The following is a 115,343-nucleotide window of genomic DNA, read 5'->3' as shown; positions in this document are numbered from 1 at the left end:
CGAAGCGGTTCCAAATATGGAGGCAACCAGGTCATATCTGAATAAGCCAACAGAAAGCCAGTTTAAAGCTCCAATGATAACCAGTACTAGTGCAACCCTATCCAAAGGTGTTCTCATTGTCATAACTTCCTTTCTTGATAGTTTTGGCAAATTTCTATATTAGAAATTGTGCTTGAATATATTATAATTAATGTACATATTTTTTATTCACTGCGGCTATTACATGCATAAAATAACCGCACTTCCTTTTTTACGGGAAATGCGGTGTATTTAAATAACCGTCTGTTTTCACAGGCAGTTAGTCCTGATATATGATGCGTACAAAGAAATTTCTTTTTTAGAGAACAATGTTTTTTGTAACCATAATCAGGTTTTATGATAATAAGATTTACTGATCAGGTAACATTAACAGTAATGTATTTGAATTAACTTGATGTTTTTAATTTAAAGTATCCAAATGAGATAACGTATAATTAAGCTATTCCAAGGAGCGACAATTAATTAAAATCATAATAAATAACTATTTTGTAAAGTCACTCCTTAGTATAATATGAAAAAGAAAAATTATGTGTGATAGTAAAAATATTTATTTATAACAAATACTAGTACAATATTCTGCATATTGTACTAGATTAACGGAGGCAGGGTTTGAATCTGATAGAGACACCAAATTTACCGGCTGGGACAGTGACCGCCGTCATTATTGACGGAAGGATACCCCGCGAAATAAAAGCTGCGCTTGAAAGGCTCAAAATAGCCATAATACCCACAGAGGCCCATCCGGATGTATATGCTGCCGTTGCGTTCCATCCCGACATCATGCTGCACCACATAGGCGGAGATGTTTTGGTATACGCACCGGGCACACCGGAACAATTTCTGGATACACTTCGGGAAAGAGGCTTCAGGTTGTTTCAGGGCAATACCGTGTTGGGAGACAAATACCCTATGACTGTAGCCTACAATGTTGCAAGAGTCGGGAATTATGCAATTCACAACACCAAATATACAGATCCTGTTATACGGGAGCTGCTTGCCTCGAAAGGAGTGGAGTTTATTCACACAAATCAGGGTTATTCCAAATGTCTGACCTGTGTGGTTGATTCAAACAGTATAATAACCTCGGATCACGATATCCATAGAAGAGTCTGTGCCGCAGGTTTGGATTCATTGCTGATAGAGCCTGATGAGTCCATAAAGCTGGAGCCTTTTAGTATGGGTTTTTTCGGGGGAACCACAGGTATGATAGGGAAAAATAAACTTGCAATAGCCGGAGATTTACATTTCCATAAAAATTACCATAAAATAATGGACTTTTTGAGTTTAAAACGCGTAGACGTGGTTATGCTTAATGATGGAAAGCTTATGGACATAGGAACAATAATTCCTGTGGAACAGAATCGGCAGTACAATCTTTGAGTTCTGAAAATAAAGAAAATACGCCGCTCGCTCTGTTATAAATTAATCTTGAAGGTGTAGTACCTTAAAAAATTACAGTGCATATAATGTAGCAAGACTTAAGGGAGCGGATGAAGCTGCTGGGAAATTATAAAAATAATTTTTGATAGCATAAACTGTAAAAACGCTCACTGCATACAACATTTTGCCGGAACACATACTACACACGAAGGGAAGTGAAGTTGATGCAGTATCCATATCTCTCAATAGGGATAACAGATAGCGCAGAAAACATAATACAACAAATAGATAAAGAGCTTCAGCAACTCAGGGAAAAGAATATAGACTACTCTATTAAAGAGGTTGATTTTGAGGGTACAACTTCAGTTGTGTGTAATTTAGAAGGAGAGCCGGTGTTCTCAAAAAAATCCAACCAGTATGAATTACTGAAATATCATGTGTCAAATGCTCTTGCCGACCATGTTATACAGCAGTATGAAGAAAAACTTTTAAATAGAATTATTAATAGTAACTATGGATATTTTAATTCAGCCGAAAAGAAAGAAATATTACGCATCTCGCTTAAAATAATCAGAAACGATGACAAGGTTTTTTTCAACACCCTGTTTCAAATAAGACGCAGAAATCTTATTATAAAAAAACTAATGGAGTATTTTGAAAGCTCAAGCAGCATCATTCTGGACGGCTTTGTCAATTTCAGGCTGAAGGATTATATAAAGGAACTTGAAGATATTATTGACAATGCAGTAGATGACTTCCTTGTTGAAAGAGAGTACAAGGAATTTATAAGGCTTTTAAGGTATTTTGTTGAGATACAGGAATCGAAATTCAATTTCATCCATGTGGTAATGCAATATGATGAAAACTATGTTTTACTGGATGAGAAGAAACGTGAAATTACCAATGAGTGTATCCAGGAGTTCATAGCCGAGCTCCCCGAGTCTGAAATAAATCACGATGACCTGCTGGTCAGCTCATTGATAACGCTGGCTCCCAAAAGCATAATTATTCATAATTGGGAGAGGTTTAAAAATCAAAAACTTTTGGATACTATTAAAAATGTTTTTTCGGGAAAAGTTGTACTTTGCAGCGGTTGCAGCGTTTGTGAATACAGTTTTGCAAAATCCGACAGAAAAGACTAAGGGTCGACAGACCAATAAAAAATAGTAAAATATTACTATAATATTTTTCACAATAGATATTGACAAAAAGTTGGTATATAAATACAATATATCGTGTAGTAACTATATAAAGTGTAGTTGAAATGAATAAACACTTTATATTGGTTAACAGCCAATATAAATAATTTATACCTTACAAAAGATAAAACGATAAAATTACAACAGAAAAAGTTTAAAATTACAAAAGATTAAAATGTCCGGGAAAAAGAAAAGAGAGTCAAATGGCTCTCTTTTTCCCTTTGTATACAAATGTATACAAAATATTTAAGCAGGTTTGGAATCAATGATTTACATACAATACCGTTATAATTTATAATTTGTTTAAAACATGTAAATAATTCAGATTAAAGACTCTATGTTTATTGTTTACGCCATATTAGGAGGAAGACCTTGAAAGTAATTGGATTTATTGGACCAAGCGGTACGGGAAAAAGCCACAGAGCATCCTGGGTTGCAAGAGAACATGGGACAGATTTTATAATAGACGATGGACTGCTGATAAAAGGGAATACCATAGTAGCAGGGGTTTCTGCAAAACGGGAAAGTACAAAGATAGCCTCTGTCAAAAGAGCTTTATTTACAGATCCGAAGCACGCCGAGGATGTTGTTAAGGCGCTGAAAAATAATGACACCCAGGTGCTGCTCATAATTGGGACCTCCGACGGGATGGTGGAAAAAATAGCCGCACGTCTTGGGTTAGGTCCTGTTGCCGAAAAGGTATATATAACCGACGTGGCCAGTGAATATGAAATAAAGCAGGCGTTATCCACCAGAAGAGAGCAGGGAAAACACGTAATTCCCGTCCCTACCTTTGAGATAAAAAAGGATTTTTCAGGATATTTTCTTGACCCGCTCCAGATTTTCAGGAGAAAGGGTAAGGGCAGCTACCAGCTGGTGGGCGAAAAATCCGTGGTCAGGCCTACCTTCAGCTATATGGGAAATTATACTATTTCAGACTATACTATCTACCAGATAGTTGAATATGTCACATCGAATATTGAAGGTGTATCCAAAATATCCAGGTTCCGTGCTGAAAACAGGCCGGACGGAATATATATCGAAATGGATCTTGTACTTATATACGGTTATATGATAAAAAAACTGCTCAGAGAAGTTCAGGAGCAGGTCAGCGAACAGATCAAGCACCTTACCGCCTTGAACATCAGAAGGATGAATGTGGTGGCAAAGAGCCTTGTGATGGACAGCAGGAAGAGCTGAGGAGGAAGGTATTCTTGTTGCCTAAGGATTTGGAGTTAATACGGCCTTGCGTAATTTGGAGGATTTAGGTGAAGTTATATCATTACTTTGAAAAAGAAAAAGGACCTTTTTGTAATCTTTCTGATTTAAGTTTGGAGGATGCGGAAAATGCTCTTAACGAAATAAGGAAGAGAAACCAAATATACGCAGCAAAACGGGATGAGACATACATAAAAAGACGGTTCAAATATGAAGATTTGACACGTAAAATGTTTTTGGAAAAAGGGGGGAAAGCCATGCGAAGCAGACCCCACTACATGACAGTTGAGGAATGTGCCTGGTTAAAGTCCTGGTATAAAGACGGCTGTTCAGTCATCATTGATATCAAGGATTTGGACACAGATACAATATCCTTTACATATGGCGATATGTTTCCTACGTTTGGTCCCAGAGGAGATGATAGTGCCGAATATAGAAAACAAGTATATACGTATGAGGAAATACTACAGATTATTCAAAAATACGGGCTTCCGCAAAAATGGAATCCCAATGGAGAAAAAGGACCTATCAGGTATATAGAAGCACAGCTTTGGAGTAATACAACAGTAAGTAATATTGTAAAGTACTGTGAAAAACAATAATGAATCAGCTTGTATAAATATATAAAGTAATTAATGCATAAAAAACTGCATACCAGGCTATGCAGTTTTTTTACGTGAAATATAAAATTTTTATCTTTAAATCACAGCTACACCCCTGAATATGCCGAGAAGCCTCCGTCCACAGGAATAACCACACCATTTACAAAGCTTGAGGCTTCCTCGTTCACCAGAAATAACAGCACGCCCACCAGCTCTTGAGCTTCTCCGAACCTGCCCATAGGCGTACTGTTCAAAATCTTGTGGGACCGTTCGGTGTAACTCCCATCGGGATTTTTAAGCAGAGCCTCATTCTGTTTTGTCAGGAAGAAGCCGGGTGCTATGGCGTTGACTCTTATTCCGACCTTGGACATATGTACTGCAAGCCATTGGGTGAAGTTTGATACCGCTGCTTTTGCTCCCGAATATGCAGGAATTTTTGTAAGCGGAGTATAGGCATTCATGGAGGAAATATTGATTATTGTACAGCCCTTTCTCCCGACCATGTCTATTGAAAATTCCTGGGAAGGCAGCAGAGTGCCCAGAAAGTTCAGATCCATCACATGTTTTATGCCCTGTTCATCCAGATCAAAAAAAGTTGTAATGCCGTCCTTTTTATCGGTAAGATCCTCCGGGTAAAGGTATTCCTTTGTAGTAGTACCTTTGGGATGATTTCCTCCGGCACCGTTGATAAGGATATCGCAAGGGCCTAATTTTTGCAGTACAATTTTATGAGCATTTTTAAGGCTTTCCCTGTCAAGAACATCTGCGGCAACTCCTATGGCAGAGCCGCCGGAGCTGACAATTTCCGAAGCCTTTTTTTCAATAAGAGCAAGGTCCCTTCCCAGTATTGCAACCCTGGCTCCGCAGGCAGCAAGCGCGTTGACCCAGTATGCACCCAAAACACCGGTTCCGCCGGTGACAACTGCCACTTTATTGCTTAAATCGATTTTAAATGGTAAATCCATATGAACCTCCATGTCTGCAGTAAAATGTAAAAAATAGCGTTAAATTCATAGTTATTTGCTATCCGTTTTCACTAAAGTTTCCCATATGCCGGTGAGGTACATGGCTCCCAAAGCTCTGTCATACAACCCATAGCCCGGCCGGCCGGTTTCACCCCATATCATCCTGCCGTGGTCAGGACGTACATAGCCTTGAAATTTATTCTTATAAAGCACTTTTACAATTTCAACTACGTCCAGTGAGCCGCAGGGCGAGTAGTGGGCACTTTCCTCAAAGCTTCCGTCGTCAAGCAGCTTGACATTTCTGATGTGCATGAAATGAATACGGCCCATGGCAGAATATTTATCAACCATCCTAACGATGTCGTTAAAACTGCCGCTCCCCAGTGAACCGGTGCAGAAGGTCAATCCGTTGTATTCACTGTCAACCAGTTTGAGGAATCTGTCCAGGTTCTTTTCATTTGTTATGATCCTTGGAAGACCGAATATGGGCCACGGCGGATCATCCGGATGAATGGCCATTCTAACATCACACTTTTCTGCAACAGGAATAATTTCTTTAAGAAAATATTCCAGATGTGACCACAATTTTTCATCATCCACTTTGGAATATGCTTCAAAAATATTTGCCAATTGATCTTTGGTGTAGCTTGCATCCCAGCCGGGAAGCGATAATTCGCCCTTTAGAGGGTCCATTTTTTGCAGCTGGTCTTTATAATAGACAAGAGCAGTTGAGCCGTCAGGCAGAGTCTTGTCCAATTGCGTGCGTGTCCAGTCAAATACAGGCATAAAATTATAACAGATGCATTTCACCCCGGCTTTTGAAAGTCTCCGGATATTTTCCTTGTAGTTTTCAATGTACCTGTCTCTTGAAGGAAGCCCAAGCTTGATATCTTCATGAACAGGAACGCTTTCAATAACATCAAACCTGAGTCCTGCCTTTTCAACTTCATCTTTTAACTGTGCTATGCTTTCATGACTCCAGATTTCTCCCACCGGAACGTCATAAACAGCTGTAACTATGCTGTACATATTTGGGATTTGCCTGATATAGCTTATTTTGACCGGATCGTCCTTGCCATACCATCTGAATGATAATTTCATGTGACCTCCATCCCCGTGCTTTCAGCACGGAATAATTTAATTAAAGCACTTGTCTTATATTGTAAACATTAACCTTTTATTAGCCATATTCTTTTTATAAATATACATAAAATCAATATAAGAAATTATACCTGTATTGCTGATTTATGACAACTGCTGGAAAGGCCAGTTTAATTCTAAATACTAGCAATATTTTTATAACACAAATATGTTTTGGTTGCTGTTTATATTGCAAAAATTGCTGTGATAAAAATTATATGGGATGTTATAACAATATATGTAAAAAAAGAAGAATTATCGGTAAAAATATAACATTGAGGCCGCAGTTGTGCGGGGATATCATTAAACCAAGAGAATTTATAAAAATTATGAAATGATAGGCAAAAGGTGTACTTGATGAAATGCTTGAGGCCAATAAGGAATTTTTACCACAGTTTCAGGAGGAGAAGCTATGAAGAAATACATACTGGGAATTGACGGAGGGGGGACAAAGACCCACTGTTCTGTTTTCAATCTGGACGGGGACCCGGTTGATTTTATAAGCTGGGGAAAAACCAACCATGAATGCCTGAAAGGCGGCTATGATGAACTTAAGCAAGAATTGGACAAGCTTATTACATATGTATTTGATAAAAACGGCATAATTGCAGACGAGCTTGGAAAATGCGTATTCGGTTTGGCAGGAGTCGATACAAAAAAACAGCATGAACTCATTTCAAATATAATAGCTGACCTGGGAATAAAAAACTTTATTCTGTGCAATGATACCTATCTTGGAGTTAAAGCCGGATGTGAGAATGGATTTGGGATTTGTGCAATAAACGGGACGGCTTTTAACATAGGTGGAATTGATTCCAGGGGAAATATGCTCCAGATTGGCGGATTGGGAGCTATGAGCGGGGGAGATTTCGGAGGCGGGGAATATCTGGCAGGTAAAGCCATGTCCGCAACGTACAATTCAATTTTTAAAGGAGACCCTGATACATATCTGACTGACCTTTTTTTTGAAATTTTAAATATAAAATCAAAATTTGATTTTGTAGAAGCTCTGCAATACAAAATCGATGAAGGTGAATATAGATATGATTTTTTTAATAAATTGATTTTTGAAGCCGCCAATAAAAATGATGCGGTAGCGCTGGAAATATTGGATAACATGGGCCGGGAGTATGCCAGATGTATAAATGGACTTATAACCAATCTTGATTTTGGCAGGGAGGAAACTATAAATGTCATTCTGGCCGGTTCAATATTTGTAAAAGGTGAAAATTCAAGGGCGATTGATAAAATTAAGCAGGAAGTCATTGAAAAGAATAAAGAAAGGCGGATAGCTTTTAACATCTTAAAATCACCGCCTGTGGCGGGTGCGGTTTTATGGGCTTTAGAGGAAAATGGCTGTAAAAGGCATAACAGGGAAAAAGTTTTGAATGCATATGCCAACTAAACATAATTTGTAGAATTGACAAGGGGATCTTGTAAGTCAAATTCACATATATTAAAAGTTTAGGAGAGTGTAAAAAATGAAAAGAAGAAGCAGAGTTATTTCATTCCTGGTTGCAATTATCATGCTGACAGCAGTGATAATGCCGGCAGACACAGCCTGGGCAAATGCCAGCGGAATATTTATCAGGGTTAACCAGGCAGGGTACAAGCCGTCAGCAGGAAAGGTTGCTATGGTGCTGTCCAGCACCAATCTAAGCGGCGTCAGGTACGACGTATTTAATTCAGGCAATGTATCAGTGTTAAATGGAACAATTTCGTCACCAAATAAGGGAAGCTGGGGCGACGCAGGCGGAGCAAAATGCGCATATACATATGATCTTGACTTCAGCGCTCTGAATACACCGGGCAGCGGATATTATATTAAAATCAACTCATATAAATCGCCGTCCTTTCCAGTGGGTGATTCAGTCTACAGTACCCTGGCCGATCTTTCAATGCAATTTTTTAAAGTACAGCGCTGTGGAAATACCAATCCGAAGGATCATGGCCCCTGCCATATATCAGGTTCAAATTCGTCAATAGACGGAAAACCTGACGGAACATCCAAAACTATTGATGTTACCGGAGGATGGCACGACGCGTCCGATTATATTAAATTCATGAGCACCATAGGACATGTGACCGATGTAATCTTAACAACATATATACACCGTCCTGAGGCATTTCCTTCCCCCGGAAGCTCCGGCGGGGTATTAACCGAAGCAAGAGTCGGACTTGACTTCATAAGAAAGATGTGGGACAACACAAACCAGATATTATATATGGAAGTAGCCGATGGCCTTGACCATGATGTTGAAAATGATGATCTTGATTCCCGCAGCAAATGCTGGCCTGAAAATGATAATACCATATATGGTGCGGCGCGTCCGGTGCATCCGTGTCCGGCGGGGACCGGTGCCAACCTGGCAGGGAAAGCGGCAGCTGCGCTGGCACTTGGAGCAAAAATATGGGGAGACCCCAGCGGACCCTGCTATGATGCAGCATTGGCCGGTAATTATCTTGCGGCAGCACAGCAGATATACACCTGGGGAAAGACAAGGACAGGAATTGCAGGAGATGCGGATGAGTTCTATGTGGATACCGATTACAGGGATGATATGGCCTGGGCGGCGGCAGAACTCTACCGTGCCACAGGGACAGCTTCTTACCTGACAGATGCGAGGTCATATTGTGACAGCGCAGGGGAGTGGTATAACAAAAGCGACACCAGCCTCAATTGGTCAAGATCCTATGCATGGGCAAACTATGAAGTGGCATCACTTGATCCGGCATACAAGAGTACTGCTGCAGCCCGTATGAACAACCATTTGAATGTAAAGAAATCCTACGCGGATGCGCAATTCTGGAATAACAGCAGCCAGCCGAAGTGGGGCACTTATGAGGCAATGAGCAATAATGCGGTTGAAGCATTGATGTATCAGGAGCTTTCAGGCAGTTCCGCATACTTAAATTTAGCACAGCAGCAGATGGATTTTATGCTGGGCAAAAATCCGTGGGGCGTCAGTATGTTAAATGGAGCAGGTACCACCTGGTTCAAGAACCCCCGCCACCGTGTCACAACTCTGAACCGTGTCAGTAATCCGGCGTATGAGCTCCTTGGCGCATGGAGCGAAGGTTTTGAAACAAGTGCCCAATATGCTGTGGATCAGTTGGATCCATTGCTTTCAGGACAGGAAGATCCAAACATAGTGCAATTCAATGATAATCGTATGATCTGGCATGATAACCGCAGAGATTATGCAACAAATGAGGTTACTATTACCGGAAATGCGGCAGGTATGGCAATGGCAGCATTTATGGGAGGCAGCTACACACCGGCTGCACCGGCAGTGCCTGCAGGCTTGACTGCTACAGCGGCAGGTCCGTCACAAATAAATGTAAGCTGGAATTCAGCAGCCGGTGCTACAGGCTATGACCTTGAAGTTGACGGCACGACAATAAGCAATGTAACATCACCCTACTCGCATACAGGTTTAACACTGGGGTCAACGCACAGCTACAAGGTAAGGGCTAAAAACAGTGCCGGTTCGAGCGCATGGAGCACGGCTGTGAGCGCTACGACTTCAGCTGTCCCTGTGGACTATCCGGCAAGCGCTGATGCATATGTAAGGGACGGGACTTACTCAGCAACCAATTATGGCACAGCCACTACGATTGATGTCAAAGGTGATCCGGACGCCGGATACAACAGGAAGGGTTTCATAAAATTTGACCTTACCGGACGTGCGGGAACATCGGTTGCATCGGCTGCCTTGAAGATATACTGCAATGCCGCATCTGCGGCTACACCTGTAAAAATATACGGACTTTCGGGCACCGATTCCTGGATCGAATCGGGCAGCGGAAGTATAACCTGGGACAATCAGCCCGGCAGCACAGATGCGGTATCAATTGGCACGGTTGACGTATCGGCTGCAGGCTGGTATACCATAGACGTTACAAGCTATGTGAACAGCCAGATGAGCGGAGATAAAAAAGTGACCTTCAAATTGCAGGTAGAGAATAATAATGGAGCAAGCTTAAGCTTCAATAGCAGGGAAAATGCTTCAAATAAGCCTGCTCTTACTGTAAATTAATAAACATTGTAAAATCCCTGAGGGGCGGACAGATTTTCTGTCCGCCCCTTACTGTTATGTGTAATATGCAAAAGTTTATACAGCTTCGCACAAAGCCGGGAGATTTTTTGCACCGAAAAGAGGTTTTTCATACTTTAAAGCTGAAAGTAACCAGGAAACAAATCGAAAAAATTTTGTTCATCCGCACATTTTTAGGGGATAATACGTTAAACAATTTGAGAGGAGGCTGCAGGGTGTCGATTGATATTGAAGAACAGTACGACAAGATATATAGATATTGTTACTATAAAACTGGCAATGCCACACTGGCGGAAGACCTGACCCAGGAAGCCTTTCTCAAATACTTTGCGCAGAATTCGTACATGGAATACGGCAAGAAACTTGCCTACCTTTACACCGTGGCAAGAAACCTATGTATTGATTACTTCCGCAGAAAACAACCCGAAAATCTGACCGATGAGTTGCAGGATACTGATTTTATTGAACGGCTGGAAATGAAGAGCACAGTACGGCAGGCACTGCAAACGCTGCCGGAACAGGAGCAGGAACTGCTGCTGTTCCGGTATGCAAATGAGCTTTCAGTCGGAGAAATTGCCGCGATTACAGGGCTTTCCCGCTTTGCTGTTTACCGCAGAATAAAATCTGCATTGGCATCTCTGAAAAAATTGCTTGGAGAGGAGAATTCTCTATGAATAAAAAAATGAAAAAAGCTTTGAGAGAATCCTTTGAAGCGCCGCCGCCCATGGATAAGAAGAGATTCTTGAAAACACTGCAGCGTCCCGGCAGCACTTACCTGAAATTTCTGCTTAACCAGTTTTTTTATATACGGAAAAGGGTATGGGCTTTTTCAGTTGTAATTATTTTTGTTGGCTGGGCAGTTACCTTCCGGTCACCTGTGTTCATAGACTGGAAGGCGGAAGCAGGGAAAATATTGGCAGTTTCTGCCGTCCTTCCATTTCTGGCGCTGATGATGACGGCAGAAATTTACCGCTCGGTATTTTACCGCATGTCGGAACTTGAAATGAGCTTCCGGTTTAACCTGCCTCAGATAATCATGGCGCGGATAGCAATATTGGGCGGAGGAAATTTTGTAATCCTGACAGCACTTTTAATTTTTATCAGCAGGGTATCTCCGTTCAACCTGCTCCAGGTAATAATCTACCTGATGGTACCGTACCTCATAACCTGCGGTTTTTGTCTGCTGATACTGAACCGGGTGAGACCGGGGGAAGGTATGTACTTCTGTGCTGCTGCTGCCTGCTTTACCTGTGTGGTCAATATTATTACCGGCAGCACGGTGCGGCTCCTTTACTCCAGCTCCACCCTGGGTTACTGGCTGCTTCTGTTTGCGCTCGGCGGCGTGCTGACAGCGATTCAGCTGCGCAAATTAATAAAACAAACGGAGGAAAGAACATGGAACTTACTCTTGACAGAGTGACAAAACAATATGGCAATAAAATTGCCTGCGACCGCATCTCTCTGACTCTCCGCCGGGGTGTGTACGGTCTCCTGGGCGCAAACGGCGCTGGCAAAACCACCCTGATGCGAATGATGTGCGGCGTGCTGGCCCCCACCTTCGGAACTCTAAATTATGACGGGATTGATGTGAGCCGGGGGAATTACCGTGATGTGTTGGGATATCTGCCCCAGGACTTCGGCTATTACCCTGAGTTTACAGCGCTTGATTTCATGCTTTACATTGCAGTGCTTAAGGGACTGTCCAAAGTACGGGCCAGAGAAAAATCATTGGAGCTGCTTGAACTTGTATCCCTTGAAAATGAAGCAAAAAAGAAAATAAAAACCTTTTCGGGAGGTATGAAACAGAGGCTCGGCATTGCCCAGTCATTGCTCAACGATCCGAAAGTACTGATTCTGGACGAGCCCACTGCCGGACTTGATCCAAAAGAAAGGGTGCGTTTCCGCAATATGATCTCCCGGCTTGGAGGAGACCGCATTGTACTTCTTTCTACCCACATAGTTTCCGATGTTGAGCACATTGCCGATACCATTCTCATCATGAAAAGCGGCCAGCTTGTACATAAGGGGACGCTGGAAGAAATCATCGGCACAATTCAGGGCAAGGTTTGGGAGTGCAGCATACCGCCTTCTGTGGCAGACCGGCTTTGTAAAAGGTATCCTGTTATTAATCTCCGGAATGAAGGCAAAAATGTCTTTTTACGTCTGATAAGTGAAGAGAGCCCCTGTGATTGTGCCGTGACAGCACAGGCTTCACTGGAGGATCTCTATTTGTATTATTTCAGTGAGGTGAGCGAAGGATGAAAATTTTTTGGAGATTGGTGGGTTTTGAGTATAAAAAGATACTATATAAAAAAAGTGTGATTATAGTTCTGGCGCTGGCCGTAATTACCACTGCCGTCAGTGTCTGGGGGACGCTGCTGGGAAATTATTATATTGAGGGAGAGGTGTTTGAGTCCAATTATGATGCCATGGTTAAGGACCGCTCTTATGCCAGAGCCCTTTCAGGCCGGGAAATCGACTCAAAATTGATTATGGAGACAGTGGAGGCTTATTCAAAGATCCCCAAAAAAGATCGATATTACGATACCCCGGAATACCAGGCTTTTGCAAGAAAATACAGTGAAATATACGGGATTGTCCGGCCTATATATAACAGTGAGTCCAGACGGTTCAATATGGAAGATTTCCAGCTGCTGACCGGAGAACAGGCAGCCGGGTTTTATGCTGAACGTCATAGCAGGCAGGTTCAGGCCCTGGAAGAAACAGGAATGAGCGGCAAGGCAAAGGAGAAATTGATTGCTCTGGATGAGCAGATAAAAACTCCGTTTACCTATTCCTATACAGACGGATATACCCGGTTTTTCACACTCATGTATACAGTTGGCCTGATGGCAGCGTTTGTCATGGCAATTTGCATTGCTCCGATTTTTTCAGGTGAATACTCCTCGGGAGCCGATCAGCTCATCCTTGCTTCAAAGCATGGAAAGAATATGCTCATAACAGCCAAGCTGTTTACGGGTTTTACCTTAGCCTCGGCCATATGCCTTGTCCTGACTGCTATAAATTATATTCTTACAATTCTGACTTTTGGCTCTGACGGTTTGAACTCCCAATTGCAGCTTTACTATCCCATGTCGCCGTACCCGCTGACCATGGGACAGACAGCCTTGTTATTTTCTGTCTGCGTCTTTTTTGCCTGCCTGATGACTGCGGCAATTACCATGCTTTTATCGGCAAAATTCAAATCAGCTTACGGTGTAATCATAATCACAACCTTAATTCTTATTGTACCGATGTTTATAAACGTATCCTATGACCGGATATGGCTGTACAATCTTTTACATCTCCTGCCGTCCGGAATGATGGAATTTGGTTCTGTGACAAGCCCTGTTCAGTATGAATTATCCGGTGTGATCGTGAAGCCCTATGTGTTCCTGCCGCTGTTTGCCGCTGTGGCCGGCATTCTGGTTACGCCGTTCGCATACCGTTCTTTTAAAACCCACCAGATTGTTTAACGTTATTCTTTTAACTGCCTTGTTCCTAAGGACCTCTTAGGGATGAGGCAGTTTTTTTCTCCAGTAAAAAAGTAAACATGTAAAGAAGTAAGTAAAATACGTAAATATATGAGATTGCTGCTTGGGCTGAACGATTATAGGATAATACTGAATAAAATTTTTAAGAGTCTGTTTAATATACGCTTGTGTCTGATATCTTAAACAGGCTCTAAAGGTGGAGGAGAGGAATATATGAAAAAAGCGGGTAAATTAATTTCATTGCTGACAGTTATAACGATGTTCCTAACAATTGTCATACCGCCGCAAAACTCTTTTGCAGCTGCCGGTGATACTTTTATCAGAGTTAACCAGGTCGGTTACAAGAGCAAAGCGGCTAAAACGGCCATGGTATTGACCGGCAGTGATTTAAAAGGCAAGGAATTTACTGTTCATGATTCCAAAGGCAATAAAGTATACACCGGAAAAGTTGGGATCGATAAGGGCAACTGGGGAGATTTGGGGAAGAACTATGCCCACACCTATGAGCTGGACTTCAGCAGCTATACCAAACCGGGCACCGGATACAAATTAAAGGTCAAAGGATTTACCTCACCGGAATTTACTATCAATGACGCTGTTTATGATAACCTGGATAATTTATCCCTGGAGTTTTTCAGCCTTCAGCGCTGCGGGGATACTGAGCCCAAGGGCCACGAAGCATGCCACCTGGACGATGGAATAGTTGTTTCGGGAGTGACAAAAGGGAAGCTTATAGATGTTTCAGGCGGTTGGCACGATGCTGCCGATTATATAAAGTTTATGAGTACAATCGGTTATTGCAGTAATATTATGCTTTCAACCTACTTGAATGACCCTGAGCAATTCAAGGATCCTGCCAGGGGTATTCTTGCCGAAACCAAAGTTGGACTTGATTTTATGGTGAAGATGTGGGACAACGAAAACCAGGTGTTATATTTATCTGTAGCCGATGCAGATGAGCACGGCGGTGAGGATAATATATCCAGGTGGGAGACCTACCCTGAAAAAGATAATTTCTATAAGGGACCACGTCCCGTATATCCGTGCGAACCGGGCAAGGGTGCCAATATTGCTGGTAAAGCAGCTGCAGCGCTGGCCATGGGAGCCAAAATATGGGGTGACCCGAAAGGACCTTGCTACAATCAGGAATTAGCTGATACATATCTTACTGCGGCAAAGCAGATTTATAATTATGGAAAAAACAATCCTGCGACCATGTCCGACAGGGACGGCGGATATGAGGAACTGCCTGAAGAATGGGCCTGGATGGATGACATGGCGCTGGCAGGAGCAGAGCTGTACCGCACTACCGGCATGAAGTCCTATCTGACCGAAGCAAAAAATTATGCCGATACGTTGGGAGATAACAGTGACGGCGACTACTCAAACATAAATCTCAGCTGGTCAAGATGCTGTCATTATGTGAACTACGAGCTGGCAAAACTGGATGCTTCGTATGCGCCCATTGCCGCAGTCCGCATGTACAAACACCTTAATACGGCACAGGGCTATTCAGACAGCAATGTGTGGGGAACCGGCCTGAATGAGCTGCGCTGGGGCAGCGGTGCAATGATGAGCCAGTTGATAGTTGAGGCCTCCATGTTTAAAAGTTTGACAGGTGACAATAGCTTCATTCCACTGGCTCAAAAGCAGGCCGACTATTTGCTGGGCTCCAATCCATGGGGTGTTTCTTTCCTCAATGGCGCCGGAACTACATTTGTACGCCATCCGCGCCATCGCATAACCTATCAGCAGCAAGTCTTAAAAAATAACCCGAAATGGGATCCAACCGGGTTATGGAGCGAAGGGCCGGTATCTGAAGCAGTTTATACTCCTAATCAGAATGATCCGCTGGATACCGATATGAAAAACAACAATAACTATACTGAATTCCAGGACAAGAGAGCAGTTTGGCATGATAACAGAATGGATTATGTGACCAATGAGGCCTGCATTAATGCAAATGCCGCCGGTGTGGCAGCAATGGCGTGGTTAGCGGCAACCGACCCCGGTATTTACAGGCCCAAAGCTCCGGGTACGCAGCCGTCAACCCCTGTTCCGTCGGAAGATGAATACCAGGTCAGTGAAGATTCATATGTGAGAGATGGCGAATATGAAGCCGTGAATTACGGAACGGAATCCACTCTTGCTGTTAAAGGAGATCCTGATCCCGGTTACTCCAGAAGAGCATTGATTAAAGCAGATCTTTCAAAATTTACAAAGGCTACGGCAGCATCAGCAGTACTGAAAATATATAACAGTTCTGCCAATTCATCCACATCGGTCAAAGTTTATGGTCTCTCTGAAGATAAATGGACCGAAAAGGCTGTGACCTGGGCAAATCAACCCGGTACAAAGGGGGCGGTTTTAATAGGCACACTGGACCTGGCTGCCGAAGGATGGTATACAATCGACATTACCAGCTATGTGAACAGTCAGCTTGCAGGAGACAAGACGGTATCCTTCGTATTACAGAATGAAAGTGCGGATGGAATAAGTACCGCTATATGCAGCAAGGACGGTATAGCTAATAAACCTGTACTTATTGTCAAATGATTTGTAAATTAATCTCATAGTGCAGTTATATTGCTGCATGGAAAGAAATATCCGGCTTTATGAATAAGGGCTCCATTAAGGCTACTGATATACCTGCAGTAGCCTTTTGACCAGCCTTAAAAATAAACTGACTCGTTTTGTTGGTTAAATTTATGACTTTTTAATAGCTGTTATTTTAAAAAGAATAGCTTTAAAAAAACGAAATGCAATAGTGTGCGAGGCCAATCAATTGATGGAGGCCGGACGGGAACACTATGCTTTTACTGGCTTGTTTAAAGCTGTCCATCTGTGAGACAACAGCTGTTAAAACATACATACCCTCTATTGACAATGTACAATACGTTTTTGAGTGGTTAATTTGCCCCACAACGAGTCAATCATCAGAAAGGATTATAAAAATGCTTAAGGAAATATCATTAAACTCATACTGGGAATTTAAATTGGACAGAAAAAATGAAGGACTTGGCAATGAATGGTATACGGCTATTCCGGATAATGCAGACAATATTTGGGTGCCCTCCTGCTGGAATGAATCCGATGAAGAGCTGTTCGACTATGAGGGCGTGGCCTGGTATTTCAGGAAGTTTATATTTAAGGAAATACAGGACGTAAAAAGATATGTTTTATTTTTTTATGGTGTCAATTACAAATGCGATATCTGGCTTAACGGCAAGCTTGCAGGGTCTCATACCGGAGGTTTTACACCTTTTGAAATTGACGTTACTGAAAGCCTTGTTATCAACGGCGAAAATTTAATTGCTGTCCGTGTTGACAGTGAAATAAACAATATGACTTCTCCTCCCATAGGTGTGGATTGGTTCAATTATGGCGGTATATACAGGGGCGTATCCATTATAGGGACAGGTGAAAGCTGGCTGGAGGATGTAACCGTTGTTACCAAAATGAACGGGGAAGTGACACTTACCGTAGATGTTGGCAATTTTACCGATGCCGGGGACTATTCAGTAAATCTGACGGTTGATGATAAGGACAGAATGGAAGCAGTATATAACATGACAGAAAAAATCACTTGCGGCAAAAAAGCAATCTGCCTGGTGGTAGAAAACCCAAAACTGTGGTCTCCTGACAGCCCATTCCTCTATGATTTTAAAATATGTCTCAAGAAAAATGATAAACCCATGGATTATTGGACTCACCGGATTGGAATCAGAGAGTTCTCCATAAGTAACAGAAAGGTTTTGCTGAACGGAGAGGTCATATACCTGAGAGGGTACTCCAAACATGAAGAATACCCCGTTACCGGAAGGACGTTTTCAGATGACATCGTGAGGAAGGACTATGATCTGTGTAAAAAAGGCAGTGCAAACTTTTTAAGACTCTGCCATTACCCGCACCACTTGAAGGAGTATGAAATAGCCAGTGAGACAGGCTTTCTTGTCATAGCCGAAGTGCCAAATGTCAACTTCAAAAAAGAACAGTTCCAGAATCCTGAGCTCCTGGAGCTTGCAAATAAACAGATGCAGGATACCATCAAATATTATAAAAATGAAACCTGCATTATGTTCTGGAGCCTGTTTATTGAATGTAAAACCTACGAGGACGCAGCGGTGGATTTTGTTCCGAAGTATATAAAGCTTGCAAAAGCTATGGACCCCACGAGGTTTGTGGTGCATGCATCGGATATACCCACTGAAGACAGAACCTACGAATATTTTGATGTGGTAGGGATAAATTACTGGCTTGGCTGGTATAACGGACATACCGTTGAAGAGGGAAGCCTTCTGCTGGACAGGATTGCCGCAAGATATCCCGAAAAACCGGTCCTTATGACCTCCGGAGGCTGGGAGGGCATGTATGGACAACATTCCCGGAAAGCCAGGATCAAATGGTCTGAAGAATCACAGGCCGATTACCTGGAATCGCTTATAGACCTCTATGTTTCAAAAGACTATATCATAGGTCAAATTGTGTGGACCTTTAATGATTTCAGAGTTTCTTCATGGCTGATTGACGGAGAGGCAAAATGGCCCTCCAGACCCATGGGAGTAAATCATAAGGGTGTGCTGGATTTTTACAGAAGACCCAAACTTTCATATTACAGATTGCAGGAAGCCTTTAAAAAGTGGGATGGAAAACCGGTGTAATAGTAAAAACGACTTTATTGACACCGAAGGTAAAGAAAGAAGAATTATACGTAAAAATATAAGATTGAGGCTATATGGACCTCAGTATATCATTTAGATTGTAGAAGATGTTACTAGCATAGTTAAACAAATATAAGGGGTCGATATAATGGATTCTATTCTTAGAAAAATTAATTCACTGCGCAACAGTGAAAGTTTTGCCGGGTATATGTTTATACTCCCATGCTTGTTTTTTCTGCTGTTTATGGCAATTCTGCCAGTATTCCTGACTGCCATAATCAGTTTTACCAATTGGGGTTCGGTTGCTACCGATATTTCAAAGCTGTCATTTGTAGGATTTAAAAATTACATTGATTTATTTAAGGATGCAACCTTTTATACAGCTTTAAAAAATAATATTCTATTACTTTTTTATACAATACCTGTTCAGCTGGTAGTCAGCTTTATATTAGCAGTTTTAATAAATAAGTACTGCTATTTTAAAAACTTCTTTAAGGCCATCTACTTTTTGCCCTATATCTCAAGTACTGTTGCTGTTGCAACTATCTGGATGGTTGTTATGCAACCATCCTACGGCCCGCTTACAGAAATGCTTAAAGCCATGGGAATTGAAAATACGCCGAAATGGCTTTCTGATTTGCATTGGGCACTGCCAAGCTTATCGGGTATGGTTGTGTGGCAGAATCTTGGATATGATATTGTAATTATACTGGCCGCACTTCAAACTGTTCCGGCTGAAATGTATGAGTCGGCTGATATAGATGGTGCAAACTGGTTCGTAAAGATCCGGAAAATAACACTTCCCATGATAACACCCACGATATTTTTTCTGATCATATATGAGATAATGGAAACTTTCAGAATATTTGACCAGATCAGTGTTTTGACAGATGGCGGCCCCGGTGATGCCACACAGGTTCTCGTCTATTATCTGTACAAGCAGGCCTTCAGAAACAGCCATATAAACTATGGAGCAACTATTACCGTTGTGCTGTTTATTATAGTTTTTGCAATAACTCTGGTTCAATGGATATTCAGAAAAAAATGGGTGCACGAATAGAAAAGTACCATTCACGCCTTATCCGGCTCACGGTATGCGCGTGGAATAATTCCATCAATTTTTTGTGAGCCAGAAAGGCTAATGGTACTTTTTATTATGAATGGTATAGCAGCTAACAACAATGTTAAAACTTTGAACATAAATAAAAAATTGAAGGGCAGCAATTTAAGGGATGCAATAGGAAAGACAGTGATTACATTAATTTTATTTGCATTCAGCCTTGTAATGGTTCTGCCGTTTATATGGATGATTTCCACCTCTATGAAATATGAGGTCGATGTATTTACTTACCCGATTCAATGGATTCCGGCAAAGTTCAGAATTATTGAAAACTACAGGGAAGTTTGGTTTGGAGATGCTCCGTTTACTTTATATTATTTTAATTCCATTAAGGTAACGGTAATAACAACCGTCCTTTCACTGTTAATTTCCAGTATGGCTGCATTTGCATTCTCAAAGCTGAAATTTCCGGGCAGGGATAAAATATTCCTTTTAATAATCGCCACAATGATAATACCTGACCAGGTTACGCTTATCCCAAGATTTCTGTACTTTAAGTGGCTTCACCTGTTTGATACACATATATGTCTGATAATCAGCATGCTGTTCAGCCAGTCAAATATATTTTTTATTACACAGTTTATGAAGTCATTGCCCGCAGAGCTCAGCGACTCTGCTAAAATTGACGGGGCCGGAACGTTCAGGACCTTCTGGAACATTATTTTGCCTCTGACAAAACCGGCTATTGCAACCATGGCAATTATTAAGTTTATATGGTCATGGAATGATTATCAAAACGTTTTGATTTTTATTACCAATGCAAAACTGTTTACCATACAGATCGGAGTGCGGATGTTTACCGACAAATACGGATCATTCTATTCACTGATAATGGCTGCCTCGGTATCGGCAATAATACCGCTGTTTATCGTATTTGCACTTGGACAGAAGTATATCATCGAGGGCCTGACTGCAGGAAGTGTTAAGGGTTAGTGCTTTAAGGGTTAATACTTTAGGAAATATTGGCGTTTCAACGAGGTAAAGGTGTCCTCAAGGACACCCTGGATATGCTCACTGCCCGAAAACCAGATGGTACCAGCCACCTGTAAAGGTGGTGGATATCTATTATTGCCTCGTTATAATATAGGTAACGCCTTTATAAATATAAAAAAGGAGAGATTATATGAAAAGAATGGCAAAACTTTTATCGACAGCTTTAGCTGCAACCTTTCTGATTTCGGCAACACTAACAGGGTGCGGCGGGACAAAGCCGGCCTCCGAAAGCAGCAATGCCGGAGATTCCTCCACGTCAGCATCAACAGGAGCACCTGCCAAGGAGATAACTCTTAAGTTCTATACTGCCACAGATGAGGCCACAAATAATCAGCGCAAATGGCCCGAGTTTATTACAGAGTTCGAAAAGAAAAATCCCGGTATCAAGGTTGAAATGGCTCCGCTGGTAGCAAATGTAAACAATGATGAGTACAAGAAAAAGGCCGATCTTATGATTGCAGCCGGTGAACAGATTGATTTGCTCAGAACCTCTGCTTTGTATGAATTAACAGAGTGGGCCGATAACGGCGTAGTTGAACCTCTGGATGAATATGCCGGGAATGCAGGTGTTAATTTACTTGACGAATATAAAGGCCTTGCTCCTTATAATGATAAAATTTATGCCATACCTGAAGAGATAACTCCGTGGCTGGTATTTATAAATAAGGATATGCTTGATGCAGCCGGACTTCCTCTGCCTCCGAAAGACTGGACATGGGAGGACTATAGAGAATACGCCAAAAAGCTCACTAAAGGTGAAGGTGCGAATAAGATATATGGTTCTTTTATGAACGAATGGTCCAACTTCTTTACTGTTGGCACCCAAAGCGAGATAATGGACAATCCTTTCTTTACGGCCGACAATAAGCTGAATTTTGATAATCCCACATTCAGAGACGGTTTGCAATTCAGATATGACCTGGAGAATGTGGACAAATCCCAGGTGCCTTATGTAGATTTGACATCACAGAAATTAAAATACAGAACCATGTTCTTCAGCGGAAAAGTTGCCATGGTATGCATGGGCTCCTGGATGGTCACCGATATTCAGTTGACCGACAAATATCCTCACACCTTCAAGACAACCTTTGCTACATACCCCAGATGGACTACAAACAGCAAACCTAACACATCACAGCTTGACGGAGCCGGAATCGGCTGGTCAATAAATTCAAAGTCGGCAAATAAACAAGCAGCTTTTAAATTCCTGACTGCTTTGACCTCCGAGGGTCTGGAAATTGGTCATAAAACATGGTCTGCCTGGAAGAAAACAAATGCAGATGAAATGATAAAAGGTCTTGTAGGTCCTGATGAGAGCTTATATGATCTAGAAGCTTTTAAGAATGTTGTATTTGATCCTGAAAGGGTTGATAATATTGTGACAAGATCCGGCCCCGGTGAAAGTGAAATCATAGACGTATTTACTGAGGAAGCAGAGAAATATTTCGTAGGCGGACAGTCCTTGGACACCACTCTTAAAAATACAAAAAATAAGGCAAATGCAATTATGGAAAAGGCCGCCAAGTAAGAGAACTTTAAGTATAGGATCCGGCAAGGGAATATTGTACAATTTATAGAGCCAATCACGGCTGAAAGCTTTGTTTCGGGCTCTCAGCCGTGATCGCTTGCCGAATTCCATACAGTTTTCAACGGCATGAAGTTATGGATATTTAAATTGGGCCATGCTAAAATATGAATAGGTGATTTTGTGAGGAAAATTGTCGAAAAATTTCGGAATTTAAGCATAAAAAGAAAATTAACTATATCCTACTCTGTTATTGTGGTATTCCCATTAATAATTTCCTTATTGCTGTCCAATAATGTGATGACAAACTTCATGCTGGATAAAATCGCCGATTTAAACGAAAATTCTATAAACGATTCCTCGAAGGTATTAAACAGAACCCTTGATGATATAGCTTTTACATTATTGAACATAGCCAATAACAGCCATGTAAGGGAAATTCTCATTGACGACAATATCAGCAGCACTCAATCCGGTAAAATCCAGAGGTATGAAAAACAAAAGAAATTTGACGATATATTTGAGAGTATCCCAATTTCTCTGATGACCTATAATGCCAGCATAACCATATTGGGAGAAAAACAATTTGATTACGGCAACTGGGAAGATTATTCAAGCTATACTAGTTCTATGAAACAAAGCAGCTGGTATAAGGAAATGGTCCGGTCCAGGGACATGAGGATCAGGTGGATAGGCACCAGGCCTGGTATTGGCACCAGCGGAGGCTATTTCCTGGAAGCTGCAATGCCTGTCAAGGGAAACAGCAGTCTGGCCAGGGTTGGCGTAGTGCATATACAAATAAATGAGAAGGATGTTTATAAGGCATTAAGCTCAAACAACGGGACCAATGAAATTTATCTGATACAAAAAAACGGTGATATTCTGTCCTGCAAAAACAAGGAGGAAATTTCAAAAAACCTTAATTACAGGCTGGAGGTTCCGAAAATCAACGAAAATATTAAAAACTGGTATATTGATGTTGACAGGAACGGAGAAAAATTGGTTGTAAACAGTGTGCACATTGAAAAAGGCAACTGGACACTGGTATCAATGATACCCTATGAAAAATTGGTAGCACCTTTAAATAGCATCAGGAATATCCTATTATTTATCAATTTGATTTTCATGGTAGCTTTTTTGATGGTTGCACTGTTTATTTCCAATATAATAAGCAAGCCCATCATAAAATTGGGAATGAGCATGAAGAAGGTTGAAAAAGGGAATTTCAGTCATAAGGTTGAAGTTGTAAGTGAGGATGAAATTGGAAGATTAAGCCGGAATTTTAACAACATGCTGGATAAGGTCAGTGAGCTGCTGATACTCACAAAAGAGCAGGAACGGCTGAAAAGGGATGCTGAATTTGAAGCACTGCAGGCGCAGATAAATCCTCACTTTCTTTTTAATACCCTGAGCTCCATAAGATGGGCGGCAGCTGCCAATGGTGACAGGAAAGTTGAAGATATGGTGCATTCTCTATCGGTATTGCTCAGGGCCAGTATTACAAACGGGCAGGAAATGGTTGCCCTCGAAACTGAGATTGGGATCCTGAAAAATTATCTTGATTTAATCTGCATGAAACAGGGTTCCAGTTACATTTTTGAATGCAATATAGATGACAGTCTGATGAAATACCGTATACCTCACCTTTTGCTGCAACCCATAGTTGAAAATTCAATACTGCATGGATTCGAAGGACTGAATGAGCAGGGAGTTATCCGTATATCCGCATCAGTAGAAGAGGATTCGCTTATGATAGAGCTGACGGACAACGGCAGAGGGCTGCAGGGCAACACTCTTGAGAACATTCTGAACAGGGAGTCTTCAGAGCTGGACAACAAAAGGTATTATAAAAGTGTTGGGCTGAAAAACATACATGACAGGATCAAGCTTATTTATGGTCAAAACTACGGAATAGATATTTGCGAAGGAGAAAGAAACGGTACAAAGGTAACTTTATATCTGCCATTCCAGAAAGGGTGAGTATACATTGCTGACAGTAATGCTGGTGGATGACGAAATTAATGTTATAGAGGGGTTGAAGGTCTCAATAGACTGGGAAAAGCATGGGTTTGGGATAATTTGTACCGCCGCCAACGGGGAAGATGGCTACTATATGGCAATGGAGCACAAGCCCGATCTCATAATAACGGATATTACAATGCCCAGACTGGACGGGTTTGGCATGGCTGAGAAAATCCGTGAAAAACTGCCTGAGTCGAATATTATATTTCTGACCTGCCATGAGGACTTTAATTTTGCAAGGAAAGCTGTCAACCTGAGTGCTGATGAATACCTTATAAAAGATACCATGACAAGGGAGGAGATCTATTCGGCATTGGCCAAGATCAAGACCGGTATTGAGGAAAGAAAGCTGAAAAAGAAGAAGGCCAATGAGCTGTCGGTGGAATTAAACCGTAACCGCTGTCAGCTCAGTGAAATACTCATCAATGAGTTGCTTAAAAAGGGAAAAGTAGATACAAACAGCTTTGAGAGACGTTTAAGTATATACAACTATAATTTATCAAAGCAAAAGTATATTCCTGCATTACTTACCCTGGACAGATATATTGGTCTGATTAACGGTGATCTGTTCAATAACGATACCGAACTTATACGATTTGCGGTTTTAAATATTGTTGAGGAGATTCTTAAAAAATATGATATCGGAGAAGTTTTCCCCAGCGGTGAAAATGAATATATAATTATTTTCAATTACACTCCAAACCTTAAAATCAGCATAGATGAGAAAATAACTGCAGTGTCCAAAGAAATCCAGAGCTGTATAAGTGAGGTTATTAAAGCAACCTGCACAATTTACATGGGGATTCAGGTTGGTTCAATGCAGGAAATCAAACGTGCTTACGAAGAAATGCTGATATTAAAAAATTATAGATTTTACATGCAGGACGGATTAATTTTATATAACTCAAAAAGAGAATTTAATTTTTCAAATATTGATTTTAATTACATGAATGACCTTGTTAAAGAGTTCGATCATTATTTGGGGGATCTGAATATTGAACTGCTTGCACACCTGGAATATGTTTTTTTTGAAAAGGTCAAAAGGGAAAATGTTTTTGCCGCAGATGTAAAAATTGTGATTGAAAGGCTGGTCAACAGCCTGGGAAAGTCTGTGGAAAAGAGCGGCTTCATGTACCGGCAGGTCATCCAGGATTCCTGGGTGAAACAACTTTTTAATATTGATAATGTCTATGAATTAAATGAGACGTTTCACAGACATTTGTCAGATACGGTGGATGTCTTAAAAAAGAATGCCTCTTACACCTGTACTCCCGAAATGAGAAAGATTCTAAAATATATCTCGGAGCATTTACAGGAGGACATTAGTCTTGAAACCATAGCGGCATACGTAAATATGAACAGCAGCTATTTCAGCAGATATTTTAAAAGTAAAACCGGCGGCAACTTTATTGATTTCCTGACCGGTGTCAGAATCCAAAAGGCAAAGGAACTTTTGCTGGAAACCGAATTGACCATAGAAGAAATAGCCATGAAGGTCGGACATGTAAATAAAGCTTATTTCACAAAAGTTTTTAAAAAGGTAACCGGGTCCAATCCCGGTGAATTCAGAAAGAAAAGATGCTCATGAATACTTTTCAGGCCGTAGCATTAATGGTTCCAAATAGTTTCAGAACGGAGGTAATTTGTTCAATGCTTAAAGACAAACTGAAAGTCAATATATACGCAAATAGACTGGAAATGGGCAAAGCGGCTGCAACCGCGGTGGCCGAAAGAATAATCAAACTTCTGGCGGACAAGAACGAGATAAACATGGTATTTGCTGCGGCTCCATCACAGAATGAGTTCCTTGAGGCTCTGGTCAATAATAGGCAAATCATGTGGGACAGGATCAACGCCTTCCACCTGGATGAATATATCGGTTTGAGTCCTGAAGCCCCGCAAGGCTTTGGAAATTTTTTAAGAAGAAAATTGTTTGACTGTGTTAATTTCAAGTCTGTAAATTATTTAAACGGAAGTGGAAACGGTGAGATTTCTGAGTGTGAGAGATATTCAAAGCTTTTAAAACAATTCCCGCCGGATATAGCCTGTATTGGTATCGGGGAGAACGGGCATCTTGCTTTTAATGATCCGCCGGTTGCGGATTTCAATGATAAAGCCCTGGTGAAGATTGTGGAATTGGATGAGGTTTGCAGGAAGCAGCAGGTCAATGACGGATGCTTCACGGCTCTTGACATGGTGCCTGTGCATGCGCTCACACTTACTATTCCGGCAATAATGTCGGCTGGATATATTTATTGTATGGTACCCGGAAAGACCAAGGCCGAAGCTGTGGAGAGGACATTGAATGGTCCTGTATCGGAGACCTGTCCTGCATCCATACTTAGAACCTATGAAGCGGCAGAGCTTTTTCTGGATGCGGACAGTGCTGCAAAAATATGACGATTGGGAACAGCGGTAAACTATGATATTAAGGAAGATATGGGAAGAAAAAGACGCAAGTGACATAAGGGAAAAATTGCTGATCAACCCTGAAGAGGCCGAGACAATCGCCTTGGGCTATGTCTCGATAAATCCCGGTGAAAGCACCAAAACCGGATTTCATGAGGATGAGGAAGAGATATATGTTATCCTGAAGGGCAGAGCAATTCTGACCATAGGAGATGAGGAAAGTAAGGTTGTCGGAGGGGATGTGGCTTATGTCCCCAGAAATAACGTTCACAGAATAAAATGCATATCCGAAGAAAAGCTGGAATACTTATATTTTGCAAACTGGCCGAAATGACAGGGATAGCGTAGAGAAGTTTTTCATTGCTGTTTATGCTGCTGCATAGCAGCAGAATGAGGTGTTTTATGGATAGAGTAAAAATTTTTAACGGTAGGATCATAACCCCCTGCAGGATGCTTGAGAGAGGCACTATTGTTATTGAAAACGGATGCATATCGTGTGTCAGCGCAGAAGATGTGACGGCAGGGGATGCGTTTGAAATAAATGCAAACGGTAATTATGTAGCTCCAGGCTTTATTGATATCCATACTCATGGGGGCGGAGGATACGATTTCATGGATGCCACTGTGGAAGCTTATCTTGGGGCTGCCGAAGTACATGCGCAATACGGAACCACATCTATTGTACCTACCACTCTTACCTGCACCAATGAAGAGCTCCGCCGATCCTTTGAAGCATTCAGGAAAGCAAAGGCCATAAACCGCAAAGGTGCCGATTTGATAGGAATACATCTGGAGGGTCCGTATTTTTCACCCGAACAGAAAGGGGCGCAGGACCCCAGATATATCAGAAAACCTTTGAAAGAAGAGTATGAGAGGATTTTTGAATGGAGTGACGACATTGTTCGCTGGAGTGCCGCACCTGAAATTGAAGGGGCGATGGAGTTTTGCAGATATGCCAGCAAAAAAGGGGCCTTAATGTCCATAGGGCATTCTGATGCCATAGGTGAAGAGGTGGCAGAGGCCTTTGAAAATGGCTTTACACATGTAACCCATTTGTATTCGGCCATGTCAGGCGTAAAGAGGATCAATGGGCTGCGGGTTTCAGGAGTTATTGAGAGTGCTTTCCTCATAGATGAAATGACGGTGGAGGTAATAGCCGACGGCATACATATTCCGCCTGACCTGTTAAAGCTGGTATATAAAATAAAGGGACCTTCCCGGACAGTGCTGGTTACCGATTCCATGCGTGCGGCAGGTATGGGTGAAGGACCAAGCATACTTGGAAGCTTAAGGGATGGTATGGAGGTTATTGTTGAGGACGGGGTTGCCAAGCTGCCCGGCCGGAAAGCTTTTGCAGGCAGCGTTGCCACAGCCGACAGGCTTGTCAGGACAATGGTAAAATCGGCAGGAGTACCGCTGGTCGATGCAATCAGTATGATTACCGCCACGCCGGCCAAAGTTATAGGGATAGATGATAAAAAAGGCAGCCTGGCAGCAGGAAAGGTTGCTGATATTGTCATATTTGACCAGGATATAAATATACTGACAACAATTGTAAAAGGTAAAACAGTATATGAAAGAGAACAGCCACCGGTCAAATTGGCGTAATGTAATAATATTAAAATATAAGGGGTGGATTCATGAATATAATACCCAGACCCAAAAAAGTCAGTGAAGGCAGAACTTTGCCCGAAGGAATTCATTCGGAAAAGAAGATATATACAAATATAAGCGGCTTTGTGCTGGAGTATGCAGCAGCCCAATTAAACCTGGAGGCTATACCAAAAGATACGGCAGTATTCCCTTTTATACGGATCTCAGATGAATTTGCTATTGAAACCGGGCAGCTGCCGGAAATATTGCCCGAAAAAGAAGGGGGATATATATTAAAGGTTGATGAACAGGGTGTTGTTATTGCAGCTAAAAGCAGCAAAGGGTTGTTTTACGGAATACAGACCTATCTGCAGCTGGAGCAGCAGGACTGCAATAAGGAGCTGGAAATAACAGACTGGCCCGATAATGATATCAGAGGTTTTCATTTGGAAACAAGGTTTGGTATCCCCAAATTTGAAAGGATACTGGAAATAATAGATGAACTGTGCAGGTACAAATTCAACACAATCTTGATGGAACTTGAAGACAAGTTCCCCTATAAAGAGGTTGAGGGCATAACTTCGGAAAATGCACTGAACAGCCATCAATTAAAGAAAATAATCAGGTATGCAAATGACAGATTTATTGAAATAATACCCCTGCAGCAGACCCTGGGGCATGTGGAATACATACTTAAAAATGACGGCTATTATGCATTGAGAGAAGTAAGAGACAACAGGGCTAATCCGGAATTCCCCTTTTCCTTGAATGTCATTGGAAGTCTTTCCTTCAACGATATTGACGAGTTTTGCCCATCAAATGAAGAAGCATACCGGTTAATTGAAAAAATGTGCAGGGAAATGGCAGAGAAATATCCTTCAAGCAAGTATATTCATGTCGGGTGTGACGAAGCATGGAATTTGCTCCATTGTGAAACCTGCAGGAAAAAGTATGGGAAGGAAGGCTTCAACAAAATTTTCCTGGAACATACAAACCGCATGGCCGGGTTTATAACTTCGCTGAATAAGGTTCCTGTAATCTGGGATGATATGCTTCGGGGGTTTTCAAAGGAAGACTTTGAACTGCTGGACAAAAATATAGTAATAATGTGCTGGCTGTATTACGACGGAGATTATGAAAAAGGTGCGGCACTGATTAAAAAATATCGGGAATCCGGCTTCAAAGTAATAGGAGCTTCATCTGCAAAATGCTGTGAAGGTATGAGTTCCGATTACCTGGATATGCCCAATATGAAAGACCGCCTTATAAACATAAAGGATTGGAGCAGATTGTCGGCAGAACTTGATTTGATGGGAGTAATAACCACTGTCTGGTCGAATTATACGGGTACGATTGCGCCACCTCATCCTTTCTTTGATACCATGTGGTATCCTCTTGTATATTCGGCAGAAAGGTATTGGAATGCTGAGGCGGATAGCTCTGATTTTGAAAAGAGATTTCTGGAAAATTATTTTGGGGTGGAAGGGATGGAAGACTGCTTCGGAAGTGAGAATGAAGCAGTGTATGAAAAGACCGCCAGCATTGCTGAAAACTGTAAAAGAAATAATTATGTTGCCAGGGTATATAAATTCATGTCGCTGCTGTCGGTATACAGGCAAAAATCCATGGCCGTATACAGGGAGCTGTACAAGCTATTCGATGGCTCATCAAAAAGAGAAAAAGATATTGCAGTCAGGAAGGTCAAGGAGCTGGAAACAATGCGGGAATACCTGAAGCCGGAAATTTCAAAACTGATTGGCAGATACTACAATGAAGCCGATACAAAAGAATTTGTTAATTCAAGGTTTTATATGGATGATTTTATTAATAAAAGTTTACCTTTTTTTACTGATGATTCATATTGAGGAGCTTTGTTCAGATTACTCTGAAATAAAACATACTTGTAAATATAAAAAATAGATAGTATACTAACAGTTAGGACGCAAATAGTTAGAATTCTAATTATATGCGTCCTAACTATTCATATATTACATTTGAGCCCGCAAAATAACGGGCTTCCTGGTATTTCTGATAGAATATCATAAAAATATTGTTAACTAATTTAAAATTTTAACTTGGAAGAGGAATAAGAATGGACAATACAAAGAGACTGGGAGAAGAAAACATACTAAAACTTTTAATGCAATTTTCCATACCCTCAATTGTTGGAATGCTGGTAAGCGCACTCTACAACGTGGTGGACAGGATCTTCATCGGAAACAGTTCGGGGCCCCTCGGACTGGCGGGGATCACCATAGGCTTTCCCATCATGATAATCCAGATGGCCTTTGGCGGACTTATAGGACTGGGTGCTACTGCCATGGTTTCCATTAGGCTTGGACAAAAGAAAAAAGATGAAGCTGAATTGATCATGGGAAATGCGGTTATACTCCTGGGGATAATCTCCATTATTGTAACGGCGTTGGGTCTTATTTTCATGGATCCCATTCTGAGGGTATTCGGAGCAAGTGATGAGGTGCTTCCGTACGCGAGAGACTATATGAGCATAATCCTGGCCGGCAGTGTATTCGGCTCTACAAGCTTCGGTATGAATAATTTTATGCGTGCCGAAGGGAAGCCTGCCATTTCAATGCTTACCATGATAATAGGCGTATTCCTTAATGTGCTTTTGGCTCCGCTGTTTATTTTTGTATTCGGTTGGGGAATGAAGGGAGCGGCACTGGCTACAATAGTGTCTCAGGCTGTTTCGGCCACCTGGATTATGTCTCATTTCATCCTGGGTAAAAGCACTTTAAAGATTAAAAAGGAAAATTTGCGTCTGAAGTTTGATATAGTAAAAGGTATCTTTTCTATCGGGATTGCACCTTTTTCAATGCAGGTTGCACAATGTGCCTTATCAGCTATTTTAAACTTAAGGCTCGGAACTTATGGCGGAGACATCGCCATATCTGGAATGGGTGTAGTGAACAGCCTTATGACCCTGGTGGTCATGCCGGTATTGGGACTTAATCAGGGCGCACAGCCTATTATCGGATATAACTATGGAGCAGAAAACTATGACAGAGTAAAAAAAGTACTGAAAATTGCTGTTATCGGGGGAACCATAATCACAACTTCAGGATTTATCATCACGCGCTTGCTGCCGACCCAGCTCGTTGGTCTTTTCAGCAGTGACAGGGAGCTGATTTCCTTCGGCAGCCATGCCATAGTGATGTTTATGCTGTTTTTCCCTATTGTGGGTTTCCAGGTTATCGGTTCGGGTTATTTCCAGGCGGTCGGAAAACCTGTAAAGTCCATGGTGCTCAGCCTTTCAAGGCAGGTGCTTGTGCTGATTCCGGCTCTGCTGATACTGCCGTATTTCTTTGAAATGAATGGAATACTTGCAGCCGGACCTTTATCGGATTTGATATCATTTATCATTACCGGAATCTGGCTGTCGTTTGAACTCAAATATTTAAACCGGAAGCAACTGCAAAAAAAAGAGCAGGAAACGGTAATATACAATAAGGTTTCCATGGAAGAAAGTTGATCAAATGGATCGTAAGTTAAGTCGCTGTGCCAGTTAATTTTAATTTTTGCTTTACCTGTGTAATTTTTGTATTTCAAATGGTAACTCCCGTACTAACTTCATAAAATAAGAATGCACCCAAAACAATTGCGAAAATTGTATCGCCTCATTTAAAGCGATTTCCGCAATTGTTTTTAACCGTGCATCCTATTTCATGAAGTTGTCCCTTGCGTACCATTTGATTCCAATTAAATTTATCTGTAAAGCAAAACAAAATTTTAATTGGCACAACACGTTAAGTTAAGACAAGGCAGGTGACAGAAATTCCGAAGTAGCATGGAAATAAAATTGCTGCCTGAAAAGGAAAGCAGGCGCTTTCACAAAACGAGACAATTGCGATATGAAAATAATATTGGCAATAGTGCGCGAGTACACCATCAATAAATGGTGCTCCGGGAGCACTATTGCAGTATTTTACAGACGTATCCATATTTCAATTTTTTTTGTTTTACAGATACTGCTTTCTTTTACATAAATATTTACATCTTTTCTGCCGGGCGTTCTTCTGCTTTGTCTGCCGCACCTGCGTTTCTTTTGGCGGCTTCCCTGTCCTGAGCCATTTCCTCTACCGTTTTGGTATGAAGTCTTGCAGCACCTTCGTAGCCTTCCTTTACAGGTATGAGGCTGCCGCTCTTCAACCTTTCTTCCGCTTCGGCTATTGCCTTGCCGTACTGCGGCAGCCACTGCTTTTGAGCCACCAGCATTTCATCGGTCATCTGACATATTTCATTTGTATTGCATACGGCACCTACCAGCGGGTCAAGCATCATAGCCTGTCTGAGTAATTTATCGTCACCGCTGACGGCTGCCTCCACAGACAGTCTCTGAACAGATATGCTGGCATTGCAGACGGCAGCACAGCCCAGCGGCAAATCACCCACTCTGGGAATATTTATCCCGTTTGCATCAACATAACCCGGAACTTCAACGACAGCGTCATCAGGCAGATTTGAAATAGCACCGCTATTTACCACGTTGAAATGACCTCTGTAAATCCTGCCTGTTTCAAGGCCTTCCACTATGTAAGACCCATGCTCCTTGCTTCTCAGTTCTTCCCTGTATTCAAAGGCGGGTTCCTTCATCCAGTTGGGAAAATCGGTTTCAAACCAGTTTCTTCCCTCGGTTGTAACTCTCAGGTATCCGCCTGTTTCACCGTTTATCCAGCAGCCCAGATCAATCCAGTCCGTTATTTCATCGGGACGCTTTCTGTACCATGGAACATATTCGCTCAGGTGTCCGTTTGATTCTGTGCTGTAGTAACCGAATCTTTTGAGCATATCTATGCGGACTTTTTCAGTAACGGAATATTCCGGATGCTTCTGGAAGGCCTCCAGCAGCTTTCCTGTCAGATCCTCCCCGTTATGCAGGATCTGAATATACCAGGTCTGATGATTGATACCGGCGCATATGATATCCACTTCTTCCTTCTTAAGTCCGAAAACATTGGCTATCTGCTCATGTCCATGCTGCACGCCATGGCACAGGCCTATGGTTCTGACCCCGCCGTACTTGTTGCAGGCCCAGGTCACCATTGCATTGGGGTTGGCATAATTCAACAGCAGGCAGCCGGGTTCTGCAACCTCACGGATATCCTTGCAAAAATCAAGAATAGCGACTATCCCTCTCTGTCCATACATGATTCCGCCCGCGCACAGAGTATCCCCCACACATTGGTCGACACCGTATTTCAACGGAATATCAATGTCATACTGGTATGCTTCAATACCGCCGATCCTTACAACATTGAACACGTATCTTGCATTTTTTACAGCCTCGCGCCTGTCGGCAGTTGACTGGATTTTTATTTTAAGACCGTTTTCGTCAATATCCCTCTGACACAGTTGCGTGACCATCTCCAGGTTGTGTTCGTTAATATCTGTAAAAGCCACTTCAATATTGTTAAACTCTTTTACTGCAAGAATATCCCTTAGCAGTCCCCTGGTAAAGCCTATACTTCCCGCGCCTATAAAGGCAATTTTAAAAGACATATCATATTCCTCCCACCACAAATTGTTTTAAGAGCCTTAAGTTAATTATAAGCAATATACAGTGAGGATGTTTTAAAAATAAAGATCAGTTTGGTGATGGAATGAAAGAAATAGCGACTTTTTTAATTTTTCTGAGCTTCTCCGAAAAGTTCCACCTCAAAGCTTTTTCTGAATTTTTTAGGAGAAAGGCCGGTGGCCTTTTTAAACACCTGATTGAAGTACTGCCGGCTGCTTATTCCAACAATGTCCGAAATATCAATTATGGGGATATTTGTATTGCAAAGCAGCATTTTAGCCTTTTGTATCCTTATCCCGGTCAGGTACTCAATAACCGAGGCTCCCGTACTCCTCTTGAATATTCTGTTCAGGTAGTCTTCATTAATATTTGAATAGGCTGAAATGTCCTTTAGTGTAATCTTCTTATCATAGTTAAGATTAATAAAGAGCTTTGTTTTGTTGACATAATTTTCGGTTGGAGATTCATTTTTCCTTTTCATTACAGCACCGGAGGTTCTCAGCAGTATTTCATACATAAGAAGAGAGGCCGAAATACTCTGTTCTGCCGATGGGGAACTGAGCTCCACCACCAGACTTTTCAAAAGCTGATATACATCTTCATAGTCTTTTAATATGAAGAAGGGTTCTTTTGCTGCAATGAGCTCCTCCAATTCCTTTGAATTGTTTACAAACTCTCTGAAGGAAGGCAGGAAGTTTGATTTCTTTACAAATACAAACTCAATATTCATCATCGTGCAGTCCGAATCCCCATTAACTATGAGTTTATGAGGAACCATGGCATTGATCAAAATAAAGTCGCCTTTTCTGAAATTAATTTTTTCAGTATCATAATTTTCAATATGAATCTGGCAGGAACCCTTGATGACATACATTATCTCAACCCTGTCGTGATAGTGGAAATCCATTAAGTAATTATTCCAGCTGCGAAAATAATACGCCTTTACCTCAGGCTGATAGTCCTCATTTATAAGTTTTTGATCATAGATATCATTAAAGCCCATATGAACCTCCATGAGCCACATTCGTGGCCACAAAATGTTATGCAAGTAATTATCTTTTATCGCAATGTAGCGAATAAAGGAGGTTAATTGGCCATGTGCGCTTTCAAAGTATTGGTAAATACTTTGAATATTTCGCACGGCCATAAATTCACAGGTTAGTTTTGGAAGACGGACGCAAGTGAAGTCTTTCAAGCTAATCTCCCAAGCCTTATTATTGTTACTTATTATACTGGTACTTCCATACTACCTTCAATCAATGTATGCACACAAAGCGCTTGCTTGAAATAGTACGGTTCACAACAAGCATTTCTTGCCGTCGCAGTGACTCGACCATCCGGGTCTCGCGTACCGGTACAATCAGTGTAACTATTTAACTGCAAAGTTGAGTTCATGCTCCAATCCTAGGGATCAACTTTATATTACCGTATATACGGCGTAATGTTCAATGCTTTATATCAAAAACGGAGGCAAATGCGCCGAATGTCAAGGTTGCAGATGACAGTACGGTAATTTCATATTTGTGGTTATTGTTTATTCAGCACTAAATGTATATAATTTGTTTAATGTGTATAATAATTTGCGGACAGGCAGGTGGAAATATGTGTAATTTGTATAAAGTATTAATTGTAGAGGATAATGACATAATCCGTGAAGATATTGAACATTTGATTGATTGGACCAAACACGGATATAAACTTGTCACCGGGGCCAAAAACGGCGAAGAGGGACTCGCAATGTTTCACAGATATAATCCTGACATAGTTATTACCGATATCAAGATGCCGGTCATGTCAGGGCTGGAAATGATCGATCAGATACGGAAAACCGGCTCACATGCACAGTTTATTTTGCTCACTGCTTATGAAGAATTTGAATACGCAAAAAAGGCTCTTTATTTGGATGTCCATTCTTATGTGCTAAAGCATGAGGTGGATGACGAAATTCTTTTATGTGAACTTGAAAAACAAAAAGCTGCCTTGAACAAAGAAAGGAATATGGGGAGAATTACCAAATCCATGTCTTTGAAGGAATATTTGACGCGGGGAGATATTGTCAGTCAGGGAGTGGATAATTTTTTCAGATGGCATGGCAGAAGTATTGTTATGGTTGTTGAATTGGGGGAAATCCCCGGGAACGGTTTGACGGCATACAAACGTTTGAAGGAAACGACGGAGGATATGCTGTCTGAATATGAATTTGAGAGTGTGGATATAGGAGCACGGGAGTACGTTATATTTTTGAAGGTGCCTGAATCCTTAAGTGAAGCGCGAAGCCGGGATTTTGTCCGGGCTTTTGTAAAAAAGCAGCAGGACGCTTTCTCGAAGATTCTTGAAGTAAATACTGCTGTGGGGATAGGACCGTATATTTTTCATACGGATAAAATTTTAGACGGATATAAAGTGGCTAAAAAAATTCTCAGGCAAAAAGTCTTTTATAAGGGAGACTGTGTGCTTGATATACAGGATATTCCACCTGGACATGGAAAGGCAGAGGAAGTAAGAGAACTGATAAAAGCTACTAAACAGAATATATCCGGTATGAACAGGGAGGTGTTGCACAAGCAGCTTTTAGCATTGTTCACTGATTTACTGGTGCAGTATAAAAGTGTGGAGCTTCTGGACGAATGTGTGCATGAACTTATTTACACACTGGCCAATGTCAATAATCAAAATGGCCTGGAAAGTCTTCATGACCGCCTTGACAATATTATTCTTTGTTCCCGTTCGGGGAATGTTTATGAGCTGGTTGAGCTCTACAATGAGGCTATCGGTAAATTGGAAGCGGCACTTATGCCCCAGTACTCAAAAAAAATACGGGATATCATCAAGTATATACATGAGCATTACCAGGAAGAGGTCAATCTTTCCGACTTGTCCAGAAAGCTTGATATCAGTGTGATTTATATCAGTCAATTATTTAAAAGGGAAGTTGGCATGAACTTTTCTTCGTATTTAACCAAAGTGCGCATGGATAAGGCCGTGGAATTACTGGAAACCGGAAACTACAAGGTATATGAAGTGAGTGAAATGGTGGGTTATCAGACAATTCAGTATTTCAGTAAAATGTTCAAAAAAGAAACCGGGAAAATGCCCAGTGATTTCGGCCGTTCTATCTGGAGGAGCAAAGATGAGAAGAGAAATGTTCTTTAGAAAAAAAACCAGAATTTTTTTAAGGATTCTGTCTGCGGTTCTATGTGCAATCATTCTCTCTGTGGTAATGTGCAGCCTGGCCATATATTTTTATTTGGAGCCCATAATCAAGCAGTCCATTGTCAATAGCAACCGGGATATGGTCATTAAAATGTCCCAGCAGGTTTCGGGCAGTTTTGATGAAATTATGGCCTATGCACGCAATATTTCTTTTGATGACACCGTACAGATTTCCTGTGATAATTACCGGATGGAAAACACATATAATTATTATTCCATGGTCCAGAGATTGGAAAAAAAGCTTAAGGAATATGTAATTTTAAGAGATAATATTGTTTATGATATGTTTGTTACCGATTGCTACGATCAAGTTTTAGAATTAAATCATACCTACTCCGATTTATTGAAGCAGCCCATCTATAAAGGTTTTTTGGAAAGCTCGCAAAATGGTTTTACCTCAATACACAATGTGAGGTATAACAGCTCAGGCGGTGAGTGGAAAGCCATTGCATATATTAATAACATATACAGCAAGCAGCCTTCCTATAAACACATCGGCAAGCTCATAGTACTTGTCAGGTACAGCGAGCTTGTACAGCCAATCGTATTTGATAAAAGCTCCGGAATTGAGATTGAACTTCATGACAATCTGGGCAACACAATATACAGCAGCAGTATGGAAAAAAATCTTGAATCCGAACTAAAACAGTTCGGTGCTGAAACCAATTTTTTTCAAAACCGCCAGAATTATTATTTCAAGGATAAGGTGGGAACGGATGGATGGTACGTGGTATATTCCATCTCAAGTCATAAGATAAGTGAATCCTTTAACAAAATTAATAAGATTATCCTTGGAATCGTGATTATTTGTCTTATAATCATGCTGTCGGTCATCAGTAAAATTGTTTCCAATATAGTTGTACCTCTCGAGACGCTGGTAAAGGGAATGCAGAGGGTTTCCAGGGGCAGCAGGAACGAGCATATATCCCTGAGCACAGGAGATGAAATTGAAGAGGCGGCCCTGGTTTTCAATAAAATGGTTGAAGATATAGACCGGCACACTCAGGAGCTGATTACAAGTGAGAAAAAGGAACATGAGACGCAAATCAAAATGCTGCTCTATCAAATCAATCCGCATTTTATCTACAATACGCTTAATTGTATTATTTGTCTTGCACGGCGTGAAGATTTCGGCAATATCATCAGGCTGACCAAAACCTTTATCATGCTGCTGAGATCAATGCTGAGGGTGAATCCCCAGTCAATGACCACACTGAAAAATGAAATGGAGTATATCAATAATTATGTGGGTGTTCTGCAGTTCAGCTATAACAAGATACCAAACGTCGTGTGGAATGTTGACGAAGAGCTTCTTGACATGGAACTGCCCAGAATGATCTGTTATCCCCTGGTGGAAAACAGTATTTTCCATGGGATTGTTCCATCACAGCAAAAATGCGGTGTTACGGTACATTGCCACCGGACGGGAAACTGCGTTACCCTGTGTGTGGAGGATAACGGACGCGGATTCTCACAGGAAGAGCTTGAGCTTTTGAAAAGAAAGCTCAGAACACCCGATGATGAGGGCGGTCATATCGGACTTTCCAATGTTAACAGCAGATTGCAGTTAATTTATGGCAGTTCCTCCTCTTTAAATATTGAAAGCGAATTTCAGAAAGGTACAAAAGTTTCTTTTTCATTCTTTTGCAATACCACCAGTGTTGATATAACTAAAACGGAAGGGATGCACGAAGAAATTCTGAATTGATAATTTCTGTTATGGGGTTTAAAAATGTATAAATTTTAATATTTTTGTTATGTATTTTTAGGTTCAATATTAAAGTACAATGATCTTGTCGAACAGACCCGTTAATAAACCCAAATAAATCAGGAGGAATCAATATGAAGAAAAGAACCAGAGTTTTAGCACTAGCTGTTTCGTCATTCTTAACATTGTCAGCTTTCAGCGGATGTGCTTCCAAGGAACCTGTGAACACTTCACAGGGCGGGGCCGCTTCATCAGCCGGAGCACCGTCTAAAATCAATATTTGGTGTTGGGACAAGAGTGATTCACGTGCCCAAATGCACAGCAAGTTTACCGAGGAGACAGGTATTACTGTTGAATTGACAGCTGTCCAGAGCAAAGATATGACTCAAAAATTGCAGACAACCTTAGCCTCCGACGGTGATATGCCGGATATAGCATGGCTGGAAGCAACTTTCCGTGGAAAGCTTCTTTCTTTAAACATTTGGGAGGATATTTCCAAAGCTCCCTACAACTTTGATAAGGCAAATGTACTTGATTATCTTATTCCCCTGGAAACTTCCGAGGATGGGCAGTATGTCGGACCGGAATGTCCGTCGGTTGCCGGTTTGGCCTATAAACGGGAACTGGCAAAACAATACCTTGGCACCGACGACCCTAAAGAACTTGAAAAGCTGATACCCGATTGGGATTCGGTAATCAAGGTGGGCAAGGATGTCATGGCCAAATCACAGGGCAAGGTGTTCATGTTCTCAAGCCTGGGAGCAGTGGGCAACATGCTGAAGGGTCAGTCCACCGATCCTTTTATCGATGGAGACAAGCTGAACCTGAAGACTTCCATGAAGCCGATTCTTGAAAGGCTGATTGAACTTAAAAAGAGCGGCATGGTTGATGTACTTGACTTTGACTCTCCGGAAGAAGGCGCATCCTATGCAGGAAATGAACATATTTTCTATCCGTGTGCCAACTGGTCTGTAGAGTTTACAATTAAATCCAATGATAAAGACGGCAAAAACAGATGGGGCTTTATGCTTCCTCCAGGCGGTCCGTTCCCATGGGGCGGCACTGTAATGGGAGTTCCGCAGAAAGCGGTTAACAAGGAAGCTGCCGTAGAATATATTAAATATTTCTTTGGTTCCGAAAAAGGTGCATCCCTCCAAAGGGATTTCAAGGGTAATTTTTCTCCTTTCAAACCTCTGTATGCAAACGCTGATTTTTACAGTGCAAAGGATGAATACTTTGCCGGGCAGGATGTTTTGCAGGCAATCAGTCAGGACATATTGCCGAATATCAAAGGAGTCCGTCTTCCCAGCAAATATGACCAGGATATCAATGATGCTTACAACCTTGTAATTAAAACAATCAATGCGTCCAAGGACGGAAATGTTTCTGCTGATGACATGATTTCCAAAATGGAGGATGATCTGGTTAACAAACAGCCCGCCATCACTAAATAACATCTGAAACAGATATATTTGTATATGATCAAGGGGATCTGTAGTAAAATATGGATCCCCTGATTATTATCAGACTCAGTGAGGTAATAGACATGAAAAAAAAATATATTCCTTATACCATGATAGCACCTTATTTTATTCTTTACATCGCGTTCGGTTTATTTCCCATCATTTTTTCACTGGCAATCAGTTTTACCCAGTGGGACGGTATCGGCACCGCCACTTTTATCGGATTAAAAAACTATATACGTACGTTTACACAGGATAAGTTTTTTTATCAGTCCCTGGGGAATACAACTCTGCTCCTGCTGGTAAATACTCCGATCCAAATTTCAGTGGGCTTATTAATGGCAACACTGCTCAAGGATTTTTTCAAAAAGACCAGGGGAGCCTTCCAATTGATAAATTTTCTTCCCTACATTACAACTCCGGTTGCCATTGGAATCATATTTCAATTGATGTTTGACTGGAAGAGCGGCGTTGTAAACGGACTGCTGAATTTACTTGGAATTGATTCGGTATACTGGCTTGGAAATGCATGGGCCTCCCGTGGGGTGGTTGTCATAATGGAAATATGGAAGGGTTTTGGGTACATGATGATTATGTTCCTGTCGGGACTTTCCACCATACCGGATGAGCTCTATGAATCCTCCAGGATTGATGGCGCCAAGTGGCGGCATTCCTTCGCCCATATTACAATTCCGCTGCTGCGCCCTATCTTTACCTTTGTAATTGTAACAAGTGTCATTAACGGATTCAAGCTGTTTGATGAGCCCCAGCTGCTGTTTTCCTCCACCTCCCAGCCCATTGGCGGGCCCGACCGGGCAGTTATGACGGTAGTAATGAGGTTTTATGAAACCGCATTTAACGGTTTTGAATTTGGATATGGGTCAGCACTGGCATATTGCCTTTTTATCATTATAGCTATCGTATCCTTCTTCTTATTCAAATTTATCAACCGTGAGAGTGATATGGCATGATACCAGAATTTTTTAAAGGGGGGAGTTTTATGGAAATAAAACTTATCAAGCGGCTGCCGGTGTATCTGGTAGTTCTGATCTTTTCAGTGGCAGCCCTGCTTCCATTTTACATGATGATTATTATGGGAACTTATTATAGTGAAGAGCTTTATTCAGGAGTCAAGCTGCTTCCAGGGGGCTACTTTCTTACAAATCTTCATACCGTTTTAAAACAGAATTTTTTTGTCTTTTACAAAAACAGTATAATCGTTTCAGTTTGCAACACTTTGGGAGGTGTATTCATCAGTGCTCTTACAGGATATGCTTTTGCAAAATACCAGTTTAAAGGGAAGAAACCGTTGTTTGCTTTTATTGTGGCAACACTGGCAATCCCTCAACAGCTTGGCCTGATCGGATTTGTGGTTGAAATGCGTGCGCTTGGCTGGATAAATACTCTTTTGCCTCTGATTTTTTCAGGTATGGCAAGCGCATTTGGAGTATTCTGGATGACACAGTATATATCTTCCTCGGTTCCCAATGAAATTATAGAAAGCGGAAGGATCGACGGCTGTAATGATTTTGTGATCTTTTTCCGGCTGGTGCTGCCGATTATACGTTCAGCCCTTATTACCATCTTCCTGCTGTTGTTCCTATGGTCATGGAACAGCTACATGACTCCGCTGGTTACCATCAGCAATGAGAAGTATTATACCATCCCGCTTTCCATTGCATTGATAAGCAGCGAATACCGTACTGATTATGCGGCACGTATTTTGTCGCTGGCATTATCAACGATACCTATTATAGGTATGTTCTGTATTGGTTCGAAACACCTGATTCAAGGCTTGATTTCCGGAAGTGTAAAAGGTTAAAAGAATGGTTGGTGAAAAATATGAAACAGAAGATTTTATTACATTCGGGCTGGACACTGAAGGATGCTGAAAATAAATATCCTTTGCTTGATATTCCTCAAATGCCTGCGCAGGTACATGATATCCTTTTCAGTCACGGAATTATCAACGATGAGTATCAATATGGAAATACCGCCGGCTGCCGCTGGGTATCCGGGCGAAAGTGGATTTATCAGACCTCCTTTGAGTGCCCTGCCTGGGAAAGGGGAATACGGATCGGGTTTGAAGGCCTTGACACACTGGCTGAAATTTTTTTAAACGGTGTGGCAATAGGAAAGCATTCGGACAGTTATCTGCCTGTCCGGTATGATGTGAAAGACATCATACGCCCGGGTCAAAGGAATGAGCTTGAGGTAGTTTTTGATTCGGTAGTGGAGCGGCTTGGGCAACTCGAAGGGGAAATACTCCGGAAGGGCACTCCTGCCAGGGCCGAAGCCAGCAGGTATATACGAAAGAGCTTCCATGATTTCACGGGATATCTGGGGGCAAAGCCTGATTTTTTGAAGGTGGGGATCTTTGGTGAGGTAGCGCTTGAACTGATTGATGAAGCTGAACTTATTGATTTTGACATTGACTATTCCTTGAATGATACGTTAAACCGCGCAGATGTCTGCGTAGCTGCCCTGACTGCCGGGGATGTGCGGGGAAAGCGGCTGGAGCTTACCGTTTCATGTCCGGACGGGACGGAATTGGAATACAACTTTGCTGTGGAAGAGGCTCTGGACGTACTGTTGCAGCAGCCCATGCTCTGGTGGCCACGGGGCTACGGACGGCAGGAGCTGTATTGCTTCAGCCTGGGCCTGTATTCGGAGGACGGGCGGCTTCTGGACAAAAAAACAAAACAGATAGGTTTCCGCAAGATTGAAATGGTGGAATGTCTGGATTTCACAATCAACAAACGCCAGATTAAGCTGTGGGGCGGCAATCTCACTCCGGTTGACGGACGTACTGCCTGTGAAAATCCCGAAAGAGTGAAAGAAATAGTGCAGCTGGCTTTTGACTGTAATATGAATACACTCAGGGTTTGGGGAGAAGGGGACAGATTCGGCGATATTTTGTATGAGCTGGCCGACCGGATGGGTATCCTTCTCTGGCAGGAATTCTTTTGCGGTCATGCACAGTACCCGCCTGAAAAATCTGTCCGCGAGCTGATATTAGAGGAAGCGGAATACCAGATAAGGCGCCTGCGCCATCATCCCTCCTTACTTCTGTGGTGCGGAGGAAATGAATGCTTTATGAGCAGGGATTTTGCAAAGCCCGGTGAGGAATATGGGGCGGCGCAGCTATTTGAATACGATTTAAAAAATCTATGTGCACGGCTTGATCCCGGGAGATATTATCATGTCAATTCTCCGTTCGGCGGCCCATACACAAACAGTCCGGATTTTGGAGATACCCACAGCTATACCAACTCCTGGTATGTGCCGGGCGGTGAAATACCTAAATTCGTAAGTGAAAATCTCCGGGTATCACTTCCCCCGGTCAGGAGCCTGAAACGTTATTTAAAAACCGATAAGCTGCCCCAGCCGGTTCCTCTGACACATGGGAGCCTGCCGTGGCCAGAAGAATTCGAGAAAGTGACTTCCGCGGAGTCCTTCAAAAAAATTCCTCCCATTGAGCAGTTCTACGATGCGGTTAATCCGGAGCAAATGGTGTACCGGTTTGGCGTGGCTGCCGGCAGTTACCTTAAAGAGTCGGTGGAGAGATACCGCCGGGGGAAAACTGTTTCGGCTCCGTTTGCACACCGCGGCTGCAAAGGACATCTCATATGGAAGCTGAATACAACATTTCCCCATATATACAGCTCAATACTTGACTATTATCTAGAACCCGGAATTCCCTATTATTATTTGAAGCGTGCCTATGAACCGCTGCTGGTTTCCATAGAAGTTGCAGATCACATCAATATCTGGATTGTCAATGATACCGCAAAAGAAGTACGGGGCACACTTACCGCCCATTTGTTCGATATGGGGGAAAATAAAGTTTGCTGCTCACTTGACCGCCCGTTCTACGTGGGTGCGGGTGAGTCTGTTCCGGTTACTACCCTGGACCAATTCGGACAATTTACCCGAGATAAGCTTTTACGGGCCTGCCTTAAGGACAGTGAAGGAAATGTAATTGGATCGGCAAATAATTTTGCGGATATCGAGCGCCATCTGGTGTTTCCCCAGGCACAGCTTTCCCTGTCCTGCAAGGATAATATACTTTCGGTTTCCACTGACAGATTTGCCCGCTGTGTTGAGCTTTTGGGTTCCGATGACGGGGATGAATTCGGGTGGAGGTTTGAGGATAATTATTTTGACCTGTTCCCGGGTGAAGTGAAGCAGATCAGGATGGGCGGCCGTCATTCAAATGGGATTGTCACGGCAAAAGCGGCGTATTCCCCACATGTTTCGCAGGCTGTTTTACCCTCTCAAAAACGTATTGTACATTGTTAATAGAGGGTAGTAATATTCAAAAAAATATTTGATATATATGTATTTGAATTAATGAAATCATGTATCACACTATATTGAAAGGGTGGATTAATTATGAAATATAATATATTTGGAAAAACAGATTTTAAAGTTTCAGATATTGGATTCGGTGCCTGGGCAATTGGCGGGACCGCCTGGGGCGGCGGCAGAAATGATGAGGATGCAAAAGCGGCGTTAAGGGCCTCCATGGCTGACGGAATTAATTTTTATGATACCTGTGATTCCTATGGGGATGGGCACAGCGAGGAATTGATAGGAGAGTTTTTCAAGGGAATACGCAAGGAGGTTGTCATAGTAACAAAGGGAGGCACCAACTTCCGAGTACCGGAGCGCAGCAAGAACTTTACACGGGATTATCTGATGATGAGCCTGGATGAGAGTTTACAGCGCCTTCAGACAGATTATGTCGACGTTTACCTTTTACACGTTCCAGATTCAAAATGGCAGGATGAAGCTGAAATTTTTAAAACAATGGCAGAAATCAAAAAGTCCGGCAAGGCAAGGTGCTGCGGTCTTGCAATGTGGGGAGCCGCCGATACCCTTCATGCGCTGGAAAAAGACACGGAGGGTGCCATAGAGGCACTTGAATGTCCCTTCAATATTCTGAATAAATCCAATATCGAGGTAATAAAAATTGCAAAGGAAAGGAATATTCCCGTATTTACAAGTCAGCCCCTTGCCAGCGGAATCCTTACAGGCAAATATGGTGTTGATACAAAATTCACCGACGGGGATAACAGAAAAGGCTTCTGGAGCAAAGAGCGCTTTGAGGCAGTCCGGGATGATATGAGAATAATTGAAGAATGCGTCGGGGAAACCGGCCTGAAAATGAATGAGCTTGCGCTGGCATACAATTTGAACTATCCAGGGATATGCAGTGTTATTCCCGGGGGGAAGAATGAAGGTCAGGTACGGCAGAACGTAGCGGCCAGCGGTATTGAATTGAGTGCGGAAATAATGAGGAAATTGGCTTCAGTAAAGGGTTTTGTATTTTAAAGGAGCAGGGGTCAATATGAAAAATACAGTTCTGCTGGATAAAAATTGGTGTATTAAAAAAATTCTGCCTGCAGAGAGCATCGATCCCAGGGATTATGCCGTGGATGACAGGGACTGGCTTACCATTTCCAGCATGCCTGCACAGGTGCATGATGTGCTGCTGGAGCATGGACTAATCTCGGAGGAAATGCTTCTGGGTTGGTGTGAGGATGCGGTATGGACAGATGAATACGACTGGGTTTACCGCTGCTTTTTTACATGCGGCCCCTCAGAAGGTGCGTATTTGAATTTCGCCGGTCTGGATACAATAGCCGACATCTATTTGAATGGAGTTAAAATAGGGCGGCACGATGATTTTTATACCAGCCGGAAAATACAAATTGCTGGACTTTTAGAAGTAAATAATGTTTTACTGATCCATTTTCACAATATCCGGGGGCATTTGAAAACTCTTGAGCTTGATCCCTCATGGGACAATGCCGTAATGAAATGTAAACTGATCCGGAAGCCAATCCATGATTTCCCTCCGGACAAAATTGAAGGCAGCAATTATCAGGGAGCTCATCCGTATTTTTCTCCCATAGGTGTATACCGGGACGTGACACTGACAATTCCGGATGGCCCTGAGATAGAGGAATGTGAATTGCGTGCGGTTCTGCAGGACATGAATTGCGGAGAAATCCGTCTGGCAGTTGCAGGCTACGGCACAGCAAAGGGATTAAATGTGACAGTGTCAACGACTGATGAGGCCGGAAGGGAATGTGCAGGCGGGGAGTGTTGTGTCAAACCGGTGCTTTCAGGGTGGAAGGCGGAGCTGACACTGCCCGTAAATGATCCCCGGCTCTGGTGGCCCCGGGGTTTTGGTTCCCAGCCCTTATACAGTGTACGGATTTCACTGTTTCAGGATGGAAAGCTTTGTGACAGGATACAGAAATCTGTGGGCTTTAGAAAAATAGAAATGCCTTCCCCGCTTGAATTTATCATCAACGGAAAGCGCGTGAGGCTCTGGGGAGGCAGTATGGATCCCCTGCAGGGATATACGCACTGCTGGCGCCCCGAACGGGCAAAGCGCATGTTTGAGATGGTGGAAAACGCCAACATGAATACCTTGCGCATATGGGGGGAGGGAATCCCCTATCCCGACGAATTTTATGATGAAACCGACAGAAGGGGAATTCTTGTATGGCAGGAATTCTTTATGGGGCACGGCGCCTATCCCGATACACGGGAGTATCAGGATAAATGTGTTCAGGAGGCTTGTGAGCTGGTGCTGCGGCTTCGGCACAGGCCTTCGCTCCTGATGTGGTGCGGTGGGAATGAAACCATTATGGGAGCTGAATTCCAGGGGAAAACACCCCATGGCTCACAAATCTTATTGGAGGCTTTTCCAAAACTTCTGAGCGAAGTTGATCCCCAACGCTATTATCATCCGAACTCTCCTTATGGAGGTGAATATGCAAACGACCCGCGGGAAGGGGATCATCACACCTATGAGTGTGTGTGGCAGTATCCCTATGCAGACTATCCCAACTTTATGAGCGAGCATATCCGAACTGCTCCGCCCGTACTTCACAGCCTGAAAAAAATGATCAGGGGAGAGCTGTGGCCCCGGGATTATACAGGGAAGTTTTTGTATGGCACACGTTTTCCAATGCCCGACAGCTGGGCCCGGCGCAGCCATCATCCTGCAAAGGGTGAGCTGAAAACCGGACCCTATTGGGAATATTATGATGCGGACACCCCGGAGGAGCTGATCTACCGTTTTGGTGCGGCATATGGGCAGGAGGTCCGGCGGGGACTTGAAATGATAAGAATGGGAAGCTCCGACGGAAATGCGGAGCCGGGAAAAAGGTCAAAAGGACATTTTTCCTGTAAACTTCTTGATACCTGGCCCAAGGTGTATTGCTCCATTATTGATTACTTCCAGGAAGCATACATTCCCTACTATGCCACAGGGCGTGCCCAGGCACCGCTGCTGGTCTGCTTTGACAGGAAGGACAGTATCCGGCTGTGGCTGGTAAACGATTCTGCCCAAGATTTTTCTGGACATATAAAATTCGGACTGTACAGCCTTTCAAAGGAATGCTTTCTGGCGGAAAAATTAATAGATGCATCAATGCCTCAGGGTGAAGCCGGAATTTTGTTTGATCTTGCGGCACTGCATTTTTTCCCGAAGGACTGCCTGCTGGCGGCGCGGCTTGAGGACCAAAACGGCGGTGTTATCTGCAGTTCGGTTGACTATGTTGATATTGAACGCCATCTGAACTTCCCCGATGCAAGGCTTTCGGTGAGTATAACCGGAAACGTCCTTAATATTGTTTCAGACCGGTTTGCCCGTTGTGTGGAAATAACGGGTGAGTGTGACGGAAATCCATTCGGATGGCTTTTTGAGGACAACTATTTTGATTTGATGCCTGGTGAGACTAAAACTGTCAGTATACTGGGAGATATCCCATATGGACGCATTACGTTAAAACCACATTATTCGCCGCATGCAGCTGAAATTTCTTTTAAACGCGTTTGACTGGAAAACTGTATAACAAAGGAGAACATAAGATGAAGCGAATCAACCTTAATGAAAATTGGAAGCTGAAACGGCTGGAAGAATCTCAGCAGAACAGCCGGTTTAATATTGACAGGCTTGATGAAATTTTGACGGATGGCTCTTTACCGCGTGATTGTGTGCTGCAGCTCAAAACAATTCCCTGTCAGGTCCATGATGCATTAATTGAGAGAGGCATCATTGAAAATCCCAATATCAAGGGCAGGAACAATGACTGCTGGATCGGCGAATCGGATTGGATATATGTTTGCGACTTTTCCCTGGACGAGTGGCAGGGAGAGTGGACCTTGCGCTTCGGCGGTTTGGATACTTTTGCGGATATATATCTGAATGGCAGGCTGATTGCTCAACATAACGATGCTTTTCTGCCATGCATTATCACAAAGCTTGATAATCTCCGTCTCCAAAATACACTTGTGCTGCACTTCAAATCAGCCAGGAAAATAGTGAATTCTATCTCCAGCCCTGAAAAATATCAGGGAAAAGTTCCGGCTATTTCAATGGCGCGTGTATTCCGCTCGGGTTTTCATGAGTATTGCGGGCCCATCCCAGAACTGATCCGGGTGGGTATATACGGACATGTTACCCTGGAACAAAGCGGGATTTTCGGCATCGAAGAACTGGAGACCGAGGTTGTTCTCAGTGAGGATTTGATGCGGGGAACGGTTTCGCTGCAAGGTACTTATGCCGGAAATGGTAAAGATCTGCGTATTGTTGCCAGTCTGAAGGATGATGAAGGTAATATTGCAGCTGTTTGCGAGCAGAGGGGGTTTTCGCAGGATATGGTTCTGCATGTGGAGAATCCCCGGCTCTGGTGGCCGCGCACCCATGGAGCGGCAAATCTGTATACGCTGGAGGTTTCGGCATTCTGCGGGGACTCCTGCCAGGATGTGGTAAGGCGTACCATTGGATTCAGGCGTATTGACAAGGTTGGAGATTTCGACTTCATCCTGAACGGCAGGCCATTGAAATTATGGGGTGCAAACCTGACACATATGGATACGGTCAGCGGCTGCTATAATGCTTTGCGTACGGGTGAACTGCTGGAGCTTGCGGAGCTGGGTAATTTCAACTGCCTGCGGGTTTGGGGCGAGGGCGAAATACTGGCTGATGAATTTTATGAACAGTGTGACCTCAGGGGAATACTATTGTGGCAGGATTTTTACCTGTGCTATTCCATGTACAGTGAAGAGCAGGAATTCCTGGAATTGTGCCGGAGGGAGGCCGAAAGTTTAGTTTCACGACTCAAGCATCATCCCTCCGTTCTCTTGTGGTGCGGCGGCAATGAGATGCTGCTTTCGAGGGATTATGACCATCCGGGGGAATATTGCTGGGGAGAGAAAATTTTTGGTAAAATTTTTCCTTCCGTCTGTGCAAAGCTTGATCCGGGGCGGTATTATCATGAATCCTCTCCCGCCGGGGGATTGTTTGCCAACGATCCGAGAGAAGGCGATACTCACGGCTATACCCATCTCTGGTATGTCCCAGGCTCATATTATCCGGTGTTTCTCAGTGAAAATTGCCGTGTGTCGGCACCTCCCCTCCGCACCATGCAGATTATGATGACTCCCGGGGAACTCTGGCCGGAGGGTTATACCAATATCATGACTAAAAAACAGCGGCTTTGCTGGCCCGAAACCTGGAATCAGCATAATACCAACAATGGTGCGGTAAAAGTGGGGCCTGTTGAAAACTATCTTGATGCCGAAGATCCGGCGTCGCTGATTTACCGACTGGGTGCAGCTCATGCGAATTATATAAAACGTGATGTGGAACGGTTCAGGAGAGGAAAGCCTGTTTCTCAGGCTGAAGGCCCGCGTCTGACTAAAGGACATTTGCTCTGGAAGTTTAATAATAACAGCAACATTATCTCCTATGGAATTGTAGACTATTTTAATGAGCCGGGAATGGCTTACTATGCTCTCCGTAATGCATATTCACCACTGTTGGTTTCATTTTCCATAGAGGATGAAATCCATGTCTGGTTAACCAACGATACACAGGAGCATTACAGCGGTTCTGTTGTTGTAAAACTTTTCAATTTACCGGAAAATAAGTTCACAGAGGAGATGGAATTTCTGTTTTCGGTCCAACCGGACCAGTCAATACCTGTGGGCAATTTGAACGGGTTTCTGCAGTTCCGACGGGAGCATGTTCTGGTGGCATATGTATTCGACCGGGCAGATAAAATGCTGGCAAGGAATGTAGATTACGTGGACATCGAGCGGCATTTGATATTTCCGGAGGATGCCAGTATTGAGCTTGATATAAATGACGGTGATTTGATACTTGCCTGTAATAAATTCGCGCGCAGCGTGGAACTTATTGGAGATGAGGACGGTGACCGGTTCGGCTGGATGTTTGAAGACAACTATTTTGACCTTGTCCCCGGAGAAATAAAACGTGTAAAAATATTGGGCAGACATAAAAAAGGAACCATCCATGCAAAGCCATACTATTCAAAAACAGAGAGTTCTATTTGTTTTGGAAAAATTTAATATAATGATAAATGTCCTGTCTTCTTATAATAGGAGGACGGGATTTTTTATTGTCTTTGTTCTTTAAAAAAATATGTTAAAATATAAGTAGAACATAAACAATTGAGGTAAATTAATTACCGGAAAGGATGTTTATGAAAAGATTATTTAATTTAAACAAAAAAAACAATGAGCAGGAAAACAGATCGGGACCCGAGGGCTGGGTGCATTTAACCACAACTGAAAATGAATTTGAATACAATGTGGTAAGCGGGTTATTAAAGGAAAACGGTATAACCTGCATAGGAAAAGGAAAACCCCTGGATTTGATGGACAGCGGATTTCTGAATATAGTGCTTGGCCCCTGCATACCTGTTGATATTATGGTGCCGTCCGAACTTTATGAAGAAGCCCATCAAATTTTGAATTCACAGGTCAGCGATGAAGAAATTGAAAAGCAGGCTATCTGTGAAGAACAGGAAAAGAACGAAGAATGATCTTTTTATACCCGGTTGCACAAAAATAAATTATAACTCCCGGCAGAAGAGAACTGCATTAATATAGAAGTAAAATTCTATGTAATATGGTTCTCTTTTATTATTGTTTGTTTTGAATTATTTAGTGCTTTAGTGCTAAATAGGTTTTTAGTTAACAGCTAAACGTATTACTAAATAATTTAGCTAAATATTTAGTAATTAACTAAAAGATTTACAAACGTGTATTTACTTAAATATACTCAATAATCATATTAATTTATGCAGTATATACAAATTAATATGATATATACTGTATAGATACAACAAATTGTATAAAAAATTAAATAAATTTGTTGCTAAATATAAATAAACGATTTATAATAATACTTAAGTAATAAACATTAAATATATACTTGATTTAAATAATTTAAATACTATTGCTAAACAGAATTTACCAGCCATCTTATATTTTCATGTATTTATTTTAATAAATTATTTTATTTGCAAAAAGTTTATTAATATACTTTTTAGAGGAAATTATGTAAACCTAATATAAGATAAGTAATTTCTGGCCTATCTTTGATTAATTCAATAATCATCGAAACAAAATATATCTAAAGAATGGAGAAATGTAGAATGAGTAAAGTGAAAATCGGCTTTGCACCCACCAGAAGAAGTATATTCAGCGCACCGGATGCAATCAAGTTCGGTAACCTCACCAGAGATAAACTCAAGGAATTGAATGTGGAATTTGTTGATATTACGGATATTAACTCCGAAGGACTTCTGTATGACGACGAAGATATGAAGAAAATTGCGGAAAAGTTCGAGTCTGAAAAGATTGACGGACTGTTTTTACCGCACTGCAACTTTGGTACCGAATATGTATGTGCCAGATTGGCCAAAACCTTGAATGTTCCTGTGTTATTATGGGGCCCGCGGGATGAAAGACCCGATGAAAAGGGGATACGCCTGAGAGACAGCCAGTGCGGACTCTTTGCCACCGGAAAGGTGTTGAGAAGATTCAGAGTTCCTTTCACATATATGTCCAACTGCAGATTGAATGATCCGGAGTTTGAAAGAGGTATGAGGGACTTCCTGGCTGTATGCAATGTTGTTAAAACCTTTAGAAATACAAGGATATTGCAGATTTCCACAAGACCGTTTGATTTCTGGTCCACAATGTGCAACGAGGGGGAATTGCTTGAGAAATTCAACATACAGCTCTCTCCCATCCCAATGCCCGAACTGATATATGCGGTAAATGCAGCCAAAGAGGAAAAGACTGAAGTTGAAAAAGTCATAGAGACCATAAAAGCTAAAATGAATGTTAAAATTGCTGACCAGCACCTGGAGAATGTCGCGGCAATGAAGGTTGCAATGCAGGGACTGGCCGCGAAATACGGCTGCAATGCCATTGCACTGCAGTGCTGGAACTGCCTGCAGTCTGAACTGGGAATCATGCCTTGTGCGGCAAACTCACTTTTGAACGATGAAGGCATTCCGGTTGTCTGCGAAACGGATATCCATGGTGCAATAACTTCATTACTGGCCGAAGCCGCAGGTATGGGTGAGACAAGATCCTTCTTTGCAGACTGGACGGTACGCCACCCGGACAATGAAAACGGTGAGCTGCTCCAGCACTGCGGACCATGGCCGGTTTCGGTAGCAAGGGAAAAACCTACGCTGGGTTACCCCCTTGCATTCAGCTACCCGGGATCTGTAGAAGCAGAAGCAAAACATGGCGGGCTCACACTGTGCAGGTTTGACGGAGACAACGGAGAGTATTCACTGCTGCTGGGCAATGCAAAGGCAATTGAAGGCCCATATACAAAAGGCACCTACCTCTGGATAGAAGTGGACAACTTGAAAAGGCTGGAGGAAAAGCTGGTTTCCGGGCCATATATCCACCATTGCGTGGGGATTCACAAAAACATTGTCCCGGTATTATATGAGGCCTGCAAATATATCAATGTCAAGCCGGATTTTTATGACCCGGTAGAAGAAGACGTTAAAGCATATCTCAGAGGAGAGTAATTGATATATCGTATGCAGTTGATTTGTAATAGATTAAAATTTTTATTACTTTTTGCTACACCGCTGCTGCGGTGGAGAGGGGGATATTAATGAACAATTTGAAGGCATTGTCTTTTGAGCTGAGAAAAGATGTACTCAATATGATTTTTAAAGCAAAAACAGGACATATCGGCGGAGATTTCAGTGTCATGGATATACTGGTAACTCTTTATTTCAAGCATATGAACGTTTCGCCCGAAACAGTTAACGACAGTGAAAGGGATAGATTTATCCTCAGCAAGGGACATTGTGTGGAAGCCCTGTACAGCGTTCTGGCAGGGAGAGGCTTTTTTCCCAAAGCCGATCTGGAAACCTATTCGCAATTTAAATCAAAATATATCGGACACCCTACCAACAAGGTTAACGGCATCGAAATGAATTCCGGTTCCCTGGGACATGGCCTGTCTGTGGCAGTTGGAATGGCACTGGCTGCAAAGATGGATAAATCCTCCTACAGAGTTTATACCGTCATGGGGGACGGTGAACTGGCAGAGGGCTCGGTGTGGGAAGGGGCCATGGCGGCCGGACACTACAAGCTGGATAATCTCACGGCTGTAGTGGACAGAAACCGTCTGCAGATCTCCGGAACCACAGAAGAAGTTATGAACCAGGACAACCAGGACGAAAGATGGAGCAGTTTCGGCTGGAATGTGATACATGCCGAGGGCAACAACCTGGAAGCCCTGGATAAGGCATTTGAGGCTGCCAAGGCAGCAAAGGGCAAGCCCACAGTGATTATTGCCGATACTATAAAAGGCTATGGAGTATCCTTTATGGAAAATTCAAAACAGTGGCATCATAAGATTCCGGGTCAGGATGAGTATGAGAAGGCAATTGCAGAATTGGACCAGAGGAGGTTGGCGGCAAATGAATAAAATACCAAATCGTCAGGCAATATGTGATATTTTAGTAGAGAAAGCAAACACTGATAAGGATATTGTAGTTCTTTGCAGCGATTCCAGAGGTTCTGCTTCATTAGCTCCTTTTGCGGATACCCATCCGGAACAGTTTGTGGAGACAGGTATTGCCGAACAAAACATCGTATCCATTGCAGCAGGGCTTGCAAAATGCGGCAAAAAAGCCTATGTGGCTTCTCCGGCCTGTTTTCTGTCCACAAGGAGTATGGAACAGGCAAAGGTTGATGTGGCTTACTCCAATACGAATGTAAAGCTTATCGGCATCAGCGGAGGTGTCAGCTATGGGGCCCTGGGAATGACCCATCACTCGGCGCAGGATATTGCATCAATGACCTCAATACCGAATATGAGGGTATACATTCCAAGCGACCGTATACAGACCAGAGCCTTATTCGAAAATCTGCTGAAAGATGAGAAACCGGCCTACATACGTGTGGGACGAAATCCTGTGGAAGATGTTTATGAAGAGGGAGGGCTGGACTTTGAAATGGACAGGGCAACCGTTGTCCATGAAGGAACCGATCTGACCGTTATAGCCTGCGGGGAGCTGGTAAAGCCGGCTCAGAAAGCTGCCGGGATCCTGCAGGAACAGGGTATATCGGTAAGAGTTCTGGATATGTATTGTGTCAAGCCCATTGATAGGGCTGCAGTAGAAAAGGCTGCTGCTGAGACAGGGGCTATAATAACAATGGAGGAACATTCACAATATGGCGGGCTTGGAGCTATGGTCAGCCAGATTGTAGCAAGTACCGCTCCGAAAAAAGTGATCAATCTGGCGCTGCCTGATGAGCCGGTAGTGACGGGAGTATCCAAAGAGATATTTGACTATTATGGCTTAAATGAAACCGGATTGGTCAGTATAGCAAAAGAATTGCTGAACAGATAAATTACGTTTTTTTAAACTGCCCATACCGGGCACCGTTGCGGGAACTGACGGGGGGTCAAACTCCGTAGTATCTATATAAAAAATATATATTAAATTTTCGGGAGGATGTAATTTATGAAAAGAAAGTTTTTATCACTTCTTATGGCAGTTGCATTAACAGGTTCACTGCTTGCCGGCTGCGGCAGCACCAAACAGGCCGAATCAACCAATTCATCGGCAGCTCCTTCATCAACTGCAGCATCAACTCAGGCAGCAGAAACATCTGCGGGTGATGCGGGCACAGCCAAGCCTCTTACAGGCGGGGGATCGAAAATAGTGTATATAATCACCCCTTCACATTCAAATCCGTTCTTTAAGACCGAAGCTGAAGCAGCTGCTGCGAAAGCAAAGGCTCTGGGTTATGAAGTTAAGACGGTATCACACGACGACGACCCTACAAAACAGGCAGAATTATTTGATACAGCAATATCTGAAAAGGCGGCTGCAATCATCTGTGACAATGCTGGCTCGGATGCAACCGTTGCAGCAGTTAAGAAAGCAAGGGACAACAATATTCCAACTTTCCTTATAGACAGAGAAATAAACGAGTCCGGAATTGCAATTTCACAGATAGTTGCAAACAACTACCAGGGTGCAAAGGCAGTTGCCGAAATATTTGTTGAAGCAATGGGTGAAAAGGGTAAATACGCAGAACTGCTGGGCAAGGAATCAGATACAAATGCAGGTGTGAGATCAAAGGCTTTCCATGAAGTTATAGACCAGTATTCCGATATGAAGCTTGTTGCTACACAAACCGCCAACTGGGAACAGACAGAGGCATATACAAAGATGGAAACCATTCTTCAATCCAACCCCGATATCAAAGGCGTAATCTGCGGTAACGACACAATGGCAATGGGTGCTGCGGCAGCTATAAAGGCAGCCGGTCTGAAGGGCATAGCCATAATCGGAGTTGATGGCAGCGACGATGTGAGAGATGCCATAAAAGCAGGTGACATTACTGCTACAGCTCTTCAGCAGGCAGCGTTGATCTCTGAGATGGCAGTCGAACAGGCTGACAAATATTTAAAGACCGGCGCTACCGGTGCTGATGAAAAGCAGCTTGTAGACTGTATCGCCATTACAAAAGATAATGCCGATAAATTATCAGCTTTCAAATTCAGCAAATAATAGCGAACAATAGTAAATAATATTGTATAGTTAATAAGGGGACTGTTGCAGGAAAAGCAAATGTAATGCAGGTATTTCAATTGCTTAAATTGGCAGCAGCCCCTTAAATCCGAAAAAAGTCAGTTATTATCAGTCCGCAAAGCCTCCTGAATTCATAAACTTCTAGCTATTTATGGACTTTGATGATATTTTGAGATGTAATTGATTTTCGAATTTTCTTTTATCATTATGAGAAGCTCACAAAAGACAAGATATTCTATCAGAACAAGGAGGAAGTATATGAAAAAGAAAGTTTTGCTTGTGTTGCTGGCAGCAGTTTTAATGCTTTCATCATTAACGGGCTGCATCAAGATTGTTAAAACCGGCGAAGAATATAAATTGACAGGTGAGACCCAATTCAATGCGGGGGATGATGTTGCAGGGATATGGGACTCAAAAGCAGTTCCAGAGTTAACTGAAAAGGCGGTGGACCTGCTTGCTTTCTTAAATGAGGCCAACGGGGATTTCAAATCTCTGGACAAGAAGTACGGAAAGTATTCCATGGGCACATCAGGCGAGCTTAATTATACGGTAAAGGGCGAGGCAACGGTAAAGGAAGTCAACACCGAAAAGAAATCGGGCTATATAGAAGTGACTCTGGAGGGCTATACCGGCCCGGTTGTTATCAGGCTGCAGGTTGGTCCGGTATTTAAGGGTACTTCCATAAGGGATTCGTTAAATATAATCAAATTTGAGGAATATAAGAATCAGGTTGATTTTGCTGCAGTATCCCAGAGTATTCATAAAATTGTTGAGGAAAAAATAATAAAACCGGTGGACCTTGCTTCCTTGGAAGGTAAGAAAATCGAATTTACCGGATGCTTCACGGCAGACAAGGAAGATCTTATTTTAATTACTCCGGTTGCTTTAAATGTGAAATAGAAGGGGGGCAAAACACCGCAATGGATAAAGTTAGCTTAAAAGACTTCTCGCAGAACAATGTTTGCCTGCATGCCGAATGCATGGATAAGATCTACCCCGGCACCAAAGCCCTGGATAATGTCTCCTTTGATGTAATAAAGGGCAGGGTTAACGTTTTGATCGGAGAAAACGGGGCGGGAAAATCCACACTGATGAAGATTATTGCAGGTATTGAACAACCCTCCTCCGGAAAGATCTACATGGACGGGGAAGAGGTTTTGTTCAGGGATACCACTGAGGCAAGAAAACATGGAATAGGTATTATACATCAGGAGCTGAGCCTGTTTCCAAATCTTTCGGTATATCAGAATATCTTTATGGCAAAAGAAAAGACCAGGGGAAAATTGATTCTCGATAACAAAACACATATAGGACTGACAAATAAAATTCTGAATAAACTTGAACACCCTTTGGATGCCAACACCCTGGTGGGGGATTTGAGGGTCGGTCAGCAGCAAATGATAGAAATAGCCAGAAATCTGATTCAGGATGACCTGAAGATATTGATTATGGATGAACCGACTTCATCACTCAGCCAGCAGGAAGTTGATGTACTGTTTAAATTAATGCGGGAATTAACTGCTGAAGGCATATCAATCATATATATTTCTCACAGGCTTGAAGAAATAATGAAGATAGGTGACTATGTCACAGTATTACGGGATGGTAAATTTGTTGCAAATGCGGCGGTAAAGGACATAAGTGTGCCCTGGATCGTACAGCAGATGGTTGGAGAGGGCAAGTCCTACCCCAAAAGAGACAGGAAGATAGATTGGAGCAGGCAGGAAAAGGTATTGGAGGTCAAGGACCTCACACTGCCTAAAAGCGGCGGCGGGTATCTGCTGGACAATGTCTGTTTTGATCTGAAAAAAGGTGAAATACTTGGAATATATGGACTTATGGGCTCGGGCAGAACAGAAATATTTGAATGTATCATGGGGCTTAGACCCGAGCATACCGGAACAATAAATCTGGAAGGTAAAGCACTTAAAGTCAGGAACATATCCGAACAGCTTGACAGAGGCTTTGCAATCGTTCCGGAGGACAGACAGAGAGAAGGGATCATTCAGACTCTGGATATAGGCAAGAATATATCTCTTTCCAGTCTGAAAAATTATGCAAAAGCTTTTTTTGTTGACTCCAAAAAGGAAAATAAATTTATTGATGAACAGATAAAAGATATTCATATAAAGGTTGCGGACAAAAGCCTGCCAATCTTATCACTGTCAGGCGGAAACCAACAGAAGGTAGTTATAGGCAAGGGTATTCTGACAAGTCCCAAGATTCTTTTGCTTGATGAACCCAGCAGGGGTATCGACATTGGTGCAAAAACGGAAGTCTTTGATATTATTAACCAATACGCCGAAAGAGGCCTGTCCATAATTGTTATTTCATCCGAATTGAAGGAAATTGTGGCTATTGCAGACAGGGTTATCGTAGTTTCCAATGGGATTAAAACCGATGAATTTTCGGGTGATGAAATTAAGGAAGAAAGTCTGGTATTAGCCTCATATAAAGGCCACTACGGTAACTAATGGAAGAAAAGGGGAAAGGGACATGAATAATTCTAAAACAATCAAGAAATCAAATAATACTCTGGTCATGAATCTGCTCAAAGGCAGAACGCTGATAGTATTGTCCATATTAGTTGTATTTTTCAGTATTGCAAGTCCTACGTTTTTGTCGGCCGGCAGCCTGCTCCTGATTGCAAAGCACGTTGCACTTTATGGAATACTTGGTATCGGTATGACTTATGTCATCATAAACGGAGGAATAGATCTGTCTGTCGGCGCGATAGTGGGCCTTTCTGGTATGATTGCCGGAGGTCTTATAAATGAAGGTCTCCGTATGTTCGGTTACACCATTTATTTCAGTGTACCGTTGATCGTACTTATAACAATAATCTGCGGGGCATTGATCGGTATAGTAAACGGTCTGGTAATAACAAAATTTAATGTAGCTCCTTTCATAGCAACTCTTGGTATGATGTATATCGCCCGCGGTTTTGCACTGCTCCGTTCCAACGGTGCGACCTTCTCCAATATTGTGGGAAAGGAAGGGCTTGGAAATACGGGCTTTGAGGTTTTTGGCAGAAATGTGGGAGGGATTCCCGTAGGGGCTATAATACTTGCAATAATAGCAGTAATAGCAGCCATTGTGCTCAAAAAGACTCCCTTTGGATGGCATATTCTCTCCATCGGAGGAAATGAAAAGGCTGCAAGATTATCAGGCGTCAAGGTCAAAAAAGTAAAGATAATGGTCTACATGATTTCAGGAATATGTGCGGCCATCGTCGGTATAATAACAGCGTCCCAGCTGGTAGCTGCGCATCCGGCATCGGGGGAATCCTGGGAAATGAACGCCATCGCTGCAACGGTATTGGGCGGAACCTCAATGGCCGGAGGTGTGGGAACAATTGGCGGAACCATAATCGGTGCCTTTGTAATAGGTGTTATTAATGACGGACTGGTTATGTGCGGCGTTTCGGAATTCTGGCAAATGGTTATAAAGGGTCTGGTTATCATATTTGCAGTAGTTATTGACCAGTTCCAGCGCAACCTGCAGGCTAAAATGGCACTGCAGTCCCGTAATGAAAATAAGTAACGGCGGAGGTACACATGAAAAAAAGAGGAATACTAAATGCACAGCTTGCCGGTTATATTGCAGCTCTCGGACATAACGACATATTTTTAATAGGTGATGCAGGGCTGCCCATTCCAGCAGGTGTTCCAACGGTTGACCTTGCTCTGTGCGGCGGCGTACCCAGCTTTGAGCAGGTATTGAGTGCCGTTCTTGAAGAGACACAGGTGGAATTTTATTATCTGGCAGAGGAAATTGCAGGGAAAAATGTTTGCCTGCTGCAATATATAAAGGCTTCCCTGCCAAATGTTGATAATGAGTTTATGCCCCATTCCGAGTTTAAGGAATTCACAAAAAAGGTCAAATTCGCCATACGAACAGGTGAATTTACCCCCTTCCCCAATATTATACTGAGGGCAGGAGTAGCCTTTCCGGTTTAAGCTAATGTAATGCTGTTTGACACAAAGCACTCAGGGGTGAACAAATTAGCCTGTAATAAATGTTCCTCTTATAAATGATATAATCACAGGAGGCTAATTATGAATAAGGGTTTTATTTTAGCATTGGACCAGAGTACTTCAGGAACTAAAACCATGATAGTTGACATAAACGGAGATATTATTGCGAAAGCTTCCCTGGAACATACTCAGCATTATCCCAGGCCCGGCTGGGTTGAACATGATCCCCTTGAAATATATGAAAATGCCAAAAAGCTGCTTGCTGACGTCCTGTCTCAAGCTGAGCTGAAGCCTGAGCATATCAGGGCTTTGGCAATAACAAACCAGCGGGAGACAATAGTTTTATGGGATAAAGCCACCGGCCTGCCGGTGTACAATGCAATTGTCTGGCAGTGCAGACGCACGTCGGATATGTGTGAAAAATTTAAAGAGAAGGGCCTGGAGAAGACAGTAAATGAGAAAACGGGGCTTTTGCTGGACCCTTATTTTTCTGCAACAAAAATAAAATGGATACTGGATAATGTGGAAGGTGTGAGGGAAAAGGCCCAAGCTGGACAAATCCTCACCGGCACCATTGACTCCTGGCTTATCTGGAAACTTACGGGAGGGGCGGTACATGCCACGGATTATACCAATGCCAGCCGTACGCTGCTTTTTAACATACGTACTCTCAGATGGGACAAAGAGCTCATAAAACTCTTCGGGATATATGAGAGTATGCTGCCTGAAATAAAGTATTCGGATGATATATTCGGGTATACATCTGAAAATGAACTGTCGGGGGCAAAGCTACCCATAACGGGTGTCATTGGCGACTCCCAGGGTGCGCTCTTCGGGCAGAACTGCTTTGAAACGGGAATGGTCAAGGCCACCTACGGAACCGGCTCGTCCATCATGATGAATATCGGCAGTGATTATAAGGAAGTAGGAAACGGGCTGGTTACGTCTGTGGCCTGGGGTATGCGCGGCAGGGTTGAATATGCCATTGAGGGAATAGTCCACTGCAGCGGCGACGCATTAAAATGGGTAAAGGATAATCTCGGCCTTTTTCAAAACTTTGAAGAAGCAAAAGATATGGTTAATTCCCTTGAAAGCAATGAAGGGGTATATCTTATCCCTGCATTTGTGGGGCTTGGAATACCCTACTGGGATTCAAATGCCAGAGCGGCTGTTGTGGGCATGTCTAGGGGGAGCCGGAAGGAGCATGTTGTCAGGGCAGCCATAGAATCAACCGCATACCAGATCAAGGATGCCATAGATACCATGACACAGGAGGCGGGTATACGGCCCAGAGAAGTGCGTGTTGACGGAGGTCCCACCAGGGATGCTTTCCTCATGCAATTTCAGGCAGACATGCTGGATATTCAGGTGGCAGGTGCTGAAATTGCAGAGCTGTCATCCATGGGGTCGGTTTATCTGGCCGGACTTGCTGTGGGTTTATGGGACAGTAAGGAAGAGATAAAGTGTTTGAGAAAAGCATGCAATGTTTACAGCCCGGCAATGGATTCCGGTACACGGAATGAACTGTATCGGGGCTGGAAGGCTGCCGTAAAAAGAGTACTGTGCTGAATACAAAAAACGTTTGACACCTACAAGTATAACTCATAAAATTTATTTGATATAATTAACATATTGACATTATAAAATAATAAAACACCGCTTTAGGGGAGTTATTATTTTATAATGTCTCAGATGAAAATTGGGTTATCTGTTATCTGGATAAAATGGAGTGATTATGATGAAATTAACTGTTAAGGATATAGCAAAGGCGGCAAATGTTTCACCTGCCACAGTGTCCAATGCTCTTAACAACAGAAAGGGAGTAAGTGAGGAAATAAAGCAGAATGTCCTGAAAGCTGCCAGAGAGCTTGGGTATACCAGGGAAACCGCTTCCGACAAAAGTACCATAAGGCTGGTTATATTCAAAAGGCATGGCTATGTTGTCAATGATACTCCATTTTTTTCTTCCCTGATAGAGGGAATAGAGAAGGAATGCAGGCAGCAGGGATATCAACTGCTTATTTCCCACATAAGCATTATGGAGAAGGACTTCAGGGAGATCATAGCAGGTCTGAATAATGACAGTGCTTCGGGAATGCTTATACTTGCAACCGAAATGCTGAGTGAAGACCTTGAGCTGTTCGGTAATTACAGAAACCCAATTGTTTTACTTGACAGCTGTCTCAGGGACAGCAATATTAATTCGGTTCTCATAAACAATGAAGATGCATCATTCAGAGCAACCAGTTATTTAATAGAAAATGGGCATACCGAGATAGGCTACATCGGCAGTTCGGCCTTTATAAAAAACTTTTTTTACAGAAGGCAGGGATTTCTGGACGCCTTGCATGAAGCCAGGATAGCTGTAAAAAAGGAGTATCTTATTTCTGTCGAGCCCACAATGGAAGGTGCATACAGGGATATGTCGGCCTTTCTGGAAAACAACAAAAACCTGCCGACAGCCTTTTTTGCAGACAATGACACTATTGCCTTCGGAGTAATGAGAGCTTTAAAGGAAAAGGGTGTTAATATTCCAAAGGATGTTTCCATCATAGGTTTTGATGATATGCCCTTCTGTGAGATAACAAGTCCGAGACTGACAACAATAAAGGTATTTAAACAGGAAATGGGAAGCACTGCCGTAAAAAGGCTGATGTCATTGATGACTGAAGGCGGCGGGCCTTCACAAAAAATTCAGATCAATACCGAACTTATTGTCAGGGACAGTGTCCGTGACCAGAAATAACAAGTTTTTAGCATAGGAGAGTGTGCAGCTTGAATAAAATACTGAATTTTGGATCATTGAATATAGATATTGTCTATAGCTTGGATCATATAGTCCGTCCCGGTGAAACAATTTCTTCCCGGGAAATCAATACCTTCTGCGGAGGAAAGGGACTGAATCAGTCTGTAGCAATAGCAAGATCGGGACTTGAGGTTTATCATGCCGGGAAAATAGGCAGGGATGGAGCTGTAATAAGAGAGGCTCTGGACGGGGCAGGGATAAAGTGCGATTTCCTGCTGGAAAGTGAAGGGCGTACAGGGAATGCGCTGATTCAAAAGGATAAGTCCGGTCAAAACAGTATTATACTTTTTGGCGGTACAAATAAGGAAATAACTGCCGGTGAGATAGACCAAATATTAGAGCAGTTTTCCGAAAACGATATTCTGATTTCCCAAAATGAGATAAGTAATGTACCCTACCTGCTTGAAGAAGCCCGGAAACGTAAGATGAAAATAGCATTTAACCCTTCCCCTATGGAGGACTGGATCAAAAATACTTCACTGGAAGGTATAACCTGGCTGGTAATCAATGAAATAGAAGGGGAAGATCTTACAGGTTCCAGCAAGCCGGAAGAAATAACAGAACGGCTCCTGGAAAAATATCCCGATATCTGCATTGTTCTGACCCTGGGAAAAAACGGGGTTATTTATTCGGATAAATCCGGTCAGTTCCGGCATGATGCATATAATGTAAAAGTGGTTGATACAACTGCAGCAGGTGATACCTTTTTAGGGTACTTTATAGGGTCAATAGCAAAAGGTTCGGATGTTCCCACCTCCCTGAAGCTTGCCTCGCTTGCCGCATCACTGGCTGTTTCAAAGGCAGGTGCCGTCTCGTCCATACCAACAGTTGAAATGGTAATGGATATGCTTGAATAAAAATTCATATCTAAAAAATTAATACTTGTACGAAGTAATGCGACGGCTATGTTTATAGCCGTTTTTTTATTGGCACAAGCTGTATCAGACTAAAAAACATACAGCAATTAAAACATCAAAATGCATTTTGAAAAAAATAATTATGGAATTAGATGTTAAATCAACTCTAAAATTTACTATTGAATATAGGAATAAATTTTAGGAGTTGAAAAGGATGTACACCAGAGCACCGGATAAATCGGCAGCGGCACAGAACAAAAACCTCCAGAACTCATCATCCAGGCAAAAACCCCTGGTCAAGCAGCCCAACTATATAGAAATAATTCAACGTCTCAAAAGACTGCCCAATTCATTGACACAGCAGGATATAAATATCCTACAGAAAACCATCGGAAATCAGGCAGTTATTAAGCTGCTTACCGATATTAAAAAGATACCTCCAAAAAACAACCAACCCGGTCAAGACAAAGAAACTACTCCCGGCACTCAGGATAAGCAGCCGGATTCTAAAATGCAGCAATCGGAAAAACAACAGTCGGAATTGCAGCAACAGGATGCCGGCAGCAAGACCGCGGAAAAAAGCGGGGAACAAAGTGACTCGGGTGACCTGAAGACCAGGTCGTCAGAGGCATCCGGACCGGCTGAACAAAAGGTTGAAAAGCAGGAAACAAAGGAAAAGGCTGCTCCGGTAACGGCAGAAAAGTCCAACGCTGAAACTGCTCTAAATAAATCAGATGCAGGGGGAAATACCGGCACTGTTTTAAGTAAATCCGATGCAGGCAGTAATATCGGTAAGCAAGTAAACCTAAAAGAGAGTGAACCGGTAAAGGAAAACTCTTCGCCGCAGGAGACTTTACAGCAAAACAAAGAGCCCCTTCCAGCAAAACTTGAAAACAAGGAGGGTACCGCTGTCCAGACAGGTAAAGAATCACAACCTGCTTCCCCCAAGGAAGACAAAGCAGCTGAGGGAGGTAAGCCAGCTGAGGATAAAAAAGCAGAAGAAGCAGCTGCTGATAAAAATACAGCAGCAGCTAATAAAGATCCCCAAGCCAAACAGGAAGCCGTGTCACCTGTGGAAGATATCCCAGCTCCAGCAGGCTCTGAAAAAGCCGGCAAGGCTGAAGGTGCTGCAAATACTGAGAAAGCTCAAAAGCAGGCAGCAAAGGCACCTGCAGTCAAAATCTCGGGCGAGGATCCCTTAAAGATACTGAATCAGCTGGGAAGCATTCCACCTACCGAAGCAGTTAATGCATTCTCCCAGGCCGCTGCTGTTTCAGACGGTGCCTTTGAGAAACAGCGGGCGAAGACACAGTCTGTTATGCCTGAAATACCCACGCCTACAGGGCTTCCTGCAAAAAAGGACAAGGGCTTAAAAGCTGCCGTCGCAAGGGTAAAGGAAATAAAGCATAACGAACCTGCGGCCTACAAGAGCGAAAAGGCAGGAGGAAAAGCGCAGGAAGGAATGCCTGGTGACATTAAATTGAGTTCAGACCCGGAGGCCGACGCAGATGATGTAATGGCCGAGGCAAGGGAATATTCGAAGAATACACCGTCAATCGGAATGACGGGAGAAGCCGACCCAAATCAGATGGAGGGCTTTAAGGCCGAGGCGGGACAAAATGTGCAGTCGGCCAAGCAGGCCGAATTGAGCCAGACAAATCAGGAATTCGGAGAAAACGGCATAGCACCCCAGGAAGATCCAACAAAAATAAAGGCCGCAAAACCCATAAGCGGAGTCATACCTCTTGGGCTGGACATCAACAGGACAGCACCCATACCTCCTGACGTAGCTTCCATAGCAAATCCACAACTGAGTTCCGAACTGAAAACCTTTATGCAGGGAAAAGAAAACGAATACCAGCAGGGCAAGGCTCAATTCGATACGGGAGTATCCAATGCAAAACAAAATGCCAATGAGCAGATAGAAAGCCAAAAGACACAGGCACGTGATACCCAGCTAAAGGAACAGGCCAATGCAAAAGCCGAGGTGGAAGGCTATAGAAATCAGTGGAGGAACGAGGTAAACACCGCAAGTGCCGAATATGACAAAGAGGCAAGTACCGAGGCAGAGAAAAAGAAAAAAGAAGTAGGACAGATAAAGGACGAAAAAGAGGGCGAAGTCAAAAAGGCAATGTCCCAGGCAGAAAAGGATGCCGACAGGGAATGTAAAACAGCAAAAAAGGAAGCCGAAGAAAAGAAAAAGGAAGGCGAAAAGGAGCACAAAAAAAACATCTTCGAAAAAGCCTGGGATTGGGCCAAGGACAAGGTGGAAAAAGCGGTAGACTTCGTAAAGAAAGCGGTAAGCTTTGTATTTGACAAGCTGCGCCAGGTGGTAAAAACCATATTTGAAAAAGCAAAACAGGCAGCAATGGGATTGATAGAGGCAGGTAGAAGACTGGTAGTCGGCGCAATCAAAGGACTTGGAAATGTACTGAAAGGCCTTGTGAAAAAAGTATTTGCCAAATTCCCCGGGATATCCAAAAAAATATGCGGTTTTATAGACAATGCCGTAAACAAGGCCACAAAAATAGTAAATGCAGCCGCAGACAAGCTGAAAAAGGGAGTTACCACAGTACTGGACAAAATGGCAAAAACAGTGGACGGCATGTTTACAGGAATACAGAAGCTGTATAAGACAGTAATGTCAGGAATAAAAAAATTCCTCAGCATGGATTTTAAAAAAGTATTCAATGTAGTACTGGAAGGAGCCCAGATAGCAGCAGAAATAGCGGCAGCAGTTGCAACAGGCGGAGGGAGTGTAGTAGTACAGATAGTAACCTGGCTCACAACAACACTGCCCCAGATATTAAAACAGGTTGGCTCGGTATTAAACATTGTCAACACAATCAGAAGCATAAAGCTGTCGGATGTAAAACAGATACTTAGCATAGCGGGAATAGGAGGCTACCTTGTAAAAGGCCTGTTCGGACAGCTAAGGGGCTTGCCTCAGGAGCCCAAGGAAGAAGAGGAAAAAGAACCGGCAGCAGGCCGTGAAGAAAAAGGGCTCATAAAAGTACTGCATGCCTTGACAAAAGTCTTGAACGTCCTAAAAGGCATATATGACAAAATAGCAGGAGGACTGAACAAAATACTGGGGGTCATAAACATAGTGGCAAAACCCTGGTTTGAAGTCTTCAGTGCAATATATGCAGGCGTGGTGACAGTAATCGAAAAAGTGGGGAATCCCGCACAAGCCCTCAGCGAAGGAGCAGAAAAACTAAAAGAGGCAGTAGGAAACTTCTTTGGCAGCATAAAAACCAAAGTAAAAGAAATCTCGGGAAGCATCAAAGAAAAAGTAACATTGCTGGGACAGCCTGCCCAGCTCATAAAAACCATAGCCAACAAGGCAGTGGACATGGTGCTGAACTTTATAATCACACATCCGCCCTCAGCCCTGATAAAAGCTGTATTCAAAGGGATAGAGGCAATAGCCGGCAAATCCATAGTAGAGCTGATCAGGCAATACATACCCTATGCCGACAAAATACTGGACAAAATCGCAGGTTCAGGTCCGGTACAGGGCATAATGAAACCCCTGGAGGGCCCTGTAAAAACAGTGGGAGGCATGATAGACCAGGTCACAGACCAGACAACAGGAATGGTGGACAGTGCCGAGAAAACAACCCTATCCAGCATGGGTAACGGGGCCAAACTCATGACAGCCATGGGAATAGGAGGAAATGCAGGCGGCAAGGAAAGCGAACAGGCCCAGGGAGGCGGTAAGGGAGACAGCAAAGGCGGCAGTAAAGGCGGCAGTAAAGATGGAGGCGGAGAAGACTTCTTCGGAACCATCAAGAGCGGCATACATAACAACCTCATGACACTAGGCCTAATAAACCTTAAGAAGCTTGGAATGCAGATACTGGCAGCCGGAGCAGCCAAAATAACAGGAGCAATAAGAAAAATGCTCACTCCGAAGGTCAAATTCAAGCTGGGCAACGAAACCCATGAGCTGTGGGTGGAAAAAGGCCAAAACACAAATGTTGTTATGATGGCCAGCGATGAAAAAACATTGGAAGATCAAATTCAAGCAGGAAAAATACCAGATAATGGAGAAGTAAATGATAAAAATAAAAAGATAAAAAATGAAACAAATGAGCAGAAAATCCCACAAGAAAGCAACGAGTTAATAGGTACTTTACAACAGACTGATACGGGAGTAAGTGAAGGTAAAGATCAAAATAGTAAACCTACGATATATACCCTCAAGGAGCAGTTTACTAAGGAACTCAGAAAAAAGAAACCTAAGTATTCACCAAGTATCGATAAGTGGCTTGGTGGTAATTTTGGTAGGGTAGGTACTATTTCAATCGCCCAAAATTGGGTTTGGACATACCACGACTGGGAAGGTCATTCTGTGAGTTATCCAGATGAATACCCGGATTTCAAATCTGCAGGGATGGTAATACAAGAAGTGCCGATTGGGAAGTTTGAAAGTTATTATAAAGATTTTCAAAAGGCAGACGAGCTTGCTCCTAAAGGCCCTAAGGCTAGCACTAGTACATGGCATCATCACCAGAATGGAACTACAATGCAAGAAGTAAATGCAAAACTACATAGTCGGTTTACACACGAAGGTGGAATGGCACTTTCTAAAAAATAAAGGAGTTGAAGTGAAATGAGTATTATAGGATTTGGAATGGCTACAGAAGAAACAGTTAGAAATTTTGAGCAGCATATAGGATTTTCATTACCAGATGATTATAAGCAATTTTTGATAGAATATAATGGGGGAACTCCACAAGTAAGATATAGCACTTTTACTGTCGAAGCATTAAGTGAAATTATCCCATTGGATGTGTTATACGGATTAGGTATTGATAGCGAGATGGATTTGCAGGATTGGAATGATGAGTATAGAAGTGATTTGCTTTCAAACAGCATAATAATTGGTCGTGATCCTGGAACAGGCATGGTTGTATTAATAAATGATGCGGAAATTAAGGGTGTATTCTACTGGGATCATTCACTTTTTTTTAATCAATCCAACGAAGAGGAAAATGTTTATAAAATTTGCGATAGTTTCCAAGAGTTTATTAACCAATTAAAAAAGCCATAACATAATATTATGAGCGGTAATAACAAGTTGGCTATGTTTTATTTATATAGTAAATTAATAAAAATCAGGTCTTAATGGGAGAAATATTCTCTGTTGAGATCTTTTCTTTTTGTCCCTGTAAAAGCCATAGGTGTCAGTAATGACTACCTAGTAACCCCTTGGCAAATGCGGTAATTCTCATAATCTGACCCATATAGTAACTCAATTGCATCAATCCGACCACCTCTCTTTATCCTGCATCATTTTCGACCCTTAGGTTCAGCACAATTTGTTCGGAAAAGTATCGGAACAAACAGTCGCCAAATTGCCCTCAAATTCCTTCTCAATCTGTGTATGGGTATTCGAACTCCATAGTCGCTTGAAAATCGGGAACAGGGGTAACACGTTTGCCACACAGGGCAAGGGATTTGATGATTGAAATGTGCTGCACGGATCAATTTCTCCAGCCCGGTTTCTGCTCAGTTCTTAAGGCACAGCCCATCCCCATGGTTCATGGTGAACCATAGCTTTCCTTATATATCAGGTAGACATAAAACAATAAAGGTGAACTCCTTGTGTATAACTGTCTCCTATAAATAAACTTCTCCCTTTTTTCAACAGTAACAGCCTTCCCAACAAATTCAAGGACATAAAAATATTGACAAAAAAGAAAAATAAATGTAATATAATATATAAAATGTAACTTTTTTACAGGCATTAACGGTACAGCATAGCTAAAAATGGTGATCAGTGGGGTGATTAAAAATGTTATTGAATATTCCACCGGTACATGTAGAAGGGCTGAACTGCAGGGAGGATATATTTTTTTCGGTGGCATCCCATTACAGGGGAGAATACCGGCTGGCTTTTTCCGGGGCTTTCAATTTTGAATACCTTCCTCCCGAGCCGGGAGAAGAAGGCTTAATGGGTAAAAGGATCGGCACCGGCAATAACAACCTGCAGGATTTACTGGAGATGCATTATGGATTTAAAATATCAACAGTAAAGGCTGAAACGGTTGGGGAGATCCTCAATACCATAAATGAACAGTTAAAGCTTGGGTATCCTACCGCCATATCCATAAATACCTACTGGTGTCCCTGGAGCCGGAATTATCAAAAACACAGCCTCGGACACACCTGCCTCGCCCTGGATATTGACGGCAGCAACAATATTGTATGTATTGATCCTGTAGCTGGACTGAATCACTTTAAGTTGCCCTATGCTGATTTCGAAAAGGGTTACGCCTTCTACTCGACATTTCATTTTGAAGAATCTTCAGGTGCTTTTGATTACAAAGCCATATTGTCGGAGTCTGTGGAAAAAATCCGGCAGTCGAATATTTTTAACAACCTGGAAAGTTTTATAATCGATTTTACAACAAGGTTTAATTTTGAAGACGAATTCAGGGGAGCCAGGTCCAACATATGGGGTGCACTGTTTTACAGAAATCTTATGTATGTGTCGGGTTCCAGACTCCTTTACTCCCAGTTCATAGACCATATAAATAAGAATTTACAGAATCCGTGCCTTGATGATATTGTTAATGATTTTCAAAATGTATCCACCAAATGGAAGGTTGCAATAAGCTGGCTGCTTAAAGGGGTATACACAGGTTATTCTCCTGTCATACACGATAAGGCACTCAAAATATTCGAAGATATTTTAAAAGAAGAAAGAAATATTCTCAGCAAGCTTCAAGATGCTATGGATAATTCCGGTTCAGCTCAAAATGAAGAGAATGCAAAAAACACCGGCTTTGATATTATAACTGAAGAGACCGAGTGCACTTTTATTGATTTAAAAGACATGTTTAATAATATTGCCTTCCACAGTATATGTTCAAAAGACTGCCCTGCCGACTTTACAGGAACGGGACATTATTTCCTGACACAGGAGGCTCCAGACGGACAAATTATATCATTGGGAAAAATGCGTTTTGAATTTCCTGTTTTGCGGGACGGGGTTTGTGACAACATATCCTGCAGCAGTCAGACCATACCTGTTCCTACAGGGGAATACAGGGGCATTTTCATTCTGGGCTCCAGCGAATGGGGGAATTATACTGAGCATATGACATTAAACCACGCTGGCGGAAACCGGGATACGGTGCGGATAGATCTCAGTGACTGGGCAGCCGGGCAGCCATTATACGACGAAAAGGTCATATGGAAGGGTAAGGTTTACGATAAAAACGAAGGCAGGCTGTATTATAATTTATATAGTATATTCGCCGTACAGAGGTTTTTTCCGGGTACTGTAAAGCTGGAAAGCATAACCCTGCCCCAGTGCACAAACATGCATATCTTTGCAATCACCCTCTTTAAATAGCTTAAAAAATAGCTTTAAACTTTTGGCTTATTCATTGAATCAGCTTCTGAAATATTGAATTTGTCTCTTCTTATACTTGGTTTTGTATTATTTTGGGTGTATTATAATAAGAAATAATGAATTTAAGGACAGGAACTTATGAAAATATCTGGTTTAAATAGCGGTAACTACAGGCATAGGGCTGTGGTTACCATATTTTTAGTAATTTTGTTGCTGGGTGCAGTTATATTCGCAAATAATAATGAAAGCTTTTATACCAGACCAATAGCTAAGATTACGTCAATAACAGAGACATATACAAAGCAGTCCGGTGACATTTATGGCAATTCCGAAAAGATATACACCCAGGATATAAAAGCAGTGGTGATGAATGGAGTTCACAGGGGAGAGATTATAACTCTGAGTAATAATACTTCCGAATCCCAGGTGTTTGATACCCGGTATGAAGTCAGGGACGAGGTTTTTATTTCATACAGGGAGGATGCTCAAAAAAATATCATATCAGCCGGTATCCTGGATTTGAAACGGGACAGGCAGCTTATATATATCATAATAATATTTGTATTTCTTATTGTTGTGATTGGAAGGAAAAAAGGTTTGAGATCACTGGCCAGTGTTTCTGTCAATATTATGATTTCATGGATGCTTATCGACCTTTACGTCAAAAGGTATAATGTTATTCTTATCACTGCGGCTGCCAGCCTATTGTTCATTCTGATATCCATTCTCCTGGTGAATGGGATCAATAACAAAAGCTTTGCGGCAATCTGCGGAACCATTGCCGGAACTCTGTTCTCACTTCTTCTGACACTTGCAGTCATCCTGGTTACCGACGGGAAAGGCATATATTACGACGAAATGGATTTTTTAGCCTATGACTCCACCAGGCTGTTTATTGTAGAAGTAATAATAGGTACTCTGGGTGGGATTATAGACATTGCAATAACCATCTCATCAGCCATCAATGAAATTTATATGAAAAATCCTGATATTGAGGTTAAAATGCTTGTCAGTTCCGGCAGGGAGATTGGGAAGGATATTATGGGAACCATGGCAAACGTACTTGTGTTTGCATATATCAGCGGAAGCATTCCCATGATAATACTCTGGATTAAGAATGGATATTCAACCTTCAACATCATAAATTATAACTTGTCCCTGGAAGTAACCCGGGCACTGACCGGGAGTATAGGCATAGTTATCAGTATTCCCATAACCATTTATATCTCGGTATTACTATTGACATATAAAAGAAGCGGAGTTAAAACATGAGTGTTACATTTGTATTATTGATAATTTTATTATTCCTGATGGCCGTAGTAGGAGAAAACAGAGGATTAAAGTCTTTCGCCATACTCATAGTGAACTTTTTTACCTTTTTTGCAATGCTTAAATTGATTTCTTCCGGTATAGACCCTGTTAAGGCCACGGTCATAGGCTGTATTGCAATCAGTTCCATTACTTTGTTTTTAATAAACGGCTTTAATAAAAAAACGGTTTCATCGTTTATAGCTGTATGCCTGGTAGTGCTGCTGACACTGTTATTGGTATATAAAATAGGTTCAGATGCCAGGCTGCAGGGTTTCAGCAATGAAAACCCGGGAAGAGCGGCATATCTATCATATTATGTTCATATTGACTTCTCAAAACTGGTCATATGTGAAATACTGATCGGGCTGATAGGTGCTGTTATTGATGTTTCCATTTCAATTTCATCCTCCATGCAGGAGATATTCAGCAATAATTCATACATTAATAAACATGACCTGCTGAAGTCCGGTATTAATATCGGCAGGGACATACTGGGCACCATGACAAACACTCTGCTTTTCGCATACATTGGCGGTTTTATGACACTTCTGCTCTGGTTTGATATAACAAACTATCCCTTGAGCAAATTGATCAATTCCAAACTGTTTTGTCCTGAAGTTTTTCAAATACTGTGCAGCGGCATAGGAATAATACTGATTATCCCTGTAACTGCAATCGTTACAAGCGCAATTCTTTTAATAAAGTTTCCGGCAGGAAAATTATCAGGCTCCCATTGACGGATAAGAACTTAAAGTACAGGTAAAATATACAATTTTCTCCTTATGATATTTTAATATGCTTTGGAAATGATATTAATACACACCATTGCTTACAATAAGGAGGAAATTATGGCTAAAAAGAGAGGTATTCCGGGCCTGTTTTCGCTTTTGACCTATAAAAAACCAAAAGAAGAGGAGAGTTTTTACATCCCTGAGACAGAAGAGGAGAAAAGACAGGCCAGAAAGATCAGGGGAGTAGAGCATAAGGTCAGGGGAATAATAAAGCCGACTCCGGTGTCAATGATAAAAAAGGTAAAGACAAAGGAACAGTCTAAAGGCAAAAATAAAGAAACAGCCAGGGAAGACCAATCCGGGGAAAAATATCAAGTTGTGAATAAAGACGATGGCAATATACTTGCTGAAGAGATTTCAAGAGATATTGATGAGAATATGGAGCTTGTTAAAAAGGCCTTTAATGCTGAAAAAAACAAGGATATCATCATCCGGGAATTCACTGTCGGGGGCAGACTCAGAGCTTTCATTTCATATATTGACGGTATGGCAGACAGGATTACCATAAACGATTTTATTATTAAACCCCTTATGATAAAAAAGGAATTTCAAGAGGAGGACTGCAGCCTGGACAGGATTCTCCGGGAAGTTCTTGAAACAAACCAGGCCACAAAAATTTCTGAAACCGGGGAAATGATATACGAGATCCTTGTGGGAAATACATGTTTGTTTGTTGAAGGCTGTGATTACTGCGTATCCAGTGAGACAAAGGGGTATGAAAGGCGTGCTGTGAGTACGCCCCAAACCGAAGGAGTCGTAAGGGGCTCCCAGGAAGCTTTCACGGAAAATATGCGCACCAATGTAACCCTGGTCAGGCGTATTGTAAAAAACAAGGATCTGTCAACGGAATTTCTGAAGATAGGTGCAAGAAATCAAAACCAATGTGCAGTGATGTACATTGACGGATTAATTAATCCGGCCATAGTAGAGGAGATAAAAAGAAGGATAAAAGGTCTGAAAACCGATTTTATAGCCGGCAGCGGAATGCTGGAGCAGTTTATTGAAGAAAATACCTGGTCAATAGTTCCGACCATTCTGTCCACGGAAAGACCTGACAGAACAGCCTCCCACCTTATAGAGGGCAAAGCTGCCATCATTGCAGACGGCACGCCATTTGCGCTGATAGTGCCTGTAAGTATTGCAACAATGCTTCACACACCTGAAGACACCACTTTGAGGTGGCAATACGGAACACTCCTGAGAATTATCAGAATTTTTGCCTTATTTATTGCAACCTTTATACCGGGACTTTATGTTGCATTAACAAACTTTCACAGAGAAATGATACCCACCGACCTGTTGATTGCAATTGCAAAAGCCCGTGAAAATGTACCTTTTCCAACTATTATCGAGGTTCTGCTGATGGAAGTGTCCTTTGAACTCATCCGGGAAGCAGGCATCAGAATACCCGGAATTATAGGAAATACCATAGGCATCATCGGAGCACTTATACTGGGACAGGCGGCAGTTCAGGCCAACCTGGTCAGCCCTGTCCTCATCATAATCGTTGCAATAACGGGTCTGGGGAATTTTGCGGTTCCCGATTTCAGTGTAGCTTTTGCAGCCAGAATTTCCAGGCTGGCTTTTATAATACTGGGAGCATTTCTGGGTTTTTACGGTATTTCCCTGGGCATAGTAGTGGGAGCTGTTATGCTGGCATGTACCAAATCCTTTGGTGTTCCCATGCTAACCTATTTTGCCCCTAAAGTCAGTAACAGTAACGATCTTGTTATAAGAAGGCCCATATGGATGCAGGAATTCAGGCCGGAGAATGTAAATCCTTTGGACGTCACAAGACAGTCGAAAGTGTCAAGAAAATGGGTTGAAGAAGCACCTGCTCCGGCTGAGGATTCCGATGAGGAAGAGCAGGAGGGTAAACGGGAGAGCAAAACAGAAGGCGAAGAAACAGGCGGCAAAGAGATAAAAGGAAGAGAAAAAAAGGGCAGCGGGAAAAGTGGGGAAGGCATTGAGGATGAGGAGGATGAAGAAGATGACGACGATCAGGAATAGGGAAGGCGCCTTCGGAACCTATGAGGCAATCTGCATTACCTCAACTTTGATGATAACAAAGATTTTCTATACCAGCATATCTGTAATCATTGACATTGAGGGGACGTCGGGCTGGATTGGCACTATTGTTTCCTGTCTGACAACTCTTGTGATGTTCTCTTTGATATATATGCTGATGAAACGCTTTCCCAATAAGGATATCACGCAGATATTCGAAGCAGTATTGGGGCGGTTTAGCGGAAAGGTGCTGTCTCTGGTGTTTTCGGCATACCTTTTGTTTTATGCTGCCTCAAGTCTCAGGGAGTTCGTAGAGATGATAAAAGCATATAACCTTCCTTATTCACCGCCAAGCTTATTGGTTTTCGCTTTTATAGCAGTGTGCGCCATAGTGGCTTATTATGGCCTGGAAGGGATTGCACGCATATCGGGAATCTTTTTTATTCCGGTCATTGTTGCACTATTTGTTATACTGCTGCTGGCAAGTCCGAATTATAATATCAATTATATGAAACCATATCTTGGATATGGATTAAAAGAGACAGTAGTCACAGGTCTGCTGCGGTGCTCAGCATATGACGAAGTGGTCATACTGGCCTTTATGATAAATTCCATGCATGGACTGAAAACCTTCAAAAGGGCCGGGTATTCCAGCATAATCATAACAGGTATCACCTTCAGCAGCAACCTGCTATGTAATGTGCTGGCCTTCACATATACAGGGGGAAGGGAAAACCTGTCCGGACTTTTTGAATTATCAAGAGCTATTTATTTCAATAGATTTGTGCAGAGACTGGAGTCGATCTTTCTGTTTGCCTGGGTTATATCCTCGCTGGTGTCGGTGGCAATAGCCTTCTATTTATCCATAAACATATATACCAAGGCCTTTAGAATCCCTGGGCACAGGCCGCTGATATTTCCCTTCAGCTTTTTATTGTTTATGGTGGCTCTCATTCCGAAGAATATGTCCGAGGTAGTTCAATTAAATATTCATTTCATCAGACAGTACAGCTGCTTTTTTATATATCTTGTACCTGTAATGATACTGTTTATTGCAGTAATATTCCGCAAAAGGGGTGATATTGTCCATGGTAAAAAGAATTAGTTTATTAATAATAGTCTGTCTGTTCATCGGCTCTGTTTCCACTGCCTGCTATGATGCCGTTGAGGTGGATGACGAGGTTTATGCACTGGTGCTTGGCCTTGATAAGGGAATAACAAATAAAATCAGGGTTACCATTCAATATCCCACGTACAAGAACTCGGGAGGAGGAAGCGGAGGAGGACAGGATAAGAAGGCCGGAGGCGGAGGGATGGAAGGCTCCAATGAAGCTGCCGGAACTAACATTCACACCATCGAGGCCCCATCCATTCTGGAAGCCCTTGATATGTACGGAATGGCTGTATCGAGAAGAGTATCCCTGATGCACATGAAAAATTTAATACTGTCCGAGGACCTGGTCAAGGAGGGAATACAGCCTTTTTTAGCTCCGCTGGCAAGATTCAGACAGGCGAGGAGAGTGGTTAATATAGCGGTGGTAAAGGGGCCCGCACAGGATTATATTCAAAACAATACGTCAAATATTGGTGAAAGCTTGTCCAAGGCAATGGAGCTGATGTCTGTTCAGGCAGACAATACAAGTTTCTTTCCCAGGGTCACCTTCTATAATTTTTATACCGCACTGCTGTCCACGTATGAGCAGGGTTTTACCGCATACAGCGGGATCAACGATTTCAAGCAGCTGCCGGAAGGGGAACAAAAAACGGAATCGCCTCTAAACCTTGACAATGGGTATGAGCCAGGGAGAATTCCCAGATCCGGTGTTGCAAAAAGGGAATTCGCCGGTACTGCCGTATTTAAAGGGGATAAGATGGTGGGAACACTGAACTCCGAAGAGACGAGATATTTTCTTATGATTACCGGGAAATTCAAGAGAGGGATAATAGATATTCAGGACGAGGAATTACCAGAGTATGTTATTCCTATGGATTTCCGGCTCAGCAGGAAGCCTGTCATAAAGGGCTATTTTAAAAAAGGACGGCCTGTTGTCAGTGTGAGTCTTGAACTGGAGGCGGATATAGGCTCAATACAGAGCAGAATAGATTATGAAGACAGGAACAAAATTGAAAAATTGAATGATGACGCCGAAAAATATATCCAGGAAAGAGTAACACAGGTAATCGGAAAGGTCCAGAACCAGTATAAATCCGATATTTTCGGTTTCGGACAACAATTCGCAGGCTATTTCTCTAATATCGGAGAGTGGGAAAAATTTAACTGGAACTCACATTTTCAGGAAGCCGGAGTCAATGTCAAAGCCAACGTAAATATCCGGAGGACCGGGCTTATGTGGAAATCCTCCAGGGTGACCGACAAGTAGCAGAAATTGCAAAGACAAAGGAAATACAGCTGGCGGCTGTCTGCAAAAGTTTTATATTACGGAAGACGGAGTGATTGATTTGATTTATATACTTTCTATTTTCATGCTGATGGCAGGGTACTACAGCCTCACCTATGGTGTAAGTCTATGGAGGGATGACCATAAAAGACTTGGAAGCGTTGGAGTTATACTAATATCGGTCTTAGGTACGTTAATTCCAATTGCATTCATGTTTTTTGAGCGGTAACGGTCCTGATACGGATATGACCGGGAATTTGAGAAATCTAATTTAATAATTACATTTATAATTAAATACCTATTTTCTTATAGGTGGAAGGGGAGCAGCCTTTTACGGCCTTAAAGGACCTGTTAAAGGTCACGATACTGTTAAAACCGACGGTATAGGCGATATCAGCTACCGACATGCTTGAATTTGTCAAATAATGTTCAGCCTGCTTGATCCTGTATTCATTCAAGTAACGGCTGAAATTTTTTTCTGTAATGTCCTTGAAGATCCTGGAAAAGTAAAATTCACTGAAGCCCACTGCCCTGGCCACATCTGCCAGTGAAATGTCATTCATGTAGTTTGTCTCGATAAACTTAAAGGCTTCGGACAGCTTGTCCAGCCCCTGAATTTTCTTCACTGTATCGGTCCTGTTTTGGGGTTTTACCCTATCCATGACATAATTCGAAGTAATGGCCAAAATGTCATAGAGCCTGGCACTTAAAAAAAGCTGATAACCAAAAGCCTTTTTATTGTAACTGTCAATTATACTTAATATATGGACTTTCAGATCATTATAGAACGGCAGCTCCTGCCTGGATATTCTGATGGTATTGGATATGAGGGGCTTGATAACGGTATTGCTTCCCAGAGCATTAAAGGCTGATGTCTCAAATTGGATGAAAAACCTCCTGCCATGGTTGTTCTTATTTGAAAATCCGTGAGTATCACCATTTGCAATGAACAGAATATCTCCCTCATCAAGTGCGATTTCGCTGTTATTGACATTGATGTTAAGTGTGTTTTTTTCAACATAAAGAAGTTCAACAGCGGGATGCCAGTGAACGGGGTAGGTAAAATCCACCTGAGTGTTGTCCTCCAACCTGAAGGGAATTTCTCCTGAAAATATATTCTTTTCGTGCAGACCTTCAACAAACATAAATATGCGGCTCCATACAGTGTATCTATATTACTTGTTTGGAATAAGACAAGCAGTCATATCAAGTATATCATTTTCCGGCATGATATTGTATGGGAAGTTAACCTGACGCGTTGTGCTAATTAAATTTATCTGTAAAGTAAAACAAAACTTTAATTAGCACAACGCGTCAACTTATGTTTTTGCCACTTTTGTTTCTGGCTTTATGCCAATTCGAAGCAGCCTCTCAGCACCTTGCAGCCTGTCAGGCTGACGCTTCTGGCATCCGGCTGGCTTCCGCCGACATAGACCTCGAAGATCCCGGGCTCCAGAACGGAATCGCCTTCATCGGTTACAAGCAGCATATCCTCCGCTGTCAAAGTCAGACTTACTTCTTTTTGTTCTCCGGGCTTGAGACTTACTTTCCGGACTCCTCTGAGCTGCCATCTGGGAGCAGTGACACTGGTTTCAACATCCTTCAGATAAAGTTGTACAACTTCACTGGCTTCCACACTTCCTGCATTTTTTATTTTAGCTGTACAGGTAATACTGTCTCCCGGTTTGATTTTATCCGAGGACAGGGTTAGGTCACTGAACTCGAAGCTGGTATAGCCCAGACCATAGCCGAATGGGTAAAGTGCTTCATTTTCCATATACTTATAAGTCCTGTTTTTCATGGAGTAGTCATGGAAATCGGGAAGTTCCTCGGTTGTCCTGTAGAAGGTCACAGGCAGCTTGCCGCAGGGACTGAATTCTCCGAAAAGCATTTGGGAGATAGCCCTTCCCCCTTGAGCACCGGGATACCATGCCTGAACGATGGCCGGCACATTTTTGTCAGCCCAGGCGACAGACAGGGCACTTCCTGCCAGCAGCACAAGGATGACCGGTTTGCCGGCAGCCGTTACTGCCTCCAGAAGCTGCTGCTGCAGCCCGGGAAGGTTCAGGTCGAATTTGTCGCCTGCCCCATATTCGTTTCCTGCATCACCTTCTTCACCTTCAATGGTGGCGTCAAGTCCGAGACAGAGTACGACAACATCTGATTTCTCGGCTGCAGCCACGGCTTCGGCGATTCTGTCGTTTGGTATAGCCAGGCCTTCAACTTTATCCTTGTACAGGTGACAGCCCTGGGAATAATTTATTCTGACAGTGTCGGGCAGTATTTCGCGGATGCCGTCCAATACTGTGATATACTGTGACGGAGTTCCAAAATAGTTGCCCATGAGGGCATCCCTGCTGTCGGCATTGGGACCGATGACGGCAATGGACTTCAAGCCGTTCTTTTTAAGAGGAAGCAAACCGTCATTTTTCAGAAGCACCAGAGATTCTCTTGAAGCTTTAAGAGCAAGAGCCCTGTGGTCTTTACAGTCAACCACATCATAAGGGGTATCTGCAAAAGGAACCTTTTCATCCCTGTCGAACATACCCAGCTTCATACGGGTCATCATCAGGCGGGTGACCGATTCGTTTATCTTCTCTTCGGTAATGAGGCCCTCCTGGTATGCAATCATCAGGTTCAGATACATATTACCGCAGTTGGTGTCACAGCCGTTGTTGACAGCCAGTGCAACTGATTCGGGAGCTGTTTTTGTAACCATGTGATGTTCGTGGAAGTCCTTGATTGCCCAACAGTCCGAGGTTACATGTCCCTGGAAGCCCCAGTCGTCCCTGAGAATGTCCTGGAGCAGGGTTTTACTTCCGCAGCAGGGCTCACCGTTGGTTCTGTTATAGGCACCCATTACAGCTTCAACCTTTGCATCCTGCACCAGTTTTTTGAAGGCAGGCAGGTAGGTTTCATACATGTCTTTCCTGGAGGCTACCGCGTTGAAGCTGTGACGCTCTCCCTCGGGGCCGCTGTGTACGGCAAAGTGCTTGGCGCAGGCCGCAGTTTTCAGGTATTTGCTGTCGTTTCCCTGGAGGCCCTCAACAAACTTAATGCCAAGCAGGGCGGTGAGATACGGGTCTTCGCCATAGGTCTCGTGGCCGCGGCCCCAGCGGGGATCTCTGAAGATATTGATATTTGGTGACCAGAAGGTAAGACCCTTGTAAATGTCATGGTCGTCTCTTCTCTGGAATTCGTGGTATTTTGCCCTTCCCTCGGTGGAAATAACGTCGGCGATCTCAAAGATCAAATCCTCATCAAAAGTTGCAGCCATACCGATGGCCTGCGGAAAAACAGTTGCTGTTCCGGCCCTGGCAACGCCGTGCAGCGCCTCGTTCCACCAGTTGTAGGAAGGTATTCCCAAATGGGGTATTGCCGGGGAATTGTAGAGCATCTGAGATGTTTTTTCCTCAAGAGTCATTCTGGATACCAGATCCTTGACACGTTCCTCAAAACTTAAATTTTCATTCATGTAAGCCGGTTTTTCGTGAGTCATATTAACCTCCTAAGCCATATTATGGCTTTGAGCCGCATAGCAGCCATAAATATTATAAAAATTTTTTTGCTCCCGTATCCGCTGAGAGGCGAATACTGCTAATTTTACCTTATTCACTAATTAATAATATATCCCAGTTATTTTTATATGGCATTTCATTTCTTGTCCAATATTAATCATTTCATGCTGTGGACTGTAAGCTAAAAATTTTTTAAAAAAATGTTAATAACAGCATTACACTTTTTAAGCAGTGCGCGAGGCTGGTATTAATCAATGGATTGCCTGATCAGAAGAGCTTGCTTGAAATTTGTGGGCTTACTCAAAGCACATCATGCCGGGAAATTGACAGGATGTCAATTTGAGCAGCACTCGAGACCCGGATGGTCGAGTTGCTGCGACGGCTGAGAGGTGCTTTGAGTAAGCCTTACTATTTCAGGCAAGTTCTTCGGGGGCAATCCATTTATTAATACCGGCCGGGAGCACTGCTTTCAAGTCTAAAAAACTTATTAATTTTTTCAAAAACAAAAGCCGGGTCAAATATTGTCGCAGTATATGGTTAAAATATGTGTATCGAAAAAGCGGCTGCTATAAAAAAAGATGGGAGGTGACGAAATGAAGGAAAAAGATTTTGAGCAGTTATTGGGCTGTTTGGATATTATACGCAATATGTACGAGCATATAAGGTTTGTGGACCCTGTAAATTCAAAAGTGATAAATGTAAATGAAAAGAATGAGATAGATACCGAAGCTGAAGAAATAAAATGCTACACCTTCTGGGGAAACACAACTGTGTGTAAAAATTGTATTTCCATGCGCGCTTATATAGAAAATAAATCCTTTGTAAAAATAGAATATAACCCGGATAAAATTGTTATGACAACTGCTGTGCCGGTGGAATTGAAGGAAGGACGGGTGGTGGTTGAACTCATGAAGGATGCTACCGACAGTTTGATTTTCGAAAACAAATTGAGCGGTGACATAACAGAGCTGCTCATAATGATAGACAATATCAACAATCTGGCTGTAAGAGACGCCCTGACAGGGATATATAACAGAAGGTATATCAACGAGAAACTTCCCATAGAGCTGATATCATCCATCGTCAATAAAAAACTGCTGTCGGTAATAATGATTGATATTGATCATTATAAAAGAGTCAATGATACCTATGGACATCTGGTAGGGGATATGGTACTGAAGACTCTGACCGGAATTATCCAGTCCTGCATCCGAAGAGATACCGACTGGCTGGCCCGGTACGGCGGGGAGGAGTTTTTAGTGTGCCTTCCCGGAGCGCCTTTGCGAATGACGGTTGAAATTGCCGAGAGCATGAGAAAGGCAATTGAAAGCAGGGCAATTGTGAGCGGGGAACATGAAATAAAGGTAACTGCAAGCTTTGGAGTGAGCTGCAGAATATATACCAAGGACAATAATTATGAGGATGTCATTGAGGAAGCCGACAAGAATCTCCTTTTGGCCAAACGAAATGGAAGGAACAGGGTGGAATGGTGATTTTGTTTTGTTATTTAATTATTTGTGTTATCATTTATACTGTTACTTCTATTGCACATTTAAATTTACAGCATATGGGAATGAGATAAATCTATGGTCAAGAATGTAAAAATACACTTGTTATATACTGTTACTGCACTTTTTTGGTTTTCTACGTACATATATTCACCGGTACTGCCGACTTATATAAAATCACTGGGGGCGTCATACCTGATGGTGGGACTAATATTAGGCTGCTATGGAGTGGGTCAGCTGGTGTTCAGAGTGCCAATCGGCATTATTTCCGACAGGCTGGGGAAAAGAAAAATATTTATAAGCCTTGGGTTTTTATCACTGGTAATATCTTCGGCAGGCTTGTATTTATATGATCAGCCCATGCTTATTCTGGTTTTCAGAAGTTTTTCAGGAGTTGCTTCTGCGTTCTGGGTCATATTTACAGTACTTTACTCCAGCTATTTTGATGAAAGCGAAGCAACCAAAGCAGTGGGGATATTAAATGCCTTCTGTAACGGAGGGATATTGCTGGGGCTGGTTTCAGGAGGGTTCATCGTAGACGGTTTCGGCGTCAGGGCTACATTCTTTGTATCCCTGATAATCGCTGCAATAGGTCTCCTCTTGAGCTTTGGCATTTCGGAAAAGAAGCTGGAAAGGAAACCAGCCCAGGTCAAAGAACTGCTCACGGTGGTCCGGGAGGGCAATTTTCAAACGGTTGCGGCAATCGGTGTAATCTGCCAGTTTGTATCCTTTGCAACAATTTATGGTTTTACTCCGGTTGTGGCAAAAAATCTGGGGGCTTCGGAATTTCAGATTGCCATGCTTACAGCCCTGTCGGCAGTTCCGGGGGTAATAGGCTCTGCGCTCAGCGGTTCCTTCTTTGCCCGGAAGCTTGGGGAACGCAGGACAATAATCTATGGTCTTATAATTTCAGCGGCTTCCTGCTGTATAATACCCTTTTCGCATAATCTGGCCATGCTCTCTGTTTCACAGCTTTTAGGAGGCTTTGGAACGGGAACGGTTTTCCCGCTGCTTATGGGACTCAGCATACAGAATGTACCCGGTGACAAACGGGCAACTGCCATGGGTGTTTTTCAGGCAATATACGGTCTGGGTATGTTCATGGGGCCGACCGTGGTCGGAGCACTGACGGATGGGATCGGTATAAAGTGGGGATTCATTACCATAGGTGCAGTGGCTCTGGCAGGAATTTTTGTGGCAATGCAATATAAGCAGGAGAGAGTCAATTCCGGAGAGAAAGCCGGCACCGGCCTGAACCTCAAATAATATACATTCGCAGCATATAAGGGGATATTTATGAAGCAGAAGAAAAAAGCAGGTATGGCACTGCTGTGCAATCAAATGATTTTAATGGCAATGATATTATCCTCCACAGGGCTTGCCCTTCCAAGACTGAAGGAGGAAATCGGTCTGACCCCGGTACAGCAGGGAAGTCTGGTAAGTATCCAGTATTTCGGCTTTACAATAGCCGTACTCCTGGGCGGAATTTTACTGGACAAATTCGGAAAGCTTAGAATTTTGAGCCTGTCTTTTGGAATACTGGCTTTTGCATCATTTTTGTTCGGAGCAGCATCGCAATACTGGATGACTGTCCTTGGAGTCCTGCTGATCGGGGGTTTTGGAAGTATCACCCAAAATGCGCTCATATCTCTGGCCACAGGCTATGACAAACAAAACGCTGAAAAAAATAATGCATTCATAAACATGTTTTTTACTGTGGGAGCTGTATTGACCCCTATGCTGCTGTTGATTTTTATGCTCCTGTTCAGTAAGTGGAGATATGCATATTACCTGGTGGGAGGTTTGTGCCTGATGGTGGCATTGATAACATCGGGCTACAGGGATGAGAAGACCGGTAACCAGCTATCTTTTAAGAATACTATTTCAATATATATTAAAGCCCTGAAAACACCGTCATATTTGATAGCGCCGTCGGCACTGTTTTTGTATGTGGGAGCAGAGATAGGTATTTGGGGCTTTGCACCGGTATTTTTTGAAAACCAGGGTTATGGGAGGGTTTCAGGTATATTGGCGAGTATCCTTATCTGGGTTTCGATGTTTGCAGGAAGATCTCTTTCAGTAAGGCTGCTGAAAAGCTATAATATGTCCCGGATCCTTATAGCGCATGGGATTCTGGCTGTAGTAGCTTTGACCTGCGTTATTTTCTCGGGTCAGACAGCTTCAATAATCTGGATCGGAATATCAGGTTTTGCATGTGCACCTTTTTACCCGCTGCTGGTGACCTGGATGACACGGATAACAGGCGAAAAAAGCAGCAGTGCTCTGGCCCTGGCAATGGCTTTCGGATCTATGGGGGCTGTGCTTGCGGGATGGATTTCGGGCATGGTGGTTGACAATTGGGGGGCCAGGTATATCACAGCTGTACCGGCATTTTCGCTGGTGTTGGTTGTCGTATTGCTGGCAGTCTTCAAAAACAAAAGGACAGCGGAATAACAGAATAACGAAATTTTACATAAAGACAATTGCAATAAATGAGTTATTGTTTATAATGGTGCGCCTGCGCTATTAAATAGTACTCACATATATTTCAATTGTCTTTTTCGATATTAATAAAAATTATGCTGCCATTGAATATCAAATCAAAATATATAGAAAACTAGAAGATGAAATTTAAATTCAAATTCCGGCATGAAAAGCAAAAAATAAATCAAATAAATGTATTGACTTAAATGGTAAACAAAGGTATAGTATTATCAATATATATTAAACTTATCGTAATACTAGGAATTAAATAGGAGGTGGCCATATGAGCCGAAAATTAAGTTTTGATACTTTACAGGTACATGCAGGGCAGGAAGTAGATCCAACAACCAGATCCAGAGCTGTTCCCATTTACCAGACTTCATCATATGTATTCGAGGATGCCGACAACGCAGCAGATTTATTTGGTTTGAGAGCATCCGGAAACATCTATACGAGAATAATGAATCCTACCAATGATGTTTTTGAAAAAAGGATAGCGGCATTGGAAGGCGGAACTGCTGCTCTGGCTGTAGCCTCAGGTTCGGCGGCGGTTACCTATTCAATTTTAAATATTGCAGGTGCAGGAGATAACATAGTTTCGGCAAACACCATATATGGCGGTACCTATAACCTGTTCGCCGTGACACTTCCAAAGTATGGTGTAACCACAACCTTTGTAAATCCCGATGACCTGGAGAACTTTGAAAAGGCGATAAATGACAAGACAAAGGCCATATTCATCGAGTCCATCGGAAATCCAAATGCAAATATAATAGATATAGAGGCGGTAGCCGACATTGCACATAAAAACGGAATCCCTCTTTTAATTGATAATACTTTCGGGACTCCATATCTGGTCAGACCCATAGAATACGGTGCCGACGTGGTAATTCATTCGGCAACAAAATTTATTGGCGGACACGGAACTTCAATCGGGGGAGTAATAGTTGACGGAGGCAAATTTGATTATGCTGCCAGCGGCAAATTCCCGGGCTTTACACAGCCTGATGAAAGCTATCACGGAGTGGTGTATTCACAATTGGGCGGAGTTGCTTTTGTAACAAAAACGAGAGTGCAGCTTTTAAGAGACACAGGTGCGGCAATCAGCCCCTTTAATTCCTTCCTTTTCATTCAAGGACTTGAAACCCTGTCCCTGAGAGTTGAAAAACATGTCAGCAATACAAAGAAAATCGCTGAACATCTGGAAAATCATCCTCTTGTAGAGTGGGTTAATTACCCAAGCCTCAAGAGCAACAAATACTATGAGCTGGCGCAGAAATACGTTCCAAAGGGAGCAGGTTCAATATTCACCTTCGGAATAAAGGGTGGGATAGACGAGGCGAAGAAATTCATTGACAGTCTTGAAATATTCTCACTGCTTGCAAATGTTGCTGATGCAAAATCCCTGGTCATACACCCTGCCACAACCACTCATTCACAGCTGTCTGAAAAGGATCTTGCCGAGTCGGGCGTTACACCCAACACAGTCCGCCTGTCCGTGGGGATAGAGGATGCCGACGATCTCATATATGACCTTGACCAGGCCCTGGAAAAAATAAAATGACACAGCTGCCATAATGTAGATTTATCCATAATATAGTTCCCATAATAAGGCTGCTGCAAAACCAAAGCAAATGAAATACATATGAAAGATATTATAACTATGCTTCGTCATATGGAAGCGTACTTGTATGATAATATCAATCGTGTATGGCTTTTGCCCGGTTTTGCGGCAGCTCTTTTTGTTATTGGGGCATAACTTGTGCAGTGACTTTGTTCTTTGTGGTTGACATTTCATTTCATAAATATATAATTTATATTACTACGTTCAGTGGGAAACCGGTGTTTAAAAATGCTGATGCACGGCCGGATAAACACTTTAATGGCTTTGCCCTTAGCCGCCGGAAGCAACGTGACACTGAAAAAACGCAGCATGTGCAATTGACGCCTTACCCGGCTCACGGTAAGTGCGAAAGCTGTATAAAAACTATTGTGAGCCGGAAAGGCCTGTGGGACTTGATATGCCAATCAGAATACCTGATAATCTACCAGCAGCAGAAATTTTAAACAAAGAAAATATATTTGTCATGTTTGAGGACCGGGCATACCATCAGGATATAAGGCCCCTTAAAATAGTCATATTAAACCTGATGCCAACAAAAATAACCACAGAGACACAGCTGCTGAGACTAATAGGAAATACACCAATACAGATAGAAACGGTTTTGCTGTATCCTGCATCCCATATACCAAAAAACACACCGGAGGCGCATCTCCTTGAGTTCTACAAAACCTTCGATGAAATCCGGAACGAGCATTTCGACGGATTGATAATAACGGGCGCTCCTGTGGAGCAAATACCCTTTGAACAGGTGAACTACTGGGAGGAACTGACCCGCATCATGGACTGGAGCCTCACGAATGTCTACTCCACGCTTCATATATGCTGGGGTGCACAGGCCGGCCTGTATTATCACTACGGCATTCCCAAATATGATATTCCGAACAAAATCTTCGGCGTATTCCCCCACACAAAGAGTAAAGAGCATGTCAAGCTGCTCAGAGGCTTTGATGATATATTCTATGTACCTCACTCAAGGCATACCGAGGTAAGAAAGAAAGATATCTCCGGGGTGGACGGGCTGGAAATCCTGTCGGAGTCCGAAGAAGCGGGGGTATATCTCGTAGCCTCAAAGGACGGAAGACACATATTTGCAACAGGACACAGCGAATACGATCCGCTTACGCTTAAGGCCGAATATGTCAGGGATGTGGAAAAGGGACTGGAAATAGAGGTGCCCAAAAACTATTTTCCCGGCGATGATCCGGACAAACAGCCTATAGTAAGATGGAGGGGACATGCGAATCTCTTATTCCTGAACTGGCTGAACTATTATGTGTACCAGGAAACTCCGTACGATTTGACAAAGATAGGCAAGTGAGCCGGAAGAATATTGTTACCTATGAGCACCTAAAAGTTTTTAACAATCCATATCTTTTTCATCTGGTGTCCGCCGATTCACTTTGAAGACCCGGACACCCTGGTAGTGTAGTTATTGCGACATTGATTGCTGTGCCAGGGGGAGGACCGGTACAGGATGGGGATGGGGTAGCAGTCTTTTTGGGTGCTCATAGGGTAGATAGAAATACTCTATCTACTTTACATAATATTTCCGGACATAATAAAATGTTACTATTTTAAATCACTATTTCCTCTTATTTTTTGAATACTTCTGATTACCGCATCCTTTGAATTACCCCAGGGGGCATCATTGTACCTGTAGTCGAATTTTTTGGTAAACCAGTCAACTTCCTTCTCGATCCGATCCATATTGGCAAGCTGCAATTCCATTAAATTTTTAGTAAAGATTGCTGTCTCATTGGCATTAAGGTATTTTTTGGTAGAGGACAGCAGCAGCTTCAAATGTTTCAGGCAGAATCCCTTTTTTGAATGGAACTTCTCCCTGAAATCAGGTTCCTTGAAATACAGGTGAAAAACAACATCGATATATCTGTCCATGGTGTGTTCAAGCTTACGGCATATGGCACAGCTTTTTTCGATGTTGTCCAGCTGTGATACCAGCTCGGCCACAAGTTTTTCGGTATCGGTCTGCTTCGAGGACAGCTTGTTGGACAGGTTTTTTACCAGACCTGTGGAGGCGTCCTTATTCAGGGCTTCGGCCTTGCTGTCGTAAAGTTTTTTCATAGCTTTGTTTTTTTCCTGGAGGAAGGTATCGATCATCAGAGCCAGTCCAAGGCGGTTGGACTGTTTGTTGTACATGGCTTCGAAATGAGTGCGGCAAAACCCGAGTTCATTGGTCTCCTGGCGTTTGTCAGGTTCCATGAGAGCAGGTCCCAGTGCATATTCAACACTTTCCTCCTCAAGTTTTTTCTCCAGGACGCAGAGCGGACATTCGCATTCCACTGCAAAAGCGTCTGTAACAGGCAGGGTATAAATCTTTTCCTTCATAAGATATGTTTCTCCTATAACTATACTTAAACTATAAATTATAAATTAATTAAGCCATCAATCCATATTTGTCCGGCAAATATGCCATTATAAACCATATTTCAATCATATTTGAACCGGGCAGTATTATTTGACATTTGCCCGCTTCGACCTGTTGTATTACAATAATGAATTATATCACTTTATTGACAGTTCGGATACCGCAATCCATTCAGAGAAAAATTGATTCAACAAAAAACATATGGGTAAGAACTAATAGTAAAAGGGGTTAAAAAGGAGAACACTCATGAATTACAAGGGTTATATGTTAGAAGAAAAAGGCGGCTGCCTGAGGGTGGGGAATGTAAAGGATTTTGATCTGACGCATATATTTGAGTGCGGACAATGCTTCAGGTGGATCAAACAGCCCGACGGAAGCTACAGGGGGATTGTCAACGGCAGAGCGGCCAGGGTGAGCTTTGACGGAGAGACGCTGTATATAGAAAACTCGGGAATACAGGACTTTATGGATATTTGGTTTGATTATTTTGATCTGGGGACCGATTATTCCCGGATAAAGGCAGTCCTGGAGAGGGACGAAGTCATGCGGGAGGCCATAAAGACCGGTTACGGAATAAGGCTGCTGCGGCAGGACTTCTGGGAGATGCTCATTTCCTTTATCATTTCAGCCAACAATATGATACCGAGAATAATGAAAACCGTGGATACACTTTCCATGCTGAAGGGCGATTGCATCGAGGCCGGCAGTTCCAGCTACAGCTTTCCCGGAATTGAACAGCTGTCGGCGGCTTCGCTGGAGGAAATACAACAGTGCAGGGCCGGCTTCAGGTGTAAATACATTTATCAGACCGCTCAGCTGATGAAGGCTGGAAATATCACCAGGGACAGGCTTATGGAGATGAAAACCGAAGCCGCCAGAAAAGAACTTATGACGTTCCCTGGAGTGGGCCCGAAGGTAGCCGACTGCATCCTGCTGTTCAGCGGCTTGAAATTTGATGTTTTTCCCACCGATGTCTGGGTAAAAAGAGTCATGGAGGAGCTGTACCTGAAAAGGGAAGCCAGTCTCAAGGAAATACAGCAGTATGCCGGAGATAATTTTGGAGCTTTGACAGGGTATGCCCAGCAGTACCTGTTTTACCATGCAAGGCTGAACAGGATAGGGATGTCCCCCCGAAAATAATATGCGGTTGCTTCGTACGGAACTTTTTATCCATCGCTTCTATATTATGTAGTATGACAGCAATAGTAGCTTCACAGCAAAATAAGGGCACATATAATAATTTTTTATGCAGATGGAGTGGTTTTTATGAAGTGCATAGCAGTATTGGAAACGGGTAATTATGTATATAAGCTGGAATCTGCTCTTGAAAGGAAAGGTCTAAAATTCGATATAGTTTCGACTCCATGTAATGTGGCTAAAGGCGGCTGTGGTTTGTGCCTGAAATTTCCGGAAGAGTATCTCCCTGTTGTAAGAAACGTGGCAGTTGAGTGCCATACGCCTGTAAAGGCTTTTTACAGGGTTGTACCGGGCTTCACAAAAAACAGGTATCAGAGAATATAGTAAAGAGATTCATTATGAGAAAGATAACGGCAGATAGCAGGAGATAGATTACCCATACAATTTTTTAAAATATTTTACAATGTATGTTACAGGTGTTATAATAGGGCTATAAAACGCAGTGAATGATAGGATTTGAGTCACATCAGGCTTATCTTTTCCAAGTTAATAAGATATCCTGAAATGAGCGAATAAAACCTTTTATTTTGAACCTACATCTGTAATAAGGGAGTCTGCTGTCTGGTATTCTATGTCAGGCCTTGGTTAATTCCGACACACGGCGTGAACGTTGTGCAACGGCGAAGGAAGACTGAAAATGCCACCGGGACACCCACCTAGCTTGGGCTAGGTGTCAAAATACTGGGGACGCCATTTTGGGAATTACTTAAAAGCATAGGGGGCAGAAATGCCCCTTCGCTTTGTCCAAAAAAGTTAGCTCACTCCTTATTTACATAGAATTTCAAAACTGTTAAAATGTCTATAACTAATGCCGTACTTATCCTGATATTTTAAATGCGGATTGAAAAAGCTATAGATAGATATAGAGAACAGATATGAATAATAAGCCATGTATCAGGGCATTTTTACCGGAATATACTGTATAGGGAATAACACTGCAAGCATTATAGCTGCAAACAATATATATAAAGGACGAAAATATGGGCAAATTACTTGATGATGCCAGATTAATAGCAAGCCGGGACCCTGCCGCCAAAAGTACCCTGGAGGTAATACTGCTTTACCCGGGCTTTCACGCGCTGGTTTATCACAGGGTGGCACACTGGTTTTACAGGAAGAAACGATTCTTCACAGCCAGATTTATATCGCAGTTTGCACGTCACTTTACAGGAATTGAAATCCATCCCGGTGCAAAAATAGGCAAAGGCCTGTTTATTGACCATGGTATGGGTGTTGTAATTGGTGAATCGGCCGAGATTGGTGACTATTGTACTATTTATCACGGAGTGACCCTGGGGGGAACAGGCAAGGATAAGGGAGCAAAGCGCCATCCCACTGTGGGGAACAATGTCCTAATAGGTGCGGGCGCCAAAGTTCTGGGGCCCTTTAAAATCGGGGACAATTCGACCATTGGTGCCAATACCTTTGTGTCCTTTGAGGTTGAACCCTACTCAACCGTAGTCGGAGTTAAGGGGAGAACCGTCAAGAAAGGCAACAGGAGAGTTATCAGTCCTTCCGAATCGCTGGATCAGATACATATGCCAGACCCGATTTCACAGGAAATCTGCAGACTGGAAAGTAGAATTCAGCATGTGGAGCGGCAGTGTTTCAAATCCGGGGATGAAGGTTCGCACGCGGATATGAAGGCAAGGGAAGGGAAAGAAAGCAGGCACAGTGACAATAAGCATGAAAAATAAGCATAGATAAAAATATAAAAAGCTGCTGTAACAGAAATTTTTATTACCGCGTGTATAACACGGGATGGAGGGCAAGGATGAAGGTTTATAATACACTGTCAAGAAAAAAGGAAGAGTTTAAGCCAATAAATGATAAAGAGGTAAGAATATATTCATGCGGTCCTACCGTATATAATTTTGCCCATATCGGCAATCTGAGAACCTACGTGTTCATGGATATATTAAGAAGAGTTCTGGAATATAACGGTTATTCCCTGAAGCATGTAATGAATATAACAGATGTGGGCCACCTGGTATCCGATGAGGATGACGGAGAAGACAAAATGCTGAAGGGAGCCCGTGAACAGAAAAAAACCCCCTGGGAAATAGCAGAGCACTATACAGACGTGTTTATGAAGGACATTAAGGCTCTCAATGTGGAGATTCCTGAAATTGTACCGAAGGCAACCGAGCACATACCCGAAATGCTGGAGTTTGTCAATGGCCTTGTAGACAAGGGTTTTGGCTATGAGACCAGCGACGGCATATATTTTGACATACAGAAATTTGAGGGATACGGAAAGCTTTCCAGGGCAAACCTTGAGGATCAGATAGCCGGTGCCAGGGTGGAGGTCAATGAAGAAAAACATCACCCAGCTGATTTCGCCCTTTGGAAGAAGGCTCCAAAAGAGCATATCATGCAGTGGCCAAGCCAGTGGGGAATGGGATATCCGGGCTGGCATATAGAGTGCTCCGCAATGGGCAGAAAATATCTGGGTGATATTTTTGATATTCACACCGGCGGAGTGGACCATATCCCGGTACACCATGAAAATGAATTGGCACAGTCGGAGGCACTGCTGGGCAAGCCTGCGGTCAACTACTGGATGCACGGTGAGTTTATGATGGTCAATAACGGAAAGATGTCCAAGAGCCTGGGCAATACCTATACCATTGATGATCTGGAAAAGAAGGGCTTTGACCCGCTGGCATTCAGATATATGTGCCTGAATGCACACTACAGGAACAAGCTCAATTTCACCTGGGAGGTTATGCAGTCGGCCCAGGTATCCTATGACAGGTTTGTTGAAGGAGCGCTGGCACACAAGGACGGCAAAGAGCAGGTTGATGCGGCCGTAATGGATGAATTCCTCCGTGAATTTGAAGAAGCGGTAAATGATGACCTGAACATACCCAAAGCCCTGGGAATAGCCTGGAATGCCGTAAGATACGGCAAGAAATCGCCGCAGATATTTGAGCTTCTGACCAGAATGAATAAAATCTTCGGTTTTGATTTAAGCAAAAAGAAAATCCAGGACAACGGCCCGGAAATAAGTCCCGAGGTTCAAAAGCTGGTGGACGAAAGGCAGCAGGCCAGAGCCGAGAAAAACTGGAAGCGTTCCGACGAAATCAGGGATGAGCTGAAAGCCATGGGAATTGTTGTGGAGGATACGGCAGCAGGACCAAAGGTTAGGTTTTTGTAAGGGAATGCAGGTGTAATAGTAATAGTCTATATAATATAAAATGAACAAATCATAGGACTTAAACAAACCGGTGCTTTAAACGGATTTGTTTAAGTCCTTGTTGTAAAACGCGGCAGCTTTGATTTTTTGATTCAAAGCCGCCGCTTGACCGTACTTTCTAAATTTGACCGCAAAGTATCATCTGCAAAATGACGGCTTTTTCATATACCATCATGGACAGCAAAGTTCTTATCGAAAGAAAAAATAGTAGATACCGATTAAAATTACAATGGTTCCAAATAACGCCAATGGCCAAAGCCATTTAAACTGACCTTTATCTTTTGTCCGGATTTTATACATTTTCAGTGCTAATTTATCAGAATCATCTTGCAATTCATTTTTAAGCATTAAATCTATTACATCTTGCTCCGTTTCCTCATTAGCACTTGCCCCAATTGGAATATCGATTTCTTCATTAAGTAAAAAATCAGCAGAAACATCGAATATTTTTGTTAACTGGATAATATTTTCTGTATCTGGTATAGACTCACCCAATTCCCATTTAGAAATTGCTTGTCTGGAAACTGTGACTTCTGACGCTAATTGCTCTTGCGACAAACCTTTAGTTTTTCTGAGATATAGTAATTTTTCACCTAACGTCATAAGAAACCCTCCCTTCTTCAATTACCTAATCTTAGCATCTACGTTAGTTGCAATCCACCAAATGAAACTGGAATATATGCAACTCCACGTTGCAACACATGGAAACAGTGTATTTCTCTATCTATGATTACATTCTGCGGCTACATTTTTCACAATGATGGTGTGCTTATTTGCTGTCTTTTGCGATAACATATTTTAGGCTATTCATATGCAAAACATTTTTGTCTGTTGGCTGTCAATATCACTATTTTTCGCGCAATTGACGCTTGCTTCCTTATGCACCCTGCGCATTATTTGCCGGGATATGCCGCGGAAAATATTGTTAATGTATGCTATTTCCATAAAAGTAAAAGTAATGTATAATGTTAAATTAACATGTTATGCTAATTGGTTAACCGGTATTATAACATTAAACGCAGCTTGATTTAGGAGGGCAAACATGAATATTGCAATATGTGACCGTATTCTGCTAGACAGGGATATTTTATCCTGTTATATAAGAAAGTATTGCTCCGAACGATCCTGGGATTGCCGCATTGATGTATATGGCAGCTGTGAGGAATTGCTTCGGGAATTTTCGGCCAATTCCTATCAGATGGTATTCATAGATCTGTACCATTCCGGGCTGGAGAATATGGAAGGGGCTAAAAAAATCCGCTCAATTGATACCGGGGCTATCCTGGTCTTAATTACCGATATGGAAACAAATTTTCAGGAAGGTTATGAGCTGGGGATCAGAAATTATCTTGTCAAACCTCTGGAAGAGGGCAGTGTAAGATCCTGCCTGAGGCGTTCCTCAAAATATATTTTTAACCGCAGTCTGGAGGTTTTATCCGAGAAAACCCGTGTAAAAGTGCCTCAGCAGGACATTAGGTATATTGAAAACCTTAACGGCACCAGCATCATACACACCGAAAATTACCTCATAAAGACCGGCTCGAGCCTGGATGAGCTGGAAAAGCAGCTGGAGAGCAGCAAATTCATAAGATGTCATCCGGGTTACCTGGTAAATATTGATTCGATATCTAAAATTAACATCAAATCCTTTGGAATAAAAAACGGCAGGGAGATACCCATACTTCTGCCTGACAGGGAAAAGGTGCTGGAAAGGTACTTCTCCACCAGGCTAGTAGTCTGTAACACCTGAATTCATATATTGCCGGCGGGTTAAATGAAAATAAGTCAACGCAGAAAACAGGAATGAAATAATCCAATAGCATGAAGTTTATTTTCCTCATATTATGAAATTATCATATAAAAAATCAAACGGGAAGGTGGATTTCATTGAACAAGCTTCAGGAGTTTTTAGCAATAGTCAATTCCAAAATCGGGGCAGGGTATGTTTACGGAGGCCAGAACGGAGAGCCGTTGACCGGTGAGGCACTGGCAAAGCTGGTCAATACCTTCGGAAAATCAAAGTACTATTATAGTAACTATTCGGCGGAAAAGTGGATAGGCTATCAATATTTCGACTGCTCAGGGCTGATCGTATATACACTGCGAAGAATGGGTTTAATACCCATGATTGCAGATTATTCGGCCCAGAGCATTTTTTCGGTTTTATGCAGCCCTGTAAGCAAAGGCCAGCTCAGACCGGGCGACATATGTTTTAGAAACACCGACACCAACGGAATAGTACATTGCGGCATTTATACGGGGAATGACAGGATAACCCATGCAAGAGGAACTTTCTACGGTGTTGTCAACACCCAGCTGTTTGATTCCTTCAATACCTTCGGCAGGCTGAAATATTTCACGGGGGAGTACAACGATACCAAAATAACCTTTGAACAGTCGGTTAAGACCGTGCCTGCCGATATCAATATTTATGACCTGCCTGATGAGGCCTCTGCGGTTGTCACAAAACTGCAGGCCGGCGGCACGGCAAATATTGAGGCGGTTTTGAGCGGAAACTGGTATTTGGTGAGATTAACCGGTAAAATGGGGTATATAAAACTTAAGACACTTGCCGATAATGACGACCTTAAAAAGGCCCTGGAATTCATAAGCCAGAAGTCGGGAATTGACAAGATTTACTGGTATAATCAGGCCATGAATACCAAGTGGCTGGATGTGTGCTTCATAAGGATAGCGGAGGGCTTTGGAGGGTTGAAAAAGTAAAGGGCCATCCATTTGCCGCTTGAAGAGGGCTATGTTATAATAGTGGTCTGTAGCACCTGAAAATCATATATTGCCGGCGGTTAAATTTCCCGGGACGTCGCCATAGTTAGTTGGAATAAGCAATTATTCCGCCCTACTATGCATGGTCTTGAGAAAAGTTTTCCTGCCGTACAATATGCGTTTTGGATGTTACCGACTATATAAGGGCTGAAAATACATTAAGGCAAAGCTTTAAATTTATATATGAATTTATAATATCAGTGGGGGAGAAACGTATGATAAAGCTTATTTCATGGAACGTAAACGGCCTCAGGGCATGTATGGATAAAGGGTTTTTAGATTTTTTCAGGCAAACTGATGCCGATATATTCTGCCTGCAGGAAACCAAGCTGCAGCAGGGTCAAATAGAGCTGGAGCTTGAGGGCTATCACCAGTTCTGGAATTATGCGGAGAAAAAAGGCTATTCCGGCACGGCGGTATTTACTAAAATCGAACCTGTAGCCTCCTCCTGCGGCATCGGCATCCAGGAGCATGACAATGAGGGCCGCGTAATCACTCTGGAATTCGAGACTTTTTATCTTGTGAATGTGTATACTCCAAATTCCAAAAGAGAGCTTGAAAGGCTTGACTACAGAATGAAGTGGGAGGACGATTTCAGAACATATCTCAAGCAGCTGGAGCAAAAGAAGCCTGTGATCCTGTGCGGGGACCTCAATGTGGCCCACCGGGAGATCGATTTGAAGAATCCCAAAACAAACAGGACAAATGCGGGTTTTACCGACCAGGAGAGGGAGAAGTTTTCCCAGCTGCTTGACAATGGTTTTGTGGATACTTTCAGAACTATTTATCCCGACAGGACCGACGCATATACCTGGTGGTCTTACATGTTCAAGGCCAGAGAAAAGAATTCCGGATGGAGAATCGACTATTTCTGCGTCTCTGAGTGCCTTAAGGACCGGATAAACGATGCATATATCTTTTCGGAAACACTGGGTTCGGATCACTGTCCCGTGGGTTTGGAGATACAAATATAATTTTATATTACCGGTTTTCATATTGTTTGTTTTCATAATAATTTACCCAATTTGGTATGCTAAATTGGGGTTATTTTATTCACAACGTGGATAAGCCTATTTTAAACATATACACAGATTAGTCCACATTATCCACAGAAAACCTGTCCACATTATGAATAAATTGTGGAAAAACATGAGATTATCATTAATATACTGTGCTTTGACTTGGATTATACCTGAATAGCTGTGGATAAGTTACAGGGCTTCCAATAAAAATATAAATAAAATATAAATAAAATGTAAATAAAAAGTAAATAGAAAATATATATGAGAAGGTATGTTTTCTCAATACAAATTTGTTTTAACTGAAATAACTTTGGTGTATAATAAGCATTAGTCATCAGGAACAGAACCGGACTAACCGGCCGGTGTTTTTGGTGTCCCTGGATACCGGAATTTGAAAAATCAGTTTGGAGATAATAATGTTTGAAGATATTATTGGCAATATGCGCGGGGATTTTGATATTAAACCCATTGAAGTGATGAATCTGCAGCCTCTTGTTCTTGCATATATCGGAGATGCCATTTATGAAGCTTATGTCCGTACAATGCTTGTTGTAAATAAAAAGACAAATGTAAACATGCTTCATAAAATGTCGGTGAAGTTCGTAAAAGCCAAAGCACAGTCCGACACCGTAAAACGTATTATGGACAGGCTCACTGCCGAAGAGCAGGATGTGGTCAGGAGAGGGCGGAATGCAAAATCCGCAACAGTGCCAAAGCATGCTGAAGTGACTGACTACAGGTATTCTACAGGGTATGAAGCTCTTGTAGGCTATCTGTATCTTACAAAACAAACTGGGAGACTGATGGATATATTGAGGATGTCGGTGGAAGACGGCAGTCAGGAGTAATTTGTCAGGAAATAACCTGACTTTGACACAATTGTAACTTTATTCTCATTTATATTTTATTATATTATATCGCTGCATGGCAGCGGAATGGAGATTATATGGCAGGGGAAAGAAGATCGGGAAACGGTATGCGCGGAGATAGAAAAGGCTCATTCAGCGACAGGAGAAGCTCTGGATTTGAAGCTGATAAAAGGAGTTCCTTCGGAGATAAAAGAGCATCAAAGCCGAATAAGTTTGACGGCAGCAGAAAAGGACCCCGTCAAGAGAAAAAATCAGGCGGGACTGCTCCTGAGAAGCGTATGCCGAGAGAGCCTAAATTGGATGCAGAGGTTCAGGAGGAACAGCTTGGAGACAATGACAAGCTTGAAGGCAGAAATTCTATTTTGGAGGCTTTGAGGGCCAACAGGACCATAAATAAATTATTTGTAATAAAAGGCGAGCGTGAAGGCTCCATCCGTCAGATCGTGGCCATGGCCAGAGAAAAAGGCATAATAGTGACTGAAGTGGAGAAAAGTGCCCTGGACAGTATGTCGAGCTCCAGATCCCATCAGGGTGTTATTGCCTTTGTGGCAGTTAAGGAATATGTGGAGGTTGACGATATATTACAGCTTGCGCAGGAAAAAGGGCAGCCTCCCTTTATTATAATTCTGGATGAAATCGCTGATCCCCACAATTTCGGGGCAATCCTCAGAACAGCTAATGCGGTGGGTGCCCACGGCGTAATCATTCCAAAAAGAAGAGCCATAGGCCTGACCTCAGCAGTTTCAAAGGCATCAGCAGGGGCAGTGGAATATGTTCCGGTATCAAGAGTCACAAATATTGCCCAGACGATAGAATACCTGAAAAAAAACAATGTCTGGGTTGTGGGCACTGATGCCACAGGTGAAAAGGCGTTTTATGAAAGTGATCTGAAGGGTCCCCTGGCGCTGGTCGTGGGCAGTGAGGGAGAGGGAATGGGCAAGCTCATTCGTGAAAAGTGTGATTTTGTTGTGAATATCCCTATGCAGGGTGAAATAAGCTCATTAAATGCTTCAGTTGCAGCCGCAATTGTTATGTACGAGATATTGAAGCAAAGGGGAAGGTCATAGGTAGCATGGAAAAGATTAAATAACATAAATATCACCTTAAGGATCAGGTTTTTATTATTTAGTCATTCCATGAATACTGACTGTATGGGGTCAATGGAGTATCTGGTTATAGATGGTTATAATGTTATAAATCAATGGACCGACCTTTTTGATTTAAAAAAAGATTCCCTGGAGGACTGCAGAGACAGGCTTCTCAATATGCTTTCCAACTATCAGGGTTACAAGGATATTGAAATAATAGTGGTTTTTGACGCTTATATGCAAAAAGGCGGTCCCAATAGGGTTCAGGATTTTGATAAACTCAAGGTCGTATATACAAAAGAAGGTGAAACGGCCGACAGCTTTATTGAAAGGTTTGTTTACCTGCATGGAAGGTCCAATCTGGTAAAGGTTGTAACCTCCGATTTCATGGAACAGATCATTACAATGTCTTCGGGCGGAATAAGGGTGTCTCCCAGAGAATTCAGGATGGAAATTCAGACCGATCTGAAGGCTGCCGACGAGAGCGGATACAAACACAAGCATCCGATAAAAAGTAATGAAATTATGTCAAAGGTGTCACCCGACATATATGAAAAACTTGATAAGATCCGTAAGGGAAAGTAAAGCTTGACATAATCGGGGTAGTCCCATATAATTTAGTGTGAGTGTCTATCTCTATTTTTACCATTCTTTAATTAGCCGAAAAGTGGGGGCAACTGCATTGAAAACTAACGTAAGGGCTGAGGTCTATCAGACGTATACCGGAATGATAGATGAGGATGTAATACAAGAGGCAAAGGCTGGTAGTGAAAAAGCGCTGGAGTATCTTATCAACAAGTACAAGAGCTTTGTTCGGGCAAAGGCCAGAACATATTTTCTCATTGGAGCTGACCGCGAAGATATTATACAAGAAGGCATGATTGGATTGTTTAAGGCAATCAGAGACTATAAAGGGGACAAGCTGTCATCCTTCAGAGCCTTTGCGGAGCTTTGTATAACACGCCAGATTATTACTGCCATCAAAACGGCTACGAGACAAAAGCACATTCCCCTTAATTCCTATGTTTCATTAAACAAGCCAATTTTCGATGAAGAATCCGACAGAACCCTGATGGATGTCATCAGTGAGGAAAACATCAGCGATCCTGAAGAGCTTGTTATAAACAGGGAAGAGTTTTTGGGAATTGAAAACAAGATGGGTGAGATACTGAGTTCCCTTGAGTGGGAGGTTCTGACTTCCTACCTGGAAGGCAAATCCTATCAGGAGATTGCCGAGGACCTGGACAGGCATGTAAAATCAATTGATAATGCGCTACAGCGAGTAAAACGTAAATTGGAGAAATATCTTGAAGAACAGAAAGCATAATCGTCAAAAACAGGCTTAAATGCTACTGGACGGAGGCAAGGCAAACATGCTATAATTCTCTAGTCCATTAGCCCTGCTACATAGAGTGCGGGTGTAGTTCAATGGCAGAACATCAGCTTCCCAAGCTGATTGCGTGGGTTCGATTCCCATCACCCGCTCCAAAAAAACTTAAAGGTTTGATAAGCAAGTTCCTAACGTAATATAAAAATTTTTAGGAATCGAACCCGAGAGGGCTCGAACGGCAGACAGAGTCTGCACAAAAGGGTCTGAACGACCGTTTTGTAGTGAGAGTAGGAGCCCGGCACCGTGAGTAAAACGAATGGTGGGCGACGTCACAAGCACGAGAAGCGTGCGTGATTCCCATCACCCGCTCCAGTAATAAAACCAGGAAGGGCTCCAACAGTGGACAAGCCCATACAGAAAGTGGACTACACCACAAAACTTAATAGCTGCTCCCATAGCTCAGTTGGCAGAGCGCATCCATGGTAAGGATGAGGTCTCCAGTTCGAATCTGGATGGGAGCTCCAAAAGAACAGGATATCGGTATAACCGGTATCCTGTTCTTTTGGTTTTCAAATGGTAGCGATATGAAATTTGAACCATGCCGCATAGGGAATTCATACAAAGGACCTTCAATATAGCGATGTTTCCGAAGCAAAACTTCTATTGCAAGAGGTTAGCAAATTGCTGGAAGCATTTTCTTAGAGCTTAAATTTCGACTACTGAATACTGTTGCGGCTTTGCCTCGGTATGTATCTCTCACGGTTTAGTTATTGGGCAGGTAAAAACAGAAGAAAAAGTACAAAATAACAGCTATTCAGGGTTATAAGTCATGTGATTTATAAGGGTTGTATTGCAACACTAGGTGCCAGGTTAGGTAAAGCTTTTCATAATATTTTTTGACTACTGCAATTTCAGAAAAACCATTATGGCCCGTCTATTAGTATCGTCGTAATAGTCCTTGTCAGGACTGATGCTTTATTAACTATAGGATTGCTGCTGTCTTACCTCTTATTTCTTCTGCGGTCAGATAGGTAGGCGGTGTAACTTGTAGTAGGAAATGGTGTTTTTGCGTAACCCCATCTTTATAAGAAGATATTTGATGAAATGTATGGGCATAATCCGCAAAGCAAGGCGTACTCATATATGATGAGTACATTTAGACCTTGGATGAATGTATTTATGAGTCTTATGATAAAGGAATTAATATTCAACGATAAAATTATCTGTTATAATTGGGATTCATAGAAGGCTCATATTTTCCGTTACATTACTGTCTAAATGACTCCAAAAAAATAGTTGGGAACAATTTTGCTTCATTAATTTGCTGAGCGAATACTTGGAGATTAAATTGTAAATATGGAGGTAATAATGAACTCAATTATTAATTATTTCAAAGAAAAAAGAAGGTTATTTTTATCATGGCTGCTTTCATATGTGATCATTATAATTATAGCATTACTTATAAGCTCTATAGCATATATTCAAGCTGTCAGAGTAATAGAATCTGAGATTAATGATTCACATGTTACTATGTTAAATCAACTTAAACAGACTGTAGATACAAAGCTCAATGATATTGAAAAGATTCTGAAAACAATTATGTTGGATAAAAACATTAATAAGCAGAACGATGAAATCATTGATCCGATATATAACATTTCTATGCTGGATGCCATAAGCACAATTAAAACCTGTGAGATTTCAAACAGCTTTATAGATGATATATTTATATATTATCCAAACAGGAATATGGTCGTATCGGGGAACGGGACATGCGGATATTTGGAATATTTTGATATATACTATAAGGGCAAAATAACGGATAAGACTGCATGGATTAACTTTTTGAAGAAGAAGCACGTAAAGGAATTTTGCCCGATGTCATCTTTAAACACTGAGAACCCCAATATGGGTGGGATAGTATTTCTGCAATCAATTTCCTACGACAATTATACAAAAGACTATGCAACACTTGGAATTGTTCTAAACAATAAGTTTCTTGAACAATCACTGAGTAGTTTCAATGGAATTCCAGAGGGCAATTCCGTTATTGTTAACAGCAAAAACGAATTAGTAGCAGCCTTAAAGAAGAAGATTAATTTTGATGTTACAGATTTTAAAATAGAAGACAGTCATGGTATTAAAAGTTATAAAAATGGTAAATCTAAATTTGAATTAGTATATATCAATTCTGATATTGTGGATTGGCGATATATAACCATAATACCGCGAGCAGTATTTGCCAAGAAAGCCAGGGATGTAATCAATGTAATGCTGCTATGCACTTTATTGTGCTTGGTTGGCGGGTTTATTGCAGCTTTTATATTTGCCGGAAGAAACTATAATCCAATTGATAATATTATGCAAATTTTCTTAAAGACAGGTAAATTTAAATTTGACAAGAGGCTGAGTGAATTTAAAATGATTGAGAACTCTATGTTGAATATAATAGATGAAAATAAGAGTATTGTCTTGACACTAGAGCAGCAGAAATCAGTCTTGAAAAGCAATTTCCTGAACAGGTTGGTGAAGGGTTATATAAAGGATAGCGTAGCTCTTGATGATATATTCAATACATATGGCATTGAATTCAAAGGTAAAGATTTTATACTGATAATGTTCGAACTGGAAGGATTAGGAGTAATTTACTCTCCAAATGGTAGTAGAAATGAGGAAAATGCTATTGAACTTGCTCATTTCGTCATTGAAAATATAATGGAAGAATTAATAAATAAAGAATATGACTGTTTGTTTTTTGAGGTAGACCAAGCCATGGTATGCTTGGTAAATTCGGAGAAGTTGAGCGGTGACAATCAGGATAACATTAAAAACATTATTATCAACGGAAAAAATATTATTATGGATAAATTCAGCATACAGTTTACATGTTCTTTCAGCAGCATGCATTCTACATTGGAGGGTATACCGGATGCGTACAGGGAATGCCTTGAAGCGGCAGAATACAAGTTGGTTATAGGAAGCAATAATATAATTCGCTACAGTGATATACATGTTTTTGAAAGTAATAGTTTTTCGAATGCATATTCTATTGAAGTTCAACAGCAGTTTATTAATTGCATCCGGGCTGGCGACTTTATCCAGGCAAAACAGGTGATGAACCGGATTTTTGAAAAAAACTTTGTAAATTCCAATATTTCATTAGATATGGCTAGATGTCTTATGTTTGCTATTATTAATACCATGTTAAATACCATAAATGATATATATACGGTAGTAGATAATAAGTTCCTTGAAAATCTGAACCCTGTCCATAAGCTGATTCAATGTAAAACAGTGTATGAAATGAAAGAACAGATGGATAGCATTCTTTTGAAAATAGAGGACTACAATGATACGAAGAAAAAAGGGACCAGTTCAAGTAAAATTAAGGATATTATGGCATACATTGAGGAGCACTATTATGACCACAACTTAAGCGTATCTTCTGTAGCTTCGGAGTTTGATTTAAATCCTGTATACCTTTCCAGATTTTTCAAAGAACAGACAGGCGAAGGGGTACTGAATACCATTAATAAAATCAGAATGGAGAAAGCAAAAGTCTTTCTGAAAGATATTGAGTTAAATATTAAGAACATATCGGAAATGGTAGGCTTTTTGAACAGTACGGTCTTTATACGTACATTCAAGAAATATGAAGGCATAACTCCGGGAAAATACCGTGAGTTAAGCAATATCGAGTATAATAGTTAGATTTTGTTGATGGTGCAAAAAGTGATGATTGACGAAATTCTCTCCCCGGCTTCAATGCATGTAAAGCTTTGAAAAATGCTTTAAAAGGTACATGCAATTGGAGCCGGGTTTATTTTAGATGATTCTGATTAAAGTGATGATTTACAGATGTGTATTTTGTTCATATACTTCTTAGTGGGTACCCGAAACCAGCATAAAGAAATACTTATATCATATGGAGGTAGTAAAATGAAGAGAAATTGGTTTAGAGTTTATTCTTTAATTTTAGTAGCAACAATGATTATTCCTCTTGCCGCTTGTGGAAGCAACACGAAACAAAATACAGAGGTAACAACCAGTACAGTCGCAGGCAGTACCACCAATAATTCAGCAAGCGGAGATTCATCCTGGGATAAGTTTAAAGGTACAACACTAACTTACTGGGTTGAATTTAATTCATCTTACATTCAATCATTGGAAGAAAACCATGTAATGCAGGAAATTGAAAAGAGAACCGGCATAAAGATAAACTACACAATAATACCTTCATCTCAAGTGAAAGAGACCTTTAATTTAATGATAGCTTCGGGAGATTACCCTGACTTAATTAGTGATAAGGAATACAAAGGTGGAGGCCTGCAGGCAGTAAAAGATGGCGTGTACTTGAAATTGAATGATTATATCACAAAATATGCTCCAAACTATACGGCAGTAATGGCATCAAACCCTGATATTGCCAGACAATCCAAGGAAGATGACGGTACTATCTGGAGTTTCAAAATCCTCCAATCATCTGATGAGCCTTCATGGGCAGGTCCGGTTATCAGAAAGGATTATCTTGATGAACTGGGCCTTAAGATGCCTGAAACAATTGACGACTGGCATACTGCTCTGACAGCGTTCAAAGATAAGAAAAAAGTAGATATACCTATGTTGCTGCCATATACAAAGTTTAACTCATCTGAAGTTTTTGCCGGTACTTATGGAGCTTCTACTTCGCAGTTCCTTAATAAAGACGGTAAAGTTGTTTATGGACCAACTGAACCTGGTTATAAGGATTTCCTTACATTGATGAATCAGTGGTATAAGGAAGGACTTATTGACAAGGATTTTGCAACACGTGATGATAAAAGCCTGGATGCTCAGATTACTTCAGGAAAGGCTGGTTCCTGTGCGATTGCTTTCTACGGTAGTTTTGCTCCATATGAATTAGCTGCAAAGGCTACAAATTCAAAATATGACCTTGCACCTGCTTCATATCCGGTAATAAATAAAGGTGATGATGTTTCGAAAGTACTGCACATAGGGAATAAGAACTGGAACTCAAAAAATGGCGATGTTGCTATCAGTACAAATTGTAAGAATATCGAAGCAGCTGTAAAGTGGTTAGACTACCGTTACTCTGATGAAGGGTTTATGTTGTTCAACTATGGAGTTGAAGGAGAAGGTTATAATTGGGCTGACGGAGCTTTAGACAATAAATATGGCCCTGAGTTCTTCCCAAAGGGATTGCAGGAAAAGATAAAGACAAAGCATCCGGAATTTACCGAATTGCTGACAAAGAATCCTGATGGTGTTGATTTCGATACTGCAAAAGACAAGTATAAGGGCTATTATATTGCTCAATTGAGAAATCCACTGGCCAATGTAATGTCCAATGCAGTATATGATGCAATGGATGTATGGAGTAAACCTGGTAAGGACTATATGTTCCCTCCTGTCTCAAAAACTGCGGAAGAGGCTCAAGTGGAATCTGAAATCTACAATCAAGTAAATACTTACAAGGATGAAATGACATTTAAATTCATTATGGGAGTAGAGCCTATCAGTAATTTTGACAAATATGTATCACAAGTTAAGTCATTAGGTATAGATAAACTTATAAAGGCTAAGCGAGATCAACTTGACAGGTATTTAAAGAGATAATCCTTCCCAAGGTTTACAATGCATATACCTTGGATTATGCAGGAAGGATATCTATATGGGTATCCTTTCTGCATAGTTACTATTAAATTGAGAGAGGATGGTTTCTTTTGAAGGAAACAACACGGCATATTAAAAGAAGTATTATTTCGTCAGACATAAAAAGAAACAAATATATATATTTAATGGTTCTAGCGGTTGTAGTATGGTATGTTATCTTCTGTTATGTACCTATGTATGGAACCGTGATTGCTTTTAAGAAATATTCTGTAGGGCTTGGTATTTTCAAAAGTTCATGGGTTGGAATCGATAACTTTACAGCATTCTTTAGAGATGTTAATAGCTGGCGTATTATAAAAAATACTTTACTGATTAGCATATATGATATCCTATGGGGGTTCCCTGCTCCAATTATACTTGCATTGCTTCTTAATGAAGTTAAAAATAAATTTTTCAAAAGGACAGTACAAACTTTAACTTATCTGCCTTATTTTATATCAACGGTTGTTGTATGCGGAATTATTGTTGATTTTACATCTTCGAGTGGCCTCATTAATCAGTTGATTTCCAGTTTCGGTTTTGAAAAAACTAATCTATTAAGCCAAAGCGGACTGTTTAGAACAATATTCATTAGCACCAACATCTGGCAGAGTATAGGCTGGAATAGCATAATATACTTGGCCGCATTATCAAATATTGATCCTGGACTGTATGAAGCGGCAGTAATGGACGGAGCTGGAAAATGGAAGCAACTGATTCATGTTACATTACCCGGTTTGACATCCACTATAATGGTCCTCCTTATACTTAGAATGGGTTCAATTATGAGTATAGGATTTGAAAAGATCATCTTGCTTTACAATCCACTTACATACGAAACTGCAGATGTTATATCGTCATATGTGTATAGAAGAGGTCTTTTGAATGCAGATTACAGTTACAGTACTGCAATTGGCCTGTTTAATTCGGTAATAAATCTCTTGTTTCTTGTAGGAGCTAATTGGCTTTCCAAAAAATATACAGAAAATAGCTTATGGTAAAGGGAGGACATAATGGTTACTAGAATTACAATTAGTGAAAGAGTATTTAATTTGGTTAATATAGTTTTCTTGTCACTGCTTACTTTGGCATGCATATATCCTCTGTTATACGTTGTTTTTGCTTCCTTAAGCGATCCGGGCCTGCTGATGCAGCATGAGGGTCTGCTGCTTTCACCTCAGGGATTTACATTAAAAGGGTATTCTTTGGTGTTGAAAAATCCCAATATAGGGATTGGGTTTTATAATACGGTTTTTTATGTTGTGGTAGGAACTTTTATCAGCATGATTCTGACTTGTTTTGGTGCATATGCACTATCAAGGAGACAGGTTTACTTTGCAAAGCCTATATTGATTGTAATAACAATAACAATGTTCTTTAGTGGAGGTCTTATTCCATTTTACCTGACGGTCAAGGGTTTAGGACTATATAATTCTTACTGGGCTGTTATTCTTCCGAGTGCCATTAATACATGGAACTTGATTGTCATGAGAACTTCCTTCATGGAGCTTCCTGCCAGTTTAGAAGAATCTGCAAGGATTGATGGGGCCAATGATTTTACCATCCTTTTTCGGATAATAATTCCATTATCAAAAGCAATAATTGCAGTAATGGTATTATTCTACGCTATAGGGATGTGGAATTCTTGGTTTAACGCTGCTATATTTCTCAACGACCGAAAGTATTATCCTATCCAGTTAGTCCTTAGGGAAATACTGATTCAAGGTGACAAAGGAAACATGCTGCAGGTAATGAATGGAGTCAGTGCTCAGTCTGAAAGCATGTATCGCCAGCTCGTACAATACACGACAATTGTTATTGCAACTGTACCAATTCTATTTGTGTACCCATTTTTGCAAAAATATTTTGTGAAGGGTGTAATAGTAGGTTCTCTGAAAGGCTAGTAAAAATAGAAGTCTGATACGTATTTTTATGAGATGAATTTGCCGGCTGGACATAAAAGTATGTGTTTCTGGAGGTATAAACAAGGCAAATAGGGGGTTATAGAAATTATGGAAACAATTATTGATAAGAAAGTTCAGCAGAATGGAATGGCGTTAGGCGGAATTGGAACAGGAACGGTAGAAATCAATCAGAATGGCGCATTGACAGATTGGCATATATTCAACTTAGGTAAGTGGGCAAGTCCGGACCCAAAGAAACAGATAAATAATTTATATGATTACGAAAAGAACGTGATGCCCTTTTATATTAGAACAAAGCAGGGAAATGATTTGCCGAAAATAAGAAAATTATCTCATGACAAAGATAAAGGTGAATTTCGTTCATTGATGTATTCATGGCATAAGGATGTAAAGGAAATACACTATAAGGCGTCTTTTCCTTTTTGTAATCTAAGTTATATCGATGAAAGCCTTCCTGTTAAAATCTACTCCGAATTTTGTTCTCCTTTTATTCCGTTAGATTCAAGGTTGAGTGGAACACCTGGCTTCTTTGTAACTTTTTTTGTAGAAAACGTCACTAGTCAGGAGGTTGAGGTTTCATTACTGGGAAAACTAAAAAATCCAATTAACAGAGGGTTAAAAAATCGTCTGTTAAGAAATATAGTTCGTAAAAGTCATGATCATATTAACTTAATAATGAAAAGTGATAAGAATGATTTAGATCGACAAACTGGCAGTTTGAGCTTTTCTGTTGCAGGGGGAGAAACAAGTTTTATTCAGAGTGATTTCTCACAATATTTTGCAAATTATGTACTAAACAGTGATTATGGAGTTTCGGAAGAATCCTATCTTTTTGACTTCAGAGACAGTGGCGGTTTACCAAACTTGGGCTGTGAGACCTTACCGGAATTTATTCTGAATTTAAAAGACGAACAGCTGGATGTTTTTAATGATGTGCAATTAGAAGATATCATGGTACAAATACTTAATATAGCCAGTGTAAACCATCCATACCAACGTATACTTAATATCAATCAAAATACTCTTTCTGATCGAATAGAAAAAATTAATTTTATACGTATGATTAAAAAGCATATGAATACGATGTTAACGGATGAGGAAGGACAAGAAGCATGGGGAGATGCTGCATTGTGTTCAAGAATTACATTAAGTCCGGGCGAAAAAAAGAAAGTTCAATTTATTGTTTCCTGGTACTTTCCAAATCATTTCAGCGATTGTGATCGTTTTGTGGGACATATGTATGCCAATTGGTTCAAGGATGCCGAAGAAGTCAATGATTTTATGTATGATAATTCGAACGATATTTTAAATAAAGTTAAAGGATTTTCTAATGAATTAAGTTATACCGATACCAATATTTCTTTTGTGAATAATTGGACTAACCAGTTAAATACGCTAATTAAATGTTCCTGGTGGTCCGAACAAGGGGACTTTGCACTTTGGGAGGGTTATGGCAGCTGCGGCTTTCATACAATTGATATTACGTATCAAGGTTCATTTAACATTTTAGCGCTATTTCCGGACCTGCAACTCAGACAGATGGAGATGGGAACAAAGTTTCAAAGAAAAGATGGCAGAGTTCATCACTTTTTTACCCCTGACTTTTGCTCAGTGGACGATGGTTTTGATCGAGTGGATATGAATCCGCAATTTGTTCTTCTGGTTTGCCGCGATTATCTTTGGACCGGTAACATTGAGTATTTAAAAAGATTATGGAACCATGTGGTAAAGGCTATGGAAAGCATAGAAAAACTGGACAGTAATGGTGACTGCCTGCCTGATACCGAGACGAAAAGAAATACCTACGATGCATGGAATTTTAAAGGTACTCCTTCATACATATCCAGTTTGTGGTTAGCGGCGGTGCTTGCGGCTTCACGTATGGCAGATGATTTGGGTGAACATAGGCTTAAATTAAAATGGCAGGATATATTGGAGAAGGGTAAGGAAAATTTTATAAAAAAATTGTGGAATAAGGAGTATTTTAGCTTGTGGGAGGACAATGAAACAAGAGATGAGTGCTGCATGGCAGATCAGATTGATGGACAATGGTATGCACAACTTTTAGGATTAGGGAATTTCATCCCTGAGCAACTTATCCACGATGCCTTGAAATCTATATTTAAATACAATTATCACCCAGAGACAGGACTGATAAATGCTGTTTATCCAAAACATGCCAAACCAACCCCATACACCTATAACAATGTTCAGGCATTAGCTAATTGGTCGGGTATAGAGTTTGCCTTTGCTTCGACATTACTGGAAAATGGTATGGTTGAAGAAGCAATTGAGTTATCTGAGAACAGTGACCAAAGACATTTCTTAGCAGGAAGAATTTTTAATCATGAAGAATGCGGCGATCATTATTACAGAGCAATGTCAAGCTGGTCACTTTTATTATCTGTGACAGGCTTTAAATTGGATACCCCCAAGGGTATAGTAATGTTTGTTCCACCGGTTGAAAGCATTAAAGCACCCTGGTTTTCTCCTTCAGGATTTGGTCATTTTATGAAACAACCTGAATCATTTGAACTGGAATGTACAAATGGTGAAATTGGCTTTAATAAACTCCTTCTCAATATGATAACATGTATTAAACAAGTGTTGATTAATGGTGAAATTGTAAAATTTAAAATAATTAAAGATTCTAATCGAATGAATATAATCTTTGAAAAAAATATTGTACTTAAACCTAAAATGGTATTAAGAATCCTATAAATTTCATAGGATTTTTGGAAAAATTGGAAGAGGTGCCAGATTAAGCGAGAGGAATGATTATATTAATGAATGAAGTACAAATCAATCGTATGTTATTAAAGCTTGTTCGCTTGGAACAAACACTTGAACCATATATTTTTACTCCCATTGCTGAAGTGAAAATGAAACGATATGAGACGTTGCAGCAATATCATAGCATCCCCCGGGATGAAAGCCTTTTTACTGAGACACAAAAGGGAGATGTCTGGGGCGGAGAGGGAGTTTATTGCTGGTTTAAGGCAAAAGTCAATATCCCGGAAGAGTTTAAAGGTGAGAGTATTTATATTAAGCCTGAAGTTGGCGGATATGAGGCTATGCTGTGGGTGAATGGGATTCCTTCCGGTACTTTTGCAACAAAAATAGTACAAACCGGACATGGTAACCACTATTGTGATCTACTGGTGAAAGGGGCTTGTCCGGAAGAGAGTGTTGACGTTGCTATAGAATTTTATGCCGGCCACTATATTATTGGGACACAACCTTTCGAAACAATTCCGGAAAGTGATTTCCGTAATAAATATAATAGAGTTTCTCTTTGCATCAAGAATCAGGATATTGCTGATTTTATCTTTGACTTGCATACACTGAACCAGATGGCAGAAAAGTTAGATCCGTTGAGTTTCCGACGTGCCGACATTATTAATTGCTTAATAGAGGTACATAAAATTGTCTATTATGCTGTTGAGGATGTGGATACGGAAACCTGGCATTCTGCTCTTTTAAAAGCAAGAGAAATAATGAAACCGATGTTGAACGCAAAAAATGCCGAGTCGGCACCGACAGCAGGTATTGTAGGTCATTCCCATATGGATACTGCATGGCTTTGGCAGATATCCGAGACTATAAAGAAATGTGCCAGAACTTTCTCTAATGAAATAAGCCTCATGAATCAGTATCCGGAATATCGTTTTATTCAGAGCTCATCTTATCACACAGAAATGATCCGCCTCCATTATCCTGAATTATTTGAAAAAATCAGGGAGAAAGTTGCGGAAGGCCGGTATGAACCAAATGGGGCTGTATGGGTGGAATGTGACTGCAACATAACATCTGGAGAATCCATGATACGCCAGTTCCTATGGGGGCAAAAATATACACAGAAATATTTCGATTATACCTCCAATTGTTTTTGGCTGCCTGACACCTTCGGCTACAGTGCCGCAATTCCCCAGATTATGAAAGGGTGCAGGGTAGACTATTTCCTCACAACAAAGATGACCTGGAATGATACAAACAGGTTCCCCTATGAAACTTTTTACTGGAAGGGAATAGACGGAACTGAGGTATTTACGCACTTTAATACTTCTCATTGCTGGCCGGATCCAAAGACACTTATAGAACAGCTGGATGGTAGAGGAAGCAGTAACTTTATACGAAACAAAGATGTAGCAAAGAGCCGCCTTATTGCTTATGGCTATGGGGATGGAGGCGGGGGACCGCAGTTTGAGATGATAGAAATGGCGAAACGAGTGAAAGACCTGGATGGCTGCCCGAAAGCAGAACATGTAAATGTTGGCGGGTTCATGGTGAATTTGGAAAATGAAGCAGTAAATCCTCCTACATACAAGGGGGAGCTTTATTTGGAATTACACCGTGGTACCTTAACAAACCAACATACAATTAAACGCAATAACCGCCATGCCGAAATAGCTTTGCACAATCTGGAATTTTTGACGGTACAAAAGTCGGTTGCCAAAAATATTGTTGCTGAAGACACAGATATCAGGCCATTGATGGAAACTCTTCTGGTTAACCAGTTCCATGATATCCTGCCAGGTACTTGTATAGCTAAGGCACATGATACCTGCTTCAGTCAGATGAAGGAACTGCTTGAAAAGGCACAGGAACTTATTGAAAAAACAACCTGCACGATACCGGATGAAAATGCAGTAACAGTGTTTAATACATTGGGCTTTGACAGGGATGAAATAATTTATATAGATGGCTGCCAAAACAAGGTGCCTACAGATAAAAATTTAATTACTCAGCGTATTTGTAATATTTCAGGACAGGAACAGCTTTGTATAGCAAACCTCCATCTTCCTTCAATGGGAGGGAATGTGCTCAAATTTGAGGAAGCCGGTTTGATAACAGATACTGCAGAGTCGGCTTTTACTTATAAAGAGAATATATTGACTACGCCATTCGCTAAAATTACATTTACGGAAGCTGGAACAATCAGCTCTTTCATCGACACGCGCGTAAACCGTGAACTCTGCGGAAATGGTGAACCACTTAACACCTTCTTAATAGCTGAAGATGTACCAGCATCATGGGATAATTGGGATATTGATGCAGACTGCCAGATGAAGTTTGAAGCGAGTGCAAAATTGGTTGAGCGTGAAATAATATCGAATGGCAGAATTCAATTTAGAATCCGCAATACCTATAATATTTCAGAGAAGTCATCAGTGAAACAGGATATGATATTTTACTCCACAACTCCAAGAGTTGACTTTGAGACTATTATAGACTGGAAAGATAGGCACCGTTTCTTAAAGGTAGATTTTAATACTACTGTTATGAGCAATATCTCAAGGCATGAAATCCAATTCGGCCATTGCCAAAAGCCAACCACTCGAAATAATAGTATTGAGCAGGCAATGTTTGAGGTACTGAACCATAAGTTTACCGACCTTTCAGAAACCAGATATGGTGTAGCTTTGCTTAACGATTGTAAATATGGTATATCTGTTGAAGGATCGGATATGCGTTTATCTCTGCATAAGGGAGGGTGCAGGCCTGATCCGAGAGGAGATGCGGGAGTACATGAATGCGTATATTCATTTCTGCCCCATATTGGAGATTTTAGTGCCGAGAACGTTGTTATACCTGCCTACAGCCTTAATTATAAACCAATCGTTATGCAGGGGAGAGAGGAATATAAATCCTTTGCCAAAGTTGATAGTAACAATATTATTATTGAAACTGTCAAGCCTTGCGAGGAAAATCAAAAGGCATATATAATGAGGTTGTATGAAGCAGAAGGCACATTTACAAATGTAAAGGTCAGCCTAGGGACGGCACCTAGTGCGGTTGATATAACTAACATGTTGGAAGAAGAGTTGGAATCTCTATCAGCAGAAAAAGAAATTGATCTTTCCTTCAGTCCGTTTGAAATAAAGACGATAAAGGTAAGCTATTAAAATGTATTTTTGAAATGTCCTAATGAAAAGATGAGAGAAAAGAGAGATTATTATGGACATTTTTTTGAAATAACTACGTTTAGAGCGATATTTAAAGCCTAAAAAATAAAAATAATCACGAGGTGAAAATGCAATCTAAGAATCTTATCATTTTTCTTGATTCAGGGGACAACATTATTGAACTCATATAGAAAAAAATATGTTGGATTGTTGTCAGATGCTTGCGTTGAAGCGGTTGCACCAAGTATATAGATAGAGGAGACTGCCAGAAATATTATGAGTGCATCCAATGCTAAAGCAAAAAATTCATTACATCTGGCATGTGCAGTTCATGCAGAGTGTGATTGTTTTATTACTTGTGATGATAGATTTATAAGAACTATAAAAGCGAATATAGCTAAGCTGGAAAATGCTATTGGAAATATAAAAATAATGAACCCGATGATTTCCTAAGGGAGGAGATGAAAATAGATGCTATCGAGTGAAAATTATAAATTAAGTGATAAAGAAATAATAGAAAAGGGCTCCAGAGCTTTAATTAAGGAGTTGGGTTATTCCGGTTTCTTGAGGTATATAAGAAATTTTGAAGAAGGACATGGGGAAGACTACCTAAATGTTCAGAATGATATCTATAAAGACATGAGCTTGGATGAAATATTTGAAAAACTAAGCCCAATCACAATCATAAAACAATATTAAAATTACTGTTTTTATTTTTTAATACTGCCATCTGGGTTATACTTCTGCTTTATAAATTCAATATAATCTTCAACCTGCTTTATGGCTTCATCAGGCAGACCGGAAATATCAAGATTGTGATTGGGTTTAGTTTCAGTTTTATTATCTATCACATTTCTGTTATCAGTATGTCCGAGAAGATAATCGATAGAAACACAGAAATAATCTGCAAATTTTTTCTTTAAGTCATCACTAGGAGTTCGGTAATTGGTAACATATCCAGAAACAGTAGTGGGCGATAAATTAAATAATTCAGCAAATGTCTTTTGATCAATACCTTTTTCGTCAATTAAAGATCTTAATCGTTCACCTAAAGTCATTAAAACACCTCAAACCAA

At 41.8% G+C, this 115,343-nt stretch carries 85 protein-coding genes, 2 tRNA genes and 1 other RNA gene (1 of these 88 running past the window's edge); 78 read left to right on the top strand and 10 right to left on the bottom strand.

All coding sequences use genetic code 11. The annotated features are described in order from the left end of the window. Positions 1-117: the 5' portion of a DUF378 domain-containing protein gene (locus CTER_RS21190; protein WP_004629179.1), read on the bottom strand. 96 nt of this gene lie to the left of the window's left edge; only the first 117 of its 213 coding nucleotides appear in the window; it begins with the start codon at positions 115-117; the stop codon falls past the left edge of the window. Positions 118-648: 531 nt separating this feature from the next. Between CTER_RS21190 and CTER_RS21185 the strand changes: the two genes are divergently transcribed. The 4 genes from CTER_RS21185 to CTER_RS21170 all read left to right on the top strand — a co-directional run bounded on the left by CTER_RS21185 (position 649) and on the right by CTER_RS21170 (position 4,438). Beyond that, entirely contained in the window at positions 649-1,419 is a 771-nt protein-coding gene (locus CTER_RS21185) for a DUF6873 family GME fold protein (RefSeq protein WP_004629074.1), read from the top strand. A gap of 224 nt (positions 1,420-1,643) precedes the next feature. Then, positions 1,644-2,561, top strand: coding sequence for a putative sporulation protein YtxC (gene ytxC, locus CTER_RS21180; RefSeq protein ID WP_004629205.1), 918 nt, complete (start codon positions 1,644-1,646; stop codon positions 2,559-2,561). 429 nt (positions 2,562-2,990) lie between these two features. Next, positions 2,991-3,818: an Asp23/Gls24 family envelope stress response protein gene (locus CTER_RS21175; protein WP_004629195.1), complete on the top strand. Its 828-nt coding sequence runs from the start codon at positions 2,991-2,993 to the stop codon at positions 3,816-3,818. Positions 3,819-3,886: 68 nt separating this feature from the next. Beyond that, the gene (locus CTER_RS21170) at positions 3,887-4,438 is read left to right on the top strand and encodes a hypothetical protein (protein ID WP_004629190.1); all 552 of its coding nucleotides are present in this window, start codon (positions 3,887-3,889) and stop codon (positions 4,436-4,438) included. Between the two features lie 107 nt (positions 4,439-4,545). On the opposite strand, the gene CTER_RS21165 is transcribed toward CTER_RS21170, so the two are convergent. Next, positions 4,546-5,403 carry an SDR family oxidoreductase gene (locus CTER_RS21165; RefSeq protein ID WP_004629213.1) on the bottom strand — a complete coding sequence of 286 codons (858 nt, stop codon included), beginning with the start codon at positions 5,401-5,403 and terminating at the stop codon, positions 4,546-4,548. 51 nt (positions 5,404-5,454) lie between these two features. Beyond that, the gene (gene uxuA, locus CTER_RS21160; RefSeq protein ID WP_004629043.1) at positions 5,455-6,504 is read right to left on the bottom strand and encodes a mannonate dehydratase; all 1,050 of its coding nucleotides are present in this window, start codon (positions 6,502-6,504) and stop codon (positions 5,455-5,457) included. A gap of 451 nt (positions 6,505-6,955) precedes the next feature. Between uxuA and CTER_RS21155 the strand changes: the two genes are divergently transcribed. The 18 genes from CTER_RS21155 (at position 6,956) to CTER_RS21070 (ending at position 31,908) form a co-directional block, all read left to right on the top strand. After that, positions 6,956-7,948 (top strand): N-acetylglucosamine kinase, encoded by a 993-nt coding sequence (locus CTER_RS21155; RefSeq protein WP_004629219.1) that lies wholly within the window; start codon positions 6,956-6,958, stop codon positions 7,946-7,948. A gap of 76 nt (positions 7,949-8,024) precedes the next feature. Continuing rightward, positions 8,025-10,583, top strand: a complete 2,559-nt coding sequence (locus tag CTER_RS21150) for a glycoside hydrolase family 9 protein (protein WP_004629097.1) — start codon at positions 8,025-8,027, stop codon at positions 10,581-10,583. A 233-nt stretch (positions 10,584-10,816) separates the two neighbouring features. After that, positions 10,817-11,275: an RNA polymerase sigma factor gene (locus tag CTER_RS21145; protein WP_004629230.1), complete on the top strand. Its 459-nt coding sequence runs from the start codon at positions 10,817-10,819 to the stop codon at positions 11,273-11,275. Then, the gene (locus tag CTER_RS21140; protein WP_004629057.1) at positions 11,272-12,021 is read left to right on the top strand and encodes a hypothetical protein; all 750 of its coding nucleotides are present in this window, start codon (positions 11,272-11,274) and stop codon (positions 12,019-12,021) included. The genes CTER_RS21145 and CTER_RS21140 overlap by 4 nt, the downstream gene beginning before the upstream one ends. After that, positions 11,997-12,863: an ABC transporter ATP-binding protein gene (locus CTER_RS21135; protein ID WP_004629148.1), complete on the top strand. Its 867-nt coding sequence runs from the start codon at positions 11,997-11,999 to the stop codon at positions 12,861-12,863. The genes CTER_RS21140 and CTER_RS21135 overlap by 25 nt, the downstream gene beginning before the upstream one ends. Beyond that, on the top strand, positions 12,860-14,077 hold the full coding sequence (locus CTER_RS21130; protein WP_004629116.1) for an ABC transporter permease: 1,218 nt from the start codon (positions 12,860-12,862) through the stop codon (positions 14,075-14,077). Before CTER_RS21135 ends, CTER_RS21130 begins: the two co-directional genes overlap by 4 nt. Before the next feature lie 231 nt (positions 14,078-14,308). Then, complete coding sequence (locus CTER_RS21125) at positions 14,309-16,651, top strand: glycoside hydrolase family 9 protein (protein WP_004629249.1); 2,343 nt, start codon at positions 14,309-14,311, stop codon at positions 16,649-16,651. 398 nt (positions 16,652-17,049) lie between these two features. After that, positions 17,050-18,756, top strand: coding sequence for a glycoside hydrolase family 2 protein (locus CTER_RS21120; RefSeq protein WP_004629247.1), 1,707 nt, complete (start codon positions 17,050-17,052; stop codon positions 18,754-18,756). Positions 18,757-18,904: 148 nt separating this feature from the next. Then, complete coding sequence (locus CTER_RS21115; RefSeq protein ID WP_004629128.1) at positions 18,905-19,816, top strand: carbohydrate ABC transporter permease; 912 nt, start codon at positions 18,905-18,907, stop codon at positions 19,814-19,816. Between the two features lie 81 nt (positions 19,817-19,897). Next, positions 19,898-20,809 (top strand): carbohydrate ABC transporter permease, encoded by a 912-nt coding sequence (locus tag CTER_RS21110; RefSeq protein WP_004629122.1) that lies wholly within the window; start codon positions 19,898-19,900, stop codon positions 20,807-20,809. A 190-nt stretch (positions 20,810-20,999) separates the two neighbouring features. Beyond that, positions 21,000-22,397 (top strand): ABC transporter substrate-binding protein, encoded by a 1,398-nt coding sequence (locus tag CTER_RS21105; RefSeq protein WP_004629259.1) that lies wholly within the window; start codon positions 21,000-21,002, stop codon positions 22,395-22,397. 180 nt (positions 22,398-22,577) lie between these two features. Beyond that, positions 22,578-24,374 (top strand): sensor histidine kinase, encoded by a 1,797-nt coding sequence (locus tag CTER_RS21100; protein WP_004629061.1) that lies wholly within the window; start codon positions 22,578-22,580, stop codon positions 24,372-24,374. A gap of 7 nt (positions 24,375-24,381) precedes the next feature. Next, positions 24,382-26,004: a response regulator transcription factor gene (locus CTER_RS21095; RefSeq protein ID WP_004629217.1), complete on the top strand. Its 1,623-nt coding sequence runs from the start codon at positions 24,382-24,384 to the stop codon at positions 26,002-26,004. Positions 26,005-26,066: 62 nt separating this feature from the next. Then, a complete protein-coding gene (locus CTER_RS21090; protein ID WP_004629005.1) occupies positions 26,067-26,816 on the top strand; it encodes a glucosamine-6-phosphate deaminase in 750 nt (249 codons plus the stop codon). 22 nt (positions 26,817-26,838) lie between these two features. Beyond that, positions 26,839-27,159, top strand: a complete 321-nt coding sequence (locus tag CTER_RS21085) for a cupin domain-containing protein (RefSeq protein ID WP_004629239.1) — start codon at positions 26,839-26,841, stop codon at positions 27,157-27,159. 68 nt (positions 27,160-27,227) lie between these two features. Beyond that, positions 27,228-28,433, top strand: coding sequence for an N-acetylglucosamine-6-phosphate deacetylase (gene nagA, locus CTER_RS21080; RefSeq protein ID WP_004629117.1), 1,206 nt, complete (start codon positions 27,228-27,230; stop codon positions 28,431-28,433). 32 nt (positions 28,434-28,465) lie between these two features. Next, complete coding sequence (locus tag CTER_RS21075) at positions 28,466-30,283, top strand: family 20 glycosylhydrolase (RefSeq protein WP_004629228.1); 1,818 nt, start codon at positions 28,466-28,468, stop codon at positions 30,281-30,283. Between the two features lie 227 nt (positions 30,284-30,510). Continuing rightward, positions 30,511-31,908, top strand: a complete 1,398-nt coding sequence (locus CTER_RS21070) for an MATE family efflux transporter (protein WP_004629106.1) — start codon at positions 30,511-30,513, stop codon at positions 31,906-31,908. 518 nt (positions 31,909-32,426) lie between these two features. Here the strand turns inward: CTER_RS21070 and melA are convergent. Beyond that, on the bottom strand, positions 32,427-33,935 hold the full coding sequence (gene melA / locus CTER_RS21065) for an alpha-glucosidase/alpha-galactosidase (RefSeq protein ID WP_004629256.1): 1,509 nt from the start codon (positions 33,933-33,935) through the stop codon (positions 32,427-32,429). A gap of 122 nt (positions 33,936-34,057) precedes the next feature. Continuing rightward, complete coding sequence (locus CTER_RS21060; protein ID WP_004629098.1) at positions 34,058-34,954, bottom strand: AraC family transcriptional regulator; 897 nt, start codon at positions 34,952-34,954, stop codon at positions 34,058-34,060. A gap of 599 nt (positions 34,955-35,553) precedes the next feature. Between CTER_RS21060 and CTER_RS21055 the strand changes: the two genes are divergently transcribed. The 29 genes from CTER_RS21055 to CTER_RS20915 all read left to right on the top strand — a co-directional run bounded on the left by CTER_RS21055 (position 35,554) and on the right by CTER_RS20915 (position 77,757). Then, on the top strand, positions 35,554-37,104 hold the full coding sequence (locus CTER_RS21055) for a response regulator transcription factor (RefSeq protein ID WP_004629142.1): 1,551 nt from the start codon (positions 35,554-35,556) through the stop codon (positions 37,102-37,104). Next, positions 37,082-38,872: a sensor histidine kinase gene (locus CTER_RS21050; RefSeq protein WP_004629039.1), complete on the top strand. Its 1,791-nt coding sequence runs from the start codon at positions 37,082-37,084 to the stop codon at positions 38,870-38,872. Before CTER_RS21055 ends, CTER_RS21050 begins: the two co-directional genes overlap by 23 nt. Positions 38,873-39,006: 134 nt before the next feature. Further along, positions 39,007-40,326 carry an ABC transporter substrate-binding protein gene (locus CTER_RS21045; RefSeq protein ID WP_004629139.1) on the top strand — a complete coding sequence of 440 codons (1,320 nt, stop codon included), beginning with the start codon at positions 39,007-39,009 and terminating at the stop codon, positions 40,324-40,326. Positions 40,327-40,376: 50 nt separating this feature from the next. Next, positions 40,377-41,306 carry a carbohydrate ABC transporter permease gene (locus CTER_RS21040; protein ID WP_004629246.1) on the top strand — a complete coding sequence of 310 codons (930 nt, stop codon included), beginning with the start codon at positions 40,377-40,379 and terminating at the stop codon, positions 41,304-41,306. Between the two features lie 29 nt (positions 41,307-41,335). Further along, positions 41,336-42,157: a carbohydrate ABC transporter permease gene (locus CTER_RS21035; RefSeq protein WP_004629053.1), complete on the top strand. Its 822-nt coding sequence runs from the start codon at positions 41,336-41,338 to the stop codon at positions 42,155-42,157. A gap of 20 nt (positions 42,158-42,177) precedes the next feature. Beyond that, on the top strand, positions 42,178-44,637 hold the full coding sequence (locus tag CTER_RS21030) for a glycoside hydrolase family 2 protein (RefSeq protein ID WP_004629051.1): 2,460 nt from the start codon (positions 42,178-42,180) through the stop codon (positions 44,635-44,637). Positions 44,638-44,730: 93 nt separating this feature from the next. Beyond that, positions 44,731-45,672 (top strand): aldo/keto reductase, encoded by a 942-nt coding sequence (locus CTER_RS21025; RefSeq protein ID WP_004629088.1) that lies wholly within the window; start codon positions 44,731-44,733, stop codon positions 45,670-45,672. A gap of 16 nt (positions 45,673-45,688) precedes the next feature. Further along, entirely contained in the window at positions 45,689-48,196 is a 2,508-nt protein-coding gene (locus tag CTER_RS21020) for a beta-mannosidase (protein WP_004629023.1), read from the top strand. A 32-nt stretch (positions 48,197-48,228) separates the two neighbouring features. Continuing rightward, positions 48,229-50,733 carry a beta-mannosidase gene (locus tag CTER_RS21015; RefSeq protein WP_004629091.1) on the top strand — a complete coding sequence of 835 codons (2,505 nt, stop codon included), beginning with the start codon at positions 48,229-48,231 and terminating at the stop codon, positions 50,731-50,733. 134 nt (positions 50,734-50,867) lie between these two features. Continuing rightward, the gene (locus CTER_RS21010) at positions 50,868-51,209 is read left to right on the top strand and encodes a putative signal transducing protein (protein WP_004629019.1); all 342 of its coding nucleotides are present in this window, start codon (positions 50,868-50,870) and stop codon (positions 51,207-51,209) included. Between the two features lie 615 nt (positions 51,210-51,824). Beyond that, complete coding sequence (locus CTER_RS21005) at positions 51,825-53,225, top strand: L-fucose/L-arabinose isomerase family protein (RefSeq protein ID WP_004629132.1); 1,401 nt, start codon at positions 51,825-51,827, stop codon at positions 53,223-53,225. An 89-nt stretch (positions 53,226-53,314) separates the two neighbouring features. Beyond that, positions 53,315-54,139, top strand: a complete 825-nt coding sequence (locus tag CTER_RS21000; protein ID WP_004629114.1) for a transketolase — start codon at positions 53,315-53,317, stop codon at positions 54,137-54,139. Further along, on the top strand, positions 54,132-55,067 hold the full coding sequence (locus tag CTER_RS20995; protein WP_004629145.1) for a transketolase family protein: 936 nt from the start codon (positions 54,132-54,134) through the stop codon (positions 55,065-55,067). The genes CTER_RS21000 and CTER_RS20995 overlap by 8 nt, the downstream gene beginning before the upstream one ends. A 114-nt stretch (positions 55,068-55,181) precedes the next feature. Then, positions 55,182-56,237 carry a D-ribose ABC transporter substrate-binding protein gene (locus CTER_RS20990; protein ID WP_004629216.1) on the top strand — a complete coding sequence of 352 codons (1,056 nt, stop codon included), beginning with the start codon at positions 55,182-55,184 and terminating at the stop codon, positions 56,235-56,237. A gap of 279 nt (positions 56,238-56,516) precedes the next feature. After that, positions 56,517-57,158 carry a DUF2291 domain-containing protein gene (locus CTER_RS20985; protein WP_004629079.1) on the top strand — a complete coding sequence of 214 codons (642 nt, stop codon included), beginning with the start codon at positions 56,517-56,519 and terminating at the stop codon, positions 57,156-57,158. 20 nt (positions 57,159-57,178) lie between these two features. Continuing rightward, positions 57,179-58,732, top strand: a complete 1,554-nt coding sequence (locus tag CTER_RS20980) for a sugar ABC transporter ATP-binding protein (RefSeq protein ID WP_004629200.1) — start codon at positions 57,179-57,181, stop codon at positions 58,730-58,732. A 22-nt stretch (positions 58,733-58,754) separates the two neighbouring features. After that, the gene (locus CTER_RS20975; RefSeq protein ID WP_004629102.1) at positions 58,755-59,801 is read left to right on the top strand and encodes an ABC transporter permease; all 1,047 of its coding nucleotides are present in this window, start codon (positions 58,755-58,757) and stop codon (positions 59,799-59,801) included. Between the two features lie 14 nt (positions 59,802-59,815). Next, a complete protein-coding gene (rbsD, locus tag CTER_RS20970) occupies positions 59,816-60,217 on the top strand; it encodes a D-ribose pyranase (protein WP_004629095.1) in 402 nt (133 codons plus the stop codon). A 99-nt stretch (positions 60,218-60,316) separates the two neighbouring features. Further along, positions 60,317-61,804: a glycerol kinase GlpK gene (glpK, locus tag CTER_RS20965; protein ID WP_004629000.1), complete on the top strand. Its 1,488-nt coding sequence runs from the start codon at positions 60,317-60,319 to the stop codon at positions 61,802-61,804. Positions 61,805-61,970: 166 nt separating this feature from the next. Continuing rightward, positions 61,971-62,981 carry a LacI family DNA-binding transcriptional regulator gene (locus CTER_RS20960; RefSeq protein ID WP_004629048.1) on the top strand — a complete coding sequence of 337 codons (1,011 nt, stop codon included), beginning with the start codon at positions 61,971-61,973 and terminating at the stop codon, positions 62,979-62,981. A 29-nt stretch (positions 62,982-63,010) separates the two neighbouring features. Next, on the top strand, positions 63,011-63,898 hold the full coding sequence (locus CTER_RS20955; protein ID WP_004629158.1) for a ribokinase: 888 nt from the start codon (positions 63,011-63,013) through the stop codon (positions 63,896-63,898). A gap of 214 nt (positions 63,899-64,112) precedes the next feature. Next, entirely contained in the window at positions 64,113-68,501 is a 4,389-nt protein-coding gene (locus tag CTER_RS28605) for an HNH endonuclease (RefSeq protein ID WP_004629086.1), read from the top strand. Positions 68,502-68,516: 15 nt separating this feature from the next. Beyond that, complete coding sequence (locus CTER_RS20945; RefSeq protein WP_004629252.1) at positions 68,517-68,957, top strand: SMI1/KNR4 family protein; 441 nt, start codon at positions 68,517-68,519, stop codon at positions 68,955-68,957. 744 nt (positions 68,958-69,701) lie between these two features. Next, the gene (locus CTER_RS20940; RefSeq protein ID WP_004629064.1) at positions 69,702-71,267 is read left to right on the top strand and encodes a hypothetical protein; all 1,566 of its coding nucleotides are present in this window, start codon (positions 69,702-69,704) and stop codon (positions 71,265-71,267) included. 138 nt (positions 71,268-71,405) lie between these two features. After that, complete coding sequence (locus CTER_RS20935; protein ID WP_004629026.1) at positions 71,406-72,539, top strand: YibE/F family protein; 1,134 nt, start codon at positions 71,406-71,408, stop codon at positions 72,537-72,539. Further along, entirely contained in the window at positions 72,536-73,315 is a 780-nt protein-coding gene (locus CTER_RS20930; RefSeq protein WP_004629150.1) for a YibE/F family protein, read from the top strand. Before CTER_RS20935 ends, CTER_RS20930 begins: the two co-directional genes overlap by 4 nt. Positions 73,316-73,426: 111 nt before the next feature. Beyond that, positions 73,427-75,379, top strand: a complete 1,953-nt coding sequence (locus CTER_RS20925) for a spore germination protein (RefSeq protein WP_004629104.1) — start codon at positions 73,427-73,429, stop codon at positions 75,377-75,379. Continuing rightward, complete coding sequence (locus CTER_RS20920) at positions 75,351-76,481, top strand: GerAB/ArcD/ProY family transporter (protein ID WP_242835043.1); 1,131 nt, start codon at positions 75,351-75,353, stop codon at positions 76,479-76,481. The genes CTER_RS20925 and CTER_RS20920 overlap by 29 nt, the downstream gene beginning before the upstream one ends. After that, positions 76,465-77,757, top strand: a complete 1,293-nt coding sequence (locus CTER_RS20915; RefSeq protein ID WP_004629124.1) for a Ger(x)C family spore germination protein — start codon at positions 76,465-76,467, stop codon at positions 77,755-77,757. Before CTER_RS20920 ends, CTER_RS20915 begins: the two co-directional genes overlap by 17 nt. A gap of 308 nt (positions 77,758-78,065) precedes the next feature. Here CTER_RS20915 and CTER_RS20910 read toward each other — a convergent pair whose 3' ends face one another. Then, entirely contained in the window at positions 78,066-78,920 is an 855-nt protein-coding gene (locus CTER_RS20910; protein ID WP_004629068.1) for an AraC family transcriptional regulator, read from the bottom strand. Positions 78,921-79,123: 203 nt separating this feature from the next. After that, a complete protein-coding gene (locus CTER_RS20905) occupies positions 79,124-81,274 on the bottom strand; it encodes a glycoside hydrolase family 3 C-terminal domain-containing protein (RefSeq protein WP_004629212.1) in 2,151 nt (716 codons plus the stop codon). Between the two features lie 612 nt (positions 81,275-81,886). Between CTER_RS20905 and CTER_RS20900 the strand changes: the two genes are divergently transcribed. The 5 genes from CTER_RS20900 (at position 81,887) to metA (ending at position 88,227) form a co-directional block, all read left to right on the top strand. Then, complete coding sequence (locus CTER_RS20900; protein ID WP_004629004.1) at positions 81,887-82,786, top strand: GGDEF domain-containing protein; 900 nt, start codon at positions 81,887-81,889, stop codon at positions 82,784-82,786. A 93-nt stretch (positions 82,787-82,879) separates the two neighbouring features. Then, entirely contained in the window at positions 82,880-84,067 is a 1,188-nt protein-coding gene (locus CTER_RS20895) for an MFS transporter (protein ID WP_004629141.1), read from the top strand. 30 nt (positions 84,068-84,097) lie between these two features. Next, positions 84,098-85,255 (top strand): MFS transporter, encoded by a 1,158-nt coding sequence (locus CTER_RS20890; RefSeq protein WP_004629255.1) that lies wholly within the window; start codon positions 84,098-84,100, stop codon positions 85,253-85,255. 313 nt (positions 85,256-85,568) lie between these two features. Further along, positions 85,569-86,849, top strand: coding sequence for an O-acetylhomoserine aminocarboxypropyltransferase/cysteine synthase family protein (locus CTER_RS20885; RefSeq protein ID WP_004629016.1), 1,281 nt, complete (start codon positions 85,569-85,571; stop codon positions 86,847-86,849). A gap of 457 nt (positions 86,850-87,306) precedes the next feature. Then, positions 87,307-88,227 (top strand): homoserine O-acetyltransferase MetA, encoded by a 921-nt coding sequence (metA, locus tag CTER_RS20880; protein ID WP_004629146.1) that lies wholly within the window; start codon positions 87,307-87,309, stop codon positions 88,225-88,227. A 251-nt stretch (positions 88,228-88,478) separates the two neighbouring features. On the opposite strand, the gene CTER_RS20875 is transcribed toward metA, so the two are convergent. Next, positions 88,479-89,255 carry a DUF6062 family protein gene (locus CTER_RS20875; RefSeq protein ID WP_004629030.1) on the bottom strand — a complete coding sequence of 259 codons (777 nt, stop codon included), beginning with the start codon at positions 89,253-89,255 and terminating at the stop codon, positions 88,479-88,481. Between the two features lie 286 nt (positions 89,256-89,541). Here CTER_RS20875 and CTER_RS20870 point away from each other — a divergent pair, with 286 nt between their 5' ends. From CTER_RS20870 to cysS, 5 genes are all read left to right on the top strand, one after another. Further along, positions 89,542-90,435: a DNA-3-methyladenine glycosylase family protein gene (locus CTER_RS20870; RefSeq protein ID WP_004629241.1), complete on the top strand. Its 894-nt coding sequence runs from the start codon at positions 89,542-89,544 to the stop codon at positions 90,433-90,435. A 126-nt stretch (positions 90,436-90,561) separates the two neighbouring features. Continuing rightward, the gene (locus CTER_RS20865; RefSeq protein WP_004629072.1) at positions 90,562-90,816 is read left to right on the top strand and encodes a putative Se/S carrier protein; all 255 of its coding nucleotides are present in this window, start codon (positions 90,562-90,564) and stop codon (positions 90,814-90,816) included. Between the two features lie 169 nt (positions 90,817-90,985). Next, positions 90,986-91,198: non-coding RNA, 6S RNA (gene ssrS, locus CTER_RS27785), on the top strand. 274 nt (positions 91,199-91,472) lie between these two features. Continuing rightward, a complete protein-coding gene (gene epsC, locus CTER_RS20860) occupies positions 91,473-92,189 on the top strand; it encodes a serine O-acetyltransferase EpsC (RefSeq protein ID WP_004629194.1) in 717 nt (238 codons plus the stop codon). Positions 92,190-92,266: 77 nt separating this feature from the next. After that, positions 92,267-93,652 carry a cysteine--tRNA ligase gene (gene cysS / locus CTER_RS20855; protein WP_004629007.1) on the top strand — a complete coding sequence of 462 codons (1,386 nt, stop codon included), beginning with the start codon at positions 92,267-92,269 and terminating at the stop codon, positions 93,650-93,652. A 228-nt stretch (positions 93,653-93,880) separates the two neighbouring features. On the opposite strand, the gene CTER_RS27780 is transcribed toward cysS, so the two are convergent. Continuing rightward, a complete protein-coding gene (locus CTER_RS27780; RefSeq protein WP_004629126.1) occupies positions 93,881-94,294 on the bottom strand; it encodes a helix-turn-helix domain-containing protein in 414 nt (137 codons plus the stop codon). Positions 94,295-94,733: 439 nt separating this feature from the next. On the opposite strand from CTER_RS27780, the gene CTER_RS20845 reads away from it, so the two are divergent. The 17 genes from CTER_RS20845 (at position 94,734) to CTER_RS20770 (ending at position 114,966) form a co-directional block, all read left to right on the top strand. Continuing rightward, on the top strand, positions 94,734-95,441 hold the full coding sequence (locus CTER_RS20845) for a LytR/AlgR family response regulator transcription factor (RefSeq protein WP_004629042.1): 708 nt from the start codon (positions 94,734-94,736) through the stop codon (positions 95,439-95,441). Between the two features lie 137 nt (positions 95,442-95,578). After that, the gene (locus CTER_RS20840) at positions 95,579-96,415 is read left to right on the top strand and encodes an NlpC/P60 family protein (RefSeq protein ID WP_004629160.1); all 837 of its coding nucleotides are present in this window, start codon (positions 95,579-95,581) and stop codon (positions 96,413-96,415) included. 275 nt (positions 96,416-96,690) lie between these two features. Then, positions 96,691-97,449 carry an exodeoxyribonuclease III gene (locus tag CTER_RS20835; protein WP_004629225.1) on the top strand — a complete coding sequence of 253 codons (759 nt, stop codon included), beginning with the start codon at positions 96,691-96,693 and terminating at the stop codon, positions 97,447-97,449. Positions 97,450-97,913: 464 nt separating this feature from the next. After that, positions 97,914-98,345: a Mini-ribonuclease 3 gene (locus tag CTER_RS20830; protein ID WP_004629120.1), complete on the top strand. Its 432-nt coding sequence runs from the start codon at positions 97,914-97,916 to the stop codon at positions 98,343-98,345. Positions 98,346-98,644: 299 nt separating this feature from the next. Further along, entirely contained in the window at positions 98,645-99,433 is a 789-nt protein-coding gene (rlmB, locus tag CTER_RS20825) for a 23S rRNA (guanosine(2251)-2'-O)-methyltransferase RlmB (protein WP_423219209.1), read from the top strand. Positions 99,434-99,526: 93 nt separating this feature from the next. Beyond that, positions 99,527-100,039 carry an NYN domain-containing protein gene (locus CTER_RS20820; RefSeq protein WP_004629156.1) on the top strand — a complete coding sequence of 171 codons (513 nt, stop codon included), beginning with the start codon at positions 99,527-99,529 and terminating at the stop codon, positions 100,037-100,039. 97 nt (positions 100,040-100,136) lie between these two features. Then, the gene (gene sigH, locus CTER_RS20815) at positions 100,137-100,781 is read left to right on the top strand and encodes an RNA polymerase sporulation sigma factor SigH (protein WP_004629038.1); all 645 of its coding nucleotides are present in this window, start codon (positions 100,137-100,139) and stop codon (positions 100,779-100,781) included. 87 nt (positions 100,782-100,868) lie between these two features. Further along, positions 100,869-100,942: transfer RNA gene (locus CTER_RS20810), tRNA-Gly, on the top strand. Positions 100,943-101,232: 290 nt separating this feature from the next. Continuing rightward, a tRNA-Thr gene (locus CTER_RS20805) sits at positions 101,233-101,308 on the top strand. 2,590 nt (positions 101,309-103,898) lie between these two features. Further along, entirely contained in the window at positions 103,899-104,495 is a 597-nt protein-coding gene (locus CTER_RS29310; protein ID WP_423219208.1) for a helix-turn-helix transcriptional regulator, read from the top strand. Between the two features lie 228 nt (positions 104,496-104,723). After that, positions 104,724-106,400, top strand: coding sequence for an extracellular solute-binding protein (locus CTER_RS20795; RefSeq protein ID WP_004629002.1), 1,677 nt, complete (start codon positions 104,724-104,726; stop codon positions 106,398-106,400). A 107-nt stretch (positions 106,401-106,507) separates the two neighbouring features. Continuing rightward, the gene (locus CTER_RS20790; RefSeq protein ID WP_004629070.1) at positions 106,508-107,437 is read left to right on the top strand and encodes an ABC transporter permease; all 930 of its coding nucleotides are present in this window, start codon (positions 106,508-106,510) and stop codon (positions 107,435-107,437) included. 12 nt (positions 107,438-107,449) lie between these two features. Continuing rightward, a complete protein-coding gene (locus CTER_RS20785; protein ID WP_004629201.1) occupies positions 107,450-108,340 on the top strand; it encodes a carbohydrate ABC transporter permease in 891 nt (296 codons plus the stop codon). Between the two features lie 108 nt (positions 108,341-108,448). After that, complete coding sequence (locus CTER_RS20780; RefSeq protein WP_004629166.1) at positions 108,449-111,082, top strand: GH116 family glycosyl hydrolase; 2,634 nt, start codon at positions 108,449-108,451, stop codon at positions 111,080-111,082. Between the two features lie 65 nt (positions 111,083-111,147). Beyond that, the gene (locus CTER_RS20775; protein WP_004629055.1) at positions 111,148-114,267 is read left to right on the top strand and encodes an alpha-mannosidase; all 3,120 of its coding nucleotides are present in this window, start codon (positions 111,148-111,150) and stop codon (positions 114,265-114,267) included. A 276-nt stretch (positions 114,268-114,543) separates the two neighbouring features. Then, the gene (locus CTER_RS28430; RefSeq protein WP_165585974.1) at positions 114,544-114,720 is read left to right on the top strand and encodes a type II toxin-antitoxin system VapC family toxin; all 177 of its coding nucleotides are present in this window, start codon (positions 114,544-114,546) and stop codon (positions 114,718-114,720) included. Positions 114,721-114,738: 18 nt separating this feature from the next. Continuing rightward, a complete protein-coding gene (locus tag CTER_RS20770) occupies positions 114,739-114,966 on the top strand; it encodes a hypothetical protein (protein ID WP_004629083.1) in 228 nt (75 codons plus the stop codon). An 11-nt stretch (positions 114,967-114,977) separates the two neighbouring features. Here CTER_RS20770 and CTER_RS20765 read toward each other — a convergent pair whose 3' ends face one another. Beyond that, positions 114,978-115,325 carry a helix-turn-helix domain-containing protein gene (locus tag CTER_RS20765; RefSeq protein WP_004629221.1) on the bottom strand — a complete coding sequence of 116 codons (348 nt, stop codon included), beginning with the start codon at positions 115,323-115,325 and terminating at the stop codon, positions 114,978-114,980. Between the last annotated feature and the right edge of the window lie 18 nt (positions 115,326-115,343).

The organism is Ruminiclostridium cellobioparum subsp. termitidis CT1112 (genome assembly GCF_000350485.1).
Lineage (GTDB): Bacteria > Bacillota > Clostridia > Acetivibrionales > DSM-1351 > Ruminiclostridium > Ruminiclostridium termitidis.
Note: the sequence above shows the minus strand (reverse complement) of the source record. Positions and strands in the feature narration are given on the sequence as shown.

What these genes read in the sequence shown, in the direction of transcription:
- CTER_RS20785 (WP_004629201.1), top strand. Translation starts at nt 107,450, where the DNA reads ATGGTTACTAGAATTACAATTAGTGAAAGAGTATTTAATTTGGTTAAT.
- CTER_RS21035 (WP_004629053.1), top strand. Translation starts at nt 41,336, where the DNA reads ATGGAAATAAAACTTATCAAGCGGCTGCCGGTGTATCTGGTAGTTCTG.
- CTER_RS20985 (WP_004629079.1), top strand. Translation starts at nt 56,517, where the DNA reads ATGAAAAAGAAAGTTTTGCTTGTGTTGCTGGCAGCAGTTTTAATGCTT.
- CTER_RS21150 (WP_004629097.1), top strand. Translation starts at nt 8,025, where the DNA reads ATGAAAAGAAGAAGCAGAGTTATTTCATTCCTGGTTGCAATTATCATG.
- CTER_RS20865 (WP_004629072.1), top strand. Translation starts at nt 90,562, where the DNA reads ATGAAGTGCATAGCAGTATTGGAAACGGGTAATTATGTATATAAGCTG.
- CTER_RS21040 (WP_004629246.1), top strand. Translation starts at nt 40,377, where the DNA reads ATGGATCCCCTGATTATTATCAGACTCAGTGAGGTAATAGACATGAAA.
- CTER_RS21115 (WP_004629128.1), top strand. Translation starts at nt 18,905, where the DNA reads ATGGATTCTATTCTTAGAAAAATTAATTCACTGCGCAACAGTGAAAGT.
- metA (WP_004629146.1), top strand. Translation starts at nt 87,307, where the DNA reads ATGCCAATCAGAATACCTGATAATCTACCAGCAGCAGAAATTTTAAAC.
- CTER_RS29310 (WP_423219208.1), top strand. Translation starts at nt 103,899, where the DNA reads ATGAACCGGATTTTTGAAAAAAACTTTGTAAATTCCAATATTTCATTA.
- CTER_RS20990 (WP_004629216.1), top strand. Translation starts at nt 55,182, where the DNA reads ATGAAAAGAAAGTTTTTATCACTTCTTATGGCAGTTGCATTAACAGGT.
- CTER_RS20925 (WP_004629104.1), top strand. Translation starts at nt 73,427, where the DNA reads ATGGCTAAAAAGAGAGGTATTCCGGGCCTGTTTTCGCTTTTGACCTAT.
- CTER_RS21000 (WP_004629114.1), top strand. Translation starts at nt 53,315, where the DNA reads ATGAACAATTTGAAGGCATTGTCTTTTGAGCTGAGAAAAGATGTACTC.
- CTER_RS20910 (WP_004629068.1), bottom strand. Translation starts at nt 78,920, where the DNA reads ATGTTTGTTGAAGGTCTGCACGAAAAGAATATATTTTCAGGAGAAATT.
- CTER_RS21060 (WP_004629098.1), bottom strand. Translation starts at nt 34,954, where the DNA reads ATGGGCTTTAATGATATCTATGATCAAAAACTTATAAATGAGGACTAT.
- CTER_RS20995 (WP_004629145.1), top strand. Translation starts at nt 54,132, where the DNA reads ATGAATAAAATACCAAATCGTCAGGCAATATGTGATATTTTAGTAGAG.
- cysS (WP_004629007.1), top strand. Translation starts at nt 92,267, where the DNA reads ATGAAGGTTTATAATACACTGTCAAGAAAAAAGGAAGAGTTTAAGCCA.
- CTER_RS20905 (WP_004629212.1), bottom strand. Translation starts at nt 81,274, where the DNA reads ATGACTCACGAAAAACCGGCTTACATGAATGAAAATTTAAGTTTTGAG.
- CTER_RS20885 (WP_004629016.1), top strand. Translation starts at nt 85,569, where the DNA reads ATGAGCCGAAAATTAAGTTTTGATACTTTACAGGTACATGCAGGGCAG.
- CTER_RS20930 (WP_004629150.1), top strand. Translation starts at nt 72,536, where the DNA reads ATGAGTGTTACATTTGTATTATTGATAATTTTATTATTCCTGATGGCC.
- CTER_RS21075 (WP_004629228.1), top strand. Translation starts at nt 28,466, where the DNA reads ATGAATATAATACCCAGACCCAAAAAAGTCAGTGAAGGCAGAACTTTG.
- CTER_RS20945 (WP_004629252.1), top strand. Translation starts at nt 68,517, where the DNA reads ATGAGTATTATAGGATTTGGAATGGCTACAGAAGAAACAGTTAGAAAT.
- CTER_RS21045 (WP_004629139.1), top strand. Translation starts at nt 39,007, where the DNA reads ATGAAGAAAAGAACCAGAGTTTTAGCACTAGCTGTTTCGTCATTCTTA.
- CTER_RS20975 (WP_004629102.1), top strand. Translation starts at nt 58,755, where the DNA reads ATGAATAATTCTAAAACAATCAAGAAATCAAATAATACTCTGGTCATG.
- CTER_RS20875 (WP_004629030.1), bottom strand. Translation starts at nt 89,255, where the DNA reads ATGAAGGAAAAGATTTATACCCTGCCTGTTACAGACGCTTTTGCAGTG.
- CTER_RS20980 (WP_004629200.1), top strand. Translation starts at nt 57,179, where the DNA reads ATGGATAAAGTTAGCTTAAAAGACTTCTCGCAGAACAATGTTTGCCTG.
- CTER_RS20835 (WP_004629225.1), top strand. Translation starts at nt 96,691, where the DNA reads ATGATAAAGCTTATTTCATGGAACGTAAACGGCCTCAGGGCATGTATG.
- CTER_RS28605 (WP_004629086.1), top strand. Translation starts at nt 64,113, where the DNA reads ATGTACACCAGAGCACCGGATAAATCGGCAGCGGCACAGAACAAAAAC.
- nagA (WP_004629117.1), top strand. Translation starts at nt 27,228, where the DNA reads ATGGATAGAGTAAAAATTTTTAACGGTAGGATCATAACCCCCTGCAGG.
- CTER_RS20940 (WP_004629064.1), top strand. Translation starts at nt 69,702, where the DNA reads ATGTTATTGAATATTCCACCGGTACATGTAGAAGGGCTGAACTGCAGG.
- CTER_RS20890 (WP_004629255.1), top strand. Translation starts at nt 84,098, where the DNA reads ATGAAGCAGAAGAAAAAAGCAGGTATGGCACTGCTGTGCAATCAAATG.
- CTER_RS20775 (WP_004629055.1), top strand. Translation starts at nt 111,148, where the DNA reads ATGAATGAAGTACAAATCAATCGTATGTTATTAAAGCTTGTTCGCTTG.
- melA (WP_004629256.1), bottom strand. Translation starts at nt 33,935, where the DNA reads ATGTCTTTTAAAATTGCCTTTATAGGCGCGGGAAGTATAGGCTTTACC.
- CTER_RS20795 (WP_004629002.1), top strand. Translation starts at nt 104,724, where the DNA reads ATGAAGAGAAATTGGTTTAGAGTTTATTCTTTAATTTTAGTAGCAACA.
- CTER_RS20765 (WP_004629221.1), bottom strand. Translation starts at nt 115,325, where the DNA reads ATGACTTTAGGTGAACGATTAAGATCTTTAATTGACGAAAAAGGTATT.
- CTER_RS20780 (WP_004629166.1), top strand. Translation starts at nt 108,449, where the DNA reads ATGGAAACAATTATTGATAAGAAAGTTCAGCAGAATGGAATGGCGTTA.
- CTER_RS21010 (WP_004629019.1), top strand. Translation starts at nt 50,868, where the DNA reads ATGAAAAGATTATTTAATTTAAACAAAAAAAACAATGAGCAGGAAAAC.
- CTER_RS21030 (WP_004629051.1), top strand. Translation starts at nt 42,178, where the DNA reads ATGAAACAGAAGATTTTATTACATTCGGGCTGGACACTGAAGGATGCT.
- epsC (WP_004629194.1), top strand. Translation starts at nt 91,473, where the DNA reads ATGGGCAAATTACTTGATGATGCCAGATTAATAGCAAGCCGGGACCCT.
- CTER_RS20915 (WP_004629124.1), top strand. Translation starts at nt 76,465, where the DNA reads ATGGTAAAAAGAATTAGTTTATTAATAATAGTCTGTCTGTTCATCGGC.
- CTER_RS21025 (WP_004629088.1), top strand. Translation starts at nt 44,731, where the DNA reads ATGAAATATAATATATTTGGAAAAACAGATTTTAAAGTTTCAGATATT.
- glpK (WP_004629000.1), top strand. Translation starts at nt 60,317, where the DNA reads ATGAATAAGGGTTTTATTTTAGCATTGGACCAGAGTACTTCAGGAACT.
- CTER_RS21070 (WP_004629106.1), top strand. Translation starts at nt 30,511, where the DNA reads ATGGACAATACAAAGAGACTGGGAGAAGAAAACATACTAAAACTTTTA.
- ytxC (WP_004629205.1), top strand. Translation starts at nt 1,644, where the DNA reads ATGCAGTATCCATATCTCTCAATAGGGATAACAGATAGCGCAGAAAAC.
- CTER_RS20770 (WP_004629083.1), top strand. Translation starts at nt 114,739, where the DNA reads ATGCTATCGAGTGAAAATTATAAATTAAGTGATAAAGAAATAATAGAA.
- CTER_RS20830 (WP_004629120.1), top strand. Translation starts at nt 97,914, where the DNA reads ATGTTTGAAGATATTATTGGCAATATGCGCGGGGATTTTGATATTAAA.
- CTER_RS27780 (WP_004629126.1), bottom strand. Translation starts at nt 94,294, where the DNA reads ATGACGTTAGGTGAAAAATTACTATATCTCAGAAAAACTAAAGGTTTG.
- CTER_RS20935 (WP_004629026.1), top strand. Translation starts at nt 71,406, where the DNA reads ATGAAAATATCTGGTTTAAATAGCGGTAACTACAGGCATAGGGCTGTG.
- uxuA (WP_004629043.1), bottom strand. Translation starts at nt 6,504, where the DNA reads ATGAAATTATCATTCAGATGGTATGGCAAGGACGATCCGGTCAAAATA.
- CTER_RS21050 (WP_004629039.1), top strand. Translation starts at nt 37,082, where the DNA reads ATGAGAAGAGAAATGTTCTTTAGAAAAAAAACCAGAATTTTTTTAAGG.
- CTER_RS21005 (WP_004629132.1), top strand. Translation starts at nt 51,825, where the DNA reads ATGAGTAAAGTGAAAATCGGCTTTGCACCCACCAGAAGAAGTATATTC.
- CTER_RS21125 (WP_004629249.1), top strand. Translation starts at nt 14,309, where the DNA reads ATGAAAAAAGCGGGTAAATTAATTTCATTGCTGACAGTTATAACGATG.
- CTER_RS21015 (WP_004629091.1), top strand. Translation starts at nt 48,229, where the DNA reads ATGAAGCGAATCAACCTTAATGAAAATTGGAAGCTGAAACGGCTGGAA.
- CTER_RS20820 (WP_004629156.1), top strand. Translation starts at nt 99,527, where the DNA reads ATGGAGTATCTGGTTATAGATGGTTATAATGTTATAAATCAATGGACC.
- CTER_RS21130 (WP_004629116.1), top strand. Translation starts at nt 12,860, where the DNA reads ATGAAAATTTTTTGGAGATTGGTGGGTTTTGAGTATAAAAAGATACTA.
- CTER_RS28430 (WP_165585974.1), top strand. Translation starts at nt 114,544, where the DNA reads ATGAGTGCATCCAATGCTAAAGCAAAAAATTCATTACATCTGGCATGT.
- CTER_RS20900 (WP_004629004.1), top strand. Translation starts at nt 81,887, where the DNA reads ATGAAGGAAAAAGATTTTGAGCAGTTATTGGGCTGTTTGGATATTATA.
- CTER_RS21120 (WP_004629247.1), top strand. Translation starts at nt 17,050, where the DNA reads ATGCTTAAGGAAATATCATTAAACTCATACTGGGAATTTAAATTGGAC.
- CTER_RS20920 (WP_242835043.1), top strand. Translation starts at nt 75,351, where the DNA reads ATGAAGAAGATGACGACGATCAGGAATAGGGAAGGCGCCTTCGGAACC.
- CTER_RS21140 (WP_004629057.1), top strand. Translation starts at nt 11,272, where the DNA reads ATGAATAAAAAAATGAAAAAAGCTTTGAGAGAATCCTTTGAAGCGCCG.
- CTER_RS21110 (WP_004629122.1), top strand. Translation starts at nt 19,898, where the DNA reads ATGGTACTTTTTATTATGAATGGTATAGCAGCTAACAACAATGTTAAA.
- CTER_RS21090 (WP_004629005.1), top strand. Translation starts at nt 26,067, where the DNA reads ATGCTTAAAGACAAACTGAAAGTCAATATATACGCAAATAGACTGGAA.
- CTER_RS20895 (WP_004629141.1), top strand. Translation starts at nt 82,880, where the DNA reads ATGGTCAAGAATGTAAAAATACACTTGTTATATACTGTTACTGCACTT.
- CTER_RS20845 (WP_004629042.1), top strand. Translation starts at nt 94,734, where the DNA reads ATGAATATTGCAATATGTGACCGTATTCTGCTAGACAGGGATATTTTA.
- rlmB (WP_423219209.1), top strand. Translation starts at nt 98,645, where the DNA reads ATGCCGAGAGAGCCTAAATTGGATGCAGAGGTTCAGGAGGAACAGCTT.
- CTER_RS21155 (WP_004629219.1), top strand. Translation starts at nt 6,956, where the DNA reads ATGAAGAAATACATACTGGGAATTGACGGAGGGGGGACAAAGACCCAC.
- CTER_RS21105 (WP_004629259.1), top strand. Translation starts at nt 21,000, where the DNA reads ATGAAAAGAATGGCAAAACTTTTATCGACAGCTTTAGCTGCAACCTTT.
- CTER_RS20960 (WP_004629048.1), top strand. Translation starts at nt 61,971, where the DNA reads ATGATGAAATTAACTGTTAAGGATATAGCAAAGGCGGCAAATGTTTCA.
- CTER_RS20870 (WP_004629241.1), top strand. Translation starts at nt 89,542, where the DNA reads ATGAATTACAAGGGTTATATGTTAGAAGAAAAAGGCGGCTGCCTGAGG.
- CTER_RS21135 (WP_004629148.1), top strand. Translation starts at nt 11,997, where the DNA reads ATGGAACTTACTCTTGACAGAGTGACAAAACAATATGGCAATAAAATT.
- CTER_RS21165 (WP_004629213.1), bottom strand. Translation starts at nt 5,403, where the DNA reads ATGGATTTACCATTTAAAATCGATTTAAGCAATAAAGTGGCAGTTGTC.
- CTER_RS21085 (WP_004629239.1), top strand. Translation starts at nt 26,839, where the DNA reads ATGATATTAAGGAAGATATGGGAAGAAAAAGACGCAAGTGACATAAGG.
- rbsD (WP_004629095.1), top strand. Translation starts at nt 59,816, where the DNA reads ATGAAAAAAAGAGGAATACTAAATGCACAGCTTGCCGGTTATATTGCA.
- CTER_RS21055 (WP_004629142.1), top strand. Translation starts at nt 35,554, where the DNA reads ATGTGTAATTTGTATAAAGTATTAATTGTAGAGGATAATGACATAATC.
- CTER_RS21020 (WP_004629023.1), top strand. Translation starts at nt 45,689, where the DNA reads ATGAAAAATACAGTTCTGCTGGATAAAAATTGGTGTATTAAAAAAATT.